Source organism: Kitasatospora sp. NPDC048715 (assembly GCF_043198905.1).
GTDB classification, from domain to species: Bacteria; Actinomycetota; Actinomycetes; order Streptomycetales; family Streptomycetaceae; genus Kitasatospora; species Kitasatospora lactacystinica.
Genome location: NZ_JBICVH010000005.1, coordinates 172,289 through 285,010, shown reverse-complemented (window position 1 = coordinate 285,010; position 112,722 = coordinate 172,289). Strand labels below are relative to the sequence as shown.

General features: G+C 73.4%; 105 protein-coding genes and 4 pseudogenes (2 of these 109 only partly in view). 72 read left to right on the top strand and 37 right to left on the bottom strand.

Annotated elements, in window-relative coordinates:
• Positions 1–488: the 5' portion of a quinone oxidoreductase gene (locus ACGFSC_RS12200; protein ID WP_359910660.1), read on the bottom strand. The gene continues 475 nt to the left of window position 1, outside the view; the window shows 488 of its 963 coding nt (coding positions 1–488); its start codon is at positions 486–488; its stop codon lies off the left edge, out of view.
• 86 nt (positions 489–574) lie between these two features.
• On the bottom strand, positions 575–1,507 hold the full coding sequence (locus ACGFSC_RS12195) for a MerR family transcriptional regulator (RefSeq protein ID WP_359910663.1): 933 nt from the start codon (positions 1,505–1,507) through the stop codon (positions 575–577).
• 489 nt (positions 1,508–1,996) lie between these two features.
• Here ACGFSC_RS12195 and ACGFSC_RS12190 point away from each other — a divergent pair, with 489 nt between their 5' ends.
• Positions 1,997–3,934, top strand: coding sequence for a protein kinase (locus tag ACGFSC_RS12190; RefSeq protein ID WP_359910666.1), 1,938 nt, complete (start codon positions 1,997–1,999; stop codon positions 3,932–3,934).
• Positions 3,935–3,965: 31 nt separating this feature from the next.
• On the opposite strand, the gene ACGFSC_RS12185 is transcribed toward ACGFSC_RS12190, so the two are convergent.
• A complete protein-coding gene (locus ACGFSC_RS12185; RefSeq protein ID WP_359910669.1) occupies positions 3,966–7,076 on the bottom strand; it encodes a BTAD domain-containing putative transcriptional regulator in 3,111 nt (1,036 codons plus the stop codon).
• A 215-nt stretch (positions 7,077–7,291) separates the two neighbouring features.
• Between ACGFSC_RS12185 and ACGFSC_RS12180 the strand changes: the two genes are divergently transcribed.
• Both ACGFSC_RS12180 and ACGFSC_RS12175 read left to right on the top strand, forming a co-directional pair.
• A complete protein-coding gene (locus ACGFSC_RS12180; protein WP_359910672.1) occupies positions 7,292–7,789 on the top strand; it encodes an aegerolysin family protein in 498 nt (165 codons plus the stop codon).
• Positions 7,790–7,993: 204 nt separating this feature from the next.
• Positions 7,994–8,299 carry a hypothetical protein gene (locus ACGFSC_RS12175; RefSeq protein WP_359910675.1) on the top strand — a complete coding sequence of 102 codons (306 nt, stop codon included), beginning with the start codon at positions 7,994–7,996 and terminating at the stop codon, positions 8,297–8,299.
• 83 nt (positions 8,300–8,382) lie between these two features.
• Here ACGFSC_RS12175 and ACGFSC_RS12170 read toward each other — a convergent pair whose 3' ends face one another.
• From ACGFSC_RS12170 to ACGFSC_RS12155, 4 genes are all read right to left on the bottom strand, one after another.
• Positions 8,383–10,077: a DUF4157 domain-containing protein gene (locus ACGFSC_RS12170; RefSeq protein WP_359910677.1), complete on the bottom strand. Its 1,695-nt coding sequence runs from the start codon at positions 10,075–10,077 to the stop codon at positions 8,383–8,385.
• Positions 10,078–10,236: 159 nt separating this feature from the next.
• Entirely contained in the window at positions 10,237–10,746 is a 510-nt protein-coding gene (locus ACGFSC_RS12165; protein WP_359910680.1) for a PH domain-containing protein, read from the bottom strand.
• Complete coding sequence (locus tag ACGFSC_RS12160; RefSeq protein WP_359910683.1) at positions 10,731–11,396, bottom strand: SMI1/KNR4 family protein; 666 nt, start codon at positions 11,394–11,396, stop codon at positions 10,731–10,733. Before ACGFSC_RS12160 ends, ACGFSC_RS12165 begins: the two co-directional genes overlap by 16 nt.
• Before the next feature lie 79 nt (positions 11,397–11,475).
• Entirely contained in the window at positions 11,476–11,886 is a 411-nt protein-coding gene (locus tag ACGFSC_RS12155; RefSeq protein ID WP_359910722.1) for a helix-turn-helix domain-containing protein, read from the bottom strand.
• Positions 11,887–11,979: 93 nt separating this feature from the next.
• On the opposite strand from ACGFSC_RS12155, the gene ACGFSC_RS12150 reads away from it, so the two are divergent.
• Complete coding sequence (locus ACGFSC_RS12150; protein WP_359910686.1) at positions 11,980–12,729, top strand: SDR family oxidoreductase; 750 nt, start codon at positions 11,980–11,982, stop codon at positions 12,727–12,729.
• Positions 12,730–13,585: 856 nt separating this feature from the next.
• On the opposite strand, the gene ACGFSC_RS12145 is transcribed toward ACGFSC_RS12150, so the two are convergent.
• From ACGFSC_RS12145 to ACGFSC_RS12135, 3 genes are all read right to left on the bottom strand, one after another.
• A complete protein-coding gene (locus ACGFSC_RS12145) occupies positions 13,586–14,146 on the bottom strand; it encodes a hypothetical protein (RefSeq protein WP_359910688.1) in 561 nt (186 codons plus the stop codon).
• A gap of 12 nt (positions 14,147–14,158) precedes the next feature.
• On the bottom strand, positions 14,159–14,596 hold the full coding sequence (locus ACGFSC_RS12140; RefSeq protein WP_359910691.1) for an ATP-binding protein: 438 nt from the start codon (positions 14,594–14,596) through the stop codon (positions 14,159–14,161).
• 103 nt (positions 14,597–14,699) lie between these two features.
• Entirely contained in the window at positions 14,700–15,188 is a 489-nt protein-coding gene (locus ACGFSC_RS12135) for an NUDIX domain-containing protein (protein ID WP_359910694.1), read from the bottom strand.
• 333 nt (positions 15,189–15,521) lie between these two features.
• Here ACGFSC_RS12135 and ACGFSC_RS12130 point away from each other — a divergent pair, with 333 nt between their 5' ends.
• The 9 genes and pseudogenes from ACGFSC_RS12130 to pepN all read left to right on the top strand — a co-directional run bounded on the left by ACGFSC_RS12130 (position 15,522) and on the right by pepN (position 23,018).
• Complete coding sequence (locus tag ACGFSC_RS12130; RefSeq protein ID WP_359910697.1) at positions 15,522–16,427, top strand: Scr1 family TA system antitoxin-like transcriptional regulator; 906 nt, start codon at positions 15,522–15,524, stop codon at positions 16,425–16,427.
• Positions 16,424–16,657 (top strand): DUF397 domain-containing protein, encoded by a 234-nt coding sequence (locus tag ACGFSC_RS12125; protein ID WP_359910700.1) that lies wholly within the window; start codon positions 16,424–16,426, stop codon positions 16,655–16,657. The genes ACGFSC_RS12130 and ACGFSC_RS12125 overlap by 4 nt, the downstream gene beginning before the upstream one ends.
• 242 nt (positions 16,658–16,899) lie before the next feature.
• A pseudogene (locus ACGFSC_RS12120) lies at positions 16,900–17,040 on the top strand (DUF397 domain-containing protein); the annotation flags it as partial.
• Between the two features lie 170 nt (positions 17,041–17,210).
• Positions 17,211–17,417 (top strand): DUF397 domain-containing protein, encoded by a 207-nt coding sequence (locus tag ACGFSC_RS12115; protein WP_359910703.1) that lies wholly within the window; start codon positions 17,211–17,213, stop codon positions 17,415–17,417.
• A 10-nt stretch (positions 17,418–17,427) separates the two neighbouring features.
• On the top strand, positions 17,428–17,640 hold the full coding sequence (locus ACGFSC_RS12110; protein ID WP_359910706.1) for a DUF397 domain-containing protein: 213 nt from the start codon (positions 17,428–17,430) through the stop codon (positions 17,638–17,640).
• A gap of 152 nt (positions 17,641–17,792) precedes the next feature.
• Positions 17,793–17,993 (top strand): DUF397 domain-containing protein, encoded by a 201-nt coding sequence (locus ACGFSC_RS12105; protein WP_359910708.1) that lies wholly within the window; start codon positions 17,793–17,795, stop codon positions 17,991–17,993.
• Between the two features lie 10 nt (positions 17,994–18,003).
• Positions 18,004–18,216: a DUF397 domain-containing protein gene (locus ACGFSC_RS12100; protein ID WP_359910711.1), complete on the top strand. Its 213-nt coding sequence runs from the start codon at positions 18,004–18,006 to the stop codon at positions 18,214–18,216.
• A gap of 365 nt (positions 18,217–18,581) precedes the next feature.
• Positions 18,582–20,333, top strand: coding sequence for an alpha/beta fold hydrolase (locus ACGFSC_RS12095; protein WP_359910726.1), 1,752 nt, complete (start codon positions 18,582–18,584; stop codon positions 20,331–20,333).
• A gap of 162 nt (positions 20,334–20,495) precedes the next feature.
• Positions 20,496–23,018: an aminopeptidase N gene (gene pepN, locus ACGFSC_RS12090; RefSeq protein ID WP_359910729.1), complete on the top strand. Its 2,523-nt coding sequence runs from the start codon at positions 20,496–20,498 to the stop codon at positions 23,016–23,018.
• 382 nt (positions 23,019–23,400) lie between these two features.
• Here pepN and ACGFSC_RS12085 read toward each other — a convergent pair whose 3' ends face one another.
• Complete coding sequence (locus ACGFSC_RS12085; RefSeq protein ID WP_359910802.1) at positions 23,401–24,627, bottom strand: RNA-guided endonuclease TnpB family protein; 1,227 nt, start codon at positions 24,625–24,627, stop codon at positions 23,401–23,403.
• Positions 24,628–24,651: 24 nt separating this feature from the next.
• Here ACGFSC_RS12085 and tnpA point away from each other — a divergent pair, with 24 nt between their 5' ends.
• Positions 24,652–25,080, top strand: coding sequence for an IS200/IS605 family transposase (tnpA, locus tag ACGFSC_RS12080; RefSeq protein ID WP_359910732.1), 429 nt, complete (start codon positions 24,652–24,654; stop codon positions 25,078–25,080).
• Positions 25,081–25,175: 95 nt separating this feature from the next.
• Here the strand turns inward: tnpA and ACGFSC_RS12075 are convergent, their stop codons facing one another.
• Entirely contained in the window at positions 25,176–25,601 is a 426-nt protein-coding gene (locus ACGFSC_RS12075) for a hypothetical protein (RefSeq protein WP_359910735.1), read from the bottom strand.
• 232 nt (positions 25,602–25,833) lie between these two features.
• Here ACGFSC_RS12075 and ACGFSC_RS12070 point away from each other — a divergent pair, with 232 nt between their 5' ends.
• The 5 genes from ACGFSC_RS12070 to ACGFSC_RS12050 all read left to right on the top strand — a co-directional run bounded on the left by ACGFSC_RS12070 (position 25,834) and on the right by ACGFSC_RS12050 (position 29,565).
• A complete protein-coding gene (locus ACGFSC_RS12070) occupies positions 25,834–26,472 on the top strand; it encodes a hypothetical protein (protein ID WP_359910738.1) in 639 nt (212 codons plus the stop codon).
• 297 nt (positions 26,473–26,769) lie between these two features.
• Positions 26,770–27,894 carry a WD40 repeat domain-containing protein gene (locus ACGFSC_RS12065; protein ID WP_359910741.1) on the top strand — a complete coding sequence of 375 codons (1,125 nt, stop codon included), beginning with the start codon at positions 26,770–26,772 and terminating at the stop codon, positions 27,892–27,894.
• 254 nt (positions 27,895–28,148) lie between these two features.
• Complete coding sequence (locus ACGFSC_RS12060) at positions 28,149–28,595, top strand: peptidase inhibitor family I36 protein (RefSeq protein ID WP_359910744.1); 447 nt, start codon at positions 28,149–28,151, stop codon at positions 28,593–28,595.
• A 62-nt stretch (positions 28,596–28,657) separates the two neighbouring features.
• On the top strand, positions 28,658–29,098 hold the full coding sequence (locus ACGFSC_RS12055) for a peptidase inhibitor family I36 protein (RefSeq protein WP_359910747.1): 441 nt from the start codon (positions 28,658–28,660) through the stop codon (positions 29,096–29,098).
• 32 nt (positions 29,099–29,130) lie between these two features.
• On the top strand, positions 29,131–29,565 hold the full coding sequence (locus ACGFSC_RS12050) for a peptidase inhibitor family I36 protein (protein WP_359910750.1): 435 nt from the start codon (positions 29,131–29,133) through the stop codon (positions 29,563–29,565).
• A gap of 105 nt (positions 29,566–29,670) precedes the next feature.
• On the opposite strand, the gene ACGFSC_RS12045 is transcribed toward ACGFSC_RS12050, so the two are convergent.
• Complete coding sequence (locus ACGFSC_RS12045) at positions 29,671–30,399, bottom strand: heparin lyase I family protein (protein ID WP_359910753.1); 729 nt, start codon at positions 30,397–30,399, stop codon at positions 29,671–29,673.
• Between the two features lie 153 nt (positions 30,400–30,552).
• Positions 30,553–31,947, bottom strand: coding sequence for a solute carrier family 23 protein (locus ACGFSC_RS12040; protein WP_359910756.1), 1,395 nt, complete (start codon positions 31,945–31,947; stop codon positions 30,553–30,555).
• A 319-nt stretch (positions 31,948–32,266) separates the two neighbouring features.
• Between ACGFSC_RS12040 and ACGFSC_RS12035 the strand changes: the two genes are divergently transcribed.
• From ACGFSC_RS12035 to ACGFSC_RS12020, 4 genes are all read left to right on the top strand, one after another.
• Positions 32,267–32,794, top strand: coding sequence for a peptidylprolyl isomerase (locus ACGFSC_RS12035; protein WP_359910759.1), 528 nt, complete (start codon positions 32,267–32,269; stop codon positions 32,792–32,794).
• Positions 32,795–33,275: 481 nt separating this feature from the next.
• Positions 33,276–36,281 (top strand): BTAD domain-containing putative transcriptional regulator, encoded by a 3,006-nt coding sequence (locus ACGFSC_RS12030; RefSeq protein ID WP_359910762.1) that lies wholly within the window; start codon positions 33,276–33,278, stop codon positions 36,279–36,281.
• A gap of 155 nt (positions 36,282–36,436) precedes the next feature.
• Positions 36,437–36,922, top strand: coding sequence for a hypothetical protein (locus ACGFSC_RS12025; RefSeq protein ID WP_359910765.1), 486 nt, complete (start codon positions 36,437–36,439; stop codon positions 36,920–36,922).
• Positions 36,919–37,221 carry a hypothetical protein gene (locus tag ACGFSC_RS12020; protein WP_359910768.1) on the top strand — a complete coding sequence of 101 codons (303 nt, stop codon included), beginning with the start codon at positions 36,919–36,921 and terminating at the stop codon, positions 37,219–37,221. The genes ACGFSC_RS12025 and ACGFSC_RS12020 overlap by 4 nt, the downstream gene beginning before the upstream one ends.
• 330 nt (positions 37,222–37,551) lie before the next feature.
• On the opposite strand, the gene ACGFSC_RS12015 is transcribed toward ACGFSC_RS12020, so the two are convergent.
• Complete coding sequence (locus ACGFSC_RS12015; RefSeq protein ID WP_380631835.1) at positions 37,552–38,202, bottom strand: CatB-related O-acetyltransferase; 651 nt, start codon at positions 38,200–38,202, stop codon at positions 37,552–37,554.
• 235 nt (positions 38,203–38,437) lie between these two features.
• On the opposite strand from ACGFSC_RS12015, the gene ACGFSC_RS12010 reads away from it, so the two are divergent.
• The 5 genes from ACGFSC_RS12010 to ACGFSC_RS11990 all read left to right on the top strand — a co-directional run bounded on the left by ACGFSC_RS12010 (position 38,438) and on the right by ACGFSC_RS11990 (position 45,285).
• Complete coding sequence (locus tag ACGFSC_RS12010) at positions 38,438–39,340, top strand: SigB/SigF/SigG family RNA polymerase sigma factor (protein WP_359910774.1); 903 nt, start codon at positions 38,438–38,440, stop codon at positions 39,338–39,340.
• Positions 39,341–39,422: 82 nt separating this feature from the next.
• Positions 39,423–39,818: an STAS domain-containing protein gene (locus ACGFSC_RS12005; RefSeq protein WP_359910776.1), complete on the top strand. Its 396-nt coding sequence runs from the start codon at positions 39,423–39,425 to the stop codon at positions 39,816–39,818.
• Positions 39,819–39,955: 137 nt separating this feature from the next.
• Complete coding sequence (locus tag ACGFSC_RS12000; RefSeq protein WP_359910779.1) at positions 39,956–40,444, top strand: ATP-binding protein; 489 nt, start codon at positions 39,956–39,958, stop codon at positions 40,442–40,444.
• A 291-nt stretch (positions 40,445–40,735) separates the two neighbouring features.
• Entirely contained in the window at positions 40,736–43,855 is a 3,120-nt protein-coding gene (locus ACGFSC_RS11995) for a phosphocholine-specific phospholipase C (protein WP_359910782.1), read from the top strand.
• Positions 43,856–43,974: 119 nt separating this feature from the next.
• Entirely contained in the window at positions 43,975–45,285 is a 1,311-nt protein-coding gene (locus tag ACGFSC_RS11990) for a M14 family zinc carboxypeptidase (protein ID WP_359910785.1), read from the top strand.
• On the opposite strand, the gene ACGFSC_RS11985 is transcribed toward ACGFSC_RS11990, so the two are convergent.
• The 6 genes from ACGFSC_RS11985 to ACGFSC_RS11960 form a co-directional block, all read right to left on the bottom strand.
• On the bottom strand, positions 45,282–47,504 hold the full coding sequence (locus ACGFSC_RS11985) for an MMPL family transporter (protein WP_359910788.1): 2,223 nt from the start codon (positions 47,502–47,504) through the stop codon (positions 45,282–45,284). The two genes, ACGFSC_RS11990 and ACGFSC_RS11985, sit on opposite strands and share 4 nt — an antisense overlap.
• Positions 47,505–47,672: 168 nt before the next feature.
• A complete protein-coding gene (locus ACGFSC_RS11980; RefSeq protein WP_359910791.1) occupies positions 47,673–49,682 on the bottom strand; it encodes an NHL repeat-containing protein in 2,010 nt (669 codons plus the stop codon).
• A gap of 164 nt (positions 49,683–49,846) precedes the next feature.
• Entirely contained in the window at positions 49,847–50,683 is an 837-nt protein-coding gene (locus tag ACGFSC_RS11975; protein WP_359910794.1) for an aldo/keto reductase, read from the bottom strand.
• Positions 50,684–50,745: 62 nt separating this feature from the next.
• Positions 50,746–51,171, bottom strand: coding sequence for a heme-binding protein (locus tag ACGFSC_RS11970; RefSeq protein ID WP_359910797.1), 426 nt, complete (start codon positions 51,169–51,171; stop codon positions 50,746–50,748).
• A 29-nt stretch (positions 51,172–51,200) separates the two neighbouring features.
• The gene (locus tag ACGFSC_RS11965; protein WP_359910799.1) at positions 51,201–52,403 is read right to left on the bottom strand and encodes an MFS transporter; all 1,203 of its coding nucleotides are present in this window, start codon (positions 52,401–52,403) and stop codon (positions 51,201–51,203) included.
• 258 nt (positions 52,404–52,661) lie between these two features.
• A complete protein-coding gene (locus tag ACGFSC_RS11960) occupies positions 52,662–53,129 on the bottom strand; it encodes a MarR family transcriptional regulator (RefSeq protein WP_359915502.1) in 468 nt (155 codons plus the stop codon).
• Between the two features lie 355 nt (positions 53,130–53,484).
• Here ACGFSC_RS11960 and ACGFSC_RS11955 point away from each other — a divergent pair, with 355 nt between their 5' ends.
• The 3 genes from ACGFSC_RS11955 (at position 53,485) to ACGFSC_RS11945 (ending at position 57,704) form a co-directional block, all read left to right on the top strand.
• The gene (locus ACGFSC_RS11955) at positions 53,485–54,075 is read left to right on the top strand and encodes a lytic polysaccharide monooxygenase (RefSeq protein WP_359915504.1); all 591 of its coding nucleotides are present in this window, start codon (positions 53,485–53,487) and stop codon (positions 54,073–54,075) included.
• 304 nt (positions 54,076–54,379) lie between these two features.
• Positions 54,380–55,477, top strand: a complete 1,098-nt coding sequence (locus ACGFSC_RS11950) for a chemotaxis protein (protein WP_359915506.1) — start codon at positions 54,380–54,382, stop codon at positions 55,475–55,477.
• Positions 55,478–55,760: 283 nt separating this feature from the next.
• The gene (locus tag ACGFSC_RS11945) at positions 55,761–57,704 is read left to right on the top strand and encodes a glycerophosphodiester phosphodiesterase family protein (RefSeq protein ID WP_359915508.1); all 1,944 of its coding nucleotides are present in this window, start codon (positions 55,761–55,763) and stop codon (positions 57,702–57,704) included.
• A 118-nt stretch (positions 57,705–57,822) separates the two neighbouring features.
• Here ACGFSC_RS11945 and ACGFSC_RS11940 read toward each other — a convergent pair whose 3' ends face one another.
• Entirely contained in the window at positions 57,823–60,153 is a 2,331-nt protein-coding gene (locus ACGFSC_RS11940) for an LPXTG cell wall anchor domain-containing protein (RefSeq protein ID WP_359915437.1), read from the bottom strand.
• Positions 60,154–60,426: 273 nt separating this feature from the next.
• Here ACGFSC_RS11940 and ACGFSC_RS11935 point away from each other — a divergent pair, with 273 nt between their 5' ends.
• Positions 60,427–60,597 carry a hypothetical protein gene (locus ACGFSC_RS11935; protein WP_359915435.1) on the top strand — a complete coding sequence of 57 codons (171 nt, stop codon included), beginning with the start codon at positions 60,427–60,429 and terminating at the stop codon, positions 60,595–60,597.
• A gap of 85 nt (positions 60,598–60,682) precedes the next feature.
• Here the strand turns inward: ACGFSC_RS11935 and ACGFSC_RS11930 are convergent, their stop codons facing one another.
• Both ACGFSC_RS11930 and ACGFSC_RS11925 read right to left on the bottom strand, forming a co-directional pair.
• On the bottom strand, positions 60,683–63,604 hold the full coding sequence (locus ACGFSC_RS11930) for an AAA family ATPase (RefSeq protein ID WP_359915433.1): 2,922 nt from the start codon (positions 63,602–63,604) through the stop codon (positions 60,683–60,685).
• Between the two features lie 198 nt (positions 63,605–63,802).
• The gene (locus tag ACGFSC_RS11925) at positions 63,803–64,204 is read right to left on the bottom strand and encodes a recombinase family protein (RefSeq protein ID WP_359915431.1); all 402 of its coding nucleotides are present in this window, start codon (positions 64,202–64,204) and stop codon (positions 63,803–63,805) included.
• Positions 64,205–64,486: 282 nt separating this feature from the next.
• On the opposite strand from ACGFSC_RS11925, the gene ACGFSC_RS11920 reads away from it, so the two are divergent.
• The gene (locus tag ACGFSC_RS11920) at positions 64,487–65,662 is read left to right on the top strand and encodes an alpha/beta fold hydrolase (RefSeq protein WP_392863084.1); all 1,176 of its coding nucleotides are present in this window, start codon (positions 64,487–64,489) and stop codon (positions 65,660–65,662) included.
• A gap of 120 nt (positions 65,663–65,782) precedes the next feature.
• On the opposite strand, the gene ACGFSC_RS11915 is transcribed toward ACGFSC_RS11920, so the two are convergent.
• Positions 65,783–66,394 carry an RICIN domain-containing protein gene (locus ACGFSC_RS11915; protein ID WP_359906171.1) on the bottom strand — a complete coding sequence of 204 codons (612 nt, stop codon included), beginning with the start codon at positions 66,392–66,394 and terminating at the stop codon, positions 65,783–65,785.
• 115 nt (positions 66,395–66,509) lie between these two features.
• Here ACGFSC_RS11915 and ACGFSC_RS11910 point away from each other — a divergent pair, with 115 nt between their 5' ends.
• The 10 genes and pseudogenes from ACGFSC_RS11910 to ACGFSC_RS11865 all read left to right on the top strand — a co-directional run bounded on the left by ACGFSC_RS11910 (position 66,510) and on the right by ACGFSC_RS11865 (position 75,392).
• Positions 66,510–67,502, top strand: coding sequence for a helix-turn-helix domain-containing protein (locus ACGFSC_RS11910; protein WP_359906174.1), 993 nt, complete (start codon positions 66,510–66,512; stop codon positions 67,500–67,502).
• A 138-nt stretch (positions 67,503–67,640) separates the two neighbouring features.
• Positions 67,641–69,221 (top strand): serine hydrolase domain-containing protein, encoded by a 1,581-nt coding sequence (locus ACGFSC_RS11905; RefSeq protein ID WP_359906177.1) that lies wholly within the window; start codon positions 67,641–67,643, stop codon positions 69,219–69,221.
• Positions 69,222–69,316: 95 nt separating this feature from the next.
• Positions 69,317–69,538, top strand: coding sequence for a hypothetical protein (locus tag ACGFSC_RS11900; RefSeq protein WP_359906180.1), 222 nt, complete (start codon positions 69,317–69,319; stop codon positions 69,536–69,538).
• A complete protein-coding gene (locus tag ACGFSC_RS11895) occupies positions 69,535–71,133 on the top strand; it encodes a helix-turn-helix domain-containing protein (RefSeq protein ID WP_359906183.1) in 1,599 nt (532 codons plus the stop codon). The genes ACGFSC_RS11900 and ACGFSC_RS11895 overlap by 4 nt, the downstream gene beginning before the upstream one ends.
• A complete protein-coding gene (locus tag ACGFSC_RS11890) occupies positions 71,130–71,996 on the top strand; it encodes a GNAT family N-acetyltransferase (protein WP_359906186.1) in 867 nt (288 codons plus the stop codon). Before ACGFSC_RS11895 ends, ACGFSC_RS11890 begins: the two co-directional genes overlap by 4 nt.
• Entirely contained in the window at positions 71,993–73,102 is a 1,110-nt protein-coding gene (gene menC / locus ACGFSC_RS11885) for an o-succinylbenzoate synthase (RefSeq protein WP_359906189.1), read from the top strand. Before ACGFSC_RS11890 ends, menC begins: the two co-directional genes overlap by 4 nt.
• A gap of 63 nt (positions 73,103–73,165) precedes the next feature.
• Positions 73,166–73,231, top strand: a pseudogene (locus ACGFSC_RS11880) (hypothetical protein); the annotation flags it as partial.
• A 207-nt stretch (positions 73,232–73,438) separates the two neighbouring features.
• Complete coding sequence (locus tag ACGFSC_RS11875) at positions 73,439–73,624, top strand: hypothetical protein (protein WP_359906192.1); 186 nt, start codon at positions 73,439–73,441, stop codon at positions 73,622–73,624.
• On the top strand, positions 73,612–74,265 hold the full coding sequence (locus ACGFSC_RS11870; protein WP_359906195.1) for a GAP family protein: 654 nt from the start codon (positions 73,612–73,614) through the stop codon (positions 74,263–74,265). Before ACGFSC_RS11875 ends, ACGFSC_RS11870 begins: the two co-directional genes overlap by 13 nt.
• Positions 74,266–74,531: 266 nt before the next feature.
• Positions 74,532–75,392 carry a YhjD/YihY/BrkB family envelope integrity protein gene (locus tag ACGFSC_RS11865; protein WP_359906198.1) on the top strand — a complete coding sequence of 287 codons (861 nt, stop codon included), beginning with the start codon at positions 74,532–74,534 and terminating at the stop codon, positions 75,390–75,392.
• A gap of 67 nt (positions 75,393–75,459) precedes the next feature.
• Here the strand turns inward: ACGFSC_RS11865 and ACGFSC_RS11860 are convergent, their stop codons facing one another.
• From ACGFSC_RS11860 to ACGFSC_RS11845, 4 genes are all read right to left on the bottom strand, one after another.
• Positions 75,460–75,804, bottom strand: a complete 345-nt coding sequence (locus ACGFSC_RS11860) for a hypothetical protein (protein ID WP_359906200.1) — start codon at positions 75,802–75,804, stop codon at positions 75,460–75,462.
• A gap of 303 nt (positions 75,805–76,107) precedes the next feature.
• Positions 76,108–76,299: a DUF397 domain-containing protein gene (locus tag ACGFSC_RS11855; protein ID WP_359906203.1), complete on the bottom strand. Its 192-nt coding sequence runs from the start codon at positions 76,297–76,299 to the stop codon at positions 76,108–76,110.
• Positions 76,300–76,369: 70 nt separating this feature from the next.
• Complete coding sequence (locus ACGFSC_RS11850; RefSeq protein ID WP_359906206.1) at positions 76,370–76,561, bottom strand: DUF397 domain-containing protein; 192 nt, start codon at positions 76,559–76,561, stop codon at positions 76,370–76,372.
• Positions 76,562–76,571: 10 nt separating this feature from the next.
• Positions 76,572–77,420, bottom strand: a complete 849-nt coding sequence (locus ACGFSC_RS11845) for a helix-turn-helix transcriptional regulator (RefSeq protein WP_359906209.1) — start codon at positions 77,418–77,420, stop codon at positions 76,572–76,574.
• A gap of 256 nt (positions 77,421–77,676) precedes the next feature.
• Between ACGFSC_RS11845 and ACGFSC_RS11840 the strand changes: the two genes are divergently transcribed.
• From ACGFSC_RS11840 to ACGFSC_RS11795, 10 genes are all read left to right on the top strand, one after another.
• Positions 77,677–78,039: an ATP-binding protein gene (locus ACGFSC_RS11840; RefSeq protein ID WP_359906212.1), complete on the top strand. Its 363-nt coding sequence runs from the start codon at positions 77,677–77,679 to the stop codon at positions 78,037–78,039.
• The gene (locus ACGFSC_RS11835) at positions 78,039–78,281 is read left to right on the top strand and encodes a hypothetical protein (RefSeq protein ID WP_359906215.1); all 243 of its coding nucleotides are present in this window, start codon (positions 78,039–78,041) and stop codon (positions 78,279–78,281) included. Before ACGFSC_RS11840 ends, ACGFSC_RS11835 begins: the two co-directional genes overlap by 1 nt.
• Positions 78,282–78,562: 281 nt before the next feature.
• Entirely contained in the window at positions 78,563–79,096 is a 534-nt protein-coding gene (locus tag ACGFSC_RS11830) for a DUF6879 family protein (protein ID WP_359906218.1), read from the top strand.
• A 200-nt stretch (positions 79,097–79,296) separates the two neighbouring features.
• Entirely contained in the window at positions 79,297–79,539 is a 243-nt protein-coding gene (locus ACGFSC_RS11825) for a hypothetical protein (RefSeq protein WP_359906221.1), read from the top strand.
• Complete coding sequence (locus tag ACGFSC_RS11820) at positions 79,511–80,035, top strand: DUF6879 family protein (protein WP_359906224.1); 525 nt, start codon at positions 79,511–79,513, stop codon at positions 80,033–80,035. Before ACGFSC_RS11825 ends, ACGFSC_RS11820 begins: the two co-directional genes overlap by 29 nt.
• Before the next feature lie 25 nt (positions 80,036–80,060).
• Positions 80,061–80,912, top strand: coding sequence for a helix-turn-helix domain-containing protein (locus tag ACGFSC_RS11815; protein WP_380356227.1), 852 nt, complete (start codon positions 80,061–80,063; stop codon positions 80,910–80,912).
• A 117-nt stretch (positions 80,913–81,029) separates the two neighbouring features.
• Complete coding sequence (locus ACGFSC_RS11810) at positions 81,030–81,485, top strand: hypothetical protein (RefSeq protein WP_359906227.1); 456 nt, start codon at positions 81,030–81,032, stop codon at positions 81,483–81,485.
• Between the two features lie 137 nt (positions 81,486–81,622).
• Positions 81,623–82,318, top strand: coding sequence for a class I SAM-dependent methyltransferase (locus ACGFSC_RS11805; RefSeq protein WP_359906319.1), 696 nt, complete (start codon positions 81,623–81,625; stop codon positions 82,316–82,318).
• Complete coding sequence (gene tgmC / locus ACGFSC_RS11800; RefSeq protein WP_359906230.1) at positions 82,315–83,457, top strand: ATP-grasp peptide maturase system methyltransferase; 1,143 nt, start codon at positions 82,315–82,317, stop codon at positions 83,455–83,457. The genes ACGFSC_RS11805 and tgmC overlap by 4 nt, the downstream gene beginning before the upstream one ends.
• 100 nt (positions 83,458–83,557) lie before the next feature.
• Positions 83,558–84,100 carry an NUDIX hydrolase gene (locus ACGFSC_RS11795; RefSeq protein ID WP_359906233.1) on the top strand — a complete coding sequence of 181 codons (543 nt, stop codon included), beginning with the start codon at positions 83,558–83,560 and terminating at the stop codon, positions 84,098–84,100.
• Positions 84,101–84,336: 236 nt separating this feature from the next.
• On the opposite strand, the gene ACGFSC_RS11790 is transcribed toward ACGFSC_RS11795, so the two are convergent.
• Entirely contained in the window at positions 84,337–84,543 is a 207-nt protein-coding gene (locus ACGFSC_RS11790; RefSeq protein WP_359906236.1) for a hypothetical protein, read from the bottom strand.
• A 316-nt stretch (positions 84,544–84,859) separates the two neighbouring features.
• On the opposite strand from ACGFSC_RS11790, the gene ACGFSC_RS11785 reads away from it, so the two are divergent.
• Genes ACGFSC_RS11785 through ACGFSC_RS11775 form a run of 3 tightly spaced genes read left to right on the top strand, consistent with a single transcriptional unit; the run spans position 84,860 to position 87,440 of the window.
• Complete coding sequence (locus ACGFSC_RS11785) at positions 84,860–85,492, top strand: hypothetical protein (protein ID WP_359906238.1); 633 nt, start codon at positions 84,860–84,862, stop codon at positions 85,490–85,492.
• 44 nt (positions 85,493–85,536) lie between these two features.
• On the top strand, positions 85,537–86,577 hold the full coding sequence (locus ACGFSC_RS11780) for a DUF4232 domain-containing protein (protein ID WP_359906240.1): 1,041 nt from the start codon (positions 85,537–85,539) through the stop codon (positions 86,575–86,577).
• A gap of 59 nt (positions 86,578–86,636) precedes the next feature.
• On the top strand, positions 86,637–87,440 hold the full coding sequence (locus ACGFSC_RS11775; protein ID WP_359906243.1) for a hypothetical protein: 804 nt from the start codon (positions 86,637–86,639) through the stop codon (positions 87,438–87,440).
• A 386-nt stretch (positions 87,441–87,826) separates the two neighbouring features.
• On the opposite strand, the gene ACGFSC_RS11770 is transcribed toward ACGFSC_RS11775, so the two are convergent.
• Positions 87,827–88,900: a helix-turn-helix domain-containing protein gene (locus ACGFSC_RS11770; protein WP_359906246.1), complete on the bottom strand. Its 1,074-nt coding sequence runs from the start codon at positions 88,898–88,900 to the stop codon at positions 87,827–87,829.
• A gap of 324 nt (positions 88,901–89,224) precedes the next feature.
• On the opposite strand from ACGFSC_RS11770, the gene ACGFSC_RS11765 reads away from it, so the two are divergent.
• Positions 89,225–89,746 (top strand): hypothetical protein, encoded by a 522-nt coding sequence (locus ACGFSC_RS11765; RefSeq protein WP_359906249.1) that lies wholly within the window; start codon positions 89,225–89,227, stop codon positions 89,744–89,746.
• 84 nt (positions 89,747–89,830) lie between these two features.
• Here ACGFSC_RS11765 and ACGFSC_RS11760 read toward each other — a convergent pair whose 3' ends face one another.
• Entirely contained in the window at positions 89,831–90,598 is a 768-nt protein-coding gene (locus ACGFSC_RS11760; protein WP_359906252.1) for a GntR family transcriptional regulator, read from the bottom strand.
• Between the two features lie 198 nt (positions 90,599–90,796).
• On the opposite strand from ACGFSC_RS11760, the gene ACGFSC_RS11755 reads away from it, so the two are divergent.
• The 8 genes and pseudogenes from ACGFSC_RS11755 to ACGFSC_RS11720 form a co-directional block, all read left to right on the top strand.
• Positions 90,797–92,398, top strand: coding sequence for an alkaline phosphatase family protein (locus ACGFSC_RS11755; protein WP_359906255.1), 1,602 nt, complete (start codon positions 90,797–90,799; stop codon positions 92,396–92,398).
• Between the two features lie 269 nt (positions 92,399–92,667).
• Complete coding sequence (locus ACGFSC_RS11750) at positions 92,668–93,678, top strand: aldo/keto reductase (protein WP_359906258.1); 1,011 nt, start codon at positions 92,668–92,670, stop codon at positions 93,676–93,678.
• A gap of 53 nt (positions 93,679–93,731) precedes the next feature.
• Complete coding sequence (locus ACGFSC_RS11745; protein ID WP_359906260.1) at positions 93,732–94,163, top strand: SRPBCC family protein; 432 nt, start codon at positions 93,732–93,734, stop codon at positions 94,161–94,163.
• A gap of 288 nt (positions 94,164–94,451) precedes the next feature.
• The gene (locus tag ACGFSC_RS11740; RefSeq protein WP_359906263.1) at positions 94,452–95,462 is read left to right on the top strand and encodes a 3-oxoacyl-[acyl-carrier-protein] synthase III C-terminal domain-containing protein; all 1,011 of its coding nucleotides are present in this window, start codon (positions 94,452–94,454) and stop codon (positions 95,460–95,462) included.
• A 115-nt stretch (positions 95,463–95,577) separates the two neighbouring features.
• Positions 95,578–95,733 (top strand): hypothetical protein, encoded by a 156-nt coding sequence (locus ACGFSC_RS11735; protein WP_359906266.1) that lies wholly within the window; start codon positions 95,578–95,580, stop codon positions 95,731–95,733.
• 77 nt (positions 95,734–95,810) lie between these two features.
• Positions 95,811–97,349 carry a phenylacetate--CoA ligase family protein gene (locus ACGFSC_RS11730; RefSeq protein ID WP_359906269.1) on the top strand — a complete coding sequence of 513 codons (1,539 nt, stop codon included), beginning with the start codon at positions 95,811–95,813 and terminating at the stop codon, positions 97,347–97,349.
• The gene (locus ACGFSC_RS11725; RefSeq protein WP_359906272.1) at positions 97,346–98,284 is read left to right on the top strand and encodes a hypothetical protein; all 939 of its coding nucleotides are present in this window, start codon (positions 97,346–97,348) and stop codon (positions 98,282–98,284) included. The genes ACGFSC_RS11730 and ACGFSC_RS11725 overlap by 4 nt, the downstream gene beginning before the upstream one ends.
• A gap of 65 nt (positions 98,285–98,349) precedes the next feature.
• Positions 98,350–98,718 (top strand): annotated as a pseudogene (locus ACGFSC_RS11720) (transposase); the annotation flags it as partial.
• 19 nt (positions 98,719–98,737) lie between these two features.
• Here ACGFSC_RS11720 and ACGFSC_RS11715 read toward each other — a convergent pair.
• Complete coding sequence (locus ACGFSC_RS11715; protein WP_392863065.1) at positions 98,738–100,396, bottom strand: ISAzo13 family transposase; 1,659 nt, start codon at positions 100,394–100,396, stop codon at positions 98,738–98,740.
• Between the two features lie 56 nt (positions 100,397–100,452).
• On the opposite strand from ACGFSC_RS11715, the pseudogene ACGFSC_RS11710 reads away from it, so the two are divergent.
• The 3 genes and pseudogenes from ACGFSC_RS11710 to ligA form a co-directional block, all read left to right on the top strand.
• Positions 100,453–100,602, top strand: a pseudogene (locus ACGFSC_RS11710) (transposase); the annotation flags it as partial.
• Positions 100,603–100,829: 227 nt separating this feature from the next.
• Complete coding sequence (locus ACGFSC_RS11705) at positions 100,830–101,675, top strand: TIGR04222 domain-containing membrane protein (RefSeq protein WP_359906275.1); 846 nt, start codon at positions 100,830–100,832, stop codon at positions 101,673–101,675.
• Between the two features lie 593 nt (positions 101,676–102,268).
• A complete protein-coding gene (ligA, locus tag ACGFSC_RS11700) occupies positions 102,269–104,329 on the top strand; it encodes an NAD-dependent DNA ligase LigA (protein ID WP_359906278.1) in 2,061 nt (686 codons plus the stop codon).
• 168 nt (positions 104,330–104,497) lie between these two features.
• Here ligA and ACGFSC_RS11695 read toward each other — a convergent pair whose 3' ends face one another.
• Positions 104,498–105,469, bottom strand: coding sequence for a hypothetical protein (locus ACGFSC_RS11695; RefSeq protein WP_359906281.1), 972 nt, complete (start codon positions 105,467–105,469; stop codon positions 104,498–104,500).
• A 201-nt stretch (positions 105,470–105,670) separates the two neighbouring features.
• Here ACGFSC_RS11695 and ACGFSC_RS11690 point away from each other — a divergent pair, with 201 nt between their 5' ends.
• A complete protein-coding gene (locus ACGFSC_RS11690; RefSeq protein WP_359906284.1) occupies positions 105,671–106,501 on the top strand; it encodes an arylamine N-acetyltransferase in 831 nt (276 codons plus the stop codon).
• Between the two features lie 93 nt (positions 106,502–106,594).
• On the opposite strand, the gene ACGFSC_RS11685 is transcribed toward ACGFSC_RS11690, so the two are convergent.
• Positions 106,595–109,438, bottom strand: a complete 2,844-nt coding sequence (locus ACGFSC_RS11685) for a M56 family metallopeptidase (RefSeq protein ID WP_359906287.1) — start codon at positions 109,436–109,438, stop codon at positions 106,595–106,597.
• The gene (locus ACGFSC_RS11680) at positions 109,435–109,959 is read right to left on the bottom strand and encodes a hypothetical protein (protein WP_392863061.1); all 525 of its coding nucleotides are present in this window, start codon (positions 109,957–109,959) and stop codon (positions 109,435–109,437) included. The genes ACGFSC_RS11685 and ACGFSC_RS11680 overlap by 4 nt, the downstream gene beginning before the upstream one ends.
• Positions 109,960–110,215: 256 nt before the next feature.
• Between ACGFSC_RS11680 and ACGFSC_RS11675 the strand changes: the two genes are divergently transcribed.
• Positions 110,216–110,854, top strand: coding sequence for an ATP-dependent Clp protease proteolytic subunit (locus tag ACGFSC_RS11675; RefSeq protein WP_359906292.1), 639 nt, complete (start codon positions 110,216–110,218; stop codon positions 110,852–110,854).
• Position 110,855: 1 nt separating this feature from the next.
• The gene (locus ACGFSC_RS11670) at positions 110,856–111,458 is read left to right on the top strand and encodes an ATP-dependent Clp protease proteolytic subunit (protein ID WP_359906295.1); all 603 of its coding nucleotides are present in this window, start codon (positions 110,856–110,858) and stop codon (positions 111,456–111,458) included.
• 84 nt (positions 111,459–111,542) lie between these two features.
• Here ACGFSC_RS11670 and ACGFSC_RS11665 read toward each other — a convergent pair whose 3' ends face one another.
• On the bottom strand, positions 111,543–111,968 hold the full coding sequence (locus tag ACGFSC_RS11665) for a helix-turn-helix transcriptional regulator (RefSeq protein WP_359906298.1): 426 nt from the start codon (positions 111,966–111,968) through the stop codon (positions 111,543–111,545).
• Between the two features lie 168 nt (positions 111,969–112,136).
• Between ACGFSC_RS11665 and ACGFSC_RS11660 the strand changes: the two genes are divergently transcribed.
• Positions 112,137–112,722: the 5' portion of a hypothetical protein gene (locus tag ACGFSC_RS11660; RefSeq protein ID WP_359906301.1), read on the top strand. 59 nt of this gene lie beyond the right edge of the window; 586 of the gene's 645 nt are visible here — the first part of the coding sequence; it begins with the start codon at positions 112,137–112,139; its stop codon lies beyond the right edge, outside the window.

Sequence of the window (112,722 nt, the reverse complement as noted above, 5' to 3'; positions counted from 1 at the left end):
CCGCGCGCCGTGACCAGCTGGGTCAGCAACCGGCCCACCCCGCCCGCCGCCGCGTGCACCACGGCGGTGTCGCCCGGGGCGATCGGGTAGGTCTCGGTGCTCAGGTGGCTCGCGGTCAGGCCCTGCATCAGCAGGCCGCCCGCGATCTCGTCCGGTACGCCGTCCGGCACCGCGACCAGCGAGGCGGCCGGGACGGCGAGCAACTCGGCGTAGCTGCCCGGGTGGTAGAACCAGGCCACCCGGTCGCCGACGGCCAGGCCGTCCACCCCCTCGCCGAGCGCGACGACGTACCCCATGCCCTCGGCGCCCAGGACCACCGGTGCCGCCCAGCCCGGGCCGCCCTCGGCCCGGGCGCCGACGTCCATGTAGTTGACCCCCGCCGCGCCCAGGCGCACCAGCGCCTCGCCGGGGCCGGGGGCCGGGTCCGGCAGCTCGGTCCAGCGCATGACCTCGGGGCCGCCGTGCTCCTCGATCCGGATCGCGTGCATGGGCTGACACCTTCCTGTGCGGGCTCGTCGAAGCGGGTCGAAGCGCGTCGAAGCGAGGGAGGGGAAGAGGGGAACGAGCAAGCACGCTAGGCAGTCGACAATGGACCCACAAGTCCAGAAATCCTTACGGCGACGGGCGGTTGCCCCGCGGCCAGCGGCACGGCGACGTCCACGACGGGCTCCTGCGGTCCGGCGGTCGCCCGGTTCGGGTAGTGCACCTCCCGGTTCGGCCCGCCCCGCCCGTACCCGCGGGCGGCGGCCCAGGCGCCCACCGCGTCGTGGGCGGCGGCCATCGCGGTGAAGCCCCGCCGGGTCAGGGCGGTGTACGCCTCGCGGTGCGCGGGTTCGATGCGCACCGCGAACGGGCCGTGCGGCCCGACGTCGTTCGGGGTGGGGGCGCAGACCTCGACCAGGGCGTCGCAGTCCTCGCCCACCAGGCCGTGGTACACCGCGAACAGCGGTCCGGACAGGCACGCGCCGACCTCCCGCAGCCGGCCGAGCAGCAACTCGCCGGCCTCGGCGAGGAAGCCGGGCAGCGCGGCGGCGTCCACGTGCCGGCGTACGAACAGCACCCGCTGCTCGGGCACGTCGCGCTCGGCGATCTCGAACACGGTGGTGCTCCTTCCGCTCAGAACCTCCCGGGCGTAGCCCACCGCCTCCCGGCGGGCCGCGTGCTCGGCCTCCCGCTCCCGCCAGTACGCCAGCAGCTCCCGCTCGCCCGCGTTGCCGTCGGCGTCCGCGGTGCCGTCGGCATCCGCGTCGGCGTCGGGGTCTGCGCCGGGGTCCGGGGCGGCCGCGTCCAGCACGGCCGCGATCCGCGCCAGCGGCAGCCCGGCGGCGCGCAGCAGCGCGATCCGCCGGGCCCGCTCGACCTGCGCCGGGCCGTAGCGGCGCACCCCGGTGCGCGCGTCGACCAGGGCGGGCGGCAGCAGCCCCCGCTCGTCGTAGAGCCGCAGGGCCTTGAGGCTGAGCCTGGTCCGGGCGGCGAGTTCGCCGATGGTGATCACGTTCTCCTGCACGCCCGCCACTGTGCCGCCTTCCCCTGGGGGAGGGGCAAACCCCGGAACGCTATGCGGCGGTACGTCGGCATTCGCACCGGAACCGCCCACAGAAGCCCGCGGAACCCGCGGAAGTCCGTGGAAGCCCGCCGGATCCGGCGCCTGTTCGCGGTGCCGGGCGGGGCGGTTCACCGGGCCGTGGACCGGAGGCCGTCCGTGCACGGTCGGCTGCCCGCGACCTGCGCGGAGACGCCCCCGGGTCGCACCGTCCGTGGGCGAACGACGACTCGGGCGCCCCGCACGCCGCCGGAGGGGACCGGGCCCGCCGCCGGCCCGCCGGGGGGCGGGGGCCGGTGATGGCCCGAGCCGAGAGCGGTTCATATGATGGGAATTCAGTAGTTGACTTGCCGGTGTCATGATCCTCGGAGTGCGCCCGGACCAGGGTGCGCCCGGGGAACCGGGCCGGTCCCCGGATCCGCTCCGGTCCTCGGGCTCGATTCAGGGAGATGCATGCGCGGCACCGTGCTCGCCGACCGCTACCGACTGGTGGACTGGCTGGGCGGCGGGTCGATGGGCGATGTGTGGCTCGCCGAGGACGAGGTCCTCGGCCGCCGGGTGGCGGTCAAGGTGGTGAAGCCCGCCCTGCTGGACGAGCCCGGCTTCGCCGAGCGCTTCCACGCCGAGGCCCGGGTCATGGCCCGGCTGCGGCACCCGGGCATCGTCGGCGTGTACGACTACGGGCACGACCGCGGGACCGGCCACGACCACGACTGCGGGCCCGACGCCGGGTCCGGCGACGACCACGGGCCCGACCGCGGGCCTGACGCCGGGTCCGGCGTCGCGAACGGGCGGCGCCCGGTCGGCTACCTGGTCATGGAGCTGATCGAGGGGCAACCGCTGAGCGCCGTCCTGGAGCGCCGGGGAGCCCTGCCGGTGGCGGAGGCCCTGGAGCTGGTCCTGCAGGTGCTGGAGGCGCTGGAGGCCGCGCACGGGTCCGGGGTGGTCCACCGGGACATCAAACCGGCCAACCTGATGGTCCGCGGCGACCGGACGGTGATCGCGGACTTCGGCATCGCCCGGCCCGACTGCGACGCCCGGACGACCGTCCCGGGGATGGTGCTGGGCACCGCCGCCTACCAGGCGCCGGAACAGGCCTCCACCGGGACGGTCACCGCCTCGGCCGACCTCTACGCGCTCGGCGTGGTCCTCTACGAGTGTCTCGCCGGCCGGCTCCCGTACGAGGGGGAGACCGCCCTCGAAGTGATCCTCAAGCACCTGACGGAGCCCGTGCCGCCGCTTCCCGGGGAGGTGCCCGCGCCGGTGTGGGCGCTGGTCGAGCGGGCGATGGCCAAGGAACCCGGTGAGCGCTGGCCCGACGCGGCGACGATGGCCACCGCCGCACGCCGCGCCCTCACCGCGGTGGAGGCGGCGCCGTCGCCGGGCCCGTCCCCGTCCTGGACAGGGAGTGGGACCGGGCCCCGCCCGGTCGCGGCGCGTGCCCCGCGGACCGGACACGCCGCGCGGACCGGACGCGCCCCGCGGACCGGGCACCGCCTGCGAGCGCTGGCCGGGGTGACGGCCCTGACCCTGCTCTGCGTGGCCGGGGCCGCCGGGGCGGCGGTGGTCCGGCCCGACCGGAACGGCGCGCCGCAGGACACCGCCGCCGTCGCCGGGCCCACGGACGGCCCCGCCCGGCCGGACGCCGCCGCGTTCGTGGAGGCCGCCGGCCCGCTCACCGGACAGCCGTCCGCCCCGGCCGCGCTCCCGCTCCCGCCCCCGCCGGCCGTGCCGGGCACGGGTGAGAGTCCCGCCCCCGCCCCGGCCGCCCCCGCGCCGACCACCCGGAGCCCCTTCGCCACGCCCCCCGCCCCGGCCTCCGCCGTGCCCACCCGCGGCTCCGCCCCGCTCCCGGTCCCCGCCTCCACCATCGGGGAGAACCCCGCCGCGCCCGCGCCGACCCCCACCGCCCCGGACCGGCCGGACCCCGGCGAAACGGCCACGCCCACGCCGTCCGCGACGCCGACGCAGCCCACCCGGCAGCCGGTGGCGCCGCTGCCCGAGCTGGCGCGGATCAGCAGCAACGGCGGCACGCTGGACAACTCCTACTCCAAGGACCAGGACGGCAACCAGGTCGACACCTTCGATGCCAACGGCACGCTGGCGCAGGTCTGGCGGCTGGACAAGGTCGACGAGGGGCGGTACTACCTGCGCAACGCCTCCAGCAACTTCACCAAGGGGCTGGACCAGGACAGGGACAGCGGCCGGGTGCAGATCTGGACGAGCCCCCCGTCCAACTGGAACCAGGTCTGGGCCATCACGCCGGTTCCGGGCGGCCACCGGATCGTCAACGCCGACACCAGCCTGTGCCTGACGTCCGACGGCGTGGGCCACTGGGTGCGAGTGGCGCCCTGCTCGGGTGCGGACAACCAGGTGTGGACGTTGAGGTGAGCCGCCGGCCGCCGGCCGGGCCCTGGGAGGGTCACTCCGGCAGCCAGGACGGCCACTGCCGGCGGGGCCGCACGGCGGGCCCGCCCGGGCCGATCAGGGCGCGCAGCCGGTTGGCCTCGGGGGAGCCGAGGGAGGCCAGGATGTCGTAGGCCTCCGACCGGTGGGCCCGGGCCGCCTCCCCGTCGCCGTCCCCGCCGCGCTCGGCGAGTGCGTCGCCGAGCGCCGCCAGGGCCAGCCCCCGTCCCCGGCGGTCGCCGTCGAGCGTCAGCACCTCGACCGCCCGGTCGGCCGCCGCCACGGCCTCCTCGCCGCGGCCGACGGCGCGCAGCGACTCGGTGAGCCGCAGCAGCGTACGGCCCGTGCGGCGCCGGTCGTCCGGCCGCAGCAGCGACAGGGCGTTGCGGTGGTGGTGCAGGGCCTGTTCGAACTCGCCGCGGTCGTGGGCGATCGTCCCCATCGAGTCGAGGGCGAGCGCCTGGAGGTCGTGGTCGGCGAGCCGGTGGCAGATCAGCAGGGACTGGTCGACGACGCGGACGGCCGCGTCGAACCGGCCGAGTTCGGTGAACGCGCGGGCCAGGTTGAGCAGTTCGGCCGCCACCGAGCGCCGGTCGCCGAGCTTCTCCCAGGCCGAGACCGCCGCCGTGAAGCCGGCGACCGCGTCGCCCGGCCGGCCGACCTGGACGAACAGGGCGGCCAGTGAGGCGTGGGCCAGGGCGAGCAGCGGCCCCGGCAGGTCGTGGGCGGTGCACAGGTCGCGGGCCCTGAGCAGTTCGGCGAGGGCCGCGGGTTCGGAGCCGACCTCGGTGAGCAGCCGTCCGAGCACCAGCCGGGCCCTGACCTCGGCCGTGCGGTCGCCCTGCCGGAGGGCGGCCCGGAGCAGGACCTTGGCCGCGTGCCCGAGCGGCCGGGTGGCCTGGCCGGTGTCGCACAACAGGCTGCAGCCGAGCAGTAGTTCGGCGACCAGGTCGAGCCGGGGCGGCTCGGGGAGCCCGGCGTACTGGCCGACCAGTGCGCCGATGCCGTGGTAGTCGACACGGCCGTGGGGCGGCGCCGCCGCACGCAAGGCGGCTCCGGCACCGGCACCGGCTCCGGCACCGCCATCGCCACCGGCACCGCCATCGCCACCGGCACCGCCATCGCCACCGGCACCGCCATCGGCTCCGGCACCGCCGTCGGCAACGGCGCCGGGCAGGGCGGCGCGGGCGGCGGACGGGCCGAGGGCCGCGACGGTCTCGGCGTGGTGGTGGGCCGCCAGCCGGGTGAGTACGGCGGCCGGGAAGTCCTCCTCCGCCGCCTGCGAGCCGGTCCCCGCCTGTGGCCCGGCCTCCGCCTGCGGCCCGGCCTGCGGGGCCGGGGCGAGCTGCTGGGCGAAGGCGCGCAGCAGGTCGTGGTACCGGTAGCGGTCCGGGGGCGCGGTCTCCAGCATCGAGCAGTCGACCAGCGACTCGGCCAGTTCCTCGGCCTCCTCCTCGGGCAGGCCGAGCACCGCCGCGACCGCGCCCGGTGACAGGTCCGGTACCTCCGGCACCGCCAACAGCCGGAAGGCCCGGGCCTGTTCGGGCGTCAGCTGGTCGTAGCCGAAGCGGAACGCCGGTTCGACGGCGAGGTCCCCGGCGCGCAGCACGTCCAGCCGGCGCCCGTCGCCGGCCAGCTTGTCGAGCAGCCGGGCCATGGTCCAGTCCGGCCGGCAGGCGAGGCGGGCGGCGAGGATGCGCACGGCCAGCGGGAGGTGCCCGCAGAGCCGGACGAGTTCCGCGGCCGTCCGCTCCTCGGCCCGCAGCCGCTGCCCGCCGATCACCCGGCCGAGCAGGCCGAGGGCCTCCTGCCGGGCGAAGGCGGAGAGTTCGACGACGTGCGCGTTGGGCAGCGAACCGAGCCTGGCCCGGCTGGTGACGAGCACGGCGCAGCCGGGCCGGCCGGGCAGCAGCGGCCGGATCTGTTCGGCGTCCCGGGCGTTGTCGAGGACGACCAGCACGCGTCGGTCGGTGAGCAGCGAGCGGAACTGGGCGGAGCGTTCGGCGAGCCCGGGGGCCAGTGCGTCCGCCGGTACGCCGAGGGAGCGCAGGAAGGTGCCCACGGCCTCCTCGGGGCGGGTCGGGCGGCCGTCGGCGCCGTGCAGGTCGAGGTAGAGCTGGCCGTCGGGGAAGTCGGCGGCCAGCTCGTGCGCGACGTGGACGGCCAGCGCCGTCTTGCCCACGCCGCCCAGGCCGGAGACGGTGGCCACGGGCACGGTGCGGGGGGCGAGCAGGACGGCCCGCAGGGCCTCGGTCTGCGCCTCGCGGCCGGTGAAGTCGGCGAGGTCGGCCGGGACCTGGGTGGGCCGGACCGCCGCCCGGTACGGCGGGCGGGTCCGGTGGGGCGGGCGGGTCGCGGCGGCGGGCCGGGGCCGCGGGGGCGCCACCAGGCCGGTGTCGGCCACCAGGATCCGGCGCTGCAGTTCGCGCAGTCCGGGCCCCGCGCTGACGCCGAGCTGCTCGCGCAGCCGCTGGTCCGCCGTGCGGAAGAGGCCCAGGGCCTCGGCCTGCCGGCCGGTTCCGTAGAGGGCGAGCATCAGCAGTTCGGAGAACCGTTCCCTGAGCGGGTGTTCGGCCACGACGGCGGTCAGTTCGGCGACGAGCTCGCCGGACGGTCCGGCCTCGATCTCGGCCTCCAGACAGGACTCCAGGACGGTCACCCGGCGTTCGGCCCACTCGCCGCGCTGCCGTTCGGCGTAGGGGCCGGGGAGCGCGGTCATCGGCTCGCCCTGCCACAGGGCCAGCGCCGAGCGGAGCGCGCCGGCGGCGTGGGCGTGCTCGCCGTCGGCGCGCAGTTCCTTCGCCTCGTCGAGGAGCTCCTCGACGCGGTGGGTGTCCAGTGCGCCCGGGTCCAGGGCGAGCAGGTAGCCCCCGCTGAGCGTGGTCGGCGCGTCGGGCCCCAGGACGCGGCGCAGGCGGTGGACGTAGGTGCGGATCACGGCGGAGGGCTTGGCGGGCGGCTCCTCGCCCCACAGGTCGTCGACGAGCTGACCGGTCGACACCGGGTGGTTGGCCCGCAGCAGCAGCGCGAGCAGCAGGCTCCGCTGCTGCGGCGACCCGAGCACGAGCTCGCCGCCGTCCCGCCACCCCCGCAGCGGCCCCAGCACCGCGAACCGCAAACCACCCACCAGCCGTCCCCCTCCGCCCGCGCAACGATCCCCCCGGCGCATGATACCGACCGCATCACCCCTGGTCAGAGGCGCCGTGCCCGGTCCGGGCGGTCGACGGCGCGCTGCTTGTCCATCGCCTGTCAACACATTGTCGACCGCCTGTTGACGGGCGCGGCCGAGGCTTCGAGCAGTCGGACCGCACCGATGCGGTCCGGGAACGAGAGGAGTACTCCATGGCACAGCGGAAGTCCCTGGTCCGTTCGGCCCTGGCCGCGGCGGGCGTCGCCGCCGCGCTGTTCGCGACGGCCGCCCCGGCCGGCGCGGCCACCGCGGACCAGCAGCCGGCGCAGGCGCTGAGTGCGGCGCGCAGCACGCAGGTCGCGGTCGTCAACTGGACGGGCTGCGAACTGCGCCTGCAGAACGCCTGGCTGGACCACGGCATCTGGTCGAGCGGCCTGGCCCCGGACGCCATCGTGCGCGACGGGAACACCGGGCGCTGGCAGTCCGAGAGCAACGGCTTCCTCACCGGGACCGAGGGCCACGTCATCTACGACGCGGAGAACTGCGGCAACCCCGGGCTCAACGGCAAGCGCGTGCAGCTGCACTGGAACAACCCGTACGCCGGCAGCAACGGCTACGACTCCGCCGGCTCCGACCCGATGTTCCGGTTCGCGCAGAGCGGGGGCAGCGGCAACAACGCCGCCGTGTACTGGACGATCACGGGCCCCTGAGCGGCAGCCGGCTGACCGTCGGGCGCCCGGCCGGGACCTTCCCTCCCCGGCCGGGCGCCCCGGGCGCGCGGCGGCTCCGGCGGCTGCTGCCAGGGGAAGCGGACGGGCCGGTTTCGGCCAGTCGCGCCGACGGTGGATACATCCGATCGCATCTTCGGCATGCTGACCGCACCGATTGTTCGAGATGCGACGAAGGAGAAGGCCATGCGTCGAATTGCGGCTCTGGGAACCGGTGCGGCGCTGCTGGTGGCCGCCGGTGTGATGGCGGCGCCGGGGGCGTCGGCGACCTCGTACTGCAGCACCACCCAGGGCACGAACTGGGGGTCGGTGAGCTGCCAGACCACCGCCACCAAGAACCACTGGCAGCTGGTGCTGGTCTGCAACAACGACAACGTCAAGGGCAACCAGACGACGGTCTTCGGCTCCTGGCACATGGGCAACGGGAGCGACACCCTCTACTGTCCGACCGGCTACAGCTCGGCCTACACCAAGGTCAACAACGACAACTGACCCACCGCACACGGGTGTCGGCCGCCGTCGCGGCGACGACGGCCGACACCCCGGCGCCTGCGGGGTCCCGGGGGCCGGTCCGCTCACGTCATCGTGTAGCTGAAGTTCGACTTGAAGGAGTTCATGGAGCCGACCGCGATGGTCTCGCAGGCCGTGTAGAACTGATTCTCGTCGTTGGGGTCGAAGCCGTTCGCGGACACGAGCTGGGCCAGTGACCTGAACTCCTGGAGGATGCGGGCGTTGAGCTCCGCGTCGGGCTCCTTGCTGTCGCGGTGGTACTGCGAGTCCGCCGATCCGCCGCCGGTCTTGGCGAACAGGGTGAACCGGTTCATCGCTTCGTGGAGCGTGGCCGTCTCACCGGTGACCACCTTGTTGAACGCCGCGACGGCCGCGGTCGGGTTGGCGGCGGCCCGGCGGAACTCGGCGCCCTGGATGATGGCCACGATCTTGGCGCAGTACTTCTGCGCGTCCTTGGGCAGATCGTCGAACGGCTTGCTGCCGCTCTCCGACAGCGCCTTGATGAACCGGTTCGCCAACTGCTGCTCCGTGAGCCCCGAGTTGGTCCTGGCCAGGTCGAACAGCTGGGAGTAGTCGCCCTCCTGCACGCTGCCGAGGACGAAGTTCCCGCCGGCGCCGATGGTGTAGGAGGCGCCGTCCTCCACGTCGCTGTACGTGAACGGGTTCACCATCGCCTGCCGGTTGCGGAACGCCTCCAGATCGAGGCCGACCCCGCGCAGGGACAGCCGCCGGCGCACTTCCTTGTGGCGCTTCATCTGCTCCTCGTCGGAGATCGTCAGCGCGTGCTGGAAGCCCCCGGTGGCGATCGCGGCGGGGGTCACCGGCGCCAGGTTCTGCCCGCTCGCCGCCCGCACCCGGGCGTGGGCCGCGTCGATGAGCTTCTCGTACGAGGTGAAGTGTTCGGTCCCGTCCGCCTCGGCCATCCTCCCGATCTCGGCCAGGATCGCCTGCTTGTCCGCCGCCGGCAGTCTTTTGTGACGCTCGGCCTTCCACTGGACCTTCTCGGTCTCCTCCGCCGTGCTGAGGGTTCCCCTGGCGACGGTGACGACCCGCTGCACCGCCGCGGCCGCCCCGCCCGGCACCGCCCCGACCGGGGCACGGTCCGCGCGGCCGGGCGAGTCCGGGACGGCGACGGCCCGCTGCACCGGCGCCGCCATCACCCGGCGCGCGGTCGCCTCCGCCTCGCGCTCGAAGCGGTCGGACGGGTCGCTGACGCGCAGGCCGTTGCCGTGGTCCGTGCCGGCCACCGGGCCGTTGCGCTGCTGGATCACATGGGTCAACTCGTGGGCCAGGGTGTGCTTGTCCGCCCCTCCGGCACCGAGGACGACATGGCTGCCCGAGGTGTAGGCGCGGGCGCCCACCTCCTGCGCCGAACGCTGCGCGGCCGTGCCGGTGTGCACCCGCACGTCGGAGAAGTCCGCCCGCAGCCGCTGCTCCATCTCCTCCCGCAGCCCGGCGTCGAGCGGCCGGCCCGGCGACCCGAGGACCCGGTGCACGGAGGAGCGCTGCACGGGCTCCCCGCCGCCGCCCGGCTCCTGGTGGCCGCAGCCCGGGGCGTGCCGGTGGCGGGCCTCCTCGAACATCCGGGCCACGACGGCGTTGCCGACGGTGCGCTGCAGGGCGGCCACCTCCTGCGGGGACGGAAGGCCCGCCCCCGGCCGCACCGGTACGGCTGCGGTGCGGGCCGTCCGCGCGGAGTCGGCGCCCTGGCGGCCGGAGCGGGCGCCGTCCGGCGTTCTGGCGGCTTCCCGTGCGTGCATGAGGGACCCTTTCGGGGCGGAGGACGGCTCAGCCTCCTGTATACGTGCCACGGTCGGCCCCCGGCCAGGTACGCGGGGGCAGAGTCACTGCCCCCGCGGGGCAGACCCGGCCGGGCCGCCCGGCCGGCCCGGCCGGGGCAGCGCGCCCGTCGAGCCGCGTCACCCGGCCGCGGCAGCGGATCGGTGCGCGGTCCACGCGGCCCGCAGCTGGGACAGGCGCGACCGGAGCTCCGGGTCGTCCGCGCTCGACGCGACCAGGCCCGGCAGGACGATTGCCCGCCCCCGGTGCAGGCGCACCTCCAGGAGACAGTGCTCGATGCCGCGGTTGACCTCCGGCGAGACCCCGAACGACCGCACCTGCGGCCAGGTGACCACACGTGTCCTCAGCAGGGTCCGCGTGGTCAGGCCCGCGGAATCCACCGTGGTACTGCCGCAGAACGGGCCCACGAAGGAGGCGGCGACGACGTAGGCGACGATCAGGCAGAGCGTGAAGGCCGCGATCATCGCGGGATCCCGGCCCTTGGCCCCCGCGGCGAGGACGAAGGCGAGGGCGCAGGCCAGAGCGGTCGGGAAGAGGACCAAGGTCCTCCGGCCCGTCCGCCGGTACCGGATCGGCGCCTTGAAGCGGAGCTGCCCGTCGCGCCGATCGCCCGTCACGTCCTGACCCACGGCATCTCCGTCGACCCGGGCGCGGCGAGGAACCCCTCGATGCCCCACTCGGCGCCCCAGTTCCTGCCCGCCCAGTCGCTCTTGGGAGACCAGAGGGGTCGGGCCGGCTGAGGCCCCCACACCTCGGGGTCCGCGCGCACCAGCAGCTCGTCCTCCGCCGCGTAACCGCCGGTCAGCACGGTTGCCAGGAACTCCGCGAAGCCGCCGTCGAAGTGGTCGAGCCGGTCCTCGTAGAACACCGTCACCGGCCACTGCTCGGGGTCCGGACCGGTCGTCAGCCAGCAGCACTGGTTGTGGTTGCTGTTCCAGCCCCAGGACAGCAGGCCGCCCGGGTCCGGGAACACCGGGGTGGGGCCCGGCTGGTCCCACCACTGCTCCTCGCCCTCGATCTGGTCGCGGAGATCGACGTCGTTCGTGATGCGCCAGTCCGCCAGGCCGCCCGGCGCTTCGTAGAAGGACGGCTTCTCGCTCGGCGTGTACACCCCCCACTCGCCGTTCAGGCTCACCCCGCCGTACAGGTCGACGAACGCGCGGTAGTCCGAGGGCAGCTGGACCCCGAGTTCGGCGGGCGCCAGCTCCCACGGAACGCGTGCCGGGGTGTACACCGGCTCTCCCATGATCGCCCGCAGTCGGGTCCACGCCTCGGTCATCGCCCATCCTCTTGCCGGCCGTCGTCGTCGTACTGGATGCCGCACTCTAGGCGACGGTTCCGACAGGCTGCCGTCCCGCTCAGGACGCGCGCTGTGACTCCTGCCGGCTGTCGTAGTGCTCCTGGGCGGCGAGGAGCTCGTCCCCGTGCCGGCCGAACCACTGGATGAGTTCGGTCAGCGGCCCGGCCAGGCTGACACCGAGTTCCGTCAGGCTGTAGGTGACCTGGGGCGGGGTGGTGGGCGCGACACGGCGGTCGACGAGCCCGGCCCGGGCCAGTGCCTTGAGGTTCTGCGACAGCATCTTCTGGCTGATGCCACCGACTCGTTGGTGCAGCTGCGCGAAGCGGTGCGGGCCGGCGATGAGGGCCGAGACGATCAGTGTCGCCCAGCGGCTCGTCGTCTGATCGATGATCGGCCTGAGCACGCACCTGTTGTCGAAGGTGTCGTGGGCCAGGAGCCGGGCGGCCGTCGCGACGTGCTGAGTTTCCATCACGTCATGAGGTTACAAAAAAGTACGTACTTCCTCGCAGTAACCAGCTTTCCTACGGTGACTTCCGCAGGCACCAACGTTCGAGGAGTCACTGTGATCAGCAGCAACGCACGTACGGCGATCGTCACGGGAGCATCGAAGGGCCTCGGCGCGGGGATCGCCAAGGCGCTGGCCGGGACCGGCGCGGCCGTCGTGGTGAACTACCGGGAGGACGCGAAGGGCGCCGAACGGGTCGTCGCGGGCATCACCGCCGAGGGCGGCCGGGCGATCGCGGTCCGGGCGGACGTGGCCCGCGGCGACGACGTGCGCCATCTGTTCGATCGCGCGCGCGAGGAGTACGGACCGGTCGACGTGCTCGTGAACAACGCGGCCGTCGCCGCCTTCGCGCCGCTGTCGGGCATCACCGAGGAGGAGTTCCAGCGCGAGATGACCACGAACCTGCTCGGGACGATCCTCACGACGCAGGCCCTCGCCGCGCAGGACGACATCGGCGCCGCGTCGATCATCAACGTCTCGACGGCCGGCACGCTCACCCACCCGCCGTACGCCTCGCTCTACGTCGCGTCCAAGAGCGCCGTCAACGCGTTCACCATCGTGGCGGCCAAGGAGCTGGGCCCGCGCGGCATCCGGGTCAACGCGATCATGCCCGGACCGTCGGACACCGAGGGCACCAGGGCCATGGGATTCCCCGGCTCGGCCCAGGAGGCGCAGGCGATCGCCGGTACCCCGCTGGGCCGTACGGGCACCCCGGACGACTACGGCCCGCTGGTGGCCTTCCTGGCCTCCGACGACGCGCGCTGGATCACCGGGGATGTCATCCTCGCTTCCGGTGGCATGCGCTGACGTCCCGTCCGTTCTGCTGCGGGCTCCGTTGTGTGCCTGGGGTCGGCACTTCCCGCGGCCGGATCGGTGAACGTCCGCAGGAGGTGCGTGCGGCCGCCTCGGCGTGGCTCGCGCAGCTGACGGGTGGCCGGCCCTGTCGCCCTCGCGGTAGCCGGTCCGGGGCGGGCGTGGTGTGGCGCCCGTCGTGACGGATCCGTTCTCGAAGGGTGGGTGCCGGGCGCCGCCGCACCGGCCTCGGCGGCACCGTGATGGTGATCCACCGCTTCAAGCGCCACCGCGCGGCAGCCACGGGACGGGACACGACGAACTCGCTGTCCGCCACGAAGCAACGGTGCTGGTCGAAGCCGTCAACGAATGGCTGTGACCAGTGCTTTCGACACCAGCGCTGGTGGCCGAGAGGTCGCTCGGGTGGGGCTGCGCTTGTTCCTGTTTCCGTCGGAACGCGTCCTTGCCGAACGTCAACCGCGTTGATCGGAGCCAGCCTTCGGTGCAACGGGCGCACCTCTCGTGCCCTCGCAGAACGCTCGGTCTGGGCTGGCGTACAGGAAGTCGGCGGGGTCGACTTTTCGTGCGGCGCCGGGGCTTGGGCGTGGGTTGTTCGGGGTGGTGCGGCTCCGACCGGCCCTGTCCTTTCATCGAGCCGGTGCGCAGGAAGTCGGCGGGTCCGACTTCCTGTGCGGGCGGCTGGTCTGCGGGAGGGGTGGGGTGATCGGGTCTCAATCCACCCCAGGCGCGGGAAGTCGCTGGGGCCGACTTCCCGCGCGTGGGGTGGCTGGGTTTTGGGGCGGGGCGATCGGCGTGTGCTGCCGCGCAGGAAGTCGGTGGGTCCGACTTCCTGCGCGGCAAGGGGTGTTGGTCAGGTTCGGGTGGCGGCTTGGGCTTGGGTGCGGCAGTGGGTGAGGGCGTATTTGATGCGGCATTCGGAGGGGAGCACGCCGGCGAGGAGTTCTCCGGCGGTGACGAGGGTGGTCCAGTACAAGGTGGGGTTGCCGGTGCGGGGGAGGGGTCGGGCGGCGGCGAGGGAGAGGTAGGCGGCGGTGAGGTTGCCGGTGGTGAACCAGCGGTGGAGGCCGTGCTGGTGGCCGGGTCGGATGCCGCCCATGGCGTCGATGGCGAGCAGGAAGAGGTCGACGACGGCGTGTTCGGTGTCGGTGAGGGACTTGGGGACGTCGAAGACGCCGAGGGCTTCGAGGAGTTCGCCGGTGTCGGTCTCGGTGCCGGGGCGGGGGTTGGCGAGGAGGGCGTCGTGGCACTCGTCGAGGCGGCGGAGGGTCTCGGCGAGGGGGATGGTGAGGGCGAGGCAGACCGCGCGGGCGGAGGGGACGGGTTTGTGGGTGCGGCGGGCGAGGAGGGCGTAGGTGTCGGCGGGGGTGCGGCCGCGGGAGAGGGCGTGGCCGGCGAGGGTGGTGAGGTGCATGGGGGTGTGCTTTCAGGCGGTGACGAGGGCGGGGCCGGGGGTGGGGGCGATGTGGGCCCAGACGTACTTGCCGATGCCGCCGGGGAGGGAGGTGCAGCCCCAGCGTTCGGCCAACTTGTTGACGAGGAGCAGGCCGCGGCCGTGTTCGTCGTCGGGGGTCGGGGTGTGGAGGGTGGGGTGGTCGGTGCCGGCGTCGTGGACTTCGAGGCGCAGGCGGGAGCCGGTGACGGTGAAGCGGACCTCGATGTGGCAGTCGTCGGGGGCGTCGGAGTGCTGGACGGCGTTGGCGAAGAGTTCGCCGAGCAATAGTTCGGCGGTGTCGGCGTACCGGTCGCCGGAGGGCAGCCCGGAGAGGTAGGCCCGGAGCAAGTACCTGGCCAGCGGCGTGGACTCGGTACGGGAGTCGAGGCGCGCGACGAACATGCGGGGACGGCGGTGGGTTTTGAGCATGGGGGAGTACCTCAAGGGGTTGAACGCGTGCTGCTGAAGGAGGGGCCGGACCGTGCTCACGGAGGTCCGGCCCTGGGATGGTGCTGTCGGGCCGGGCGCTTGGTCAGCCGACCGGGACCGGGACGCCCCGGACGAGGAGGGGGAGGCCGTCGCCGTGCTCCCAGGCGTCCCAGGCGTCCTCGACACGGCGGCACTGATCGTCGGCCATGAGGTCGCGAAGCTGGTGACGGGGGACCCAGTGGAGGGCGCGGAGTTCTTCCGGGGGCTGGTGGTGGGTCACGGCGTTGGCCTGCTGGGCTGTGAGCATCCCGCCCGCGTAGACGAGGTTGAGGCCCTCGGGGAACTCGGCGGCGGGCATGTAGTCGATGGTGAGGACGGTGCGGAGGGGAAGGGCGAGGCCGGTCTCGGTTTCGAGGTGCCGGCGGGCCGCGAGGTGGGGGAGCTCGTCCTGCTCGGCGCTGCCGCCGGGGAGGATCAGGCCGTCCATGTAGACGGGGTCGACGAGGAGGACGAGCAGGTCGCCCGATCCGTCGGGGTTCTCGCGCAGGGCGAAGATCTGCTGACCCGACCGGCGGGCCGGGGGCTTGCTCATGATGCGGGTCCTGCTCAACTCGACTCCATATATGAGGACTTGAGAGTTCGCAGCGGCGCGCTTGGCTCGACTTCCCGTCGGTGCCGGGCGCGAACTCCACGGTCGGGTCGCAGTGGCTCGCACATGGGAAAACCTCGGCGAGCACGGCGATAGATGGATCACCAAGAGTGCCGAACTGGCCACTCTTGGTGAGCGTGCTGCTACAGTCTCGTACTCGGAACGGAATTGCAACATGTGTCATCACCGTCAATTGACGGTGGCGGCTATCTGGCGCCCATCGCTTGTGGGCGGCAGACTTGACGAGACGTCAGTGACTGCTGATAGGGGTGAGGCATGGACGAAGAGGCCACGAACGAAGAGCAGGACGAGCGCCCCTCCGGAGTGCCGTTCCTTCGACATCTCCTTGGCGGCCGGCTCCGCCGGATCCGCGAGCGCAACAAGCTCACCCGGGAACAGCTCGGCGATGCCCTCGGCCTGTCAGCCGCGATCGTCCGCCGCCTGGAGACCGGCCGGAACATCATCAAGGTCCACGATGTGAACTCATGGGTCACGCAGTTCAACCTGGACCAGGCCACCGCCGACTCCCTCAGGGCGATGGCCAAGGAGAGCAAGGAGCACGGCTGGTGGTCGGCGCTCGACGTTCACCCCTCGTTCGGCGCCCTCGTCGAGGCCGAGAAGCTCGCCAGGCTCGTCAGGAACTGGGAGCCGAGCATCATCCCGGGCCTGTTGCAGACCGCGGACTACACCGAGGCGGTCATCGCCAGCGCCCGGTTCCGGTGGAAGGATGACAATCCGCTGCCGATCGACAAGGCCGTTGAGCGCGCGGAGCGGCGCAAGCAGGTGCTTTTCGGGGAAGACCCGCCGAAGGCCTGGTTCATTCTCGGCGAGGCCGCGCTGCGGATGTGCGTCGGTGACGCCGACCTGATGCGCGCCCAAGTCGCGCACCTGATTGAGGTGTGCGCGTTGGACAACATCACGATCCAGGTCCTCACCGATAGCTCCGGCTACCACGTGGGAACCACTGGGCCGTTCGCCGTCTACCTGTTCAGTGACCTACCGGGTGACGGCGTGGCCTACGTCGAGCAGGACCTGACGTTCAAGGATCAACCGGCAAAGCTCGCCCGCCATAGCCGTCAGTTCGAGCTGCTGATGTCCCAAGCGCTCGACCCGCAGGCGACGCGGTCATACTTGCAGGCAACCCTGACGAACAGTGCGAGTTGGGGACAACTGAGAGGATGACCATGCACGACGGCACCGCCCTCGACCAGGGCGGCTACGGCTGGGCCAAGTCCAGCTACAGCAGCAGCGAGAACGGTAACTGCGTCGAGGTTGGGGTGACCCCGGCCGGCACCATCCCGGTGCGCGACACCAAGCAGCACCGGCGCGGCCCTGTCCTGGAGTTCACCCCCGCGGCGTTCCAGGCCTTCCTCGGGGCTGTCAAAGCGGGCGAGTTCCCGATTCAGCTGTAACGGGTGAATGACGGATGGGTGGACCCTGGCGAATCAGCCGCCGGGGTCCACCCATCCTCTTGCATACCACCCAGTTGCGACAATGAACGCAAGTAGCCCCCGCAACAATTCTGGCAAGCCCACCTCAACCGTCAACTGACGCATAGCCATCCTGTTGCGGGCAAGGCTGGCCGACGGCCAGCGCCCCAGCCCACGTGGAGGTGTCATGACCGACAGCACTACCGAGCCGTAGTGGGCAGTGTGTCGAGGTGGCTCCCAGCCTCACCGGCGTAGCTCCTGTCCGGGACTCCAAGGAACTCAGGGGCCCGGCTCTGGTTTTCCCGGCCGAGGCGTGGAAGTTGTTCGTCGCGGCTGTCCGCAGTGGCGAGTTCGGCGATGTCTGAGCCTGAGCTCGGAGGAGGCAGCGCCCGCTTTGGGGCGGCCAGCGGCATGGCGACACGTGGTCGATTGACCAGGGCCAGGCTGTGAAGAGGTAGTCAGGCGCTCGGCTGGGGTTGCCCCAGCCGAGCGTTTTTGTGTGAGCGGGGGAGGGCACGGAAGGGCTGTGAGCGCTATGGAACTCGACCCGGCCGGCGCCAGGTGGCGGAAGAGCACGTACAGCAACGGGCAGGGAGGCTGCATCGAAGTTGCAGACGGCTGCCCAGGTGTCATGCCGGTCCGAGACTCCAAGGACCCGAAGGGGCCTTCGCTCGTCTTCCCGATCGAAGCGTGGGAGTCGTTCGTTGCCGCTGTCCGCAGCGGCGAGTTCAGCGAAGTCTGAGAGGGGCATCATGGCCGACGGCGTAGATCTGTCCGGGGCTCGGTGGTTCAAGAGCAGTTACAGCAACAATGGCGGGTCTTGCGTCGAGGTGGCTCCCGGCTTCCCCGGCCTGGCTCCTGTCCGTGACTCCAAGGACCCCCAGGGCCCGGCGCTTGTCTTCCCGGCCGAGGCCTGGGTGTCGTTCGTCGCCGCTGTCCGCAGCGGCGAGTTCGGCGACATCTGAGGCGGGAGGCGGTCTCCGGAGACGTGGCGGCACGTGGTTGGTTGCCGTCCGATTCGAGGCTGTGGAGAGGTAGTCGGGCGCTCGGCTGGGGGTTGCCCCAGCCGAGCGTTTTTGTGCGCGCGGGGGAGGGCACGGAAAGGGCTGTGAGCGCTATGGAGTTCGACCCGGCCGGCGCCAGGTGGCGGAAGAGCACGTACAGCCAGCAGGGCGGCAACTGTGTCGAGGTGGATGATGCACATCCAGGCAGGGTCCGTGACTCCAAGGATCCTCAGGGCCCGGCGCTTGTCTTCCCGGCGGAGGCCTGGGTGTCCTTCGTCGCGGCTGTCCGCAGTGGCGAGTTCAGTGAAGCCTGAGAGGGGCGTCATGGCCGACGGTGTAGATCTGTCCGGGGCTCGGTGGTTCAAGTCTTCCTACAGCGGCAACGGTGGACAGTGCGTCGAGGTGGCTCCCGGCTTCCCCGGCCTGGCTCCTGTCCGTGACTCGAAGGACCCCGACGGCCCGGCTCTGGTCTTCCCGGCCGAGGCCTGGATGTCGTTCGTCACCGCTGTCCGCAGCGGTGAGTTCGGCGACATCTGAGACGAGGTCGGTTTCGGGGCATGGCGACACCTGGCCGGCGGGCCAGGGGCAGACCGTGAAGAGGTGGTCAGACGCTCGGCCGAGGTTCCTCGGCCGAGCGTCCTTGCCCGAGCGGGGAGGGCGCAGCCACCACGGACGGTTCGTCGTCGGCAGCGCGTAGGTGGCCGGGTCTGTCACGGTCGGCACGATCCGCGACGGACGTCCCTGGCGGGGGAGATCGGCGCCGATCTACCACCTGTCAAGCATCTTTGAGCCTGAGTCACCTCTTCGAGTGAACCGAATCACGCGATGGCAGTACACGGAGGGGCCCGCATTGATCATGAATGCGCGCGACCTACCAAGCCACCGTGAAAGGCGTTCCACAGATGAGCATCTCCGAAGACGGCCCCACCCCCTTCACCGCAAGCCAGTTGACGAAGCTTCAGGACTCCGGCATCTATGCCTCGGGCACGCAGCTCTCGCCCGACGCCGTCAACCTGGCCGAGGCCCTTGTCGCCACGCTGGCGGGCTCCGCCGAGCAGCCGCTGCTGCCCGCCGAGCTGCAGGAACTCGTCACCCAGGTCCAGGCGAAGGCGACCATCGGCCTCCCGAGGATCACCGCGGACGACGGGGTGAGGCTCTCCGCGTTCACCATCCGGCTCAAGACCGACGAGCCGCGCCCGGTGGTCATCGTGCCGGCCGGGTGGACGCCGCTCGGCTGGACGCTCTTCACCTACCTGTACCTGCGCCTCGCACTGCGCGGCTACCACGTACTCGCCTACACCCCGCGCGGCATCGGCCAGACCTTCCCGATCCCCGGCGGCGGGTTCATCGACGCCCCGTTCACCTCCGGTGGCACCGTGGACGTGGCCGGCCCGTCCGACTGGGCCGACGGTTCCACGGTGATCGACTACGCGCAGCAGCACTTCGCCCCGAGCCGCGTCGCCTTCCTCGGCGAGTCCTACGGCTCCGGCATCAGCCAGCTGGTCGCGGCCCACGACCCGGCGGGACGCGTCGACGCGGTGGTGGCGCTCAGCACCTGGGGCGATCTGGCCGATTCGCTGTACCTCAACGAGACCCGGCACCTGGCCGCCGTCGACGCCCTGGTCGCGTTCACCGGCGGGCCGGAGGAGCGCAAGTTCGACCCGGCCACCCGCCAGATTCTCGCGGACTTCCGCGACGGCACCAACCTGGACGAGGTGGTGGCCTGGGGGAAGGAGCGCTCGCCCGCCTCCTACGTCGACCAGACCAACGCCCGCGGCATCCCGACGTTCTACTCCAACACCTGGCACGAGACGCTCTTCCCGGTCAACGAGGCCGTGGAGCACTTCGAGCGGCTGACCGTCCCCAAGCACCTGAACCTGTGGATCGGCGACCACGCCGCCCCCGAGGGTGCCGGGCTGACGGTCCCCGGCCCGAACGCCCCCGTCGACGAGGCCCTCGCCTGGCTCGACCACCACGTCCTCGGCGTCGCCAACGAGGTGCCCGGCTGGGAGCCGGTCAAGAGCCAGGTGATGTTCGAGCCCACCGTCCGCGAAAGCCGTGCGAGCTGGGCCGATGTGACCACGAGCACCGAGAAGCTGTACCTGGGCGGCGCGAAGGGCGGCCAGGACGGGACGCTCGGCACCGCCCCGGCCGCCGGGTGGAAGGCCTCGTTCACCACCGGCGAGCTCACCGAGGCCACGGCCGTCGACGACCTGCTCACCACGGGCCGGCAGGAGTGGAAGGGCAACCCGAAGACCTACGCCACGGGCAAGTTCGACCGCCGCTACCTCGCCACCTGGACCTCCCCCGCCGGAGCCCGGCGCCTGCGCGGCATCCCGCGCGTCCAGCTCACCCTCACCCCCGCGGGGAAGAACGCCACCGTGGTGGCCTACCTCTTCGACCTCGCCCCCGACGGCACCGCCCGCATCATCACCCACGAGCCCTACACCCTCACCGACGCCGAGGCCGGCCAGGCCGTCCAGGTGTCCTGGAACCTCCAGGCGGCCGCCTACGACATCGCGGCCGACCACAAGGTCATGCTCGTGATCAACGCCAAGGACAAGCTCTACTCCGACGCCAACGCGCCCCTCGCCACCCTGACCGTGGGCTCCACCACCGGCACCGAGGCACACCTCGACCTGCCCCTCGGCTGATACCGGGCCCCGCGCACACCCGCCCGCCCCGCCGCGCCCTCGTGCCCGCCCCGCCGCGCCCTGCGGCGGGGCGGGCACGCCGGCTCCGCCCCCACCCCCGCCGGCCCGCCCGGGGCCGAAAACCGGTGCCGTCCGCCCGCCCGATGGAGCAGCATGACCCCTGTGTCTGATACCTCCATCCTCACCCGCACCGAGGCCGCCGAGCGCCACCGCCTGCTCGACGTCCGCACCGTCCGCCTCGACCTCGACCTGACCCGCGGCCGGGAGGTGTTCGGCTCCACCACCGTGATCCGCTTCGGCTGCGCCACCCCGGGCGCCGCCACCTACGTGGACGTCAAACCGGCCGCACTCCACCGGGTGCTGCTGAACGGCCGCGAACTGGACGTCACCGCCCTGCGGGACGGCCGCTTCCCGCTCACCGACCTGGCGGCCGACAACGAACTCACCGTCGAAGCCGACATGGCCTACTCGCACACCGGCGAGGGCATGCACCGCTTCACCGACCCCGCCGACGGCGAGGACTACGCCTACACCCAGTCCTTCCTCGACGACGGCCCCCGGGTGTTCGCCTCCTTCGACCAGCCCGACCTCAAGGCGCGGTACACGGTGTCCGTCACCGCGCCGCAGCAGTGGACCGTGGTCGGCAACAGCCTGGGCCGCCAGACCTCGCCCGGCCGCTGGGAGTTCGACCCCACCCCGGCGATCAGCAGCTACCTCCTCGCCGTCGTCGCCGGCCCGCTGCACTCGGTGCGCGCCGAGCACGACGGGATCCCGCTCGGCCTGCACTGCCGCCGCTCGCTCGCCGCCCACCTGGACGCCGACGCCGACGAACTGCTGGAGATCACCCGGCAGGGCTTCGACCACTACCACCGGGTCTTCCGGCACCGCTACCCCTTCGACAGCTACGACCAGTGCTTCGTCCCGGAGTTCAACGCCGGCGCGATGGAGAACCCGGGCTGCGTCACGCTGCGCGACGAGTACGTCTTCCGCTCCGCCGTGACCGACACCAGGCGCGAGGAACGCGCCATGGTGGTGATCCACGAGATGGCGCACATGTGGTTCGGCGACCTGGTCACCATGAAGTGGTGGGACGACCTGTGGCTGAACGAGTCCTTCGCCGAGTACATGGCCTACAGCGTCACCGCCGCCTCCACCCGCTTCACCGGCGCCTGGACCGGCTTCGCCGCCGACCGCAAGCCCTGGGGCTACGACGCCGACCAGCGCCCCTCCACCCACCCGGTGGCCCCCGAAACGGTCGAGGACACCTCCCAGGCACTGCAGAACTTCGACGGCATCTCCTACGCCAAGGGCGCCGCCGCCCTGCGCCAACTCGTCGCCTGGCTCGGCGAGGAGACCTTCCTGGCCGGGGTCAACGACTACTTCGACGCGCACGCCTTCGGCAACGCCACCCTCGACGACCTGCTCCGGGCCCTGGCCGCCGCCAGCGGCCGCGACGTCCACGCCTGGGCCGACCGCTGGCTGCGCACCAGCGGCGTCGACACCCTGCGGGTGACCGACGGCCGCATCGAGCACACCTCCGCCGACGGCGCGCTGCGCCCGCACCAGCTGACCGCGGGCCACTACCGGCGCACCGCCGACGGCGCCCTGGAACTCGCCGAGCGCGTGCCGCTCGACCTGTCCGGCCACCTGCTGGGCGACCTGCCCGGCGACGGCGCCGTGCCGCTGGACCCGCCGGCCGACGGCACCGAGCTGACCCTGCTCAACGACACCGACCTCAGCTACGTCAAGATCCGCCTCGACCCCGCCTCCTGGCGGACCGCGCGCTCCTCCCTCGGCGCCGTGCCCGAGGAACTCGCCCGGGCGGTGCTCTGGGGCGCCGCCCGCGACCAGGTGCGCGACGGGGAACTCGCACCCGGCGAGTACCTGCGGCTGGTCGCCGACCACCTGCCCGGCGAGACCTCGGTGCACCTGGTGGACGCGGTGCTCTCCTTCGCCCGCGACTTCGTGGCGGACTGCGCCGTGCCGCCCGCCGAACGGCCGGCCGCACTGGCCGAACTGGCCCGGGTCTGCCGCACCCTGCTGCGGCGCACCGAGAACGAGCCGGACCGCACCGGCCTGCGCCTGGTCGCCGTACGCGGCGTGATCGCCACCGCCGCCGACGAGAACGGGGCCGCCGAACTGCGCGACTGGCTGGCCGCCGGCACGGTGCCCGGCGGGCCGGAGCTCGACCCCGACCTGCGCTGGCAGCTGCTGGCGCGGCTGTGCGTGCTCGGCGCGGCGGGCGAACCGGAGATCGCCGCCGAACTCGCCGCCGACCCCAGCGACACCAGCGAGCAGGGCGCCGCCCGCTGCCGCGCCGCCCTGCCCGACCAGGCCGCCAAGGAGGCCGCCTGGCAGGCGCTGTTCCACGGCGAGCTCTCCAACTACCTGGCCGCCGCCACCGCCAAGGGACTGTGGCAGCCCGAGCAGGCCGAACTGCTCGACGACCTGACCACGCGCTACTTCAAGGAACTGGGCCCGGCCGCCGCCCGCCGCGGCCCCGCCCTGGCCCGGGTGCTCACCACGGCGGCCTTCCCCGCCTTCGCCGCCACCGACCGGACCGTACGGGCGGCCGAGGCCTGCCTCGCCGACCCGGACCTCACCGTGGCGACGCGGCGCGGCCTGGTCGACCAACTGGACACCCTGCGCCGCGCCGCCCGGGCCCGCGCACTGACCGGGCAGTAGAGCCCGCCAACCGGGCGGTCACCAGCCCCGCCCGTGACTGCCCCACCACCCGCAAGAACCCGCAGGCCCGGACCGCCACAACGTGCGGTCCGGGCCTGCGGGTTCTTCCGGTCAGGGCTGCTGCCGCTTCCGGTTCCCGTCGCCCTGCTGCCGCCACGACGGCTCACCGAGGACCGGTGCCGGTCGCCGTGCGTGTGCAGTCCTCACGAATGCCGTACCGGGCCGAATGGCTCCGTCCGCATCGGCAGCACGCCGTAGTCCGTCAACTCGATCGGGTTCGAGAACTCCTGTCCGCTGTTCGGCCCGGTCATGTCCTCTCCGCGCAGGTACCGGCAGAACCATTCCGCGAATGTCAGGTCGTAGCGTTGACATCCTCTCCGCCCTAAAGGACGGAGATTCCCGCCTGCCTGCCGGTGGTCACCGGCCGGGGCTTCGAGTGGGTTCCTGTTTCTTCGCGCTGCGCCGGGACGAGTCCCGGTCTTACCCGCGCTCCGCAGGCTGATACCGCCAGTCCGGCGGCCTTGGCGACGTTGACCGCCGCGTTGATGTCCCGGTCCAGAACGGTCCCGCAGGCTCCACATGTCCACTCGCGGACGTTGAGGGGCTTGGGGCCGTCCTGGACGCCGCAGGCCGAGCAGACCTGAGACGTGGGCTCGAACCGTCCGATGCGGTGGAACACGCGCCCGTACAGAGCGGCCTTGTACTCCAGCATCGCGGTGAAGGCCGACCATCCGGCGTCGTGTACGGACTTGGCCATGCGAGTGCGGGCGAGGCCCTTGACCGCAAGGTCTTCCACTGCAACCGCTTGGTTCTCGCGGATCAGCTTGGTGGAGAGCTGGTGGTGGAACTCGCGTCGCGCATCGGCGGTCCGTGCGTGGGTGCGGGCAACCTTGATCTGGGCCTTCGCCCGGTTCGCTGATCCCTTCGCCTTCCGGCTCAGGTTCCGCTGCGCCTTCTTGAGCCTCTTCTCCGCCCGGCGAAGGAAGCGCGGGCTTTCGATCTTCGTGCCGTCGGACAGGATCGCGAAGTGGGTCAGGCCCAGGTCGATGCCGACCACGCCGTCCGTATCCGGCAGCGTCTCGGGGTCGGTCTCGACCACGAACGAGGCGAAGTAGCGGCCTGCACTGTCCTTGACCACGGTCACCGTGGACGGGGTCAAAGGCAGGGAACGGGACCACTTCACGGCCACGTCGCCGACCTTGGGAAGCCGGAGCTTTCCCCCGGTTGTGATCTTCCACCCGGCGTTCGCGGTGAAGCGGATCGCCTGACGGGTGTCCCTCTTGGACTTGAAGCGGGGCGCGCCCATGCGCGGGCGCTTGCCCTTGAGGCCGTCGAAGAAGTTCCGGTAGGCGGTGTCCAGGTCCCGGAGGGACTGCTGCAACACGACCGATGAAACCTCGGCGAGCCATGCCCGCTCGGGGGTCTTCTTCGCGGCGGTGAGCTGCTTGGACAGCTCACCCGACGCAACGAACGGCAGCCCGGCGGCGCGGGCGGTCTCACGGACGCGGAGCGCGTCGTTGAAGACAACCCGAGCACACCCGAACGCCCTCGCCAACTCCATGCGCTGACCGGCGCTCGGGTACACGCGGAAGCTGTACCGAAGCTGCATGTCAATCACCATACCCTTTGGTTTATGTCACCACGATGGAACCCCAATCCCGATGTCCGCACCGGGCGTCACGTCGTCTACAACCTGCATGTCCACTTGGTTTTTGTCACGAAGTACCGACGCAAGGCAATGACCGACGCCATGCTGACGCGATGCGAAGAGATCATGCGGGAGGTATGCGCCGACTTCGAGGCCGAGCTGAAGCAGTTCAACGGCGAGGACGACCACGTGCACCTCCTGGTGCACTATCCGCCGAAGGTCCAGCTCTCCAAGCTGGTCAACTCCCTCAAGGGCGTCTCGGCCCGGCTGCTGCGCAAGGAGTACGACACGCACGTGCGCCGGTACCTGTGGGGCGGACACTTCTGGTCCGGCTCCTACTTCGCCGGGAGCTGCGGCGGCGCACCGCTGACCGTGGTCAAGCAGTACATCGAGAACCAGAAGCGGCCCGTCTGATCGTTACCCCGAGGCGCAGCGAACTCCGGCGCTCCGCGCCTCCGGGCCAAGGATGGCCTTCACCCCCGCCCTGAAGGGCGGAGCACTGGCCAAGATCAGAGGTAGAACTCGTCGTCGTGGCCGACGTAGACCACGATGCACCAGCCGTACCCGGTGCCGGTGCGCAGCAGGAACACCGCTTCCCCGTGCGCGGTCGGCGTGATGGGGATCAGGCCGTCCGGCGCGCCGAACCCCAGGGGTGCGGGGAATCCGGGGAAGTTCTCGTCCGTGAACTCGCAGTCCTGGTAGGCGACCACGGTCTCCCGTATGTACGTGCCCAGGTCCCACCCCTGCGCGGCTGGGCCCCTCAGCGAGATCGACCGGCCGATCTCGATCGGCGCGTAGCGCTCGGCCAGGGTCTTGAAGTCTCCCGGCAGTTCCACGCCCAGCTCGGCTTCCAGCCCGTGCCAGCACTCCGCCGGCACGCCGGGCCCACTGGGCGGCCCGATGATCGCGCGTACTTCTTCCAGAAAGTCGATCACGGGTCGGCTCCTGTCGACTCGGGGCAGTTCGCGGTCCCCTCGGTGGTTCCACCCGTGGGGCTCTGCATGATCACACAGCGCTCGGACACTTCGGTTTCGAGCGGGAATGTCGGCTGCTGGACCATTCGGGCGATGCGCCCCTCCTTGTCCCCCGGCGGCGGGTTTGGGGTGTTCGGGGTGCCGGAATCCTGCACTCCAGGATCCGGCTCTCCGTACGAAGGGAATCGATGCCATGAAGAGCATCACGCAGAGGGTGCTGCTGCTCTCCGCAGCCACCGCCACCGCCGCCGCAATCAGCGTTGTTCCGGTACCCCTCGCCCAGGCCCGCACCGAACTGGTCACCGCCCCTCAGCTCGGCGTCCAGTTCAACCCCGATGGCGACCCCGGCCAGTGCGGTGGAAGAACGGGCGAACAGTGGAAGGACGACTTCGGCGTGACCGAGGCGATCCGCTTCGACACCGACTCCCGCCCCGGCGGCTGTCTGCTCGCATTCGGTATCTACGATCCGGACAATCGACTGGCAGGTTCGTCCGTCACCTACACCTTCAAGGTCACCCCCGGCGGTGATCCCGCCCAGTGCGGAAACCCGGGCACCCACCAGGTGCCGATCCGGACGACCCGGACCTTCGGCCCCAGCATCCGGATCGACACCGACAACCGGCCGGGCGGATGCGATCTCACGTTCGCCCTGTCGAGTTCCACCATGAAGATGGGAATCAACTTCTACTCGGACGGCGACCCCGCCCAGTGCGGGAACGCCGGTCCGGACTACGGCATCTTCAGCTCCGTGGACAACTTCAGCTCACCCACCATCCGCATCGACACCGACGACCGGCCCGGCGGCTGCGGGCTCAAGCTCCGGCTGGAGTAGCTTCCGGCCTCAGGAGGACATCTCATCGCCTTCGCCGGGGTCGCGGCAGCCCCCGTCCGCACCCGCGGGCTCCCCGACATGAGATGTCCTCCACGAGGGCCACAGGTCGGGCTCCAGCGCCCGGCCGATGCACTCGTCGGCGTCGGGGCCTCTCCCGGCAGGACGGCGGCCGGGAACTCGGTCGTGCCGCCGGGCGCAGTTCGGGTGCAGGTGTCTCCCCCGGGCACTAGGGTCGCCTGAGTGTCAGGGAATTACCGGCACTTGACGTCTCATCAGATTCACCGAAAGGGGGCGGGGGTGGCGACGGTCAATGCGGGCCTTCCGCGCGGGTTGCACATCGTGGTGTTCCGGATCCTGCGGATACGCCTGCTGTTGGTCGTCATCGTCGCGCTGGCTCTGTTCCGGGTGCTCTCGGTGGTCCAGGCGCTCATCGCCGCCCTGGCGGTCGCGGTGGTTCTGATCGCCGCGAGGAAGGCGGTGCTGAAGGCGCTCGCCCCGAGGTTCAGTGCCGTGTGCCAGGTCCGGGTGGGCGACCGGCCCTTGCTGGCCTTCGCGGGCTCCCAGCGGGTGATCAGGGTCGGCGACCCGGACACGGGGGACCTGGTCGTCTTCCTGAAGGGGCACGGAGGGTGGGTGAACGCCCTGTGCGAGGTGGAGGTCGGCGGCCGGCCCCTGCTGGCCTCCGGTGGGGACGACCGGACGGTACGGCTCTGGGAGCCGGGCACGGGCAGGCAGGTGTCCGTCCTCAAGGGGTCGCGGGCCGCCGTGCGCGGGGTCTGCCAGGTGCGGGTGGGCGACGGAGTGCTGCTGGCCGCCGGCGGGGACGACGAGGCGCTCCGGCTGTGGGAACCGGGCACGGGCGAGCCGGTCCGGGTCATCTCGCCCGGCGCCGGCGGGGTCATGGCGGTGTGCGCGGTCCGCTCCGAGGGCAGGGACCTGCTCGCCTCCGCCCACGGGGACCGGACGGTACGGCTGTGGGAGCCGGGCACGGGCGAGCAGGTGCGGGTGCTGACGGGCCACGACGGCTGGCCGACGGCCCTGTGCCAGATACGGGCCGCGGACGAGGTCCTGCTCGCTTCGGCCGGCATCGACGAGAAGGTGCGACTGTGGAACCCGGGCACCGGGGAGCAACTCCACGTCATGGAGGACGACTTCGGCTGGCTGCACGCCCTGTGCCAGATCGAGGTGGGGGAGCGGTACCTGCTGGCCTCCGGCGGCGACGGGCCGGGCGTGAAGCTCTGGGACCCGACCACGGGAGAGCGGGTGGGCACGGTGGGCGGCGCCCAGCACTTCCTGGGGCCGTTCGGCTGCGGCTGGGTGCGCGCCCTGTGCCAGATCCAGGTCGACGGTGAGCCGCGGATCGCCACCGGCGGATACGACAAGCGGGTGGAGACCTGGCGCCTCACGGGACAGAACACCTAGGGCGCACCCACCGGCCCCCGAGGGGCCGGGCCCGCCCCCGCGTTTCTCCCCCCGCCGACCCATGGCCGTGCGGGGGATACCTATGCCGGTGGACGCCGGTGGACGCCGGTGGGTCGACTTAGGTCGACGACGCCGGCTTCACATGCAGTCGGATGACTGATGCCTCCGCTGGGCCCTCGCCGCCACAGTGGTGTTGCTCCGCGAGCGGAACGCCGGAGCGCCCCCTGGGCAGTTGAAGAGCAGCAGAGGAGATCATGATGAACCTGCGGAAGACGGCGATGAGGCTCGGCGTGGGTGTCGCCACGGTGGCCGGGGTGCTCGCCGCCACGACGACGAGTGCGAGTGCCGACATCCTCACCTCGATCGAGACCGGCCCCGGCAAGTGCCCCGCCAACTGGGTGTGCCTGTGGAGCGAGAACAACTACATCGTGGGCAACCCCAAGGGCGGGATCGACTACGGGGCGGTGGGCGCGAACCAGAACATCGCGGACCTGGCGCAGTTCAAGTTCGAGAGCAAGCTCTGGCGCTGGAAGGGCATGACGGACGAGGCCTCCTCGGTCGTGAACAACACCGGGAGCAGCATCTGCTTCTACGAGCACACCAACTACGGCGGCCTGGAGTTCAGGATCGGCCCCTGGGAGAAGTGGGCCTCGGTCCCGTCGTGGATCAACGACAGGATCAGCTCCTTCAAGTTCTGCTGACCCCTGCGTTCCCCCTTCCCCTTCCCCTTCCCCCTTCCCCTCTTCGACCTGAACGGATCGTCATGAAGCTTTCCAGGAACCTGGCCAAGCTCGGCCTGAGCGCCGCCGCCGCCGTCGGTTTGATCGTGACCGGGGCGACCTCCGCGAGCGCCACCAATGTCTACGACATCGGCCACGGGGCCGGGTCGTGCCCCAGCGGCTACGTCTGCCTGTGGTCGGAGGCCAACTTCATCAACGGCACGACCGTCAACGACAACAAGTTCGGCTCCTTCGCGTCCAACCAGAACACCGGCGACATGGGCAAGCTCCAGAAGCGCGACTCCGGTGGGGACAAGGGGATGCAGGACATCACCTCGTCGGTGCTGAACAACACCGGGAGCAGCATCTGCTTCTACGAGAACAACTGGTACACCGGCCTGGAGTTCAGGATCGGCCCCGGGGAGCACTGGCCCTACATCCCGTCGTGGATCAACGACAGGATCAGCTCCTTCAAGTACTGCTGACCTCCTCCTTTCCTCGACCTGAACGGATCGTCATGAAGATTTCCCGGAAGATGACCAGGCTCGGCCTGTGTACCGCCGCCGCCGTCGGGCTGGTCGTGACCGTCGCGGGCTCCGCCAGCGCCAACACGATCCTCGGCATCGGGCAGGGCGCCGGAGCGTGCCCCACCAACTACGTCTGCCTGTGGTCCGAGGGCGGTTTCGTCGCCAACACCGGTGCCACCGGCAAGTTCGGTTCGATCGCCTCGGACCAGAACATCAGCGACATGGGCAAGCTGGAGCGGAAGAGCGGCCTGTGGACGGGGATGCAGGACACCACCTCGTCGGTGCTGAACAACACCGGGAGCAGCATCTGCTTCTACGAGAACAACAACTACACCGGCCTGGAGTTCAGGATCGGCCCCCGGGAGCAGTGGCCCTCGGTCCCGTCGTGGATCAACGACAGGATCAGTTCCTTCAAGTACTGCTGACCCGTCGCAGGGCCCGAAGTCCCCGACCGGTTCTCGCATGTGCCTGACGCGCGGGCCCGGACCGCATCCACTGCGGTCCGGGCCCGCGGTCTGTCCCTCAAGGTCCTACGAGCCGGCGGTGGCCGCCTCCAGGGTCGTGGCCATCACCGGGCTGGTGAAGGTGTTCGTCGCGTCGCCCGTGGAGGGGTGGTACGAGCCCCACTTGAGGTAGTTCCGGTCGCCGTCCCAGGTGGTGCCCTTGAACGTGCCCGACCCCGTCGTGAACGTCTGCTTCACGCCGTCGAACCAGAAGTCGATGGTGCCGTCCGTGCGGCCCAGGCGGATCTTCAGCGCGTAGGAGTGCCACGTGTTGTTGGCCGTCTGCGCGGTCCACAGGGAGTGCGACACGTGGGCGGTGTCCCACTCCTGCAGGCGCACGCGCCCGTTCACGATGTCGATCTCGATCGGGTGGTTGGCCGTGTCGGTGCTCGGCGAGCACTTCAGCTGGAACACGTACCGGCTGTTGGTGTCCTGGATGTCCACCTTGGACGACCAGCCCAGGTAGAAGGTGTCGCCCTCCTTCAGGTCCGGGCTGAGCGTCTCGCAGCGCTCCTCCCCGCCGGCCTGGAAGGCGCGCCACACGTTGCCCTTGGCGGAGTCCTTCACCACCCCGAAGTTGCCGGCCGCGCACTGGACCGCCTTGAACGAGGACGGGCCCGTGCTGGTGCTCGGGGTCCACAGGACCTTGCCCGCGGCGGCGGAGCTGCTCGCGGAGGCCTGGCCGCAGGTGATCGCGAACGTGGCGAGGGCGACGGCCGCGGCGGCGGCCTTGCGGCGGTGGGTCAGAAGGGACATGCCTCTCCCGGGGGGATGAGTGGCGGACACGGGCGAGGAGCGATTCGACCAGCAATCGGCCCGCCCGGCCAGCCGAAACGGCCGACGGAAGATCCTTTTCGGACACTTCCGTCGGCCGCCCTGTCGACCTGAACCCGGCCCCGCTCCCGTCCGTTACGGAGTGCGCGGCTCCTCGGCGCCCTGGTCGTACGAGGAGGTGCCCTCGTCCAGCAGCGGCTCCTGCGTCTTGAGGTGCGCCGGGGCCAGCGCCCGCAGCACGTGGTAGCCGGTGATGACGACCAGCGTGCCGAGCGCGATGCCGCTGAGGCTGAAGGTGTCGGTGAACTTCAGCGTCACGTTGCCGATGCCGATGATGATGCCCGCCGCGGCCGGCACCAGGTTGAGCGGATTGCGCAGGTCCACCTGGGACTTGGTCCAGATCTGCGCGCCCAGCAGCCCGATCATGCCGTACAGGATCACGGTGATCCCGCCGAGCACCCCGCCCGGGATCGCGGCCACGATCGCGCCGAACTTCGGGCACAGGCCGAACAGCAGCGCGAAGCCGGCCGCCGCCCAGTACGCCGCCGTCGAGTAGACCCGGGTGGCGGCCATGACGCCGATGTTCTCCGAGTACGTGGTGTTCGGCGGGCCGCCGACCGCGGTGGAGAGCATGGAGCCGACGCCGTCCGCGGAGATCGCGGTGCCCAGCTTGTCGTCCAGGTTGGAGCCCGTCATCTCGCCGACGGCCTTGACGTGCCCGGCGTTCTCCGCGACCAGCGCGATCACCACGGGCAGCGCGACCAGGATCGCCGACCACTGGAAGGACGGGCCGTGGAAGGTCGGCAGGCCGACCCAGTCCGCCTTGCCGACGCCCGACAGGTCCAGGCGCCAGTGGTCGGTCATGTGCCCGCCGCCGTCCACCGAGTGGATCTTCCCGAAGACCCGGTCGAACAGCCAGGAGATCCCGTAGCCGAACAGCAGCCCCAGGAAGATCGCCACCCGCGACCAGAAGCCGCGCAGGCACACCACGGCCAGGCCGGTGAACAGCATCACCAGCAGCGCCGTCCACTGGTCCTGCGGCCAGTACACCGAGGCGGTCACCGGGGCGAGGTTGAAGCCGATCAGCATGACCACCGCGCCGGTGACGATCGGCGGCATCGCGGCGTGGATGATGCGCGCCCCGAACCGCTGGACCGCCACGCCCACCAGGAACAGCGCCACGCCCACCACGAACACCGCGCCGGTCACCGTCGCGCTGGTGCCGCCCTGCGCCCGGATCACCGCGGCCACGCCCACGAAGGACAGCGAGCAGCCCAGGTAGCTGGGCACCCGGCCCTTGGTGGCCAGCAGGAAGATCACGGTCGACACGCCGGACATCATGATCGCGAGGTTGGGGTCGAGCCCCATCAGCACGGGCGCCACGAAACTCGCCCCGAACATCGCCACCACGTGCTGGGCGCCGAGGCCTGCCGTGCGGGGCCAGGAGAGCCGTTCGTCGGGACGGACCACCGCCCCCGGTGCGGGCGTGCGCCCGTCACCGTGCAGCTTCCAGCGCACGCCGAGATCCATGGTGAGGTATCGCTTTCTCTGTACTTCCGGGGAACTGTCCGCACCATTCTCGTGGCCGCCGGATGTCCCGGCGATCACACGGACCCGCGTGAGCTGCGGATACGTGTGACGAGGCCCGACGGGCCCGGTGCTGTCGGGGATCTTACGGCCACCGCCCGCGCACCGCGGATCCGGCCGCACGCCACAGGATCCGGCTGCCGGCCGGATGCCCGTTCGCGGAGTGTCACCCGTGCGGGTGCATCACCGCGTCGCCGCCGCTCGGACGGGCCGGCCGGCCTGAAGACTGGCCGCATCCGTAGGACCTATCGAAGGACGTGCCATGGCGGAAGAGCTGTACGCGACGCTGAAGACCAACAAGGGCGACATCGTGATCCGGCTGCTGCCGAACCACGCCCCCAAGACCGTGAAGAACTTCGTGGAGCTCGCCAACGGCGAGCGGGAGTGGATCGACCCGAACACCGGTCAGCCGAGCAACGAGCCGCTGTACGACGGCACGGTCTTCCACCGGGTCATCGAGGGCTTCATGATCCAGGGCGGCGACCCCCTGGGCAACGGGACCGGCGGCCCCGGGTACAAGTTCGCGGACGAGTTCCACCCGGACCTGGCCTTCACCAAGCCCTACCTGCTGGCCATGGCCAACGCCGGACCGGGCACCAACGGCTCCCAGTTCTTCATCACCGTCGGGGCGACCACCTGGCTCACCGGCAAGCACACCATCTTCGGCGAGGTCGCCGACGAGGCAGGCCGGAAGGTCGTCGACGCCATCGCGACGGCGGAGACCAACCCCCGCAACGACCGCCCGGTCCAGGACGTGGTCATCGAGAAGGTCGTCATCGAGACCCGCTGACCGGAAGACTCTCCCGGGCGCCCGGCCACGGGCGCCCGGCCCCGGCACGGCGTGCGGGACGACCCGTTCCACCGCACCGCCCCGCCGTTTCATCCCCGCGTTTCATCCCCGCGTTCCAGGGCCCCGGCATTCCCCCTGCTCAGAGCCCGTTCCAGCGTCCCGCCGTCCCTGATCGGCCGTTGACCCTTGCGGCCGGGACGGATCACCGCGCAGGCTCCGGTCGTCCGAGCACCGCTCCGACCCGAGCACCGAAGGGGCACGGCCGCACCGGGACGTCACCGGCCGTCCACCTCCAGGGCCCCTCGGGCAACGAGAGTGTCGACGCGGGAAGCAACCCTGCGCAGCCCGTCGGGGGTCTGTACATCGACGACTCGATCAAGGTCGCCCGCTGGCAGCGGATCCATGGACGACGCTCCGCGATCGAAAGATCGCCTGGTGTCATAAGCTTGTCATATACATCTAATCCATCTAAGGGGGGTGCGTGGAGTTCCGACTGCTGGGCTCGGTGGCCGTGGTGGCCGCGGACGGCCGGGAGCTTCCGGCCGGATCGGCGAAGCGCCGCAGCCTGCTCGCCATGCTGCTGCTGAACCCCGGAGCACCGGTCACCGTCGAACGGCTCACCGAGACCCTCTGGGACGAGGAGCCGCCCCGGCACTCGCGCACCGTCATCCACAACCACGTCTCCGGGCTGCGCGCCCTGCTCACCGCCCACGACGCCCCCGCCGCCGGCGTCGAACTCGTCACCGACAACGGCGCCTACCTGCTGCGGGCCCCCGACCACGCGGTGGACACCGTACGGTTCGAACAGCTGGTGGTCCGCGCCCGCGCCCTGGAGGACGCCGCCGAGGCCGCCGCCGCCCTGCGCGAGGCACTCGCCCTGTGGCGGGGCCCCGCCCTCGCCGGCACCATCCCCGGCCTGCCGCTGCAGTGCGCCGCCCAGGCCCTGGAGGAACTGCGGCTGGCCGCCGCCGAGGAACTGGCCCGCGCCCACGGCCGGCTCGGCGACCACGGCGCGGCCGCGAACCTGCTGCACGCCGAGGCCACCGCCAACCCGCTGCGCGAACCGCTGGTCGCCGACCTCATGCACGCGCTCGGCCGCGCGGGGCGCCGCTCGGAGGCCCTGGACTGGTTCCACCGCACCCGCCGCGCCCTGGCCGAGGAACTCGGCATGGACCCCGGACCGGAACTCACCGACGCCCACGACCGCCTGCTGCGCACCGACCTGCCGCAGCGCACCGACGTGCCGCAGCGCGGCGAGGCCCCGCGGCACACCGAGGCCCCGGCGGGCCGGTCCGACCGGGTGCCGCCGCCCCGGCTGCCCGGCGACCAGGAGCAGCCGGCCGTCCGGGCCGCGTCCGACCGGGTCCCGCCCGCGCGGGTCCCCACCGTCGGCGGTCTGACCTCCGTCCCCGACCGGGCCCCCGGCCCCGAACCGCTGCCGGCCGCGGCCCCCGAGCCCGCCCCCGCCGCCGCTGCCTCCTCCTCCGCCGCGTCCGTGCTCGCCCCCGTCCCCGCGCCCGCCCCCGTGCGTCCGGCGCCCTGGCACCAGCCCGCGCCCTGGCCCTTCCCCCGCCGCCCGCGCGGCTTCGCCGGCCGGGAGGACGAACTGGCCGCGCTCGACCGGGCCACCGCCGCCCCCGGCGCCGTCGCCGTGCTCACCGGCGGCGCCGGCGTCGGCAAGACCACCCTCGCCCTGTACTGGGCGCACCGCCGCCAGCAGGACTTCCCCGACGGCCGGCTCTTCGTCGACCTGTGCGGCCACAGCCCGCTGCCGGAACGCGACACCGCCGCCGTCCTGCGCGAACTGCTGCTCGCCCTGGGCCTGCCCGCCGAGCAGATGCCCGCCACCCCCGAGGCGATGGCCGCCCGCTACCGGGAACTGACCGCCACCCGCCGGATGCTGATCGTCCTGGACAACGCCCGCCGCTCCGAGCAGGTCCGCCCGCTGCTGCCCGACGGCGACGACTGCGTCACCCTGGTCACCAGCCGCGACCGGCTCGGCGGGCTGGTCGCCTCCGACGCCGCCCGCCCGGTGCCGCTCGCCGAACTCTCCTCCCCGCAGGCCGTCGGCCTGCTCGCCGCGACCCTCGGCCCCGACCCGGTCGCCGCCGAACCCGAGGCCGCCGCCCGCCTGGCCGGCCTGTGCGACGGCCTGCCGCTGGCCCTGCGGCTGGCCGCCGCCCGCCTCGCCACCGGCCCGGCCCGCGCGCTGGCCGCCCTCGCCGAGGAACTCGCCGTCGAGCAGGACCGCCTGAACCTCCTCGACGTCGAGGACACCAGCGTGGCCGCCGCCCTCGCGCTGACCGTCCAGCACCTGAGCGAACCCGTCCGCCGCACGTTCCGCAGCCTCGGCGCCCACACCGGCGCCACCCTCGACAGCCGCACCGCCGCCGCCCTGGCCGGCTGCCGCCCCGAGGAGGCCGCCGACGCGCTGGCCCAACTGGCCACCGCCCACCTGATCGTGGAGATCGGCCGGGACGCCTACACCCTGCACGACCTGGTCCGCCTCTACGCCCGCAGCCTGCCCGGCGACACCGACACCCAGGTGCTGCCCCGCCTGCTCGACCACCTGCTGAACACCCTGCTCACCGCCTGCTCCGCCGCCGAACCCGGCAGCGAACCGTGCTGCACCCTGCCGCCCGGCACCCGCCGCCCCGCCGAGGTCCGCCCCTTCCCCGACCGGGCGGGCGCGCTCGCCTGGTACGCCGCCGAACGCGACACCCTGCGCGGCGCGGTCGAGGCGGCGGTCGCCGCCGGACTGCACGACCGCGCCTGGCGCCTGGTGCTGCTCCAGTGGCCGCTGATCGTCTGGCAGGTCCGGGACGGCTGGGCGCCGCTGCTCGAACACGGCCTGGCCGCCGCCGAGGCCGACCGCGACCCCGGCGCCCAGTCCCGCGCCCGGGCCCTGCTGGGCTGGGTCCTGCTGGAGGAGGGCCGCCCCGAACAGGCCCTCGTCCACCTGGAACGCGCCCCCGACCTCGCCGCCCGGGCCGGCGACAGCACCGCCCAGGCCGTCGCCCTGATCAACCTCGCCGTCGCCCTCGCCCGCCACGGCGACCGGGCAGGCCGCGCCCGGGCGCGCGGCCTGCTGGTGAAGGCCCTGTCCCTGGCCGAACGGGCCGGGCGCGCCGAACTCGTCGCCCTCGCCCGCCAGCACCTGGCCGGCGAGTGCCTGGCCGCCGGCGCCGCCGAGGAGGCCGCCCACCACGCCTCCCGCGGCCTGGCCGTCGCCGAGCCGCCCTTCCCGGTCGCCCGCCGGGTGGTCCTGCAGACCCTCTACGGCCGCGCCCTGGCCGCCACCGGCCGGCCGGAGGAGGCCGCGCTCCACCTCGGGGCCGCCCTGCGCACCGCCCGCGCCCACCAGTACGGGGAGGGCGAGTCGGAGGCCGGCGCCGCCCTGCGCGCCCTGTCGGCCGGCACCCCCGCGGTGGCGGGCGCCGTCGCGACGGTCACCGCCGGATCGACGGCCACCGCCGGGCGGCACTGACGGCGCGCGGCACCGGCGGCGGGCAGCACCGGCGGCGGGCAGCACCGCCGGCCGCGCAGCACTGACGGGCCGTCCCGCCGGGAAGGATGAACACCACGGGGGGAGCCCGGGCAGCGGGCGAAGCCGGCACACCACCTGCCCGAGGGGGTTTCGCGATGACCACGCCGCCGGAGCCGAACCGTCAGACCGAGCTGCTGGAGCTGTACAAGCTCGCCGTGGAGATGGCCGACCGGGTCTCGGCCCGCCGGGGCAACGCCAACACCTTCTTCCTGTCCGTGCAGACCGCGCTGGTCACCCTGATCGGCTTCGGCATACCGAAGCTGTCGGAGTCCCCGTGGTGGGTGGCGACGGCCGTCGCGCTGGCCGGCATCACGCTCTCCGGCGCCTGGTGGATGCAGCTGCGCAGCTACCGGGACCTCAACGGCGCCAAGTTCCAGGTCATCAACAGCATGGAGGAGAAGCTGTCCGCGCGGATCTACACCGACGAGTGGGACGTCCTGCGCAACGCCGCGGCACCCGGCCGGCGCCACCGGCACTACACCGAACTCGGCACCACCGAACGGCTCGTGCCGATGATATTCGCGGTGGCTCATCTGATCCTGCTCACGGGCACGCTCGCCACCGGCACACTGGCCGTATGAGCCACCTCGATCCCATCGCCGACCTGATCCGCTCCTGCCTGCCCTCGGAGGCCAGACCCCCCGCGGGCTCCGACGACCTCTTCCGCATCTACGCCGTGCTGCTCCAGGCCAAGGGCGAGCAGGTCACCGACGAGGACGTCCACAACGCCTGGACGGCCTGGACCCAGACCACCGACGACACCCACAAGGCACTGGTGGCCTTCGACGACCTCGACGCCCGCACCCGCGCCCTCGACGCCCCGTACACCCTCGCCATCCGCACCGCCGCCCGCCGCCTCCACCACCCCACCGTGCGTTAGGGCGTGTCTGACAATTCCCGCCGGGTGCGCGACGCCGGGGCACGCACCTCGCCGCGTTGTCGTCGGTCGCCAATGCTCCGCAGTGGCTCCCTCCTCCGCCTTGCGATGCACGCACCCCAACGCCGCGCCCTGATCCGACGCGAATGGTCAGACACGCCCTGGCGACCCGGGCCCCGCCGTCTCCGGGGGACCGCGCGGGGCCGTCCTGCGGCCCCGGGTCGTACTGGGCGAGGCCGTGGCCGAGCGACCGGTCGACCGGCGCGTTCTCGGTGAGGGCGACGAACACGTTGCGCGGCTCGGTGCCCGCGTACGCGTGGGCGGATGGCGGTCTCAGGCGCCCGGGGCGGCGGCCGCAAGCTCGTCGACGGTGCCGGACATGACGGTGCGCAGGTGGCGGGTGAGGTGCTCGACGGGCCAGTCCCACCAGGCGATGTCCAGCAGGCGGGCGATGTCGGCCTCGTCGTGGCGCAGCCGGATCACCCTGGCCGGGTTGCCGCCGGCGACGGCGTAGTCGGGGACGTCGGAGGTGACGACGGACCCGGCGGCGACGATCGCGCCGTGGCCGATGCGCACGCCGGGCATCACGGTGGTGCGGTAGCCGAGCCACACGTCGTGGCCGATCACGGTGTCGCCGCGCCCGGGCAGGCCGGTGATCAGGTCGAAGTGCTCGGCCCAGGCGCCGCCCATGACGGGGAAGGGGAAGGACGAGGGCCCGTCCATCCGGTGGTTGGCGCCGTTCATCACGAACCGCACCCCGGTGGCGAAGGCGCAGAACCTTCCGATGACGAGCTTCTCCGGCCCGTAGTGGTACAGCACGTTGCGGGTCTCGAACGCCGTCGGGTCGTCCGGGTCGTCGTAGTACGAGTACTCGCCCACCTCGATCAGCGGCGAGGTGACCAGCGGCTTGAGCAGGACCACCCGCGGCTGTCCGGGGAAGGGGTGCAGCACGGTCGGATCGGGCACGGCGGGGAGGTCGGGCACGGCGGGGGTCACGGGGGCGGCACCGCTTTCACGTCGACGGGGTGTCAGGGGCATCGGGGCGCCGGAGCGCGCCCTGCCATGATCCACCGGACGGCGCCGCGGACCACCGGGTTTTCCGGCCCCCGCCCGGGCGCCCGTCCGGGATTCACGAAACCTCCACGCGGCGTCGCTGCATCGATCGGCCGGGGCGGGGTATCCGGGGCGTTCGACCGTGCCGACAAGAGGAAGGACTCCGATGGTCACGACCACTGGTGAACTGACCGCCTCCGCCGCTTCGCCGACGAAGGACCCCTCCCGCACGGCCGGCTCCGCCACGGCGGGGCTGCGCGACCTGCTGCCACCGGAGCTGGCCGCGGCCGAGGACCTGCGGGAGGTCGCCCCGTCCGACGCCCGTGAGCTGACCCGGGTGCTGCTGCGCCGGCTCGCCGCGCTGGAGGAGGGCACCCGGGAGTACTCGTACGTGCGGGCCACCCTGGTGGAGATGAACCTGTCGCTGGTGAGGTTCGCGATCCGCCGCTTCAACGCCCACCGGGAGCCGCAGGAGGACCTGCTGCAGGTCGGCGCGGTGGGCCTGATCAAGGCCATCGACCGCTTCGACCCGGAGCTGGGCGCCGAGTTCACCACCTTCGCGCTGCCCACCGTGCTCGGCGAGATCCGCCGCCACTTCCGCGACACCACCTGGGCCGTCCACGTGCCCCGCCGCCTCCAGGAGCTGCGGATCGCCCTGGCCAAGGCCCAGGAGCGGCTGGCCCAGGAACTGGACCGGGCGCCCACGGTCGCCGAACTGGCCGACCACCTCCAACTCGCCGAGGAGGAGGTGGTCGAGGGCCTGACCGCCTCGAACGGGCACACCGCGGGCTCCCTGGACACCGGCACCGAGGACGACGACCGCCCCGGCTGCCTGGGCGAGCGCCTCGGCGAGGAGGACCCGGACCTCTCCAGGGTGGAGGACCTGGTGGCGCTCAAGCCGCTGGTCGCCGCCCTGCCGGAACGCGAGCGGCAGATCCTGTCGATGCGCTTCTGCGAGGACCTGACGCAGTCGCAGATCGGCGCCCGCCTGGGGCTGTCCCAGATGCACGTCTCCCGGCTGCTCTCCCGCACCCTGCGGCGCCTGCGCGAGGGACTGGAGGAGGACTGAGGGCGCCCGGGGCCCCGGCACCCGCTTGGCCGCGGCACGCCGCCTACGTAAGGTCGGAGGGCACGGACACGAGGGGACGACGATGATGCCATCCGACAACGACCAGCGGGGCCTCGGGCCGGCGGCCTCCCCCTACCGTGCGGAGCTCGCGGTACGGACCCGACCCGCGGCGGGCGGCGCGGTGGTCTGCGCCCTGGCGGGCGACCTCGACATCGAGACGCTCGCCCCCGCCGCCGACACGCTCACCGCCCTGGTCGCCCGGCGGCCCGGCGCGGTGGTGATCGACCTCGCGGGGGTGGGATTCTGCGACTCCTCCGGACTGAACCTCCTGCTCAAGACCCGCCTCGCGGCGGGGGAGGAGGGCGTGGGGCTGCACCTGGCCGCGGTGCCGCCCACCGTCATGCGGGTCCTCGAACTGACCGGCACCCGGGCGGTGTTCTCCATCCACGGCTCGGCCGAGGAGGCCCTGGCGGCCTGAGCCGGCCGGGCACGCCGCCGCGGGGCGGGTGCCGCGCGTGTCGCGGGTGCCGCGCACCCGGCGCCGGGGAAGGCATAATCCCGGGAGCGCCGGGAAACCGACATGCGAACCGCCGTCGATCCGAAGGGTGCCCTCATATGACGATGAGCCGGGGAACCCTGGACGGCGACGCGCACCGGGCCGGGCCCGCCCTGCCGCCCGGTGGCCAGCGCCGCCGGCTGCCGCTGGCCGGGCTCCCCAAGCCGGTCGCCCGGGCCCGGGCCTTCACCGCCGAGGCGGTCGGCGACTGGTACCCGCCCGCCGGGGCGCCCGGCGCGCCCGGCGCCCACGAGGGCGTCGGCGCGGACGTCGTGCTGCTGGTGGCGGAGCTGGTGGCCAACGCCATGCTGCACGGGGACGGCCCGCTGGAGCTGGTCCTGGACGCCACCGGGCAGCGCCTGCGGGTGGAGGTCAGCGACCGCAGCCCGGCCATGCCGGTGCTGCGCCTGCCGCACGAGCCGGCCCTGCCGGGCGGCCACGGCCTGTTCATCGTGGAGCGCACCGCCGACCGCTGGGGCGCCGAGCCGAACGGCCGGGGCAAGGCGATCTGGGCCGAGTTCGACGCCCACCGGCTGACCCGCCGCTGACCCGCGGCCGCCCCGTCGCTGACCTGCCGTCGAACCGCGGCCGACGCGCGGGCCGCCCCGCCGCCGACCCCGCGGCCCCGCACCCCCGCCGGCCCGTCGATCGGCCGACCGTTTGATCATGGGGCGTCAAGTTGTCTGTACAGCTCGGGGTCTCTTGCCGGTCATCGGCCCGTCATCGGACACCACGGCTGCGTCCACCTCGGTCTCGTACACATAACGGGTCCGGTCCGAACCGCGCGGCCGGCCCCCGTACCGAGGAACCGCGGTCCGTCAGCAAGGAGCCCCACCCTCATGAGTCCGAAGCCCGAACTGTCGCGCCGCAGTGTCCTCGGCGGCGCGGCGGCGGCCGCGGTGCTGTCCGCCCTCCCGCTCAGCGTCCAGCAGGCACTCGCCGCACCGGCCCGGCCCGGACGGCTGGCGGACATCCAGCACGTCGTGGTGCTCATGCAGGAGAACCGCGCCTTCGACCACTACTTCGGCACCCTGGCCGGCGTGCGGGGCTTCGGCGACCGCACCGCCGTGCGCGGCGTCGACGGCCGCTCGGTCTTCCACCAGCCCGACCCCGGCCGCAAGGAGGGCTACCTGCTGCCCTTCCCGATGAACGCCGCCCACACCAACGCCTACCAGCAGGGCGCGCCCGCCTTCGGCTACGGCGACTCCATGAACGCCTGGAACGACGGCCGCGCCGACGGCTCCGTCACCCGCCGCTCCTCCGGCTGGCTCGGCCAGGGCTACTACGAGTCCGCCGACATGCCCTTCTACCACGCCCTCGCCTCGGTGTTCACGGTCTGCGACGCCTACTACGCCTCCGTGCAGTGCAACACCAACACCAACCGCGACCACCTGATGACCGGCACCAGCGGCGGCACCGTCCGCGACACCCCGGTGACCGACAACACCGAGATCCCCGGCGGCTACGAGTGGACCACCTACGCCGAGCGCCTGGAGAAGGCCGGCGTCAGCTGGAAGACCTACCAGGCCCTCGACAACTTCGACGACAACGCCCTCGCCTGGTTCGCCCCCTTCGTCAAGGCCAAGCCCGGTGAGCCGCTCTACGAGCGCGGCATGCGCGCCGTCGGCGACCCGGCCAAGGCCAAGGACCCCTTCGCCATGGGCGACGCCCTGGTCGAGGCCTTCACCGCCGACGTCCAGGCCGACCGCCTCCCGCAGGTCTCCTGGATCGTCGCCCCCGCCGCGCTGTCCGAGCACGCCAACTACGCGCCGCCGAACGGCGAACACCTCACCTCCCGGCTGCTGTCCGCGCTCGCCGCCAAGCCCGAGGTGTTCCAGAAGACCGTCTTCATCCTCAACTACGACGAGCACGGCGGCTTCTTCGACCACCAGCTGCCGCCCGTCCCGCCGCTGGCCGACGGCCGCGGCAAGTCCAACGTCCCGGTCGACGGCGAGGTCGTCGTCCGCGTCTCCAAGGGCTCCTCCACCTACCACCGGGTCGTCGGCCAGGACGGCCGGTACCGGGTCAGGGCCGCCGACGGCACCCTCGCCTGGTCCGACACCCTCCCCGCCGGCGAGACCCTGGTCTCCGGCCCCTACCCGATGGGCCTGGGCGTACGGGTGCCGATGGTCGTCGTCTCCCCGTGGACCCGCGGCGGCGTCGTCGACTCCACCGTCTACGACCACACCTCCGTGCTGCGCTTCCTCGAACAGCGCTTCGGCGTCCAGGAACCCAACATCAGCCCCTGGCGGCGCGCGGTCTGCGGCGACCTCACCAACGTCTTCGACTTCTCCGGCCGCAACCCCGCCTGGCCGCAACTGCCCGACACCAGCGGCAACCGCCAGAAGGTCGTCGACACCGGCAAGCTCCCCGCCCCCACCGTGCCCAGCCCGCAGACCTTCCCGAAGCAGGAACGCGGCACCCGCTCCTCGCGCCCCGCCCCGTACAACCTGCTCGTCAAGCCCCGCCTCAAGGGCGACGAACTGACCCTCGACTTCGTCAACCAGGGCCGCCAGGGCGCCGTCCTCGCCGTCTACCCCGCCCCCGGCGAGGCCCCCAAGCACTACACCGTCGCCGCGAAGAGCCGCCTGTCCGACGTCTGGAAGGTCGGCCCCGCCGGCTACGACCTGCGCGTCCACGGCCCCGACGGCGCCCTGTGGCACCTGCGCGGCGACACCGCCTCCGCCTACGAGGTCTCGCTCTCCGAGGAGAGCGACGGCAAGGTCCTGGAGGTCGACGTCATCAACCGCTCGCGCACCGCCCGGACCTTCCTGGTCGGCGACCTCGCCTACGGCGACGGCCTGCGCGAGGTCCGCGTGGAGGCCGGCGACGACCGCACCGTCAACCTCAAGGTCGGCCCCGAGGGCTGGTACGACGTCGCCGTCGCCGTCCAGGGCGACCTCGGCTTCCGCCGCCGCATCGCCGGCCGCTTCCCCTGGGACGACCGCACCGTCACCGACCCCGCCCTCGGCCTGGCCGACCCGCTCACCGTGAACCTCGCCCTCGGCGCCGCCTCCACCACCATCGACGAACCCGTCCTGCTGCCCGGACACCCCGCCACGATCACCGCCACCCTCACCGCCACCACCGCCCTCACCCGCCTGGAGGCCCAGCCGCTGCTCCCGCCCGGCTGGAGCGCCACCACCGTCACCGCCGCGCCCGACCGGCTCGCCGCCGGCGCCGCCGCCACCGCCGTCTGGCAGGTCACCCCGCCCGCCCAGCTGCCCGCCACCGCCACCCACCGCCTGCTGGTCACCGCCCGCGCCCAGGCCGACAGCCGCTTCGCCCTCGCCGACGGCGAACTCGCCGCCCGCCCCGCCCCGGTGATGACCGGCCACCTCCTCGACGAGGACTTCGAATCCCTCGCCGACACCCTCAAGCCCGAGGCCGGCGTCCTCGGCTGGACCGCCCAGGCCCCCAAGGGCTGGACGGTCGTCAACGCCCCCGCCATGCCGCAGGGCACCGTCCGCCTCCAGGGCTGGACCTTCCACACCAAGCGCGAGTGGTCCGTCCCCGCCGGCCAGGACCGCGGCAACTTCACCCGCGCCCTGGGCGTCGTCGCCGTCGCCGACCCCGACGACTGGGACGACACCGGCTCGCCCTCCCGCAAGGGCGTCTTCGACTCCACCCTGGTCTCGCCCGCCGTCGCCGTCCCGGCCGGCACCGACACCCTCCACCTCGCCTTCGACTCCCACTACCGCCAGGAGGCCCCGCAGAAGGCCTCCGTCACCGCCGTCTTCGACAACGGCACCGAGACCCGCCTGCTCGCCTACAGTTCCGACGCCACCGGCAACGACAACGCCGGCAAGGACGTGCAGAACACCCGGATCACCCGCAGCTTCGCCGTCCCGGCCGGAGCCCGCTCGGTGACCCTCAGGTTCCGCATGTACGACGCCGGCAACAACTGGTACTGGGCCGTCGACCACATCCGCCTCGACACCCGCCCCATCACCGGCTGACACCCCCCGCCCCGCCCCGGGCCCGCCCGAGCCTCAGCGCCCGGGCGGGCCCGGCCCGTACCGGCGGCCCCGCGTGCCAGGTAGAACTACTGCCACGACCACAGGGGAGGAAACCGAAGGTGATCGACACGACGACCCCGGCCGGCCGGGCCGCCCAGCTCCACGACCGCTACCCCAGCCTCGACGAACTCACCGCCACCGCCCACCAGTTGGCCGCCCAGCGGCCCGACCTGTGCCGGGTGCGCACCGTCGGCACCTCCCGCGCCGGACGCCCCCTGACCCTGCTGACCGTCGGCCGCGGCCCGCACGACCTCCTCGTCGTCGCCGGCGCCCACGCCGACGAGTTCGCCGGCCGGGCCGCCGTCACCGACCTCGCCCACCACGCCCTCACGGCCCAAGACCCGGACCTGGCCTGGCACTTCCTGCTCTGCCTCGACCCCGACGGCGCCCACCTCGCCGACGGCAGCCGCACCGCCCGCACCCTGCCCGCCTACTACGACCACTACTACCGCCCCGCCGCCGAGGACCAGCCCGAATGGGCCCCCGCCATCGGCTCCGACCTCCCCGAGAGCCGCACCCTCCTCCACCTCATCGACGAACTGCGCCCCACCCTCCAGTTCTCCCTGCACAGCACCGACGTCGGCGGCACCTTCGTCCAGGCCACCGGCGACCCCGCCGCCCTCGCCCACCCCTTCACCCGCTCCGCCGCCGACCTCGGCATCCCCGTCGAGACCGGCAACTACGACACCTTCCACCTGCACGAATCCGCCCCCGGCCTCTACCTCATGGCCCCCCACCACATCGACCACCAGGAGACCGCCACCGGCATGCTCACCCCCCACCAGGACGCCGGCGGCCGGGCCGGCACCTGGTTCGCCCCCCAGCGCCACGGCGGCCGGACCGTCCTGGTCGAAGTCCCCGCCTGGACCAGCGCCCACCTCGGCGACACCCGCCCCGCCGAAGCCGTCCGCCTCTACCTGCGCACCTGCGCCGACCGCCTGCGCCACCGCGGCACACTCCTCACCGCGCTCCTCGACGCCGCCCTGCCCTACGTGCGAAACCCCGACACCCCCCTGCTGCGCGCCGCCCGCACCCCGCTCACCGCACTGCACCGACTCGCCGACCAATGGGACCCGGACGTCCACGGACAGGACCTCCTGCGCACCCCGCTCACCCGCGCCCGCCTCACCGGCATCGACCTGTGGGCCCACCGCGTCCCGGTCCGCGCCGCCGCCCTGCTGCGCCGCGCCGTCCGCGTCGCCGGCGCCCCCGCCGCACCCCAGGCCGCCCGCCTCGACCACCTCCTGCGCGACTGGTGCGCCCAGTACCAGCGGACCTTCCAGCCCGCCTGGCTCCCCGTCGCCCGCCAGGCCGCCCACCAGGCCAACACCGTCCGCGCCGCCGTCGCCCTGCGCCACCCGCGGCGTTAGGCGTTCGTGCCCTCGGTGTCGATGTGCGGCAGCACCCGGTCCAGGAACCGCGGCGTCCACCAGGCCGCCGCCCCCAGCAGCGTCATCACCGCCGGAACCAGCAGCAGCCGCACCACCGTCGCGTCCACCAGCACGCTCACGGCCAGGCCCAGCCCCATCATCTTGATCACCACGTTGTCGCTGACGATGAACGCGGCGAACACGCTCACCATGATCAGCGCCGCACAGCTGATCACCCGCGCGGTGATCTCCAGCGCGTGCGCCACGGCGTCGTGGCTGCGCCCGGTGCGCAGCCACGCCTCGTGCACCCGCGACAGCAGGAAGATCTCGTAGTCCATGCTCAGCCCGAAGACGATCGCGAACATCATCATCGGCACGTAGCTCTCGATCGGCACCTTCCCCTCCACCCCCAGCGCCGGCCCGCCCCAGCCCCACTGGAAGACCGCCACCACCACCCCGTACGAGGCGGCGATCGACAGCAGGTTGAGCACCGCGGCCTTGACCGCGACCAGCGGGCCGCGGAAGACCAGCAGGATGATCAGGAAGGCCAGCCCGACCACCACCACGATGATCAGCAGCAGCCGGCTCGACACGATGTCCAGGAAGTCGACCTGCGCCGCCGTGTTGCCGGTCACGTACGTCTTCGCGCCCGTGCCGGCCACCGCGTCCGGCAGCACGGTGTCCGCCAGCCGGTTCACCAGATCGGTGGTGGCCCGGTCCTGCGGGGCGCTCGCCGGGATCACGGTGCCGAACAGCACCGCGCCGTCCGGGCTGGTCTGCAGCGGGGTGCTGCTCGCCGCGCCGGGCAGGCCGGTGAGCGCCTGCTGCACCGAGGCCGACAGCCCCGCCCGCGCCTCGGCGGGCACGGCGCTCTGGTCGACCACCACCGTCAGCGGCCCGTTCGAGCCCGGCCCGAAGGCCTGGGACATCAGGTCGTAGGCCCGCCGGTCGGTGAAGTCGGTGGAGTCCGCGCCGTCACCGATGTGGCCCAGCTGGATGGAGAACAGCGGGATCGACAGCACCACGAGCACCGCCACCCCGGCCACCAGGTACCGCCACGGCCGCGCCTGCACCCGCCGGGCGTACCGGTGCCAGGCCCCGCCCTCCACGTCCCCGCCGGCCTCCGCGACCGGACGGCGCACCGCGAACCGGTCCATCCGGCGCCCGATCAGCCCCATCAGCGCCGGCAGCAGGGTCAGCGCCCCGAGCACCGCCGACACCACCGTGATGCCCGCCGCCGCCCCCAGCTTGGCGATGAAGGAGATCCCCGACACCGACAGCCCGGACAACGCGACGATCACGGTGCAGCCGGAGACCAGCACCGCCCGCCCGCTGGTGGCCACCGCCTGCCCGGCGGAGGCCACCGGATCCACCCCGTCCATCAGGTTCTGCCGGTGACGGGTCAGCAGGAACAGCGCGTAGTCGATCCCCACCCCGATGCCGATCATCGTCGCCAGCGTCGGCGCCACCGTCGCGAAGGTGGACAGCGCCGCCACCAGCCCCAGCACCCCCAGGCCCACCACCGCCGCGAACAGCGCCGTCAGCAGCGGCAGCCCGGCCGCGATCGCACTGCCGAACCCCACCAGCAGCACCACGACCGCCACCGCGAAGCCGATCACCTCGCTGGAACGGTCGTCCGGCGCCGGCCGGGCCAGCTCGCCCAGCGGCCCCCCGTACTCCACCTGCACCCCGGCCGCCCGCAGCGGCTCCACCGCCGCGTCCACCCCCGGCAGGTAGTCCTTGCCCAGCAGGGTCGGGTTGGTGTCGAACCGTACGGTGAAGTACCCGGTCAGCCCGTCGGCGGACAGCGGCCCGCCCGGCGGCGGGCTCTGCCCCGGCGGCGGCAGCGGACTCTGCACCGACAGCACGTGCGGCAACTGCTGGAGCGAGGCCGCCGTCTGGGCGATCTGCGGCTGGAACCCCGTCAGCGGCGCCGCGTCGTGCAGCACCACCTGGGAACTGGTGCCCGCCGCGGCCGGCTCGTGCGCCTGCAGGACGTCCCGGCCCTGCTGCGACTGGGTGCCGGGCAGCGAGAAGTCGTCCGAGTAGGCGCCGCCCACCGACTTGTTGGCGGCCTGGATGCCGGCCAGGGCGATCAGCCACAGCACGATCACGATCAGCGAGTGGCGCGCGCACCACTCGCCCAGGCGGCGCAGCGCCGAGCGCCGGGCCGGCGCCGCGGCGGCCGGCGAGGGGGCGGGACGGGCGGACGGCGGCATGGAAGGCTCCCGGGTCTCCTGCACGGCGGTGCGCCGATCGGCGCAGTCTTCCCGGCCGCCCCGCGCCGCCCACCGGTACCGGCGGGTAGTCGCCCCTACGGCCCCGGGAACCGCCGCGATCGCGGCGGCGGCCGCAGCCGCGGGGGCGACGGGGCCGGTCAGGGCCGGTCAGGGCCGGCCGGGGCCGCCGAGGTCCGGGGTCACGACGGGGGCGGCGGCACCGACCAGGAGGACCAGTTCGTGGCCGCCGGGATTGGTCCGCACGGGCACGGTGCGCCAGTTGTTGGCCAGCCACACATTGCCCGACGGGTCGATCCGCAGGCCGGTGTTGCGTTCCAGCCCGTCGCTCGGGTAGCCGGTGTCGGGCGGCGAGATCGGCTGCCCCGTCGCGAAGCCGGGCGGACAGGCGGCGAGGTCGACGCCGCACAGCCGGGCGACGCGGTGGCCGCCGAAGTTGGCGACCCACACGGTGTCGTCGCCGTCGACGGCCACGCCCCAGGGCAGGAACAGGCCGCCGCCGGTGAAGGGTTCGGGGGCCGGGGTCCCGTCGGACCGGATCAGGGTCACCGAGGCGCCCGGGCGCGCACCGGCGTCGCCCGCCGCGGCGGCGTCCGCGAGGTCGCCCGCGGTGCCGTCGCCGCAGGGCACCGGCAGGATGCCGCTGTTGGAGACCCAGGCGTTGCCCCGGCTGTCGGTGGCGACGCCCAGCGGCCGCCGCAGACCGCCGCCGGTCACGGCCCGCTCCACGGTGCCGTCCGGGGCCAGGACCTGCACGCTGTCGCTGCCGTTCCCGCTCACCCACAGCCGCCCGGCGGGGTCGACGGCGGCACCGAAGGGCTTGTGCAGGGCCGGGGTGGGCACCTCCCGGGCCCGGGTGGCGTCACCGTCGGGGATCCGGGCCACGCTGTCCGCACCGCAGTTGGCCACCCACACGGTGCCCGAGCGGTCGGCGGCCAGGCCCTGCGGCTGGACGATGCCGCCGGCCCGCCAGCCCTCGGGCGGGGAGAGCACGGTGCCGTCCGGCGCGAACTGCGAGACGCTGCGCTCCAGCGGGGTCGGGTCGATCGGGCAACCACTGCCCTGGAAACCGAAGTTGGCGACCCAGGCGGAGCCCCGGGCATCCACGGCGACCCCGAAGCCGGCACCGTACAGGCCGCCGCCGCGGTAGGGGGCACCGGGGGCGTCCCGGCCGGTGGGGGTGAACTTCAGGACGCTCTCGCCGCCGCAGACCGGGACGGCGGGATCGGCGTCGTAGCGGTAGTTGTTGCTGACCCAGGCGTTGCCGTCGGCGTCGAAGGCGATGTTGCCCGGCCCGTCGATCTCCCGCCCGTTGCCGCCGTAGCGCAGGGCCACGGTCCAGGCCTCGGGGGCGGCGGGCAGGGCCGGCCGGTAGCGGGGAGTGGTGTCGGCGAGGGCGAACAGCCCGGCGGCGTTGTGCCCGGGGTCGTGGGCGATGTCCACCGCGGCCCGCAGGGTGTCGCGGGGCCGTTCGCGGCCGGGGCGCCGGGCCAGGTCGAACAACTGCTCGCAGGCGCCGCCGGTGACGCAGGCCGCGAGCAGGTTGGCGAGCGTGTTGAACTCCGCCATCGTCGAGGTGAGGGCGCCGTTGGGCGGGTCGGCGAGCGTCGCGGCGATGCCGCCGGTACCGGTGTCGGCCAGGTTGTGGGCGATCCCGGCGGCGTTCTGCAGCCCCGGACGGGGGCCGGCCACGCCCCGCGGGCCGGTGAAACGGGCCAGGGCGTAGGCGACGGCCACCGTGGTGCGCTCGTTGACGACGAGTTCGGGCGGGGCCTGGGCCCCGCTCAGGACGGCGGCCAGCGTCACCGGCCCCTGCGGCGGGCCCTGCCCGTCCCCGCCCCGCGCGCCGGCGGGCCCGGGCAGATCGGCGAGCACGTACAGCACCGCGCGCGGGTCCCCGGGGCGGCGGTAGTCCAGGACGAAGCGCCCGTCCCGCCCGCTGCGGGCGCGGGCCAGCACCCGGGGCGCGGCGCCCGCGCCGTCCCCGGCCCGGTAGAGCGTCACCTCGGCGCCGCCCAGCGGGGCGTCGCCGCTGCGCACCACCCCGCGCTGGCCGTCCGGCTGCCCGCCGTGCGGGGCGGGGGCCGCCGCGTGGGAGGGTCCGGCGGCGAGCTGGGCCAGGAGGGCGGCGGTCAGCAGGACGCCGCGGCGTCGGCGCATGGGGGCTCCGTTCGGCCGTAGGGGGACGACGGCCGCTGGACCGTCGTCCCCCTGCCTGCCACACCGGCGCCCCGCCCGGGCGCATCCGGCCGCGGGACGCGGCGGAAATTGCCCGGTACGGGCGATCCGGTGCGGGGCCCGTGCCCGGTCGGCCGCCGGCGGGGTCAGCTCGCGTTGAACTGGTCCGGGTGCGGGCCGGTGCGCAGGTCGCGGTCGCCGGCGGCGATCGCGGCCATGTCCTGCTCGGTCAGCTCGAAGCCGAAGACGTCGAGGTTCTGCCGGATGCGGGCCGGGGTGACCGACTTGGGGATGACGATGTTGCCGAGCTGCAGGTGCCAGCGCAGCACGACCTGGGCGGGGGACCTGCCGGTGCGCGCGGCGATCGCGGTGATCGCCGGGTCGTCCAGGACGGCGCCCTGGGCGAGCGGGCTCCAGGCCTCGGTGGCGATGCCGTGCCGGGCGTGGAAGGCGCGCAGCTCGGCCTGCTGGAGGCCGGGGTGCAGCTCGACCTGGTTGACGGCGGGCACCAGCGAGCTGTGGTCCAGCAGGCGCTGGAGGTGGGCGGGCTGGAAGTTGGACACGCCGGCGGCGCGGATGCGGCCCTCCTCGGCGAGGCGCTCCAGGGCGCGCCAGGAGTCGGGGTAGAGGTCGCGGGCCGGGGTGGGCCAGTGGATCAGGTAGAGGTCGACGTGGTCCAGGCCGAGCTTGGCGAGGCTGGCGTCGAAGGCGCGCAGGGTGGCGTCGTGGCCCTGGTCGGCGTTCCACAGCTTGGTGGTGACGAACAGGTCCTCGCGGGCCACGCCGGAGGCGGCCAGGGCGCGGCCGACGCCGGTCTCGTTGCCGTAGACGGCGGCGGTGTCGATGCTGCGGTAGCCGGCCTCCAGGGCGGAGGCGACGGCGGCGGTGGTCTGCTCGTCGGGGACCTGGAAGACGCCGAAGCCGAGCTGGGGGATCTCGACGCCGTTGTTCAGCTTCACGGTGGGGATGTCGGGGGTGGTCATGCGCTGTCTCCTTGGGGCGGTGCGGTCGGTGGGGGCGGAGCGGAGGGGCCGGGCGGCGGTGCTCACCGGGCGAGTCGGTCGAGTGCGGCGGCGGCGAAGGAGTGGTCCTGCTCGGGGGCGCCGCCGCCGACGCCGATGGCGCCGATCGGCCGGCCGTCGCGGTGGACGGGGATGCCGCCGGCGATGAACAGCAGCGGGCGGTCCAGCGCGGTGGGCAGGGAGTGGAACGGCCCGTCGGGCTTGACCAGGTCGACCAGGTCGGCGGTCGGGGCGTTCAGCTGGAGGGCGGTGTAGGCCTTGCGGGTGCTGGTCTCGCCGGAGATCAGCACGGCGCGGTCGTCGCGGCGGAAGGCGAGCAGGTGGCCGCCCGCGTCCAGGACGGTGACGCTGACGGTCACGCCCGCGGCCTCGGCGGCGGTCCGGGCGGCGTCGACGAGGAGTTCGGCGTCGGCGGTGGTGAGCGGGGCGACGGCGGTGGTGGTGCTCATGAGGTCTTCTCCGGGGTGGGGGAGCGGGGTCAGTGGTGGGCGGGGACGGGGGCGGCGGCGGGGGCGGCGGCCGCGGTCACCCGCCCGGGGGTGCGGCGCTCCAGGGCGGCGGACCAGAAGGCCAGCAGCAGGGCCGCGCCGGCGAGGACGGCGCCGACCCAGTTCGGGGCGGTGTAGCCGAGACCGGCGGTGATGACCATGCCGCCGAGCCAGGCGGCCAGCGCGTTGCCGAGGTTGAAGGCGCCGATGTTGACGGCGGAGGCCAGGGTGGGGGCGCCGTGGGCCTGGTCCAGGACCCGCTTCTGGAGCGGGGGGACGGTGGCGAAGCCGAGGGCCCCGACCAGCAGGACGGTGACGGCGGCGGCGACCTTGTTGTGGGCGGTGAGGGTGAACAGCGCCAGCACCACGGCGAGCCCGCCGAGGGTGGTGTAGAGCATCGGCATCAGCTTGCGGTCGGCGTAGCGCCCGCCCAGCAGGTTGCCGAGGAACATGCCGACGCCGAACAGCACCAGCAGCCAGGTGACGGAGCCCTCGGCGTAGCCGGTGACGTTGGTCATCATCGGGGCGATGTAGGTGATCGCGGCGAAGACGCCGCCGAAGCCGAGTACGGTCATCGCCATCGCGAGCAGCACCTGCGGGTTGCGGAAGGCGGTGAGCTCGCGGCGCAGGTGGGCGCCCTCGGCGCGGGGCATGGCGGGTACGAGCCGGGCGATGCCGAGCAGGCCGAGCACGCCGAGCGCGGCGACGCCGGCGAAGGTGGCGCGCCAGCCGACGGCCTGGCCGATGAAGGTGCCCAGCGGCACGCCGACGATGTTGGCGACGGTCAGCCCGGTGAACATGGTGGCGATGGCGCCGGCCTTCTTCTGCGGGGCGACCAGGTCGGCGGCGACGACGGAGCCGATGCCGAAGAAGGCGCCGTGGGCGAGTGAGGTGACGATGCGCCCGGCCAGCATCACGGGGAAGGACGGGGCGAACGCGGAGAGCAGGTTCCCGGCCGTGAACAGGCCCATCAGCAGCATGAGCATGGTCTTGCGGCCGATCCGGGTACCGAGGGCGGTCATCAGCGGGGCGCCGACGACCACGCCGAGGGCGTAGCCGGTGACCAGCAGGCCCGCGCTGGGGATGGAGACGCCGTAGTCGCCGGCGATCCGGGGCAGGAGGCCCATGATCACGAACTCGGTGGTCCCGATCCCGAATGCGCCGATGGCCAGGGCGATGAGAGCGAGAGGCATGGGCCCGAACCCTTCTGTGATTGCTTGAGCTAGCGCCTTGCGTGCTTAAACAATAGTTGCAGACGCGCGATAAGTGCAAGCGAGGGTATGGGGCATTCGCCATAGGTTGCACGCGGCACAGGTTGCATGCGCCATGGGTTGCATGCGCAACGGGGTGGGGTGGACGGGAAACGCGACCGGGCCCGGCCCGTCCGAACCGTGGGTGCGGTTCGGACGGGCCGGGCCCGGGGGGAGCGGCGGGTGCGGGGCCGGCCGGGGTCAGCGGGCGGGCGAGGCGGCGTCCACGGCCTCGACCGCGCGGACCAGCGAGGTCAGCTCGGGGTTGCGGGCGGCCTCGTCGAGCGCCTCGCGCAGGGCGGCGTCGTTGGTCGGCCGGGCCCGCTCCAGGAGCTTCAGCCCGTCCTCGCTCACGTTGGTGTAGATGCCGCGGCGGTCGGTCGGGCACAGGTAGCGCGCCAGCAGGCCGCGGTCCTCCAGTCGGGTGACCAGGCGGGTGGTGGCGCTCTGGCTGAGCACGACCGCGTCGGCGGCCTGCTTCATCTGCAGGTGCCCGCCCTCGTCGTCGTGCTGGCGGCTGAGCACGTCGAGCAGCGAGTACTCGCGCACGCTCAGGTCGTGCTCGGCCTGCAGGGCGCGTTCGATGTGGGACTCGATCCGGCCGTGCAGGAGGGACAGGGCGTTCCAGCCGCTGGCGAGGGCGGTGAGCGCGGGGTCCGTGGCGGTCATGGGGCCTGGCCTCCTTGCAGATGTGGCTGGGTCCAGGATAAGCCATGAACTGAAATATCGGCTAGGGCTTGTATAGCGCTTGTGCAAATAATCTTCCAAGAGTGGGCCCCGCGCGGGCCCGGGCGGGTCCGAGTGGGGTGCCGGGTGCGAGACGTCGGGCGGTGCCCAGTGTTCGCAAGGCTTTGGCGTAAATGGTTCAGACCATTGACGCGAGGGGAAGGCAGCTCCTACGGTGTCGGGCAACCGGTCTGGCGCGGGCATGCCATGTCTCGGGCAGGCCGCCGTGCGCACCCCCACGCGCACGCGCACGCCCCGCGCCGGGCGCACACTCCATCCACCCCCACGGAGGAGCACCATGCGCAAGCGCCATCTGATCGCCGCCGCCGCGGCCGCGATCGCCCTGCCGATCGCGGCGGCCCTGCCGGCCCAGTCGCACGGCTTCATCAACCTGCCGCCGAGCCGTTCCGCGCTCTGCGGCGCCAACGCCGTCCCGTGGGACTGCGGCGACATCCAGTGGGAGCCGCAGAGCGTCGAGGGCCCCAAGGGCTTCCCGGGCCGCGGCCCGGCGGACGGCACCATCTGCGCCGGCGGGGACGCCCGCTGGGCCCCGCTGGACAACCCCCGCGGCGGCGCCTGGCCGACCACCAGGGTGACGGCGGGCCAGCAGCTCACCTTCACCTGGGAGATCGAGGCCCGGCACTCCACCACGAACTTCAAGTACTACCTGACCAAGCCCGGCTACAGCGCGAGCCAGCCGATCACCCGGTCCGCCCTGGACCTGACCCCGTTCCTGACCGTCCCCTACAACGGCCGCCAGCCCGCCGCCACCACCACCCACACCGGGACCCTGCCCACCGGCCGCACCGGCCACCAGGTGATCGTCGCCGTCTGGGAGATCGCCGACACCGGCAACGCCTTCTACTCCTGCACCGACGTCCAGTTCTGACCGCCCCCGGGCCGTCCCGACGGCCCTGACCGGTCGCGTCGCACCGGGCCCGACCGGGCCCCACCGCTCCCGACCGCGTCCCGCCGACGCCGCCGCCCGACTCCGGACGGCGCCGGCGGGCCGCCCGACCGCACCGCACCGCAGACCCCGGGCCCGACCGCACCGCAGACCCCCGCCAGAGCCCCGCCCGGGCCGTGCTCGCGCGCCGCAGAAGCCGCAAATAGGTACATTGACGACATTTGGCAGCAGTGCCAGGCTTCGCGCGTCCACGAAAGAAGGCCGACCGCCTTCGGAAAGGGTCTCCATGCGCCCCGACCTCAGCCCCGCCGTCCTCGCCGAGCTGCGCCGGCCGCGGCCCTATCCGGTGGTGTCGATCCTGATGCCCACGCACCGCCGGGAGCCGGACAACACCCAGGACCCGGTCCGGCTGCGCAACCTGCTGGCCGAGGCGAAGGAGCGCGTCCAGGCGGACCCGGAGGTCTCCCGCGCCGACCGGATCGACGTGCTGGAACAGCTCGACCGGGCCCACACGGAGGTCGACCTGGTGCACGCCGAGGACGGCCTGGCGATCTTCGCCGCCCCCGGCGAGCACCAGGTCTGGTCACTCGGGCGCACCGCCCCCGCCCGGGTGGTCCTGTCCGACACCTTCCTCACCCGCAACCTGGTCGCCGCGCACGCCGCCGAGCGCCCGTTCTGGGTGCTCGCGGTCGCCGCCGACAAGGTGGTGCTCTGGGGCGGCACCGAGGAGCGGGTCGCCGAGGAGAAGGGCCGCGGCTTCCCGCTGGTGCGCGTCTTCGACAACCCCGACCCCGAACGCCAGGAGCAGATCGGCGACACGCCCAGCACCTTCCGCGACGAGGCGACCAAGACCTTCCTGCGCCAGGCCGACACCGAGGTCGGCAAGCTGCTGGCCGCCGCCCCCCGCCCGCTGTACGTGGTCGGGGAGGCCGCCGCGCTCGCCCTGCTGGACGCCGTCGGCCCGATCGCCAAGGAGTCCACCGCGCAGCTCCCGCACGGCGGCCTGGCCCAGGCCGACGCCGAGACCGTCCGCAAGGTGGTCGAACCCGCCGTGCGCGCCCACGCCGACCAGGAGGTCGCCGAGCACCTCGCCCAGCTCGACAAGGCCCGCGGCGCCCAGCAGTTCGCGGCCGGCCTGGACGAGGTCTGGCGGACCGTCGGCGAGGGCCGGGTCGCCCGCCTGGTGGTCGAGGAGAACTACCGCGCCACCGTGCGCGACGAGGGCGAGCACCTCGTGCCCGCCGAGGCCGACCAGCCCGGCGCCCGCGAGGACATCGTCGACGAGGTGATCGAGCGCACCCTGGACACCGGCGGCCAGGTCGGCTTCGTCCCCGACGGCACCCTCGCCGACAGCGACCGGATCGCCGCCGTCCTGCGCTACTGACCCGCCCTCGACCGCGGCCGCCCGTCCGGTAGGCCCGGCGGGCGGCCGCGGCGCATCGGAGGCAGCCGCTCCCGTCGCACAGGGCGACCGTCCGGCCGGCCCGCCCCCACCGCGCGTCCCCCCGCCGCACCCGTCCCCCGACCCGCCCACCGCGCCCGTACGGAAACGAACCGGCCGAACGGGGCAAGGAACGCGCCACCTTCGCGAACCGCACGCGCAATGGTCACGAACGGTTTTCGGACTCGTGACGTCCGGTTCGGCAACCGCCCCTAGCCTGCCGCGCATGACACAGAGTCACCGCCCCCGCGCGGGCCGCCGCACCGGCCTGCTCGCCGCCGCCGTCGCCGCCTCGCTCGGCCTCACCGCCGTCGCCCTGAACGCCCCCAGCGCCGTCTCCGCCGAAGCCGCCCCCGCCCCCGCCGCGGCCGGCGCCGCCCCGGCCCCCGGCGAGGTCGTCGTCGACGAGACCTTCACCGCCCCCGCCCTGCCCGCCGGCTGGGCCGCCGTCGAGGGTGACTGGAAGGTCGAGGGCGGCCGCCTGGTCGGCACCTCCGCCAACTCCGGCCAGCAGAGCCGGATCACCTTCGGCCGCCACCTGGACGACTTCCGCATCGAGGCCACCGCCCGCTTCGAGACCGTCCAGGACGGCGCCCGCTGGACCGCCCTGGGCCTCGACGTCCCCGCCTCCGGCGCCACCCCCTGGTCCATCGCCACCATGCGCACCGGCACCACCGCCGCCAACGGCCTCGAATTCGCCCGGCGCACCCCCGCCAACGCCTGGAACGTCACCGACACCGCCGCGGCCCCCACCGCCGCCGGCACCGGCCGCGACGTGCGCATCGCCGTCGAGGTCCACGGCACCACCGCCCGCTGGATCTTCGACGGCAAGGAGGTCATGCGCACCACCCAGGTCGCCCGCAGCGCCGACGGCGGCCAGGCCCTGGTCGTCAACGGCGCCAAGGTCTCCTTCGACGACCTCAAGGTCACCGCCCTCGCCCCCGCCGGCCGGCTGCGCCCGGCCGGCGCCCCGCTGACCGTCTTCGCCCACCGCGGCGCCTCCTCCGCCGCCCCCGAGAACACCCTGGTCTCCGACGAGATCGCCCGCCGCGGCGGCGCCGAGTGGATCGAGAACGACGTCCAGCCCAGCAAGGACGGCGTCCCCTACGTCCTGCACGACGACACCGTCGACCGCACCACCGACGGCAAGGGCCGCATCCGCGACCTGACCGCCGCCCAGCTCGACACCCTGGACGCCGGCTCCTGGTTCGGCCCCGTCTACGCCGGCGCCCGCATCCCCACCCTGGCCGCCCAGCTGGAGGACCTGCGCACCCGCGGCGGCAACCTGCTGCTGGAGATCAAGGGCAAGCACAGCCGCGACGAGGTCGCCCGGATCGTCCAGGAGGTGCGCGACCAGAGGATGACCGGCCGGGTCTTCGTCCAGAGCTTCGAGGTCGACGCCCTGCGGTACACCCGCGAACTGGCCCCCGAACTGCCCCTGGGCCTGCTGCGCGGCGACCTCGACGCCGACCCGGTGGCCGTCGCCAAGGACCTCGGCCTGTCCGCCTACAACCCCTCCGACGGCGGCCTCGCCGCCCGCCCGGCCGTGGTGAAGGACCTGCACGCCGCCGGCGTCGCGGTCAACGTCTGGACGGTCGACTCGGCCACCCGCTGGAAGGCCCTGGAGGCCGCCGGCGTCGACGGCGTCATCACCAACCGCCCGGCGGAGCTGGCCGGTTGGAACAGCGCCTGGCTCCAGGGCGGCAACCCCGTCCGCCCCGTCGCGCCCACCGTGGCGATCACCTCCCCGGCCGCCGGCACCACCCTGGACCGCGCCCAGCAGCCGGTCACCGCCGTCCAGGCCACCGGTGCCGACACCGTCCGCCTCACCCTGGACGGCAAGGAGCTGGCGCCCGGCACCGCCCTGGACACCGCCGCCCTCCCGCTCGGCAGGCACACCCTGCGCGCCGAGGCCACCGGCCCCGGCGGCCGCGCCGAGACCACCACCGAGTTCACCCTCGCCGCCACCCCCACCGGCCTGGCCGCCCTGGTGCTCACCTCCGGCGCCGACCGCAACGCCGTCGCCACCCTGACCGTGATGCTCGGCCAGGGCCAGTACCGGCCGCTCGCCCAGTGGGCCGACGACCAGGCCGGGCGCACCGTCCCCGCCGACCGCGCCCGCCTGATCGCCGCCGACGCCCGCGCCCTGGACACCGCCCCGCGCGGCTGACACCCCGTCGGGGGCGTTCCCGGGGGCGGCCCCTGCCGGCCGGAGCCCGTCCCGGCAGCGCGAGGCCGCGCCCACGCGAGGCGTGGGCGCGGCCGGGGGAGTGCGGTCGTGACGGGGCTCAGCGGGTGCGGCGGGCGCGGCGGATGCGGATCAGCAGGAGCGCGCCCGCGGTGACGGCGCCGAGCGCGGTGAGGCCGACGACGGGCAGCAGCCGGGCCGCGTTGCTACCGGTCTCGGGCAGCTGGCCGCCGTGGCCGTGGTCGGGCGGGGGGACGTGGGTCGGGCTGTGGCCCGGGCTGTGGGTCGGGTGCGGCGAGTGGCTCGGGCTGTGGCTCGGGCCGGGGCTCGGCGACGGCGTCGGGCTGGGGCTGGGGCTGGGTACGGTGACCGGGACCTCGGTGCGGCAGCGCGCGTCCGTCGAGCCCTGCGAGCAGTTGTTGGCGTAGGTGCCGGAGGAGACGGCGTTGCGCAGGACCGCGTCGGCGGCCAGCGGGGAGCGCACGGTGACGGAGTAGGTGATGGTCACGGTGGCCCCGACGGGCAGGTCCCCGCTCCAGGTCAGCGCGGTGCCCGCGAACTGGACCTGACCGCGGTCCGCGGTGGCGTCGTTGTTGTACGCGGCGGAGTTCAGCACGCCCGACAGGTCGTCGGTGAGGGTCACCCCGGGGGCGTCGGTCCGGCTGGTGTTGGTGGCCTGGATCCGGTAGCGGACGGTGTCGCCGGGCTTGGCGGTGGTCGGGTCGGCCGTCTTGACGATGGTGTAGCCGGGCACGGCGGCGACGGTGTTGCGCACGGTGTTGCTGGTGCGCTCCTGGGCCCGCTGGGTCTGGCTGCCCCGGAAGTGGAGCGTGGCCGTGTCGTCGAGGTGGGTGCCGACGGCGGTGGAGGCGTCGACGGTGACCTGGAAGGCGACGTTGGCCTCGGCGCCCGGGGGCAGGTCGGGGACCGTGCAGGTGACGGTCTGTCCACTGGCCTGGCAGGCCGGGTTGGAGGCGGGGACGAAGGTGGTGCCGACCGGGATCGTGTCGGTCACGGTGACGCCGGTCGCGGTGTCGAGGTCGGTGCTGGTGCCGTCCTGGCGCCGGTTGGCCACCGCGAAGGTGTAGGTGATGGTCTCGCCGGGGCCGACCAGCCCGGGCGGGTTGTCGTCGGGGCTGCCGGGCGGGGTGTTGGCCTTGGTGATCCGCAGGTCGGGTTCGAGGGCGTCCAGGGCCAGCCAGGCCGCCTGCGGTTCCAGGGCGTCGCCGGCGCCGCTGATGCGGACCAGCGCCTGCTCGCTGCCGGCCGGGATCTTGCCGGTCACGTCGATGATCCGGGCGTCGTAGCCGTAGTTGTTGACCGGGTCGGGGTCGCGGGTGGTGATGTTGGTGCCGGTGCCGTCCGTCGCGACGTGGTCGATCCGGCTGGTGAACGCGTTGTCCGTGCCGATCCCGGTGGGGCCGGGCATCGGCAGCAGGGTCAGGTCGGTGGGCGTGGAGCCGACGGCCAGGGAGTCCCCGGCGATCGGCGCGTCACCGTCGCCCACGGTGATCCCCATGACGGCCCGCGGGGCCTGGGTGGCGGGGGTGCGGATGCCGCCGAGGGTGAGGGTCGTCGAGTTGTTGGGGTCGCGCAGCAGCTGGTAGCCGTCCCAGACCTGGAGGTAGCGCAGCGGCTCCGCCGTGTCCTCGTACGCGACCACCAGCGACCAGCCGCCCCAGCAGCCCACGTTGTTGCCGCCGAAGTTCTGCGCGGAGGAACGGCCGCTGCACGCCTGGATGTCGGCGACGGTGTAGCTGCCCGCACCGGCCGCCCTGACCTCCGCCGTCACGTCCTTGACCGCCCCGGCGGCCAGCAGCGGCTCCGGCGGGTTCCCGCCCACCATCTGGTCGAACCAGTCGTAGGTGTCCGCGCTCACCTGCTGGTACCCGCTCGCGCCCGGGACCTTCCAGGAGACCCGGTTGCCCAGGTTGATGTCCCCGGACGTGCCGTTGGTGCTCGTCCCGGTCGGGTTGAACTGCCAGTACAGGCGCGCCGACAGGACGTTCGCCCCGGCCGGCAGCAGCAGCTGCGCCGAGGAGGCGTTGGGGCCCGGCGCGTTCGGGTCGACCTTGACGAACTTGGTCCGGCCGTTGTTCGACCCCTCGGTGTCCGAGCAGACCGTGCCGTCACTGTCGTCGCAGGTCAGCACCGAGTTGGAGGCCATCGTGAGGTTGCCGTGCGCCAGCAGGTCGACCACCGGGTCCGGGCCGATCGGGCGCTGCGTCCCGGCCCCGCGCGGCTTCGGCCGCGCCGCCCTGCCCTCCGCCTTCGCCGCGGGTCGCTCCGCCGCGTTCGCCGCCGGCCGGGCCCGCACGGCCTGCGGCGGCCCCGCCGAGGCCGCCGGGGCCGGAACGCTCAGGGCGGCGGCGCCCGCACCGAGCACCACCGCCAGCAACGCGGACAGGACGTGCGGCGGGCGCGGACGCACTCGTCGGACAGGTGACACGGGAACCTCGCTGTCGGGAGGTGACACGAACAGCAGAACCACGTACCTGCGCGGACGGGCGTCGACGCCTGCCGGACGGTTCTTTCACCCGCCTGGGGCAACACCGCTTGACGGTCCGTCCGAGGCGCGCGAGCGGCCGGTACCCAGGATTCGGTACGGGGGATTGGGTAGCGCTACGCATTGTTCCCGCCCCCGCCCAGCCGGTTTCCTGGAGCCCGCCCCACACCGACGACCCTCACCCCCGGAGGTCGCCCCATGACCCGCCGCGAACGTCTCCGGCTCTACGCCGACACCCACTTCACCGCCCCCGACCCCGGGCTGGTCCTGCCCGCCCGCCGCAGCAGCGGCCTGCGCCGGCCCGGCCTGGCCCGGCTGGCCCGGCTCTCCCGGCTCGTCGAACGCGCCGGGCACCACCGGCACGGCTGACCCCGGAGCCGGGCACCACCGGCACGGCCGACCCCGGACCGGGTCCCGCCCCTTGAGGGAGCGGGCGGGACCCCCTTCCCCTCCCTCAGCCGGTGCCCTCCGGGGCCCCGTCCGCGGCGGCCAGCGCCTCGCCCAGCCCCGCCCGGCCCACCCCGAGCTTGCGCAGCGCACTCGCCACGTGGTGCTCGACCGTACGGGTCGACAGGAACAGCGCCCGGGCGATGTCCTGGTTCGCCGCGCCCTGGGCGGCCAGCGCCGCGACCTGACGCTCGCGCGGGGACAGCCGCTCGCCGTAGCCGCGCCGCCCCGGCGAGGCCGCCCGGCCCAGGCCCAGCTCCCGCCGCAGCCGCTGGCAGCGGGCCGCGTCCGAGGCCGCGCCCAGCGCCAGATAGGCCCGCTCGGCGGCGGCGATCCGCTCCCCGGCCGCCGCCCGGTCGCCCCCCGCCGCCACGGTCGCCGCCCGCTCCTCGGCCCGCGCCTGCTCGTACGGGCGCCCGATCCGCTGCCACAGCCCGGCCGAACGCACGAACTCCGCACCCGCGCCCGCCGGATCCCCGCCGACGCCCGCCGGATCCGTACCGGCCAGCAGCAGACCGCCGGCGAAGGCCAGCGCCGCCCGGGCCGCCGGCGCGTCCCGCCCCTCCAGATGCGCCCGCGCCTGCTCGACCAGCTCCGCCGCACCCGCCGCGTCGCCCGCCGCCAGCAGCACCTCGACCGCCACCGGCAGCAACTCGGCGGCCCGCGGCCAGGCCCCGGCCCGGCGCAGCGCGTCCAGCGCCGGCACCAGCGTGGCCGCCGCCCGCGCGACGTCCCCCTCCGCCAGCTGCAGCCCCGCCAGCCCCGCCGCCGCCCGCAGCGCCCCGGTCACCTGCGACTCCCGCTCCCCGTACGGGCCCGCCTCCGTGAAATGGGCGCGCGCCTCCGCGAGCCGGCCGCGCGCGGCCGCCAGCCGTCCCCGCAGCAGGGCCTGCTCGACCCCGGCCATCGCGAGGTCCGGGAACTCCGCGCCCAGCGCGGCCAGCCGCTCCTCCAGCCCGTCCCACTGCCCGGCCAGACCGTCCAGCCGCACCAGCGCGATCCGGCTGTAGCACTCCAGATAGGGGATCGCCGCCCGACGGGCCAGGCGCCGGCTCTCCTCCAACAGCCGTGCCGCCCGCCGGTCGTGGCCCAGCTCCACGGCGATCTCACCCGCGTTGTACAGCGCACGGGCGGTCTGCCGGACGATCTCCGGCCGCCGCGAGCTGCGCGGCAGCGCGTCCAGCTGCTCCCACACCGCGGGGTCGCCCTCGCGCGCCAGGAGCGTCAGCCGGGTGGCCCGCACCGCGGCGGCCACCTCCTCGTCCGGGTCCGCGGCCAGCGTCCGCTCGGCCCGCTCCAGCCACTGCCGGGCGCGCTCGCCGGCGCCGTCGCGCTCGTTCATGGCCAGCGCCACCATCGCCCGGGCCGCCCGGCCCGGACGCTGCTCCAGCTCGTCGAGGGACTCCTCCATCCGGTCGAAACCGGCCCGGTCCCCGCCGTGCACCGCCATCAGGAAGCCCAGCGACAGCCGGATCTCGCCGCGATCGGGCACCGGCAGCCGCGGATCGGCGATGATCGCGGTCAGCACCGCGGCACTGGCCACCGAATCCACACCGTCGGCGGCGATCCGCGCCAGCGCCAGCGCGGCCCGCCCGCGCCGCCGCGGATCGAGGTCGGGCTCGTCCAGCAGCCGGCGCAGCAGCGCGCCGGCACTGCCGCTGTCCCCGAGCGCCACCGCCTGGTCGGCGGCCGCCTCGGCCACCTCCTGCCAGGCCGCCCGGTCGCCGAGCGCCAGCGTGTGGTGCGCGATCTGCACCAGCGGCCTCGGCTCGCGCTCGCCCAGCGCCGCCACCGCCCGCCGGTGCAGCGCGCCGCGCCGCGGCCCCGGCAGCCGGCGGTAGGCCACCTGCTGCGCCAGGACGTGCCGGAACCCGTAGCGGGCCAGCGGCTTCTCGTTGAGCACCGCCGCCCGCAGCGCCTCGGTGAGGCCGTCCGCCGCGGCCTGCGGGTCGAGGCCGGCCACGGCGGCCAGCAGCTCCTCCCCGGCTGGCACGCCCAGCACCGCGGCGGCCGAGGCGATCGCGGAGGCCTCCGGGGACAGCGCCGCGAGCCGCTCGGTCACCGCGTCGCGCAGGCCGCGCGGCACCTCGGACTGCTCCAGGTCGGCGGCCAGGTCCGCGGCGTTGGTCAGCGCGCCGGCACCGCGCTGCTCGCACAGCGTGATCAGGTCCTCCTCGGCGACCAGCGGCAGGCCCTCGCTGCGGTCGAACAGCACCCGGGTGAGCGCCGCCGTCGCGCGCGGGCCCAGCGCCGCCCGGGCCAGCTCGTCGACCTCGGCCTCGGCGAGCGGGGCCAGCCGGATCAGCGCGCCGCCCACCCCGGCCGGGCGCCGGTAGGCCGCGCCGAGCGCGGGGGTGTCCGGCGCCAGGTCCTCGGCCCGGTAGGTGAGCACCAGGGCCAGCCCCGCCGGCACGTCCCGGGCCAGCAGCAGGAGCAGCTCGCGGGTGGCGTCGTCCACCCAGTGCAGGTCCTCCACGACCAGTACCGTCTCGCCGAGCGCGCCGAGCAGGGCGCGCACCGCCTGGACCAGCAGCCGCAGCCCCGGCGTCCCCTCGCCGGCGGCCGCGGGCAGCGGCGGCAGCCGGTCGGCGAGGTCGGGCAGCAGCGGGCGCAGCGCCCCGGCGCTGGCCGGGATGCGGTCGGCGGGCGGCAGGAACGGGCCGACGCCGCGCAGCGCGTCCACCACCGGGCCGAAGGCCAGCGGCTCGCGCAGCGGATGGCAGAAGCCGGTCAGCACCAGGCGGCCCGCCGCCGCGGCACCGGCCGCGGCCTCGGCCACCAGGCGGGACTTGCCCAGGCCGGCCTCGCCCTCGACCAGGACCACGGCGGGCGGGCGGAGCATCGCGTCGGTCAGGCGGTCCAGTTCGGGCCGGCGCCCCACGAACACGAAACCGGCGCCGGGCGATCCCGGCTCGACGGGCCGACTCACGGCCGTCCGGTCGGTTCGGGTGCGCGGCGCTCGCCGAGGAGGGGTGCGAAGGCCATGGGCACATCATGCCGTGACGGCTTGCGGCGGTACCCGCCGGGGCGCCCTCCCCGCGGTGCGTTCCGGTGGCGCGTTCCCGCGGTGTGTTCCCGAGGTGCGGGCGGTGTGTCCGTGCGCGTACGGGCGGTGCGGGCAGTGTGTTCAGGCGGTCCGGGCGCGGACCGGCGGGTGGTGCGGCGGGACGTCCGGGCCGGGCAGTTCGAGTACCGCGCAGCCCAGCGCCTCCAGTCGGCGCACGGTCGCCCGGGCGCTGCGGTCGTCGAGCGAGAAGACGAACGGCCCCGGCACCAGCACCACGTTCACCCAGCCCTGTTCGGCCCGCTCCAGCAGCCGCTCCAGGGCGGGGTGCGGGTCGCCGGAGCGCGCCCCGTCGTCCAGGAAGGCGGAGGGCACCGGCAGGCCGCGGTAGCGGGCCAGGCGCTCCAGCACCGCGCGCTGGTACTCCAGCCCCGCCGCGTCGGCGGGGTAACAGCGGAGGTACAGCGCGGGCCGGGCCGGGAGGCCGGGGTGCGGGGGGCCGGGGTGCGGGGGGCGGTCGGTCATGTCGTTCACCTGCCCGGTGGGTGAGGAGTGCGACGGGGGTGGGGCGCCCGTCCACTCCAGCAGGCCCCGGTGAACAGTGCGGGATCAATAGCGGTCGCCACCCAATCGTGCGACCGCCGAACAGGTCACCGCCCCGCCCCGCAGGCCCCGCGGGCCCCGGGCGGCGCCCGCGTTCCCAGCCGTCCCGGGGGCCCCGCGCGGCGCGCCGGGGCGCTCCAGCCCGTTGACGCGGCGTCAACGGGCTGGAATGAAGCGCACGTTCGCACCGAGGAGGAAATCGGCATGATCGACAGGCGCACCTTCACCAGGGCCGTCGGACTCGGCGCGGGCACCACCGCGCTGTCCCTGGCCGCCCCGCCCCTGCCCCTGCCCCAGGCCCAGGCCCAGGCCCAGGCCCGGGACCGGGACCGGGCCCGGGCCGCCGGGGCCGCACCGGCCGGAACCCCCGTACCGGCCGGGTCGGCCCCGGCCGCCGGTGCCCCCGCCCCTGCACCGGCCGCCGCCCCCGTCGGCGCCCCTGCCCCCGTCGGCGCCCCCGGCCCCGCCGCCCGGACCGGCTTCGCCCGCCTGGCCCAGATCCGGGCCGGCCTGCTCGACGTCGGCTACGCCGAGGACGGCCCGGCCGACGGCCCGGTCGTCGTCTGCCTGCACGGCTGGCCGTACGACATCCACAGCTACGTCGACGTCGCCCCGCTGCTCGCCGCCCGGGGCTACCGGGTCGTCGTGCCGTACCTGCGCGGCCACGGCACCACCCGCTTCCTGTCCGAGCGGACGATGCGCAACGCCCAGCAGGCCGCGGTCGCCCTGGACGTGCTCGCCCTGATGGACGCGCTGGGCATCCGGCGGGCCGTGCTGGCGGGCTTCGACTGGGGCTCGCGCACCGCCGACATCATCGCCGCGCTGTGGCCCGAGCGGGTCGAGGCGCTGGTCTCGGTCAGCGGCTACCTCGTCACCGACGTCGAGATGCAGAAGGAGCCGCTGGCGCCCGCCGCCGAGCACACCTGGTGGTACCAGTTCTACTTCGCCACCGAACGAGGACGGCGTGCCATGGAGGACCGGGACAAGCGCCGCGAGCTGTGCCGCCTGGTCTGGCAGCAGGTCTCGCCGACCTGGGCCTTCGACGACGCCGTCTTCGACCGCACCGCCGCCGCCTTCGACAACCCCGACTACGCGGCGATCGTCATCCACAACTACCGCTGGCGGCTGGGCCTGGCGGAGGGCGAGCACCGCTACGACCAGTTGGAGCGCCGCCTCGCCGCCCGTCCCCGGATCGCCGTGCCGACCGTGACCCTGGACGCGGGCCGCGACCCGTTCACCGCCCCCGGCGACGGCGCCGGCTACCGCGACTTCTTCACCGGCCCCTACCTCCACCGGAGCCTGCCCGAGGTCGGCCACAACGTCCCCCAGGAGGCACCCGAGGCCTTCGCCCGGGCGGTTGTCGACGCCGACCGGCTCTGAGCGCGGACGGGTCGGCGGACGCGCCGCGCGGGGGCGACGGGCGGGGAGGGTCTCGCGGCTCCGTGGGGGAGGAGCCGCGAGACGTCGGTCACCGGGCGCCGGCGGTCGGCCGTGCGGCCGTCACCCGGAAGTCGTCCACCGCTGCTCGGAGCCGCCGGTGCAGGGCCACTGGACGACCGGCGCACCCGGCGTCGTGCTCGAACCGCCGACCGCGGCGCACAGGCCGCTCGCCCGGTTCTTGATCTGCGCGAAGCCCGTGTCCGGGTTCGAGCCGAAGTACCAGGTCTGCTCCCACCCCTTGTCGCAGCCGTACTGGATCAGCTGGACGCCGGCGTTCGGCGAACTCGCCGGATCCGCCAGGCACTTGCCGCTGTTCTTGTTCACGATCTCGTAGCCGCCGCCGGAGTTCGGCATCGGGTAGAGGCCCCAGTACTGCTCGGCGCCGCCGTAACAGGACCACTGGATGATCCCGGCCCCGCCCGCCGTGCTCCCGGCCCCGACCGACAGGCAGTGCTGGCTGTTGTAGTTCCAGAGCTCCACGATCTCCCCGTCCCGGACCGAGGGGGACGCGGTACCGCCGCCCTGCCGCGCCGCGGTCGGCGCCGAGGCCGAGGCCGGTGTCACGTGCTGGGCGGCGGGCTCGGCGGTCCGGGCGGTCGCCGAACCCGCGGTGCCGATGGCGAGGGCTGCCGCCGCGGTCGCGACCGCGGCCAGCTTCCTGTGAATGATCACGGGTCCTGGATTCCTCTCAAGGCCGGGCTGTGCGGTGAATCCAGGAAACGCCAAGCCGATCGACCGGTCGAATGATTCGATTTCTTTCGAAAGGGCCGGCGAAGGGGGAGCGTCTGTGATCCGGATTCGTCTGGGGGCCCGGGGGCTGGGAAACGTCAGGTTCGCGGTCTCGCCGGTGGGCTCCGCCAAGGACCTGCTCCGCCTCGTCGGGTTCAGCCCGGGCACGCTGACCCCGCCGTGGCGGACCAGGGCCGCGGGCGCGCTGTCCCGGCACCGGCTCGGGCTGCTGGCCGTGGTCGGCGGGGGCGGCCCCCTCGGGTACGCCCCCGACTTCCTCCGGCCGGAGCCGCCGGGCTTCCTGACCGACATCGACACGGCGCTGCACCAGATCGCGACGACCCCGCGGGAGCGCGTCCGCTACGAGTTGACCGAGGCCGTCAACGGCCACTCCTGGGACCCCGGCTCCAGCCACCCGCCGCCCAGGCAGCTCCTGCGGGCCCTCGACCGCGGGGAGGACCACTTCGCGCACCGCCTCGCCGACGAGATGGCGCGGTTCTGGCACGAGGCGCTGGAGCCCTCGTGGCCCGCCGTCCGGGCCCGCCTGGAGGCCGACGTCGGCGCCCGGGCCTCCGAGATCGCCCGACGCGGGCTCGCCGAGACCCTCAACCGCCTGGCCCCCAACCTGGAATGGCGCGACGGCGAACTGGTCGTGCACCTGCGCACCGGCGGCATCCACCAGCTGACGCTGGACGCGGACGCGGTGATCCTCACGCCGAGCGTCTTCGTCGACTGGGCCCTCTTCTGCGCGGGGGAGCCGCCCGGTGCGCCGGCCCCGCGCACCCCGCTGATCGTCTACCCCGCGGGGCAGATCGACTGCCGGCCCGCGGCCCGGGACCATCCGCTGATCGGCGCGACACGGCTGAAACTCCTGGCCGAGCTGAGCCAGCCGCGCTCCACGACGGAGCTCGCCCGGCGGCTGTACCTGAGCCCGGCCACCGTCTCCTACCACCTCCAGCTCCTGCACCGGGCCGGACTCGTGACCCGCACCCGACGGTCCCGGCAGGTCCTCTACCAACGGCTCGGCACAGCGGCGCCCGGCCCCGGTTGAACACCGCGTACGGTCGCGCCCCCAACGCTCCTGACGCCAGGAGGCGTACGGGCATGTCCTTTCGGCCAACGTCGGGCGAGCGGACTTTGCCTGCCAGGACAAACCTTCCGGGCAGTCCTGACTGAGAGTCTGGGGCGCATGGCCATCTCAACAACACTGTCCGAGGTCGTGGACTCGGCGACACGCCCGGGTGACCCGGGACTGTCCGTCGGGATCTACACCGACGGGAAGCTGATCCACCAGGCGTCCGCGGGGCTGGCGAGCGTGGAGTTCGAGGCGCCGGTCGACACCCGCACACGGTTCGACATCGCCTCCATGAGCAAGCAGTTCACCGCCGCGGCGGCGTTGCTGCTGTGCCGGGACGGGCGACTGTCGCTGGACGACGACATCCGCACGCACCTGCCCGAGCTGAAGTTGGCGGTGCCGGTGACCGTCGGTCAATGTCTGCGGCACACGGGAGGTCTGCGGGACTGGCTGGCCCTGGCGACGATCGCCGGCCGCCCGCTGACGAGGATCACCCAGGACCAGACGCTGGCCTTCGTGGCAGGGCTGACCGAGGTCGACTTCGAACCGGGGACCGCGTTCTCCTACTCCAACACGGGGTACGTCCTGGTCGCCTCGCTCGTGCGGCGGCTCACCGGTCGCACCCTGGGGGAGTTCACCACGGACCGGATGTTCGCACCGCTGGGCATGAACGAGACCGTGTTCCGCGAGGACAGCCGGGAGCCGTTGCCGCGATTCGCCTACGGGTACGACGTCACCCGCGGTGCCGTCCGGCGCGCCGACACCGAGGAGTCCGCGGTCGGCGACGGCGGCCTGGCCACCAGCGTCGCCGACCTGGCGCCGTGGTTCGGGTTCCTGCAGGACGGCCGGGTCCTGGGCGCCGACATCCGCGACGGGCTGTTGCGGCAGGTCGACTCCGGGGACGGGCAGGAGTGGCCGTACGCGCTGGGTCTCTACCGCACGACGATCGCGGGCCACCCGGCGTTCGGCCATGCCGGCGGTGTCCCCGGATACCGGTCCCAGCTGCTGTTCATGCCGGACGCCGACCTCGGCGTGGCGCTGCTGAGCAACAACTCCTCGATCGACTCCGCGAAACTGGCCACTCGGGTGCTCCGGCTGGCCGCCGGGCTGCCCGAGGACGATCCCGTCGCGCTGACGGCGGACCCGGTGGCCGCCGAGCCCGCCGCCCGGCTGACGGGGGACTGGCTGGATCCGCGATCCGGCCTCACCCTGCGGATCGACGCCGTGGGCAACGGCCGGATCCGCATCCACGACGCGCCGTCCGCCGGCGAGTTCGCCCCGGCCGTCGACGGCAGCTGGCAGGGCCTGGAGGACAGCGCCGGCTTCTGGCTGCGGGTGTCGTCCGGCACGATCAGGATCGGATCGGTGTACCGCCCCGGCCGCGCCACGGAGTACCGGCGCTGTCCCCCCGCGGCGGCCGGTGCCACACTGCCACCGGCCGTCTACCGCAGTCCGGAACTCGGTGTCCTGGCGACGGTCACCCGGGACGGCACGCTCGAACTCGGCCTGGAGTTCGTCGGGACGATCGAACCGGCACCGGACGGCGCGTTCCGCGCGGGCGGCCTGATCAGCCTGCGCCCCAGCGGCGACGACCTCCTGATCAGCACGCACGGTGTCCACCGGATGCGCTTCGTCCGACAGCCCGACGACACCGCCCCCCTGGGACTTCCCCCCGGCCTCAACCTCGTCCCCTGACCGCCCCCGTCCGCTGCTCGCTCTCCGCCGACCGCCCCGAGGCGTCCCTCATCGGCGCCCCCTTCACCCGACCCATCCCCTGACGAGGACTCCCCATGACTCCGACTCCGCCGAGCCGCCGGAAGGCCGCCGGGCCGAGCAACCACTTCACCCCCCTGGCGGGCCGCACCACCCCGCGGCCGGCGGTGGCCGCTCCGCAGGGGCAGCTGCCGCCGACCGGAACGACGCAGGTGTTCCCGGCCGGTGAACGGGTGACCGCCGACGGCGGGTCCACCGGAGAGCGCCACGGCCCGATGCCGCGATCGGAGCGGCGATGACAGCCCCCGCCGGGATCACCCTCGGGGTCGTGCTCGACAGCCTGGGAACCGACCTCCTACGGCCGCTCGCACTGCCGCGAGGACGGGCCGTCACCGTCGGGGCGCCCACGATCCATGACACCGACGCCCCCGGGACAGGGCTGACCGACGCGATCGTCCTGGTACCCGGCCGACTGACCGCCGACGTCCTGGAGTGGGCAGCCGAGCACCACGCCAAGGCGGTGGTCGTGCGAGCCGGCACCACGGACACGGCAGCGCTGACACAGGCGGCCGAACGGACCGGAGTGGCGCTCCTGGAGCGCAGCGCCGAGATCTCCTGGGGGCAGCTCTACACCCTGATCGACGCGCTGCGCGCGATCACGAGCCCGGTGTTCGAGCCGAACAGGCACCGGTCCACCGACCTGTTCGCCCTCGCCAACGACATCGCCGTGCGCGCCGGCGGCGCGGTGGCGATCGAGGACCTGTCCATGCGCGTGCTGGCCTACTCCACGGTCCCGGGCCAACTGGTCGACGACCCGCGTCGTGACGGCATCCTCGGCCGCCGGGTGCCGGACCACCCGACCCACGCCGAGGAGTACGCCGCCGTCCTGCGCTCCGACACCGCGGTCTGGAGCTACGAGCCGAAGGAGTACCGGCCACGCCTCGCCATCGCCATCCGGGACGGTGGCGAGGCGCTGGGCACCATCTGGGTGCTCCAGGGCGACGAGCCCCTGACGGAGGAGGCGGCGGACGTCCTCGCCGAGGGCGCGCGGCTGGCCGCGCCCCACCTGGCCCGGGTCAGCCTCGCGGCGGACGCCGAACGCCGGCAACGAGCCGAGCGCCTGGGCTGGCTGCTCCGCGGCCTGGGAGCGACCCGGGAACTCGCCGATTCGTTCGGGATACGCTTCGACGCCCCGGCGACCGTGCTGGTGATCGGCCGCATCGGCGACCCGGCCGGTCACGCGCGAGGCGTCTCGCCGGACTCCGCCGCCGAATACGTCGGCGACCTGCTGCGGATGGGACTCTCCGCCTACCGGCTGGGAGCCGCCGCCGGAGCGCTGGACGGTCAGGCCGTGGCGGTGGTCGACACGGCGTCCGACGCGCCCGTGATCCAGCTGATCATCGCGACGGTGCTGGCCCGGGCGAGCGACACCCTGGGCGGCGGCTGGCGGGCGGGGATCAGCCGCACCCTCCCCGGCCCCGCCGACGTCCCGACAGGGCTGAGCCAGGCCAGGCAGGCGCTCGACGTGGTGTGCGGACCGTTCGGCAGGACGGAGATCGGACGGCACGACGAACTGGCCGCCCCGATATTCCTGCGGGACGTCCACGAGGCGCTCCGGTACCGTCCCGCCCTGCACGGGGAGCCCCTGTCGACGGTGCTCGACCACGACGCCCGGCACGGAACGGAGTACGAGAAGACACTGCGCCGCTGGATCGCCGGGCACTACGACGTGCCACGGGTCGCCGAGGCCATGACGCTGCACCCCAACACGTTGCGGCACCGGTTGCGCCGGCTCGCCGAGCTGATCGACATCGACGACCCGGACCTGCGGCTGGCACTGGCGCTGCAACTGCGGCTACGGCTGCCGGACATCGGCACGAAGGAGGCCAGGTGAACTCGGGCCCGGACACCAACGGCCCGGAGCGGCCCGCCGAGCAGACTCGTCGCACGGTCGATTCCTCTTCCGCCGGCGCGGAACGGGCGGACGTCCGAATCCGGTCGCTCCGGACCGTCCCCGAACTCCAGCAGGCCGACGCGGTGCTGCGCACCGTGTGGAACACCCCGGACACCGCCGAGCCACCGCTGGCCCTGGACGTGATGTGCGCGCTCGCCCACACCGGTGGCTACGTCGCGGCGGCGTACCTCGGGACGGCGATGGTCGGCGCGACCGCCGGATTCCGCACCGTCGGCGACAGCCTGCACTCGCACGTGGCCGGCGTGCTGCCGGGAATGCACGGGCGCGGGATCGGCGCGGCGATGAAGTCGCACCAGCGGGAGTGGGCCGCCCGTGCGGGCCTGTCGTCGATCTCGTGGACGTACGACCCGCTGATCCGCCGCAACGCCCACTTCAACCTGCGGCGGCTCGGGGCGGTCGCGGAGGCGTACCTGCCCGACTTCTACGGGCCGTTGGCCGACGGCATCAACGACGGCGACGAATCCGACCGGCTGTTCGTCAGCTGGCCGGTGCACGGGACGCCGCACGCACCGGCACCGCTGCCGGACCTGGCCGCGGCGGAACCCGTACTCGAAGCGGACGGCAACGGCGAGCCCGTACCGCGCGCCGCGACCGGCGGCGTACTGCGCTGTGTCACCCCCGTGGACGCGGAGTCCCTGCGGCGAACGGATCCGGCCGCCGCCCGGCGCTGGCGGTCCGCGATGCGCCAGGCGCTCGGCGGCGCCCTGGAGAACGGCTACCGGATCGACGGGTTCGACCGGTCCGGCTGGTACGTCCTGCGACGGAAGGAAACATCGGAATGAAGCTGCAGCAGGTGGAGTTGCGCGAGGTGGCCCTGCCCCTGGTCGCGCCGTTCCGCACCGCACTGGGAACCCAGGAACACCGGAACTCGCTGCTGGTCAAGGTCACCACGGCCGACGGAGCCGTCGGCTGGGGCGAGTGCGTGGCCGACGACGATCCGACGTACAGCGCCGAGTACCTGGCCGGGGCCCGGCAAGTGGTGCGTGAGTTCCTGCTGCCCCGGTTGTCCCGGGCCCCCGGGCTGACCGCGGCACTGGTCCCCGAGCTGCTCCGGCCGGTCAGAGGCAATCCGATGGCCAGGACGGCCGTCGAGATGGCGGTACTGGACGCCGAACTGCGGACCGCCGGCATCAGCCTCGCCCAGTACTTCGGGGCGACGCGCACCGAGCTCGCGGTCGGCGTGTCCGTCGGCATCACGGACACCGTCGACGAGCTGATCAGCGCCGTCGACGGCTACCTCCGCGCGGGCTACGCCCGGATCAAGCTGAAGATCGAACCGGGCTGGGACATCGAGCCGCTGCGAGCGGTCCGGGAGACCTTCGGCCCGGACATCGCCCTGCAGGTGGACGCCAACACCGCCTACGGTCCGGCGGACCAGCCCCACCTGCGCAGGCTCGACGCCTACGGGCTGACACTGATCGAGCAGCCGTTCGCCCCCGACGACCTGCTCTCGCACACCCGGCTGGCGGCCCGCATGGACACCCCGATCTGCCTGGACGAGTCGATCACCTCCGCCCGGGACGCGGCCACCGCCATCCGGCAGGAGGCGTGCTCGATCGTGAACATCAAGCCCGGCCGGGTCGGCGGGTACCTGGAAGCCCGCCGGATCCACGACCTGTGCCTGGCGAACGGCGTACCGGTGTGGTGCGGCGGCATGCTGGAGACCGGGCTGGGGCGGGCGGCCAACCTGGCGCTGGCCGCGCTCCCGGGCTTCACCCTGCCCGGCGACATCTCGGCCTCGGCCCGCTACTACACCCGCGACATCACCGACCCCTTCGTCCTCCACGACGGCCGTCTGACCGTCCCCACCGGCCCGGGGATCGGCATCGTCCCCGACCCCGACGCCCTGCAAGCCGCCACCACCTCCACGGAACTCCTCACCGTCTGACCAGTCGCAGGGCCTCGGGCACCGCCGTGCGGGCCCGGGTCCGTCGGAGCCCGGGCCTGCGAGATCGCCCAACGGCTGTACCTGAGCCCGGCCACGGTCTCCTACCACCTGCAGATCCTCCACCGGGCCGGGCTCGTGACCCGCACCCGACGGTCCCGACACGTTCTCTACCAGCGGCGCGGGGGGAGCGGAGTAGAGGGGGGCACAAAGGAAGCGGGCCCTGGTCCACCACGTCCGTCGCGAGCAGCGCGGTGCCCGGGTCGCCCCGCCCCGCTGCCCGCCCGGATCGAACGCAGCCTGCCGCTCCTCGCCGCCGCCTGCGGGTACCTTGGCATCATGCTCGGCGTCGGCGACCTTCCCGACCCCTCCCGGCGGGGAGGCTTCCCGCGCATCCTCACCGAGGGAGGCGTGCTGCTGCTCGGCGGCGTCGACCTCGCCCTGCTCCAGCGGGCCGAGGGGACGGTCGGCCGCATGACCGAACACCCCACCAACCACGGAAGGGGTATCCGGTGGGCACCGTGATGGGCGAGGTGACACCGCTCGCGCTGGGAATCGCGCTGTCTCCGTTTCCGGTCGTTCCCGCGATCCTGCTGCTGTTCACGCCGCGGCCCAGACCCACCGCCGCGGCCTTCCTGACCGGCTGGACGGCCGGAATCCTCGCGGCGGCGTCCGCGCTCGCCGCGCTCGCCGCCGTCGTCGAGGCCCGCGAGGAGACCCCCACCTGGGCCTCGTGGACCAAAGTGGGCCTCGGCGCGGTCCTCCTGCTCCTCGCCGCCCGGCAGTGGCGCTCCCGAGGGGACAAGGCGACCCCGGCCTGGATGAGGGCCCTGACGGACGCCACCCCGGCCAAGGCCCTGCGGCTGGGGCTGCTGCTGTCGGCGGCCAACCCGAAGGTCGTCCTGCTCTCGGGGGCGGCGGGACTGACGATCGGCTCCGCCGAACTGGAAGCGGCCCCCACCGTCGCCGCCCTGGCAGCGTTCACCGCGATCGCCGCCCTCACCGTCGCGCTCCCCCTGCTGCTCCACATCGCCGCGGGGGAACGTGTCCTGGCCCCGTTGGGCAGAGTGCGGACGTGGCTGGAGACCCACAACAGCACCGTCACCGCACTGGTCCTGGCCGTGATCGGCGCACTCCTGATCGCCGAGGGCGCCACCGCGCTGTGACCGGACCACCGCCCCGCACGGGCGGACGGCGGCACTCGCCCGGCGGGTTGCCGCGCCCGGCCGGGCCCCGCCGCGCGAGGATCACTCCGGCGACGATCCGCCGTACCGACCCGAAGGGCCGTACGGACTCGCGCGCCGAGCTGCCCCGGCGTCCCTCGCCGAGGCCGCACCACCGCCGCACCCCGGAGGGCCAAACGACACGGATCAACCGCGAGACCGTTCTCAGGACGGCGACCTTCTGGCTCCGCCCGGCGTTCGCGCTGCGCGTGGTCAGCCGCTTCCAGCGACTCGTGGGCTTCGACCGCTCCATGGCCCTGGCCTCCGCCGCGCTCACCGCCCTGGTGCCACTGGCCATCGTGTGCGGAGCCCTCGTCGTCCGCCTCGGCGGCAAGGACGTCGCCCAGCGCGTCATCGACCGCTACGGCCTCACCGGGGGCGGCGCCGAAGCCGTGCGAGACATGCTCTCCGCGTCCAACGACTGGGGCGCCACGGGGCTCTTCGGGATCGCCTTCCTCCTCGTCTCGGTGCTGAGCTTCGCGCGGGCCGCCCAGCGGCTGTTCGAACAGGACTGGGAGCTGGAACCGCTGAGCGTCCGCAACACCGTGAACGGCCTCAAATGGATCGCGCTGCTCGCCGGGTACGCCGCGCTGAGCAGCTGGGTCCACGCCACCCTCGACCGCGGGCCGCTGGGACTGGTGGCGGACGTCGTGGAGGCACCGCTGACAGCGGCCTTCCTCATCTGGGGCGGCCGGCTGCTGTCCGCGGGCCGGATCCCCCGGCTCGACCTCGTGCCGTTCGCGTGCATCGCGGCGGTCCTGCTGTCCGGCTACTCCCTGGCCATGGGCGTCTACCTGCCGCGCCTCGTCAACGCCTCCACGGACCGCTACGGCGCGATCGGGGCGGTCTTCGCCATGCTCTCCGCCCTGTTCGGGGCCATGCTCGCCACCGTGGCCTCGGCGGCGCTCGGCCGGGAGGTGCGGGACGAACTCGACAGGATCGGACGCGGCGAACGCCCGCCGGACGACGAGGTCCGCCAGCAGTGGGACACGGTGCTGCGGCTGGCGCGGTCGCGCTGGCAGACCACGCGCGGCCACGGCCTCCTGGGGCGACTGCCCCGGAGACACTGAGCGCCTGGTGCCCCTCGCCCCGGGCGGGCGAGGGGCGTTGCGGGGTCGGGCCGGTCAGGAGCCTCGGTTACCTCTCGACCATGAAGGAGCGGGGGTGCGAGTTGAACCTGACCGAACGGCCGGCGGGGACGTTGAACAGCAGGCTGGTGCAGTCCTCCCGCCAGTAGAAGCGGACCGCGCTGTCTGTCGCGTTGTTCACGCCCGACAACGGCCCCTGCGCCTCCCTCGGCACTTCGTAGCAGCCTGCGGGCGGGTCGACGTACGGCACGCCCGGGCCAAGGCCCGACCCGTCAGGGAAGATCACGTTGTAGAACGTCAAGGTGCCCGTGGCGGCCTGGGCGGACGTGGGGACGGCTACGGCCAACGTCCCTGCAGCGATGAGAGTGCCGAGCGTTGTGACGAGTCGTCGCATGATGAGACCTCCTGTGCGCAGGGGTGCCGGGCGCATTCCGCGATCACTGCCAAACGTAATGGGATGTGCGCGAATCGTCACCGGCGTGAAGAGGTGCGAACGGCGCGAAGGCTGCTGCTGCGGCTGCGCAAGGGCTCGTGCGGCGGGCGGCCACCGGGCTTCGACGAGCAGCGGTACTTCTGCCAGGTGGACTCAGGCATTGTTGTTTTCCGTTTCCTTCCTGGCTGGGGGCCTTTGCCTTCGCGGTGCCGTGGTTGCGCCCCTCGCCCTGGGTGGGCGAGGGGCGTTGCGGGGTTGGGGCGGTCAGGCGTGGTGGTCGAATTCGCCGGCTTTGAGGCCGTGGAGGAGGGTGGCGAGGGTGGTGGGGGTGGTGCGGAGGATGAGGTGGCCCTCGTCGGACTCGCGGAGTTCGATCGCCCCGGTGGTCGAACGGATCTCCACGCACGCGTTGTTTGCGCCGGAGTAGCTGGACTTCTGCCAGGTGGACTCAGGCATTGTTGTCTTCCGCTTCTCGACTTGCGCCCCTCGCCCGGGGTGGGCGAGGGGCGCTGCGGGGTTGGGGCGGTTAGGCGTGGTGGTCGAATTCGCCGGCTTTGAGGCCGTGGAGGAGGGTAGCGAGGGTGGTGGGGGTGGTGCGGAGGATGGTCTGCCCCTCGTCGGACTCGCGGAGTTCGATCGCCCCGGCGACCGTGCGGACCTCCACGCAGTTCTCGACGTTGCCGCTGAAGGAGGACTTCTGCCACTCGGTGTCCGTCATATCGGGCCTTTCATAGGTTCTGTGCGATCTTGTGGATCAAGTTGCGAGAGTCGGTTTCGCCGAGTGCCGAGGCTTCGGTGCGATCGAAGATGTAGCGGTAGCTGTTCAGCTCGCTGACGGCATCGAGGTATTCGGGTCCTTGGGAGGACTCTCGTTCGACCGTGTCGAGTTCAGGGACGGCGCCGAAGGAGTAGGTGAGGTTCTCGGCAGCTCCAGGGAAGGTTTCGACGTCGAAGGGTACGACTCGGACGGTCAGCCAGGGCAACTCGGAGTCTTCGAGCAGAGAGGAGAGCTGCTCCTTGAGGGTTGGAGTGCCACCGAACCGTGTCCAAAGGACTGACTCGTAGATGAAGAACGTCGTCGGCTTCGGGTTGCGGCGCAGGTCTGCCTTGCGTTGCATTCTGAACGCCGTACGCGCTTCCACCTCATGCCGAGGCAGGGGAGGGAAGACGCGCCCAAAGACGGCCGATGCGTAGCTGAGGGTCTGACAAGGTCCGGGCATGTGCGTGAGGAGCCACAGTTTGAGTCCGTGGGAGGTCTTTTCCAGCTCCGCGTTCTCAAGGACGCCATCGGGGACCGTACCCCGATACTCCTCCCACCAGCCCTTGGACCGGTCCAGGACTATGGTTTCCAGCGCGTCGACCAGAGGTTCGTTCATGCACTTGCAGGCAGCAGCGAAGGAGCGGAGCCGGTCAGGGCTCACGCCGACCTTGGCTGCTTCGATCTGGCTGACCTGAGTCCGGTCGATACCGAGAGCTCTGCTCAGGTTGGAAGTCGAGAGTCCGGCAGCCTCGCGCATCTTTCGGAGTTCGGTCCCGATGCGGAGTTGGCGAAGCGTCGGGTGTGCTCGTGGCGGCATTGGCACCTTCCTGGCCCGGTGTGGACCAAGTCTGCCGCGCTGTTGTGCGCAGGGTCCACCTGGGGGTGAATCTATCCGGAACTGGGATCACATGTGATTCCGATGGAGTATGGTCGATCTCACATCGATCCGACGGATCGTCAGTAACGCCTGCTAGCAAGCACCGCAGAGCAGCCAAGCCCTTCTCCACCGGCCTGGCTCACGGCGACACATGTTCCGCCGGTTCCTCCCTCACTCACGCCTCGGGAGAACTCCCATGCGTCACATCAACACCCCCACCATTGCCATCGCCCGTCAGACCCTCCACAACAGCATGACCCGCGTCGGCTGGTCCCCCTCCGTCATCTCCGACGCGCAGCTCGCCCTCTGCGAGCTGCTCGTCAACGCCTGGCGGCACGGGGACACCCCCGCCCCGCTCGTCGAGATCATCTCCATCAACGGCTCCCTGCGGGTCTCCGTCACGGACGGGAGCCCGATCCTCCCCGCGACCCCGCCGCTCTCCCTGCTCGCCGAGTCCGGCCGGGGCCTGCAGTTGGTCGAGGGCCTCACCCACCGCTGGGGCGTCGACCCCCACGAGCGTGCCAAATCCGTCTGGTTCGAGCTGGACGGCGCCGCGTGATGGCCCGCCGTCACCCGATGCTGCCGACCGACCCCCGGATCCGGCACTACACCGACGCCCACATCAGCACGCTCCTCGCCGAAGTCCAGGACCGGGGGCGGAAGTTCGGCCTGATCTTCCCCTCGGCCGGCACCGACCGGACCATCGACGGCCGCGTCCTCGTCCGCTTCAACACCGCGCCGGCCTCGACGCTGTTGAACCTCCTCGTCCTTCTCCTCGACGCGGAGCGGGACTTCTCGTGAGGTTCCTGATCGGGACGGCCTTCGCCGTCCTCCTCGCCGTCGCGGTCTCCATCGTGGCCCTGGGCGTCGTCAACGCCCTCCGCACGACCCCGCCCGACGAGGACGCCTGACCCCGCCGGCCCCCGCCGCCCACGCGCCGGGGGCTGCGGCACTGCTCCGGGCCCCGAAACGTCCACCGGATGGGCGATTCGTCGGGAAACGCCGGACAAGGCGGCATCGGACGCCGGAAGACCGAATGGCTTGCCCCGAGCGAATGATCCTCTTCATCAGGAAGGCTTGCGATGCCATCGAACGTGCCGGACTTCAGGACCCTGCTCCGGGAGACGAAGAAGTCGGCCGTGCATCTGGAGATGCGCGATCAGTACAGCGTCGCCGACGAAGCCGACCAGTTCGCCGCATGGAAGGCCGGGCACCGGTACTCCCTGGAGAACCGGGACGAGTGGTGGCATCCGTTCCACGACTTCGTGATGGAGACCATTGCCCGCGGAGTGACCGTCCGGCGTGCCCGGATCGTGTCCGAGCCCGTCACCGAGTACATCCGCTACGAGCACTCCCACACGTTCACCAACATCGCGGCCGGTGAGCAGATCCGGTGGCTGCCCCGGAGCCGGGCGCTGGACCTTGCGCTGCCGGGGGCCGACTTCTGGCTGTTCGACCGCCGGATCGTGCGGTTCAACCTGTTCACCGGTGACGGCGAGTGGGCTGATCCCCGGAACGTGATGACGCAGGAGCCGGCCACCGTGGAACTGTGCACGAAGGCCTTCGAGGCCGTCTGGGAACGGGCGGTACCCCACATGGAGTACCGTCCCGCCTGATCGGTAGTCGGCCATGGCCAGCTCGGCCATCTTCGAGAGTCCAGTGCCCCCGCCAGCGCCTCGCTGACCGGCTCGGCGGATTCTGTCGCGGCAGGAGATCGGGCCGGCGGTCGCTGCGTGCGGCGGGAGTCTTGACGGCGGTCGTTCAGCGGGGAATTGTCGAGCAAGTCAGAGCAATCCACTGGCAAGAGGGGGCCGGCGTGGCACTACGGTTGATCGGGATTGACCCCAACACGGGGGACGACGAGTGCCCGACCGTCTGGTACGACGACGAAGCTGACGAGATCGTCGTGCAGGGCTGGAAGGCCGCCGAGAAGCTGCGCGCCAAGTGTCTGGAGACCGGCAGCATCCCCGATTCGGAGGATGTGGTCCGGCTGCCGGCGCGGATGGTGCCGATTTTGAGGAAGGCGTGCGATGCCGCCGAAGGTACCGACGTTCGCTGAGCAACTGGCCGCCGCCCGCTCCAGCGCAGTCCACTTGGAGATGCGCGACTCCTACAGTGTGGCCAAGGAGACCGGGCCCTTCGCGGCGTGGCGGGACGGCTTCCGCCACGACCCTGACGACCGTACGTCCTGGTGGCGCCCGTGGCTGACGCTGATCGAGGAGACCGTCGCCCGGGGCGTCGAGGTCCGGCGCGTGCGGATCGTGTCCGAGCCGGTGTCGGAGTACATCAGGTTCGAGTACTTCGGCACCTTCACCAACATCGCCGCGGGCGAGCAGATCCGGTGGCTGCCCCGGCGGCAGGCCTCGCACATCGCCTTGCCGGGCAATGACTTCTGGCTGTTCGACAGCGAGTCGGTGCGGTTCAACCACTTCACCGGTGATGGGGAGTCCGCCGGGCCGTCGTTCAGCGACGACCCGGCGGTGGCCCTGCTGTGCGCCACCGCGTTCGAGGCGGCCTGGGAACGGGCCGTGCCGCACGAGAACTACACAGTCTGACCACGTCAAGACCAGCCACGGCAGCATGATGTCGATCTCCCCGTCATCCAGCGTCCAGGCCGCCCGCAGGGCCCTCGCCGCACGCCTTGGCGAGCTGATGCGCGACGCCGGGCTGAAGGGTGGGGAACTGTCGGCCCGCTGCGGTTGGCACCCGGCCAAGACCTCTCGCATCCTCAACGCCAAGGTCGCCCCGTCGGACTCCGATATCCGCGCCTGGTGCGAGGCCTGCGGAGTCGACGACCAGGCGCCCGACCTGATTGCCTCCAACCGGGCGGTGGACTCCCTGTACGTCGAGTGGCGACGCATCACCCGTACGGGCCTGCGCCAGGCGCAGGAAGCCCGGGTGCCGCTCTACACCCGCACCCGCCATTTCCGCGCCTACTCCTCCCGGGTCGTCCCCGGCGTCCTGCAGACGCGGGAGTACGCAGACGCCCTGCTGCGCACCGTGGCCGATGTCCGTCATACCCCGGACGACGTGGAGGCCGCAGTCGAGGCCCGGCTCGCCCGTTCCAGAATCGTCCTCGAGGGAGGGCGCCGCTTCGTCGCGGTCATCGAGGAGTCCGTCCTGCGATACCGGATCGGCGACGACGAGGTGATGGCCAGCCAACTCGGCCACCTGCTGCGGGCCATGTCGATGCCGTCGGTGTCGCTGGGCATCATCCCGTTCACGGCCGCCCGCACCATGTGGCCGACGGAGACCTTCAACCTCTTCGACGATCGGCAGGCGGGGGTGGAGCTGTTGTCGGCCCAGGTCACCGTGACCGCACCCAGCGACCTCGCCCTCTACGCGCGGACGTTCGCCCGCTTCGCCGGGTTGGCTGTGCACGGCAGCGCGGCCCGTGAGCTGATCACCGCCGCGATCGACACGCTGAGGTGAAGCGGCCGCAAGTTTTTGCAACTTCCTTGAGTGTCAGAGGGGTTGGTCCGTAGCTTTCACAGGGCCGCCGGGCAGTGCCCGGCGCCACCAGGTGCCCCAACAGCAGTCGGAGGAACCATGGCAACCGCAGTTGCGCCCACCGACCCGACCGTCGGACCGCTCCGGAACGTGCGCGACCACATCCCCGCCGATCTGTGGGAAAAGCAGATCGGCCTGCTGATGCGCGACTACCCGTACGACTCCGTCATGGCCGCCCGCGTCCTCGGCCAGGGCTACGCCTACCTGCTGACCGCGATGGCCCACCGTGGCGAGCGCCTGAGCCTCGGCCCCAGCGCGCTGGTGGACATCGGCGTCCACACGATCATCCTGGACACCGTCGCCTACGCCGAGCTGTGCCGGACCCACAACGACGGTTACTTCCTGCACCACGTGCCGGCCGTCGAGTTCAAGGACGACGGTACGGTGCTGCGCACCGCCCGGCTCATCGCGGCTGACAGCTGGGACGTGGACCTGCCGTTGTGGGCCGACGCCGCCAACTGCAGCCCCTGCCACCCCGGCAACGACTCGCACTGACCGGCCGGCTGCGGTGGTCCCGGCCCGGCCGGGGCCACCGCCACGCGGACGGGTGGTCTTCGCCCGAATCCCTGCGCCCGGGCGCGCCGGGCACCAGGATGGCCCGGGTGACGACCACCTCACCCGCCCAGGCCGCCATGCCGGACCTCTGGCACCACTACGGCCGCACCCGCGCCGACGCGGACCGGGCCGTCCCCGGCTCCTTCCGCTGGGTCTGGGCCCAGGACGGCGGGCCGGGGAGCGAGGTGCTGGGCGACGTCACCGGCCTCGTACTGGCCGACCTCGGCGCGGGCGCCGCCCGACACGCCGCCCACCTCGTCGCCCACCACGCCCCGGCCCGGGTCGACGCCATCGACGCCTCTCCCGCCCAGCACGCGATGGCCTGCGACCTCTACGGTCACCTCGCGCCGCGCCTGCATCCTCTGCGCGCCGGCGTGGTCGAGCACTTGGAGGCGCACCCGGATGCGTACGACGTCCTCTACTCCGTCTTCGGCGGCCTCGACTTCGCCGACCCCCGCCGGCTGCTGCCCGCCGCTGCCCGCGCCCTGCGTCCCGGCGGGCTGTTCGCCGCCTCCACCCTGGGTCACTACCTCGGCGGAGCGCCCGCCGAGCCGGACGTCCGGCACGCCGACATCCCGGCCCGCACCCCGGACGGCACTGCGACGACGATGCGTCGCTGGGTCCTCCAGGAGCACGTCTGGACGAAGTTGCTGGACGAGGCCGGGTTCACCGCGATCAGCATCGATCGGCTCCCCCCTGCCACTTCGGGCGCACGCTCGGCCGACACCCTGCTCGTCAGGGCCTACACGCTCCAGAAAGGCCGTGACACATGAGCACATCGGCTGAACTCCGCGCCTCTCTGGCCGACAGGCTCACCGGGAACGGTGCGCTGACCGAACACGAGTGGGAGAGCGCCGCGAGGGCCGTTCCACGGGAACTCTTCGTCGGAACCCACTTCGCCCCGGTCACCGGCAGCGTTCCGACCAGCTACCGGTCCGTCCGCGAGGGCGAGCCCGGATGGCTGGAGGGGATCTACGACGACCGGACGCTGGTCACCCAACTCGACGGCCGCATCGGGCCCGAGGACACGGCCGGGGAAGCCGTGACCGGTATCCCGTCCTCGTCGTCCACCCTCCCGTCCGTGGTGTTGCGCATGTGGCAGCAACTCGACGCCGAGGCCGGGCACCGGGTGCTGGAGATCGGCACCGGGACCGGATACTCGACCGCCCTCGGCGCCCACCGCCTCGGGGACGCCAACCTCACCAGCATCGAGTACGACCCCCTGGTCGCCGCGGCAGCCGCGGCAGCGATCAGGACCGCGGGATTCTCCCCTCGGCTGATCGTCGGAGACGGGCTGCGCGGCGACCCGGACGGGGGCCGGTACGACCGGCTCATCGCCACCTGTTCGGTTCGGTACATCCCCCTCCCATGGCTCCACCAGGTCAAGCCCGGCGGTCGAATCCTGGTCACCCTCTCCGGGTGGAGCAGTGCGAACGCCCTCGCGCTGCTCGACGTCACCGGACCCGGCGAGGCCACCGGCCGGTTCCTCACCGACCAGACCAGCTTCATGATCGCCCGCCCGCACGACCGGCCGCCCCGTCCAACGCTGGACCTGCTGCCCGGCGACGAGTCCCCGACCCTCATCGACCCGGCGACACTCGACAGCTGGACGGGCGGCTGGGTGGCCCAACTCGCCGCGCCCGCAGCCGTCCGCACGGGTGTGGGGGCCCGGCAGATCCTCTGGGACCTGTCCACCGGATCGCAGGCACGGACGGCACCCGGCCCCGGCGGCGGGTGGACCGTGACGCAGCGCGGGCCCGTCCGCCTGTGGGACCGGGTCGAGCGCGCGGTCCAGTGCTGGCAGGCGGCCGGTGAGCCGCACCAGGACGGTTTCGGGATCACCGTGTCGGCGGCCGCACAGCGCGTCTGGCTCGGCACCGAGGACGGACCGGGCTGGGACCTTCCTGTCTGAGCCGGGTGCGAGGTACGAGAGGACCCGGCGCTACTTCACGTTCAAGGCTCACGAAGCCATCGCGGCTACGTGGCTCGACTTCTACAACAGGTGAGATCCCTTGGCCATCACGGCAGACCACATCAGCACCACGCTCACGGCGTACCTCTCCCGCTTCCCCGAGGACGAGGCGAACCTCGCCGTCGCCCTGGAACTGCTGGCCTCCGGCGGCGACGCGGACGTGACCAGCCGGAAGGAGTTCCGGGGCCACGTCACCGCCGGGGCCCTCCTGGCCAACGACAAGCGGGAGGTTCTGTTCATCCACCACCGTGTCCTGGACACGTGGGTCCCCCCGGGCGGGCACCTGGAGCCCGAGGACACCACCCTGGTCGGCGCGGCCCTGCGCGAACTGACCGAGGAGACCGGTGTCGGCGCCGAGGGGCTCGCCGCCGACGGTCCCCTTCACATCGACGTGCACACCATCCCGGAGAACCCCGCCAAGGGCGAACCGGAGCACCGGCACATCGACGTGCGGTTCCTCTTCCGGACCGGCGGCGCGGTGCCGGTCACCCTGCAGGAGGAAGAGGTCACCGGGTACGCCTGGCGGCCCGTCGAGGGCATCGCCGACGAGACCCTGCGGGCCCGAGTCCTGGCCGCGCTGTAGCGCTCGGTCGCCCCGCCCGCCCGCACCCCGTGCGGACGGGCGGGACCTCAACTGCCGTCGACTCGCACTGAGCGGCCGGCTGCGGTGGTCGCGGCCCGGCCGGGGCCACCGCCACGCGGACGGGTGGTCTTCGCCCGGGCCCCTGGACCCTGTGCCCGGCCCGGCCGGGGTGCCGGACACCCCGTGGCGCAGGAAGTCGGCCGGTCCGACTTCCTGCGCCGAACCCGTGACGTGGGCTACGCGCTGCCGCCCCTGCCGCGCAGGAGGTCCGCGATGCGTGCGTCGACCTGCTCGCGGTCGTAGCCGCGCCACCTGATCGGGAAATCTGGCCGCGGCGGCGGTGAACCGGCTTCGGACAGGGCGCTGAGATAGCGGTCGACCTCAGGGCGGTCGTAGCCGCGCCGCACCAGGTCGAAGCCGCGGAACTCCGGTGATGTCGACACCTTGCGGGTCCTCCGATCCGGCCTGCCCGAGGCAGGCCACTGGGGTCGAGCCCGGTCCGCAGGGCCCACCGGACCGGTTGGCGCGTGAAAGGCGTCAGGCTTCTTGATCTTGTCATATGGATTGCGTCGGGAGCCGCGGGACGGAGAATTCCGCTGCCTAGCATCCAACTTCTCCGAGAAGAAGGATGGTTCCGACGTACAACCCCTGTCCCGCCTGAAACGCGCCCTGGCCTGCGGGGTCGCCGCGGTCGCCGTGGTCTCCGGCCTGACCGCGCAGGCCCAGGCCGCGCCTGCGGCAGCCCCCGCGGCGGCCCCCGTGGACAAGACCTGCGGGACCCCGGCCTCGCCGGGCGGCGGCAACTGCATGACCGCGCTGATCAACTCCGCCTTCGACACGATCAGGCTCATGCACAACGCCGCCAACCTCAACAAGCTGGACAACGCGGAGTTCATCCGGAGCACCGCGACGAAGTTGAGTGCGAAGCTCCCGGGATTCAACGTCATGGTGTTCAAGACCGTGGGTACCGACCTGTACGACACCGAGTGGTTCAGGAACGAGTACAAGGCCGACATGAAGGGGGTGCTGCTCGACACCACCTACAAGCTCAACCACTTCATGGACAAGGAGAAGAAGGAACCGTCCGGCTACGACGTGTTCCGGATCTGGGTCTTCCAGGGGGACTCGACCTTCCGCAACCGGGGCGACGGCGGCTACCTGAACTGGGCGTTCACCGGCAACGACGGCGACACCGTCAAGAAGCAGCCGTGGACCTGCCGGTCCGGCGCCGCGCGGCCCTACAAGTGCGACGGTGACGTGCGCACCGTCCACTTCCCCGCCCGGTCCGGCTACGGCACCAGGACCGGCAGCCTGACCCCCGAAAGGACGGCGGGCCGCCACCCGGCGAGGAGGCCGGCACGGACCGTGGCAGGGCTGTTGCACACGAAGTGACGCGGCTCACTGCCGTCCGGCGCGGGGCGTGATCGACTCGGCCGATGCGCCAGCCCTCCATGCCCCGACCTTCGCTGATGGTCCGTCACTTCGCCGCCGCCGGCGCCGCCCTGCTGCTCGCGGGCTGCGGCACCGCGGTCTCCGGCGGCACCGCGACGACCGCGGCCTCCGGCGGCGGGCCGGAGGCCTCCGGCAGCCCCGGGTCGTGCGGCACCCCGCTGCCGGGCGCGCCCGGCGCGGCGCAGCCGACGGCGCTCGCCCAGGGCGGGGTGCGGATCACCGCCGTCGGCCGCACCTGCTTCGAGTACGAGGTGACCAACTCGAACAGCGAACCCTACGACTACACCGTGGTGTTCAACGGCCCCGATCCGAGCCGCGGCGCGGCGGTGTTCGGCAGTCCCGGGTCGGGCGGGGGAGGGAGCCTCACCCGGACCGTCACCGGGCTCGCCCCCGGCGCCACCGAGAAGGGGCGGATCGACCTGGCCGCGCCCGGCCCGACCGGGTCGGGCTCCCGTCCGGGCGCGCCCACCCCGGGACAGCCCGACAACCCCCGCCCGCCGAAGCCGGAGCTCCTCAAGGTCCGCAGCGTGCCCACCGCCGAGGCGCCCGGCGCCGGCGGCCCCTGCCCGCCCTCCGGCCTGCGGCTGTACGCCGACGAGGGCGACGCCGCCATGGGCCTGCGCGTGGTCGGCCTGCACCTGCGCAACTGCGGCACCGCCGTCGTCACCCTCGACGGCTACCCGCAGGTGCAGCCGCTCGACCTCGACCACAAGCCCCTCGACGGCGTGCGGATCCTGCGCGGCGGCGCCGAGATCGCCTCCGGCACCGGCGCCGACGACCCGCCGCGGAAGATCGCCCTGCGCCCGGGAGAGGGCGCCCGCACCACCCTGGTGTGGCGCAACACCACCGAGGCCGGTGCCGGGGAACCGCTCAACGCCCCCTACGCGCGGGTGCGCGCCACCCCCGACGCGGCCCCCGTCACGGTCGTCCCGGAACTCGACCTCGGCACCACCGGACGCCTCGGCGCCGGCGCCTGGACCAGGGAGGACACGAACGACACGCCGTCACCGCGCCCGGCACCGTGACCGCACTGTGATCGAACCGTCGTCAAGCGCCGCAATCAAGATCACTACGGTACGGCGGTATGTTCCCCACCGATCCTGACCAGCGGCCCGACGACTCCTCGCCCCGCCCCCAGCGGGTCTGGCCGCGCAACCTCGCGTTCGCCCTCGCCGCCGCCGCGGTGACCGTCGGCGCCTTCACCCTGCTGCGGCCCTCCGGCGAGGAGGGCGGGGGATCGGCGGCCCCGTCCGCTGCCCCGGCCGTTTCCGAGTCACCGGCCCCGTCCGCGTCGGCGACGGCGTCCGCGTCCGCGTCTGCGTCCGTTTCCGTCACGGCTTCCGCCGCCGCGGCCCGGGCCTCCGCCACCCCGGACGCCTCCCTGCTGCCGCTCGACCAGCTGTTCCCCGCCCAGGTGACGGCGGCCGGCGGCGAGGTCTACACCAGGGTCGGATCGACCGTCATGAAGTCCTGCGTCGAACCGGACTCGGTCGGCCCGCGGCTGATCGGGATGATCCGCGCGTCCAAGGGCTGCCTGGGCGAGCAGATCGCCCTGTACACCGACAGCGCCAAGAACCAGTACAACCTGGCCGTCTTCACCATGGCCGACCCCAAGGACACCGTCCACCTGGTCACCACCCTCAGCATGGCCTTCGACGACTACCAGGTCGGCGCCCAGGCCCCGCCGCCCGCCTCGGGTCTGACCACCCTGCCCCCGGACAGCGGCATGGTGCAGGCGTTCTCCGGCGCCGGCCGGGCCATGGTCGCGGGCCTGGGCCAGTGGGCCGACGGCCGTGCCGGTGACTACCAGACCCTCGTCGACAAGCACCTGAGCCCGCTGCAGAAGGCGGTCGCCCAGGCCGTCTTCGCCCACGAGTCCGGCCGCTGAGTCGCTGAGTCGCTGAGTCGCTGAGTCCGATGACCGGCCGAGCCCGCCGAGCCCGCCGAGCCCCGCCGAGCCCGCCGAGTCCGGCCGGCCGTCCGGTCGGGCCGGGCGGTGCGGGACCCGGCGGCCCGGCACGCTCCCCCGTGGCGTGCCGGGCCGCCGGCGCGGAACGGAACTCGACGTTCCGCTGCGCGGTGTCCCTCAGGGAGGATGCCAGGGCGTCACCCCCGCCGTGTTGGCGCTGAGTGGACAGTCCTTGGCATTGCGTGCACTGATCCGGGATTCCCGCCCGCTCGTGCGCACCTGGTGCTCACGATGCGGGGTTTTCGCGCCCGTGGGCCCGGTCCGTACGGGCCGCGCCGCCCGTACGGCTGCCCTTGCCCGTACGGCTACCCGCCGACGGCCCCGATCCCGTTCCCGCTTCCGGCCCCGCTCCCGGTCCCGCCCTCGCCACCGCCCCCGGTCAGGGCGCGGTGGCGGTGCTCGCGGGGGGAGAGGCCGTACGCGGCCTTGAAGGCGCGGCTGAACTCGGCGGCGCGGGGCAGGCCGCAGCGGGTGGCGACGGCGTGGACGGGCAGGGCGCGCAGCGCGGGGTCGGCCAGTTCGCGGCGGGCCCGCTCCAGCCGGCGGCGGCGGATGAAGGCGGCGACGGTCTCGCCGCCGGACTCCCGGCCGAAGAGGCGGTGCAGGTAGCTGACGGAGATGTGGTGGGCGGCGGCGATCACGGCGGGCGTCAGCTCGGGGTCGTGCAGGTTGCGTCCGATGAAGGCCCGGACGTGCTCGACCAGGGCCCGCTGCCGGCTGTCGTCGGGCACGGCGGCCTCGGCGTCCACCTCCCGGGCGAGCCAGGCGGCCACCAGGTCGACCACGACGCCGCCCAGGCGGGGGGCGTCGGCGGGGCCCAGGAGGGCGGCCTGCCGGTCGAGGTTGAGCAGGAAGTCCGAGAGCAGCGCGCAGGTGCCCTCCCGGGAGGAGAAGCCGCGGCCCAGCAGGTCCTCCAGCCGGTGCGGCGGCACCGGCAGTAGGGCGGAGGGGAAGTCGACGCCGACGGCCTCGATCCGCAGGTCCCCGGGGGAGCGGGCGGCGCGGGAGCCGAAGGCCCGCAGGTCGAACGGGTGGGAGCTGTCGAGCATGTGCAGGTTGCCGGGCCCGAAGGTCTCGGTGCGCCCGGTGTCGCGGGTCAGGGTGAAGCCGCCGTCGAGCAGCAGGGTGAGGTGGAACACCTCCGGGTCCGAGCGCCGCACCCGGCGCGCGGTGCGGTGGAAGCGGGTCGGCTGGAAGGAGCTGCGCAGGAGGGTCACCGGGCCCAGCTCCAGGCGCCGCATCTCCGCCCGGAAGTCGTCGCAGTGGACGCTGGTCACCTCGCTGTCCCGGGTGCGGCTGACCAACTCCCGCCAGCAGTCGAACCGTTCCGTCACGGGTACGCCCTCGCTGCGGAACACGCTCTGCGTGCTCGTGGCCACTGTCCGCCCTTTCCTTCCGGGGTCCGTCCCCTTCCTGCCCGGCCGGGCTCCCCTCCCCACCAGGTGTCACCGGCTCCTTGCAGCCGGTGACACCGAAACCTACAAGGTCGGGCCCGGTGGCCTCCGCCCGGCCCCCGGTCCGGCGGCCGGCCGCGGGAATCCCGGTGAACCGGCCGCCGCCCGCATCCCGTTGCCATGGACGCAGGGGTCGAGAGGCCCCGCTCCCACCGCACGACGGCGGGCGGGCCCCGGGTCCGTACGGCCGTCCACGACACCGTGCCGCGGCCGGTCAGGAACCGCGCCGCAGCAGAAACGAGGGGAACGATGAGGAACACCGGAACGGTCAAGCGAACCCTGTCCCTGGTCGGCGCCGCCCTGGCACTGGCCTCGGTCACCGGACTGACGACCGCCACCAGCGCCTCCGCCGACGTCAACAGCGAGTGGAACTGCTCGCGCAACCCGAGCGGCTGGGACCACATGAACTGGGGCAACTGCCTGCTGCCCGGCGACTCGCTCGTCTCCGGCAACGGCGACTACCGGCTGCTCTACCAGAACGACGGCAACCTCGTGGAGTACGACACCAACACCGGCTACGCGCTGTGGGCCAGCGGCACCAACAGCGGCGGCCCGGGCAAGGTGATCATGCAGTACGACGGCAACTTCGTCGTCTACGACACCTTCAAGAAGGCCAAGTGGTGGTCCGGCACCGCCCTCGGCTGCAACCCCAGCGCCAACTGGGCGCGCATGCAGAACGACGGCAACTTCGTCGTCTACCGCCCGCACGACAACAACAGCCCCTGGGTGCCGGTCTGGTCCTCGTACAACGGCCGCGTCGGCACCTGCTGACACCCGTACGCCCCGGACGCTTCGTACGCCCTGCACGCCCCGTACGCCCTGCCGGCGGCGGCCGGACCCGCGGCCGCCGGACGGTCAGTTCGCGTCCGGGGCGCCCAGGGCGAGGGTGAAACTGAACCGGTCCCCGCGGTAGAGGGTGCGCACCTGCTCCAGCGGGCGCCCCGCCGCGTCCAGGCTGCGGCGGTGCAGCAGCAGCATCGGCAGCGCCGGCGGGGTGCCGATCAGCAGGGCCTCGCGCGGGCTGGCCAGCACCGTCTCGATCCGCTCGTCGGCGGCGCCGAGCCGCACCCCCTGCTCGCGCAGATAGCCGTAGAAGGACCCCTCGGGGTCGAAGTCCCCTGCCAGCGCGGGTACCCGGGCGACGGGCACGTACGTGGACTCCAGTCCGACGCGCTCCTCGTCCGCGCGCAGCACCCGCTCCAGGTGCCACAGCGGCTCGCCCTCGGGGACCTCCAGCAGCCGGGCCATCGCCGCGTCGGCGGGCAGCCGGTCCAGGGCGATCAGGGTGCGGCCCGGGCGCAGGCCCTGGCGCGAGACGCCCTCGGTGTAGCTGCTCAGGGACAGCGGCTGCTCGATCTTCGGCCCGGCCACGACCGTGCCCCGGCCCTGCCGCCGCAACCGGCCCTCCAGCAGCAGCTCGCGCAGCGCCTGGCGCACCGTCGCCCGCGCGACCCCGTGACGCTGCGCCAGATCGACCTCGGTGGGCAGCCGCCCGCCCGGGCCCAGCTCGGCGATCAGCTCCTCCAGGCGGGCCTTGACCAGGTAGTACTTGGGCACCCGGCCGTGCTCGGGGACGCCGGCGCGGGCGGGCTCGGGGACGGCCCTGGGGATGGGGTGGTTCACCGCGCAAGCCTATCGAGCGCCGTCCGGGCCGGGCGGGCACCCCGGGGTGAGGGATCACGGAAGCATAACGGGTCTGGTCTGAATTTCTGCGGTTGTTCATACAACCGTGGATTCGCGGAGGGCCCGTCCTCGCCCGCCCGGCCCATCCTCACTTCCGGTGCAACTGCACCGTGCTGCCGACCAGTTGGGAGTCATCCGTTGCGCACCCCGCGCTCCACCCGCACCGCAGCCCTGGCCGTCACCCTCGCCGCCGCCACCACCGTCGCCGGGCTGATCGTGCCGACCGCCACCGCCACCGCCGCCACTGCCGCGACCGCCGCGACCGCCGCGACCGCCGCCACTGCCGCGACCGCCGCGACCGCCACCGCCACCGCCGGCGGTCCGTACCAGGGCCTGCCGAACGGCACCAAGCAGGCCAAGACCCTCGTCATCGGCGTCGACGGCACCCGCTACGACAAGCTGCTCACCGCCGACGCCCCCAACCTCAAGGCCCTGATGGCCGGCGGCATGACCGCCACCGGCGACCTCTACGCCAACCCGCTGGCCCCCACCCTCTCCGGCCCCGGCTGGTCGACCATCGCCACCGGCGTGTGGCCAGACAAGCACCAGGTGAAGGACAACAGCTTCACCGGCTCCCGCTTCGACCTGTACCCCGACTTCGCCACCCGCCTGGAGAACGCCGACCCCGCCAACTCCACCCTGGTGATCGGCTCCTGGAACCCGATCGCCGGCAACGTCTTCAACGGCCGTGCCGACCTGCGCCTGCAGGAGAGCGAGAACGACACGAAGACCGCCGCCGACGCCGTCGACCACCTCTCCCACGGCAACCCCGACGCCACCTTCCTGCACTTCGACCAGGTCGACGAGGCCGGCCACAACCACGGCGGCGCCAGCCCCGAGTACGCGGCCGCCCTCCACTCCGCCGACGCCCTGGTCGGCCAGGTCCTCCAGGCCGTCAGGTCCCGCCCCACGTACGCCTCGGAGGACTGGCTGATCCTCGTCACCACCGACCACGGCCACACCGACGCCGGCGGCCACGGCGGCAACAGCGCCAACGAGCGCCAGACCTTCCTGATCGCCGGCGGCACCGGCTACGCCCCCGGCATGCGCCGCTACGACGTCAAGCCGGTCGACATCGCCCCCACCGTCCTCAAGCACGAGGGCGTCCCCGTCGACCCCGCCTGGCAGCTCGACGGCCGCCCGATCGACGAGATCGTCCCCGACGCCTTCGACGCGCTGCGCCCGGGCCTGCAGGCCCGCGCCGACGAGAGCGGCATCCCGGCCGCGGTCAAGGGCTGGACCCACACCCCGCCGGCCGGCTGGAGCATCGACAACTCCCGCATGCCCACCGGCGGCGTCACCGAGTGGCGCGGCTGGACCTTCGCCACCGACGAGTTCTGGACCGCCGCCCAGCTCGGCCAGTCCCGCGAGACCAATGTGCGCGCCCGCAACGTCTTCGCCGTCGCCGACTCCGACGAGTGGGACGACAAGGCGCACGGCGCCGGCCAGTTCGACTCCACCCTGGTCAGCCCGGCCTACCCGGTCTCCGGCGCGAGCCGCGGCGTGCTGTCCTTCGCGACGAACTACAAGATCGACGGGCCGCAGACCGGTGACGTCTACGTGGTCTTCGACAACGGCGCCCCGCAGCCGGTGAAGTCCTACCGCAGCGACCTCAACACCGTCGAGAACCTCCCCGTCGCCGTCCCCGCCGGCGCCACCACCGCCCGCTTCCAGTTCCGCTACACCGGTACGAACAGCGCCTTCTGGACCGTCGACCAGGTCGCCTTCACGGCTTCCTGAGCCGGACGGCGCGCGGGCGGGGGAGGGGCGCCGGGCCCCGCCCCCGCCCGCGGCCGTGCTGGCCCGCCCCTGCCCGTCGCCCGGGCCCGCTGTCGCCCGTCGCCCCGGCCCGCTGCTGCCCCGGGGCGGCCCACCCCTTGCATTGCAGCGCGCGTGCAACTATTGTTCCTGCATGTAAGGCGCGTCTGCATCGATCACTCGGTGCAGGCGCAACCCCCGGCGGGCACCCCCTTCCCACGGGCCCCCGCCCGCTCCGCAAAGGCACTGACATGTCCCTCAAGGAACTCCTCCCCGGCACGCTCGGCTTCGGCACCGCCCCCCTCGGCAACATGTTCCGCGCGATCCCCGACGCCGAGGCCCTGGCCACCGTCGAAGCGGCCTGGGGGCACGGCATCCGCTACTACGACACCGCCCCCTTCTACGGCGCCGGCCTCTCCGAGCAGCGCCTGGGCGAGGTCCTCTCCGCCAAGCCCCGCGACGCCTACGTGCTGTCCACCAAGGTCGGCCGCGTCATCCTCGACGAACCGGAGGAGGGCGACCGCGACCTCGGCGAGAAGGGCGGCCTGTTCGAGCACGGCAACCCCAACAAGATGCTCCACGTGTGGACCGCCGAGGCCACCGAACGCTCCATCGAGGACAGCCTGAAGCGCCTGCGCACCGACCGCCTGGACATCGTCTGGGTCCACGACATCGCTCAGGACTTCCACGGCGACCAGTGGCTGGCCAAGTTCGAGGAGGCCCGCACCGGCGCCTTCCGCGTCCTGTCCCGCCTGCGCGACGAGGGCGTCATCAAGGCCTGGGGCCTGGGCGTCAACAAGGCCGAGCCCATCGAGCTCACCCTCGCCCTCGACGAGCCCAAGCCCGACGGCTTCCTCCTGGCCGGCCGCTACACCCTGCTCGATCACGAGTACGCGCTGCAGCGCCTGCTCCCGATGGCCCAGGAGCAGGGCGTCGACATGGTCGTCGGCGGCCCCTACAGCTCCGGCATCCTCGCCGGCGGAGCCCACTTCGAGTACCAGGCCGCCCCGGCGCACATCATCGAGAAGGTCGCCCGCCTCAAGGCCGTCGCCGCCCGGCACGGCGTGTCCGTCAAGGCCGCCGCCCTGCAGTTCTCCCTCGCCCACCCGGTGACCGCCGCCGTCGTCCCCGGCGCCACCAGGCCCAGCCGCATCGCCGAGGACCTCGCCGCGCTGAACGAGACCGTCCCGGCGGCGTTCTGGCAGGAACTGCGCGCCGCCGGCCTGGTCGGCCCGGCCGCCCCGCTGCCCAACGGCGCCTGAACCCCGCCCCTCACCCCCACCCCTCGCCCCGCCGCAGTACAGGAGAAACGATCATGGCCTCCACCTCCGTCAGCCGCATCGTCCCCGCCCCGCCCGACCAGGTCTGGAACCTCATCGGCGGCTTCGACGCCCTGCCCGACTGGCTCCCCTACATCCCCGAGAGCACCACGTCCGAAGGCGGCCGCGTCCGCAGCCTGAAGAACCCCGAGGGCGAGGTCATCGTCGAGCGCCTCGTGGACTTCAACGAGACCGAGCGGCAGTACAGCTACGCCATCCTCCGGGCCCCCTTCCCGGTCACCGGCTACGTCTCGACCCTGCGCGTCCACGCCGTCCCCGGCCGTGACGACATCGCCGAGGTCCAGTGGTCCGGCCGCTTCAACCCCGACAACGCCACCGAACAGGAGGTCGTCGACCTGTTCGCCGGCATCTACGCCGAGGGCCTCGACGCCCTCGCCAAGACCCTCGCCCAGGCCCTCGCGGGCTGAGCCGGGCGCCGCGGCCCCGCGCCGGCGCCGTCATGCACCGCATGGTCGATCTCGCCCTCCCGCACACCGGGATCCCGCCGGCGCCGTGATCCGGCGTCCGCCCGTGCGGCGAGGGTGCCGGTGTCGGTGCTGGTCAGGGCTCCTCGGCGCTGTATAGCCTGACGGGGCGTCGGGCCGGACCGGGAAACGGAAGTTCGATGACGAACTCCCTCGGCGGCGGAAGCGGCACCTTTCCGGTGTCGAACAGTGCGCGGACAGGCGAGCCGCGCGGCCGGAAGGGGCAGTGGCGTGGACTACGGACTGATGTCGTTCGGATCGGCCCTCGGGGAGCCCGTCGCCGTCGCGGACGTGGCGTCGGAGTACACCAAGGACGTCGAACGCGTCCTGGCGTACGGCTACCGCACCGTCCACCGCAGCCCGGCCGGGGTCGGGCTCACCGACCTGGCCGTCGACGCCGCCCGGGCGGCCCTGGACGAAGCGGGCACCGACCCCGCCGAGCTGGACCTGGTGGTCCTCGCGATCACCGACATCCCCGAGTACCTGTACTGGGACGCGGCCGCGAGCCTCCAGGACCGGCTGGGCGCCCGCCGTGCCGAGGCGGTCCTCGTCGGCCAGGGCTGCGTCAGCGGCATCACCTGCTTCGACCTGCTCGCCGGCCGCTTCGCCACTCACCCCGAGTACCAGCGGGCGCTGGTGGTCGGGGCGAACCGGACGTGCGAGCCGTACTGGAACCGGATGCACACCAACTCGCTGCTGTTCTCCGACGGCGCCGGCGCCGCGGTGGCCGGGCGCGGCCACCCCGAACTGCGCTGGCGGGCCAGCGAGACGATCAGCGACGGCCGCTACGCCGACCTGTTCCGGATGGACCAGGGCGGGGCGGCCGATCCCTTCCGCGGCGGTCGGACGCCCCCGCCGGCCCGCGACGCCTGGGGCCTGATGGAGTTCTTCGACTACGACGCCGAGCGCTTCCAGGAGTTCGCCGGCCTGATGGGCGAGCGGGTGCACGAGGTGGTGGCCCGGGCCTGCAAGCGGATCGGCGCGTCCGTCCCGGACCTGGCCAGGGTGGTGCTGCTCAACGACAACCTCGGCACGCTGACGAAGCTGGCCGACCGGCTCGGCGTCCCGGTGGAGCGCACCAACCTCGAAATCTCCCTGGAGCGGGGCCACTTCGGGGCCGCGGACCACCTCCTCGACCTCCATCACCACCGCGCGTCCGGGCACTTCGGCGACGGCGACCTGATCGCCCTGGCCGGCATGGGGCGCGGCATGCACTGGAGCTGCACCCTCCTGGAGTGCTGACGAAGGAGAGCCGCCGGGCCGTCGGCCCGGAGCGGTCACGAACTGACGTGAACAGCCGGAAGGTTGGCCGTGCACACAGGCTGTTGCGGGTGGCCGAACCGTCCCTATACTGCCGTTGCCCGTCGACCAGAACCGGCCACGGGCATCCGCTGCCGCGCCCGGTCAGGGCGGCCGGCCCGGCCCGTACGAGGGAGAACCGATCATGGTCAAGCACTACCTCAAGTACGCCTTCAGCACCCTCACCGCCGCCATGTTCCTCCACATGGTCTGACCTGATCGGGGCCTGATCCGATCGACCCCGGCCGGGGCCGGGTGGCGTACCGTCCGACCCTGGCCTGGGGAGCCCGCTTGTTCGCGACCGCGCTGAGCCAACTGCGTTACGGCGCAGCAATTCTGACGAACCGTCGAATACGCCCGAGCGACCTGGAACGCCTCGCGCGGGACCTGGTCGCCACCATCGCCGAGTTCGGCGAGCCCGGCGAGGACTCCGCCCTGCTGCCCGGCCGGGCCGGACACGTCGACCCGCAGGTGCGGCGCGAGGTGGCCCGGCGCAGCCTGCGCGCCACCGCCCGCGCCGCCGCCCGGCACACCGCCCACTACCGCCGGCTGTTCGCCGAACTCGACCTCGACCCGGCCCGGTTGGAGCCCGAGGACTGGTCGCGCGTCCCCGTCACCCCCAAACAGGCGCTGCGCGCCCTGCCCGCCGCCTTCGTCTCGGACGCCGCCACCCCCGTCCTGATGGCGCTCACCACCGGCACCAGCGGCACCCCCACCGCGGTGTGGTTCTCCCGCGCCGAACTCGAGTGCGCCGTCGCCTTCAGCACCATCTCCGCCGTGCTCGGCCTCGGCCTGCGCCCCCGCCACACCGTCGCCTACGCCGGCTGCTCCCGCGCCACCCTGCCGCTCGTCAACGCCGAGGAGTCGGCCACCCGCGCCGGCGCCGGGTTCGTCCAGTTCGGCACCGTCGGCCCCGCCGTGGCCCTCGACCGCCTCGCCGCCCCGCTCGGCCTGCCCGGCAAGGACCCCCGGATCACCCACCTGACCACCTCCGCCTCCTACCTGGCCGCCCTCGTCCAGGAAGCCGAACAACGCAAGTGGCGTAGCGCCGACTTCGGCCTGCGGTCGATCAGCGTCGGCGGTGAGGTGCTCTCCGCGCCCCTGCGCCGCCGCGCCGAGGAGGTGTTCGGCGCCACCGCCACCTCCGCCTACCTGATGACCGAGATCCTGCCCTCCGGCGCCACCCCCTGCACCCGGGGCCACCTCCACCACACCACCGAGTTCGGACACCTCGAAGTCCTCGACCCGCTCACCTGGGAACCCACCGCCCCCGGCGCCACCGGCACCGTCGTGCACACCCCCTACGTGCCCTACCGCGACTGCACCCTGCTGCTGCGCTACGCCACCGGCGACCTCGTCCGCCTCCCCGCCGAGCCGCCCACCTGCGAACTCGCCCACCTCCCCGCCACCTCCGAGATCCTCGGCCGCTGGAACGGGCCGCTCAGCCGCACCGTCACCACCCGCGAGGTGCTCGACCTGGTCGAGGCCGAACCGGAGGTCCCGCTGCCCGCCCGCCACGCCCTCACCGAAGGCCCCGACGGCCCCCACGGACCCGCCCGCCTGCACCTGCTGGTCGACCGCCTGCCCGCCACCGCCCTGCGCGGCCGCCTGGAGGAGCGCGCCCACGCCGCCGGCCTGCGGCTGTCCGACATCGTGCTGTACGAGGACCGCGCCGCCATGCCGCCCACCGCACCCCTGCGCGCCGACCTGCGCGAGCACACCTTCGACACCCTCGACACTCCCGGCACCGCCGGCGGCCCCGGCGCCCTCGGCACACCACCGGCACCCCCGTCGCCGTCGACGGTCCCGGCCGGGGGAGGAACCGCATGACCGTCAGCCCCGCCGCCCTGGCCGCACTGAGCGCCGCCGTCGCCGCCGAACTGGCCCTGGCCGCCTGGTACCTCGCCCGGATCCGGATGCCCCGCCCCCCGGTCGGCGTCTACACCGGCGGCGACATCGCCGTCCTGTGCGCCGGCGTCGTCCTCGCCCCGCTGCTCTACACCGCCCTGCCCGGCGCCGCCGTCTCCGCCGTCTTCGGCCTCGTCGGCTGCCTGGCCGTCCAGTTCACCCTCGCCCCGCTGCTCGCCGCCGCCCGGCTGCGCGCCGCCCCCTGGTCCTGGGCCGCCGCCCTCACCGCCACCGCCGCCACCACGCTCGCCGCCCTCACCGGCCACCCCGGCGCCGCCCGGGCCGGCAGCGACCTGATGATCGCCGCCGCCGTCGTCGGCGTCGCCAACCTCTGGACCCAGAGCGGCCTGCGCTCCGTCCACACCGCCGCCCTGGCCGCCGTCCTCACCGCCTACGACCTCACCGCCACCACCCTCACCGACACCACCGCCCGCTTCTTCGAGCAGGTCCAGGACCGCCCCTTCGCCCCGATGCTCGCCCTCACCGGCGGCCCGGCCCCCGTCGCCGTCGGCCTCGGCGACCTGCTGCTGCTCGTCCTGTACCCGCTGGTCGCCGCCAAGGCCCACGGCCGCACCGCCGCCGCCGTCGCCGCCCTCGTCGGCCTGCTGACCACCAGCGCCGTCAGCGCCTGCTTCGCCCTCAACTGGCTCAGCACCGGATTCCCGCTGCTCACCGCGCTGGGCCCGCTGATCGTCGCCCAGCACCTGTACTGGCAGCGCCGCTCGGGCGGCGAGCGGACCACCGCCCAGTGGCGCGAGGGCCACCCGCTCCCGTTTCCTTCCGGTGCCGGACCCGGCACCGAGCCGGACGCGGCCCTCGCCGCCCCCGTCCCCGAGGGCGCACCCCCGGGTACTTAGTACGGCAACGGTGCTTACCGTGAAGCTTGTTGGGTTCGCTCGTTGGGCTGTTCACGGGTGGGGACATGTCCGATGTCGATGCTCGTTGCTGGTCGGACGGGCTCGCCGAACTGCATGAGCGGTTCGGTCACCGGTTCGCGCGGAGCGAGGCGCGGGATTCGGCGTTGGCCTACATGCGGGGTCTGCTGGCGCCGTTGGAACGCAAGAACGGCTGGACGGTGGCCGAGGAGGCCGGTCACGGCGGGCCGGACCGGATCCAGCGGCTGCTGAACCGGATCGACCGGGACGCGGACGGGGTGCTCGACGGCGTGCGCGAGTACGTCGTCGAGCACCTGGCCGATCCCGGTGGCGTGCTGATCGTGGACGACACCGGATTCCTGAAGAAGGGCGTGCGGTCGGCCGGGGTCCGGCGGCAGTACTCCGGCACCGCCGGGGCTTGTATCTGAATAACTGTCAGACTTGATCTCCCGTGTCGGCGGACTCGGGCAGAAGGGCTCGGAGCTGTTCCAGGGTGCGGGCGGGCGCCCCGGGCAACGGTGTGACGACGACGCGGTGCAGGTCCAACAGGCGGTGGCCGTCCTGGAACTGGTTGGAGAGATTGGTGCGGGTGACGCCCAGCAGCTGGGCCAGGAGGGTGCCGGTGATCACCCCGCGTCGGTGTAAGAGCGCTGCCAGGAGGCGGTGGTAGTGGTCGAGGCTGCTGGTCTGCGGGTGGAGGTAGCTGCGTGGACGGTGGAATCGCCGCTGGAAGGCCGCTTCGGCCAGGGCATCCCAGTACGGTTCGGAGACTGCGACCAGGCGTTCGAAGTCGGTCCGTGGCATTCCGGTCAGGGCGGGGTCGCTGAGCGTCGCGGTCAGGGCGGGGTCGATCCGCCGGGCGGCCGCCGGCGCCTCCGGAGGTCGGGGTGGAACGGGGGCGAGGGTGTAGTTCCAGTCGCCGTGGAACGTGGCGGGTGTGATCGGCAGGGCCTGGAACTCGGCAGCGGTCACCGTGGAGCCCAGGCGGTAGCTGCCGGTGTCCAGCTCGGCGCCGATGGTCAGCCCGGTGCGGGTGGTTGTCGCGGCGATCGTCTCGATCACGACCTCGTAGCTGGTGAGCGGTCGGCCGCGCCAGTTCGCGGTGATGTGGCAGAACATCCGGTGTTCGATCTTGTTCCATTTCGATGTGCCCGGCGGGAAGTGGCAGACCGTGATCTCCAGGCCGCTCTCCAGGGCGAAGGCGGCCAGGTGCTTCTTCCAGGTCCAGCGGCGTGGATCGTTGGAGCCGCCGGCGTCGGCGGTGATCAGCAGCCGGGTGGCGTTCGGGTGGTGCACCCGCCCGCGGCGCTGCCACCAGCGGCGTATGGACTCGACCGCGAACTCGGCGGTGTCGTGGTCGGTCCCGACGTTGACCCAGCCGGTGTTGGTGGCGATGTCGTAGATCCCGTAGGGGATGGCGACGGGCTGGTCGCTGGTGGTGAAGGTGTGGCAGTCGACCTTGATCGGGTCGTTGCCCGGCCGCCAGGTGCGGCCGGGTCGGTCGCGGTTGCCGAGCCATTCCTTGGCTTTGGTGTCGACGCTGATCACCGGCTGCCGGTCGTCGAGGAAGGCGGTGGCTGTGGCGTTGAGGTGGGCGAACTGGGCGTCGCGGTCCGGATGGCCGGCGCCTTCGGTGGTCTTGACGGTGCCCTGCAGGCTGTAGCCCAGGCCGTGCAGCAGGCGCCCGACGGTTGCGGCGCTGACCGGATGGCCCTGCGATGTGAGGGTCGAGGCCAGAGCCCGCAACGACAAGGTGGTCCATCGCAGCGGGGAGACCGGATCGCCCCGGGTGTGCGGCTCGATCAGTGCCTCGAGGGCCGGCACCAGGCCGGGATCGGTGACCGTCAACGGCTTGCGGCCGGCTCCCGGAGCTCGAACCCTCCTCGCCGCCGGCGGGTTTCCGGCCAGCTCGGTGACACCGCGCGAGATGGTGGACACGCCGGCCCCGGAGGCGGCAGCCACCAGCGCTATCCCACCGTGGCCGATCGCTGCGGCCTCACTGGCCAGGTAGAGCCGACGACGGCGCTCGTCGAGATGAGGCAGGATCCGATCGAACTTGGCCCGTAAGGCGGTGACAGGCGGACGCACAGGCATGGTCCACCATCCCACCAACTCCACCAGAGCAAGCAGTAATTGAAATACAAGCCCCCGGCCGCACCGAGAACTGCCAGGTCGGCGTCTTCCTCGCCTACTCCGGACCGCTCGGCCGGACCCTGATCGACCGGGCACTCTACCTGCCGAAGTCCTGGACCGACGACCGCGAGCGCTGCCGGGCCGCCGGGATCGGCGACGAGGTCGAGTCGCCCAGCGCGGTCCTGCCGTGCCCACCACACCGACCGGCTGCACCACGGCACCGCCCTCCACGCCCTGTCCCCCGGCGGTCGTCGCTTCCCTGCCCGCCGGGCGGGCAGGCGGGCGCCAGGTCAGTGTCAACTCCCGTTCTGCATAACACACTTGCCACTTGCTCGGCGGTCGTCGCGGGCCACACACTGGGGCTGGCTCGACGGGGAGAGGGGACGTCATGTGGGTGGTCCTGGTGCTTCTGCTGGGAGTGTCGGCGGCGGTGGCCGTGGCCGCCGTGCGCTGCTACGTCGGGCTGCGGGAGCTGCGCCGGGCGGAACAGCTGGCGACCGGGCGGGAGTTCGACCTGACACGGGTCGACCTCGCCTTCCTGGCCGGGAACCTGGGGGTGATGACCGTGACGGAGATGTACGAGCGCGGCCGATTGGTTGCCTCCCGCTCCGGTGACGTCACGCTGACCACGCCCGCCGCAGCCGGCACCGGCGCGGGAGCGGAGGGCGGTGCCGGAGACGAGTTCGAGGCGGCGGCCGTGCGCTCACTCGGGTCCGCGCGCACCGGCGATCTCACCACGCTGCGCTGGGCGGTGGAGAAGTCCCCGGAGGCGAAGGCCCTGCGCGCGCGGCTCGCGGCGCGGGGCCTGGCCGACGACGAGGACCTCGTCGAACGCGTATGCCGGGTGAACCGGCGGATGGAGGTGCTGATCGGCGCGGTGGTCCTCGCGTTCCTGGTCGCAGGGGCGTGGACGGGCGCGCACCGAGGGCTCTGGCCCGCCCCGCTGGCGGCCTTCCTGCTCGCGGCCTTCCTGCTGCCCTTCGCGGCCGCTCTGTGGATCAACCACGTATCGCTTCCGCTGCTACGCAACGCCACCGAGACGGGAGCCCGGGTACTGAAAGCCGCCCGAGCGGCCGAACCCCACAGCGGGACGGCAGCCGTGGCCCTGCGGGGACTCACCGCCCTGCCCGCCGACCACGAACTGCGTACCTGCGACGCCGCCTCCGACCGCCGGATGGCCGCCCAGGTGGAAGCCTCGATGCAGCAGCGCCTCTACACGTGCTCCGGCGAGGGGGGTTAGCTACGGGGCCTGGTACTCCAGCAGGACTTTCGACGTTTTGCCTGTTCAGAGGGCTGCGCGGTGGAGTGTAGTGGGTTGGTGCTCCATCAGGGGCGGTCTTCATGGGACCGCCCCTCGATCGTGTGCAGCCGACGTTGATAGTGGCAGCGGCGGGCGACGGCCTGGCGTTCCCGTCGCCAGATGGACCAGTTCAAGGCATGAGTGCGGGGCGAGCACCGTGGCGGACGCGGGCCGTGCGGACGGCCGGTTGCCAGGAGCCGCCGGATCTTCGCCACGGTGAGGTCGACCATGGGGCGGGAACCGTTTCTGCAGCCCCCTTTGACGCCGCTGCCGCCATCGCGGCCAGGAAGGCGTGGGCGAGCATGGCCAGGGTGATGTGTCGCATCCAGCCGGTGCAGCGGCGGACCTCGCACAAGACACGCCCTGCTCGCCCTCGCCGACGGCCGCGTCCTCGGCACCGGCCCCACCCCCGGCCACGCCCGCCGCCACGCCCGCAGCGACGCCCGCCGCCACGGCGCCGACACCCCCACCACCGCCCGGATGGTCCGACCGCTCCGGGCGCCGATGTCAGTGCCGGCCGTCATGATTCCCGCATGATCGAGACCGCAGCACCGCTCGCCTCCCCGTCCGCGTACGCCGACGCCGTCGCCACCGCCGTCCGGGCCGCCGCCGCGTACTACGGCGACGGCTCCACCCCGCTCGGGGACGACGAGTACGACGCCCTGCTGCGGGCCATCGCCGCCTACGAGAGCGCCCACCCCGGCCAGGCCCTGCCCGACTCGCCGACCGGAAAGGTGGCCGGCGGCGCCGCCACCGGCGACGTCCCGCACAGCGCGCCGATGCTCTCCCTGGACAACGTCTTCTCCGCCGAGGAACTGGAGTCCTGGGCCGCCGGCCTCGAACGGCGCCTGGGCCGGCCGGTCGCCGCCTGGTGCGTGGAGCCCAAGCTCGACGGCCTCGCCGTCGCCGCCCGCTACCGCGCCGGGCGCCTGCAGCAGCTGATCACCCGCGGCGACGGCCTCGCCGGCGAGGACATCACCCACGCCGCCGACGCCGTCCTCGGCCTGCCCGCCGAGCTCGCCGAGCCCGCCGACATCGAACTGCGCGGCGAAGTCCTGCTCACCCAGGAGCAGTTCGAGCACGCCAACCGGGTGCGCGCCGAGCACGGCGCCACCCCCTTCGCCCACCCCCGCAGCGGCGCCGCCGGCACCCTGCGGGCCAAGGACCGCCCCTACCGGATCGAACTGACCTTCTTCGGCTACGACGCCGTCGGCCCCGAGGGCCTCGACCACAGCGCCCTGCTGGACCACCTCGCCGTCCTCGGCGCCAACACCGCCGCCACCACCGACGCCCGCCCGCGGCACTGCGCGGGCATCACCGAGGTCCAGCGGCGGATCGAGGAGATCGCCGCGCTGCGCGCCGAACTGCCCTTCGGGATCGACGGCGTGGTGGTCAAGGCCGACCTGGCCGCCGACCGCGCCGAGGCCGGCCTGGGCTCGCGCGCCCCGCGCTGGGCGGTGGCCCGCAAACTGGCCGCCCAGCACAAGGTCACCCGGCTGCTCGGGGTGGAGTGGAACGTCGGCCGCACCGGGATCATCGCCCCGCGCGCCGTCCTCGAACCCGTCGTCATCGACGGCGTCACCGTCACCTTCGCCACCCTCCACAACCCCGCCGACATCGAACGGCGCGGGCTGATGATCGGCGACCAGGTCTTCGTCTACCGCGCCGGCGACGTGATCCCCCGGGTGGAGGCCCCGGTGCTCGACGCCCGCACCGGCGCCGAGCAGCCGATCGCCTTCCCCGAGGCGTGCCCGCGCTGCGGCGACGCCATCGACACCACCGAACAGCGCTGGCGCTGCACCCGCGGCCGCAACTGCCAGGCCGTGGCCTCCGTCCTCTACGCGGCCGGCCGCGACCAGCTCGACATCGAGGGCCTCGGCGGCACCCGCGCCGTCCAGCTCGTCGAAGCCGGACTGGTCGCCGACCTCGCCGACCTGTTCACCCTCACCCGCGAGCAACTGCTCACCCTGGAGCGGATGGGGGAGACCAGCGCCGACAACCTGCTCGCCGCGATCGCCACCGCCCGCACCCAGCCGCTCAACCGGGTCTTCTGCGCCCTCGGCATCCGCGGCACCGGACGGACCATGTCCCGCCGCATCGCCGCGCACTTCGGCAGCATGACGGCGATCCGCGCCGCCGACGCCGAAACCCTGGCCGGCGTCGACGGCATCGGCACCGAGAAGGCCCGCGTCGTCGCCGCCGAACTCGTCGACCTCGCCCCGCTGCTGGACCGCCTCGCCGCCCTCGGCGTGGGCACCGCCGTCACCGCCCCGACCGCCCCCGCCGTCGCGGCGGGGGAGAGCGGCACCGGCGAGGGGAGCGACGGCGGTGGCGACGGCGGACCGCTGGCCGGCGAGGCCGTCGTCGTCACCGGCAGCATGACCGGCGCCCTCGCCGACCTCTCCCGCAACCAGATGAACGAACTGATCGAACGCGCCGGGGGCAAGGCCTCCTCCTCGGTCTCCAAGCGCACCACCCTCCTGGTCGCGGGCGAGAAGGCCGGCTCCAAGCGCGCCAAGGCCGAGGAACTCGGCATCCGCATCCTCACCCCCGAGGAGTTCGCCACCCTGGTGGCCACCCACCTGGAGGCCTGACGACCGGCCGGCCACCGTCCGGGCCCCGAGCGGCCCCCGACCACGACCCCCGACCACGACCCCCGACCGCGACCGCCTCCGCCGGGTCCTCCCGAGGACCCGCCGGGGGCGGCGTCGTTCGCGGGGGTTGCGCACGGGCGGCGCGGGGAGCGCGACGGGCCGCCGGCGCTACGGGGAGTTGCCGTTGGCGGCGAGGCGGGCGCTCATGTCCGCGTGGGCGCGCTCGGAGCGGGTGTTGGCCGGGTCGTGGACGAGGCGCAGGTAGTCGTAGAGGATCCGCACGCACGCGTCGCGGGTGGAGCAGGGCGCGTCGGGGGCCAGGTCGAGGCCCCGGGTGATCTCCATCAGCCGGCCGTCGGCCGCGGCGTACACCGGGTGCCAGACGAGCCGCACCGCCGGGTCGAGCGCCATGACCACCCGCAGCTGCGGCACCTCCTGTGCGATCAGGACGCTCTCGGGGTCGTAGGCCCGCAGGAAGATGTGGACGGGGCCGCGGGCGCGGCTCACGAAGGCTTTGGACAGGACGTTCCACATCGGCGTCTTGAGCATCCAGTCCGGGGTCAGGGCCAGCCGGTCGACCACGCCGCCGAAGGCGGTGGCCTCCAGCGGGGTGTGGCCCTTGGCGAGGGCGTAGTCGCTGATCTCCCGGCCGCCCGACCACAGGGCCAGCGTCGGCGTGTCGATCTCCAGGTGGTCGCCGACGACCTTCACCAGCTCCTGGTACCAGCTGTTCGACGCGCGGTGGTCGCGCTGGTCCTGGCGTTCGGTGAACCGCGCCATGGCCTCGTCGTTGAGCCCTCCCTGGTCGGCGATGCCGCCGAGGACGAGCTGCCAGGCGATCTCCGTGACGTCCCCGGAGAAGCCCGCCCGGGCCATGTCCTCGCGGAACGTGCCCCACTCGCCGTGCCCGGTCGGGTCGGCGGCGTCGCGCCGCGCCTGCTCCCTGACCCCGGGGGCCTCCTGGCGCTGCAGCCGGCGCGTCACGGCCGCGTTGCCCACCGTCCGCTGGAGGGCCGCGAGTTCGGCCGGGTGCGGCGCCCTGCCGGGGGCGGCCGGCACCGCGGCCGGGCCCGGCGTCGTACGCCTCCTCGGCGCGGCCCCGGGCACCGGCGGCACCGAGTGTGTCACGGCCTTGCGCACGCTTCCCGGCCCTCCCGTTTCGCCGTCCGGCCCCCGGCCGTCGAGACTACGGCCCCGGCGCGGGCGTCCACGAGGGCCGAAAGGGCAGAGCGGGGGCAGCGCCCGGGGGCGGTGCCGACCCGTGGCCGCGCACGGCCGTCCGGGTGGACGTAGGACCAAGAGCCGATGCCCCCGCGCCCCGCACCCCGGTGGAATGGCCGGATGGATCACGTGCCACACCCCGAGCAGCCCCCCGCCGGCCTCACCGCCGCCCAGCGGTCCGCCTACCTCGACCGCATCGCCCTCCCCGACCCCGGAGCGCCCTCCCCGCAGGCCCTCGCCCGGCTCCAGCTCGCGCACCTGCGCACCGTCCCCTTCGAGAACCTGAGCATCCACCTCGGCGAGGGCGTCGACCTCGACCCCGCCGCCCTGCGGACCAAGGTCGTGACCCGCCGCCGAGGCGGCTTCTGCTACGAACTCAACGGCTCCTTCGCCGAGTTGCTCACCTCACTCGGCTACCGGGTCAGCCTGCTGGCCGCCCGTGTCTTCGACGGCGAACGGCTCGGCCCGCCGCTCGACCACCTCGCCCTGCGGGTGGACCTCGACGAGCCGTGGCTGGTCGACGTCGGCTTCGGCCGCTTCAGCCGCCACCCGCTGCGCCTGGACGAGCGCGGCGAACAGACCGACGCCGAGGGCGCGTTCACCCTCGTCCCGACCGGCGGGCACGGCGACCTGGACGTCCTGCTGGACGGCGCGCCGCAGTACCGCCTGGGCCCGCGCCCGTACGAACTCGCCGACTTCGCCCCGACCTGCTGGTGGCAGGCCACCTCGCCGCACTCCCACTTCACCCGCTCGACGACCTGCTCGCTGCCCACCGCGGACGGCGGGCGGGTGACCATCAGCGGAAACCGCCTGATCACCACCACCCCGGACGGCGGGCGCACCGAGCGGACCCTCGCCGACGACGAGGCCCTCGCCGCCTACCGCACCCGCTTCGGGATCGCGCTGGACCGCCTCCCGGCCCTGCCGGTCCTGCCGGTCTCCTCGGGCTGAGCGCTCGGCGGCCGCTGAGCCCTCAGCAGGAGCAGGCCGCGGCCGGCCCCGCCCGCCGGCTCGGCGAGCCGACCGCCCGAGCGGGACCGCCCCTCAGCCGTCGCCCCGCCCCGAGGGCCGAGGGCCGGTGATGCGGACCAGGTCCGGCCAGTACCGCGGCCCGTCGCTCTCGATCCGCCGCACGACGGGATCGATGGCGCCCAGGGTCGCACGGAGCCCGTCGACGACCTCCGCCAGCACCGTGTCGGCCTCGCCCGGCTGCTCCTCGCGGTCGCGGTCCATGACCTGCGCGCAGTGCTCCCCGGCCCGTCGGGTCTGCTCCAGCGCCGCCCACCACGGCCGGTCCAGGCCGGAGTCGGGGATGTGGAGGTGTCCCAGGGCGGTCCCGGCGGCGCGGTGGAGCGTGGTGCAGATCCCGGCGAAGCGGCTGCCGTCGAACCGCACCTGCTCGCCCGGATGCTCCCGCGCCGTCCGTTCGAGCACCTGGACCTCGTCGGAGAAGGCCTGGTACCCGTCGATGAGCGCCAGGATGTCCTGCTTACCACCGACCAGGTACCACATCAGCAGCTGGAAGACGCGCACCCGTTCGGACCGGGCGTCGGCCGGACGCTGCACCGCGAGCCCGCCCACCGAACCCGAACCCGAACCCGACGCCTGCACGGCGACGGGCCCCAGCGCCAGCGCCCCGACGAGGACCCCGGCGAGCACCGCCCGCCGGGGGCCGGAGCGCGCCACCCGGTCGGCGGTCTGCGGCCCGTCGCCCCGCCGCCGGACGAGCGCGAGCGGCAACCGCACCAGCGCCGCGGCCATCGCCGCCCCGAACAGCGCCGGCAGCACCGGGCCGGCCAGCACCTGCACCAGCGGCCAACTGCCCCGCGGTACCCACAGACAGCTGTCGCCCATGGTCCGCAACGGCCCGAGGCAGCCGTCCACCGACATCAGCAGGAACACCGCCACCAGCGCGCACGCCTGGGCGACCCCCGCCGCCACCAGCGCCCCGACGAGCCACAGCCGCCGGGACACCAGTGCCACGACCACCGCCGTGACCACCATCCCCGCCCAGATCGCGACCGTCAGCCACCACACGTACCGCAGCGCGAACCCGCTCCCGCGCTCACCCAGCGGCGGCCGGTCCGCGTGCAGCGCCGCCTTGACCGCCAGCACCCCGACCACGCACAAGGCACCGCCCAGCAGCCCGCGGCGCAGCGCCCGGCCGAGCCCCCGGTGCCCGCCGAGCAGCCACAGCAGGTACGGCAGCGCCCACAGCGCCCCCGCGGCCGCGGCGAAGGCTACGGTGCGCCCGTCCGTACCGAGACGCGGCAGCACGGCGGCGATCCACCCCAGCTCGGCCCGGTGCCGCTCCCACCCGTCGGGGAACTGCTGGAGCAGCACCTCCCGGATCCCGCCCTGGACCAGGAAGTCCCCGGCGGTGTACAGGTGGCCGCCCTTCGACCACCAGGTCAGCCCGGCCGCGGCGACCAGCACCGCCGCCGCCAGCGCCATCACCGCGGCCACCCGCCCGCGCCCCGGATCCAGCCCCAGCCGGGCGCACTGCACCAGCCACGGGACGTACGCCAACGCGCCGAGCAGCGGCACCAGCAGGGCGATCGGATGCTCCGGGAGCCAACCGCCGCCGGCGGTGATGTCCACGGTCAGCTCGCCGACCACCAGGCCGGCGCCCAGCCACAGCCCCGCCCGCAGCCCGTCCGGCCCGGCCGTCCCGCGGTGCGCCGCGTACGCCGTCGACCGCCAGGCCGCCACCGCGAGGATCGTCGCCGTCGGCACGGTGGCCAGCCACACCCCGACCGTCCCGTCGGCAAAGGGGGGCAGCAGCAGGGGGACGGCGATACCGGCCGCGCCCACCAGGAACGTCTGCAACGGCGCCAGGGTGAACAGCGCCGCCGGGTCGTCCAGCGCCCGGCGCCGCTGCGCCCAGGTCGGATGCGACCGCCAGAGGCGGCCGAGCCGGGCGGCCGGGCCCGCGGGGTCGCGCACGTCCCACACCCGCCGGTCGGCGCCGAGGGCGACGGCGTCCGCGTCCGCGTACAGCTCCCGGTGGCGCAGCGTGTCGGCGCGGGCCAGGACCACCAGCAGCGCCATCCCCAGCGCGGTGGCCGTCTGCCGCACCAGCGGCGCCCGCCCGGCCGGCCAGAACACCCGGTCGGCGCCCACGAAGAGCCCGAACTCCGCGCCCACCAGCGTCCCGCCGACCACCAGCACGAACGGCAGGGCCACCAGCAGTGCGAACACCCGCCACAGGGCGGTGACCGCGTACCCCAGGTCCACGTCCCGGTTGCGGATGTGTGCGAACTCGTGGAGCACCACGGCCCGGAACCCGGCCGGATCGCTGTGCCGGCTCACCGAGAGCCCCGCGTACAGGCACACGGTGCGCCGGCGCGCGTGGCCGAACGCCACCGCCCCCGGGCCGAGCCGGCGCGGGTCCACCACGAACTCCGGTACCACGGGCAGCCGGGCCTGCCCTGCCAGGCGCTCCAGCTCCTCCCGCAGCTGCCCGTCCACGGGCACCAGCCGGCGCGAGCGCCGGCGCCAGCGGGGCAGCAGCAGGTACAGCGTCGCGGCCGCGGCCAGCACCAGCGCCAGCGCGACGGGCACCGGCCACGACGGGTCGTCCGGTCCGGCGGCCAGGCAGGCGCGCAGGGCCGGGTCCGTTCCCGGGGCGACTCCCAGTTGCGCCAGGAAGTCCCCGTTGGGGTCGAGCCCGGCGGCCAGCTTGCAGGCGTACTCCGTCGCCCTGCCCTTGCGGACCAGCTCCAGCATGGTCGTCAGCATGTGGTGGCCGGCGACGACCATGGACAGCAGCAGCAGGCCGAAGCGCAGGGCGGTTCCGGCGGGCAGTACCCGTGGGTCGAGGGCCGGCGGGACGGCGGGCGGCTCCGGTGGCATCGGTGGCACCGGCGGCGCGGCGGGTGCGCTCACGCCGGTGGCTCCGGGAGGAGCGGTGCGCCGGACCCGCGCCCGGCCCCGGAGCCGGGTTCCGCCGGGGGAGCGGGCGCGCCCGGCTCCATGGCCAGCCGGGCCACCACGCAGTCCGCGAGCGCGCCGGCGGCCGGCTCGTCGAACCCGGCCTCGCGGGCACCCGTGCGCACCCGGGCGTGGACGGCCGCCAACTGCCGTTCGTCCAAGGGCGGTACGGGCGGCTCCACCGCGGGCCGGGCGCGCCCGCGCCGCCACAGCCGCCGCAGCCCGCCGCCCGCGCGCCTCACGCCGGCACCGACCGCGGCCCGGCACGCCTCGTCCACCGCCATCCACACCACCGGGGTGGCCAGCGCGGCCGCCTCGGCCAGCCCGAACCCCAGCGGCTCGCCGCGCTGCCGGCGTCCGAACAGCGCCACCACCTCCTCGGAGGACAGCCCGTCCAGCCCCCGCAGCAACGGCAGTTCCTCCGGCGCCAGCCGTGTCACCACATCCACGACGACGTCCCGAACCGATCCGGCCATCCGCCCGACCTCCCAGCTGATCTTTCGTCAACTGATGGTGTGCTGGCGGAACTTACCCCAGTCGGAGCTTCGTCATCCAGGAAGTTTTCCGACCGTGCCCTGCGGACGGGCCCCGGGTCCGGCGGCGCGGCGGGGCGCCGGCCCGCTCTGCCCTCGGCGAATCCGCCGCGGGCAGAGCGGCCGCATCCGGGGGCCCTCCCGGGTCGAGAGTGGAGTGGACGGCGAGTTCCGCCCCCCGCCTCGACAAGGAGACCCGATGGCCCCGCTCACCACGCCCCCGCCCCGCGCGGCGGAGGGCGACACCCCGCCCAGCGCCTTCGACGACCACCTCGCGGCGCAGCTGCTCGCCCAGCGGATCGTGCTGCTCGGCACGCAGGTCGACGACGTGTCGGCGAACCGGGTGTGCGCGCAGCTGCTGCTGCTGTCGGCGGAGGACCCGCGCACCGACATCAGCCTGTACATCAACAGCCCCGGCGGCTCGGTCACCGCGGGGCTGGCCGTCTACGACACCATGCGGCTCGTCCCGAACGACGTCTCGACGCTGGCGATGGGCTTCGCCGCCAGCATGGGCCAGTTCCTGCTCACCGTGGGGGCGCCCGGCAAGCGCTTCGCCCTGCCGAACGCGCGGATCATGATGCACCAGCCCTCGGCGGGCATCGGCGGCACCGCCGCGGACATCGAGATCCAGGCGGAGAACCTCCAGTTCACCAAGCGGGCCATCGAGCGGATCACCGCCGAGCACACCGGGCAGAGCGAGGAGACCATCGCGCGCGACGGCGACCGGGACCGCTGGTTCACCGCCGAGCAGGCCAGGGAGTACGGGCTCGTGGACCGGGTGGTGGAGTCGGTCGCCGACATCCGCCCGGCCGCCTCCCGCCGACGGATCGGACTGTGACATGGGCTCGTACACGGTTCCCTACGTCGTCGAGCGCACCGCGCAGGGCGAACGCACCTACGACGTCTTCAGCCGGCTGCTGAACGAGCGGATCGTCTTCCTCGGCACCGAGATCGACGACTCGGTCGCCAACGTGGTCATCGCCCAACTCCTGCACCTGGAGTCGGAGAACCCGGAGCGGGAGATCTCGATCTACCTCAACTCGCCCGGCGGATCGTTCACTTCACTGATGGCGATCTACGACACGATGACCTTCGTGCAGGCGCCGATCTCCACCTTCTGCGTCGGCCAGGCCGCCTCCACGGCGGCGGTGCTGCTGGCCGGCGGGGACCCGGGGCGGCGGTTCGTGCTCCGGCACGCCCGGGTGCTGCTCGGTCAGCCGGCCAGCGGCGGCCGGCGGGGGACGGTCTCCGACCTCAGCCTCGCGGCCAAGGAGATGGTCCGCATCCGCGCGCAGGTGGAGGAGGTCCTGTCCCGGCACACCCACCACGACGCGGCGACGCTGCGCGCGGACATGGACCGGGACAAGGTGCTCTCCGCCGAGGAGGCCGTCGCCTACGGGATCGCCGACCAGGTGCTGAGCCGGCGCTTCGCGTCCGGGTGAGCCGCGCGCGGCCGGGCGACGGCAACGGCAGGGGGCGAGCCCCTGCCGTACCCCGTACCCGGCCGCCGCGGTGCCGCGCCGCGGTCAGGCGACGAGGCAGAGTCCGTCGTACCGCCCCGTGGGCGAGGTGCGGCCCCGGCCCGCGAGGCCCCGGTCGACCCGGCTCGGGGCGTAGCGGGCCAGTTCGTCCTGGGCGAGCGAGAGCAGGTCCGCGAGGCCGAGCCCCAGCGCCCGGGCGGCCGCCGCGAGCACCTCGGAGGAGGCCTCCTTGCGCCCGCGCTCCAGCTCCGACAGGTACGGCATCGAGATCCGGGCCGCCTCTGCGACGTCCTTCAGCGTGCGCTCCTGGGCGAGCCGCTCGCGCCGCAGCACGTCGCCGACGACGTCGCGCCACAGCGGCTCCCTGCGCGCGGGCGTCCGCGGGGGGCGGGACTCCCCGCCGGACGCGGGCGGCGAGGCGTGCGGGCGCAGGGGGATGACGCGGGCTTCGTTCGGCGCTTGAGTGCTCACCCCTTCAGCCTAGGGACCGGGGGCCCGGGGGGAAGAGCACGGCGTTCTGCCCTGGGTGAATCCGCCCCTCCCCGCCCGCCTCGCCCGTCCCGCGCGGGCGCCGCCCGGCGGCCGGGTGCTCACCCGCAGGACACCGGACTGTCGCAGGCCCGTGGTAACCATGGGGCCGTGGACACCACGGAGCCGTCGCCGCTGCCCCTGCCGCCCCTGTCGCCCGCCGCCGAAGCCGCGTTCGGGCGCGGGCGCGAGGCCGCGGACGAGGGGGAGTGGGAGCGCGCCCGCGACCTGTTCGAGGAGGCGGTCCGCGGCGCGGGGCCGGAGCTGCTGTGGCATGTCGTCGAGGCCTGCGGCGAGAGCGACGAGGCCGCGTTCTGGATGCGGCGGGCGGCCGTCTCGGAGAGCGAGCCGGGCGGCATCACGGTGGATCCGCACACGCTGCCCATCGAGCGGACCCGCCCCGGCGCTGTTCCCTGCCAGGTCTTCGGAGTGGCCGTCAGGTCCGACGACCCGGCGCGCGCGGTCGCGGCGCTCACCGCCGCCGAGCCCCGGCTCATGCTGGTCTTCGAGGACGGCCGCGAACTCTCGCCGGAGGAGGCCGAGGACGCCTGGGACGAGGAGATGCCGCCCTACAGCCCCAACCACGCCGCCGTCGACGCCTCGATCCCGTACGTGCGGCTGGACTGCAAGGGCCTGGTCCTCCCGCACATGGCCCGCACCGTCCTGCGCATCGTCGCGGACGAGCTGCGCAGGGCCG

Bases quoted from the DNA above. Each gene is read 5' to 3' on its own strand.
- ACGFSC_RS12190 (WP_359910666.1), top strand. From the start codon at position 1,997: ATGCGCGGCACCGTGCTCGCCGACCGCTACCGACTGGTGGACTGGCTG.
- ACGFSC_RS12180 (WP_359910672.1), top strand. From the start codon at position 7,292: ATGGCACAGCGGAAGTCCCTGGTCCGTTCGGCCCTGGCCGCGGCGGGC.
- ACGFSC_RS12175 (WP_359910675.1), top strand. From the start codon at position 7,994: ATGCGTCGAATTGCGGCTCTGGGAACCGGTGCGGCGCTGCTGGTGGCC.
- ACGFSC_RS12170 (WP_359910677.1), bottom strand. From the start codon at position 10,077: ATGCACGCACGGGAAGCCGCCAGAACGCCGGACGGCGCCCGCTCCGGC.
- ACGFSC_RS12160 (WP_359910683.1), bottom strand. From the start codon at position 11,396: ATGACCGAGGCGTGGACCCGACTGCGGGCGATCATGGGAGAGCCGGTG.
- ACGFSC_RS12155 (WP_359910722.1), bottom strand. From the start codon at position 11,886: ATGGAAACTCAGCACGTCGCGACGGCCGCCCGGCTCCTGGCCCACGAC.
- ACGFSC_RS12145 (WP_359910688.1), bottom strand. From the start codon at position 14,146: ATGCACCTCACCACCCTCGCCGGCCACGCCCTCTCCCGCGGCCGCACC.
- ACGFSC_RS12140 (WP_359910691.1), bottom strand. From the start codon at position 14,596: ATGCTCAAAACCCACCGCCGTCCCCGCATGTTCGTCGCGCGCCTCGAC.
- ACGFSC_RS12135 (WP_359910694.1), bottom strand. From the start codon at position 15,188: ATGAGCAAGCCCCCGGCCCGCCGGTCGGGTCAGCAGATCTTCGCCCTG.
- ACGFSC_RS12130 (WP_359910697.1), top strand. From the start codon at position 15,522: ATGGACGAAGAGGCCACGAACGAAGAGCAGGACGAGCGCCCCTCCGGA.
- ACGFSC_RS12125 (WP_359910700.1), top strand. From the start codon at position 16,424: ATGACCATGCACGACGGCACCGCCCTCGACCAGGGCGGCTACGGCTGG.
- ACGFSC_RS12115 (WP_359910703.1), top strand. From the start codon at position 17,211: ATGGAACTCGACCCGGCCGGCGCCAGGTGGCGGAAGAGCACGTACAGC.
- ACGFSC_RS12110 (WP_359910706.1), top strand. From the start codon at position 17,428: ATGGCCGACGGCGTAGATCTGTCCGGGGCTCGGTGGTTCAAGAGCAGT.
- ACGFSC_RS12105 (WP_359910708.1), top strand. From the start codon at position 17,793: ATGGAGTTCGACCCGGCCGGCGCCAGGTGGCGGAAGAGCACGTACAGC.
- ACGFSC_RS12100 (WP_359910711.1), top strand. From the start codon at position 18,004: ATGGCCGACGGTGTAGATCTGTCCGGGGCTCGGTGGTTCAAGTCTTCC.
- ACGFSC_RS12095 (WP_359910726.1), top strand. From the start codon at position 18,582: ATGAGCATCTCCGAAGACGGCCCCACCCCCTTCACCGCAAGCCAGTTG.
- ACGFSC_RS12085 (WP_359910802.1), bottom strand. From the start codon at position 24,627: ATGCAGCTTCGGTACAGCTTCCGCGTGTACCCGAGCGCCGGTCAGCGC.
- tnpA (WP_359910732.1), top strand. From the start codon at position 24,652: ATGTCACCACGATGGAACCCCAATCCCGATGTCCGCACCGGGCGTCAC.
- ACGFSC_RS12070 (WP_359910738.1), top strand. From the start codon at position 25,834: ATGAAGAGCATCACGCAGAGGGTGCTGCTGCTCTCCGCAGCCACCGCC.
- ACGFSC_RS12060 (WP_359910744.1), top strand. From the start codon at position 28,149: ATGATGAACCTGCGGAAGACGGCGATGAGGCTCGGCGTGGGTGTCGCC.
- ACGFSC_RS12055 (WP_359910747.1), top strand. From the start codon at position 28,658: ATGAAGCTTTCCAGGAACCTGGCCAAGCTCGGCCTGAGCGCCGCCGCC.
- ACGFSC_RS12050 (WP_359910750.1), top strand. From the start codon at position 29,131: ATGAAGATTTCCCGGAAGATGACCAGGCTCGGCCTGTGTACCGCCGCC.
- ACGFSC_RS12045 (WP_359910753.1), bottom strand. From the start codon at position 30,399: ATGTCCCTTCTGACCCACCGCCGCAAGGCCGCCGCCGCGGCCGTCGCC.
- ACGFSC_RS12040 (WP_359910756.1), bottom strand. From the start codon at position 31,947: ATGGATCTCGGCGTGCGCTGGAAGCTGCACGGTGACGGGCGCACGCCC.
- ACGFSC_RS12035 (WP_359910759.1), top strand. From the start codon at position 32,267: ATGGCGGAAGAGCTGTACGCGACGCTGAAGACCAACAAGGGCGACATC.
- ACGFSC_RS12025 (WP_359910765.1), top strand. From the start codon at position 36,437: ATGACCACGCCGCCGGAGCCGAACCGTCAGACCGAGCTGCTGGAGCTG.
- ACGFSC_RS12020 (WP_359910768.1), top strand. From the start codon at position 36,919: ATGAGCCACCTCGATCCCATCGCCGACCTGATCCGCTCCTGCCTGCCC.
- ACGFSC_RS12010 (WP_359910774.1), top strand. From the start codon at position 38,438: ATGGTCACGACCACTGGTGAACTGACCGCCTCCGCCGCTTCGCCGACG.
- ACGFSC_RS12005 (WP_359910776.1), top strand. From the start codon at position 39,423: ATGATGCCATCCGACAACGACCAGCGGGGCCTCGGGCCGGCGGCCTCC.
- ACGFSC_RS12000 (WP_359910779.1), top strand. From the start codon at position 39,956: ATGACGATGAGCCGGGGAACCCTGGACGGCGACGCGCACCGGGCCGGG.
- ACGFSC_RS11995 (WP_359910782.1), top strand. From the start codon at position 40,736: ATGAGTCCGAAGCCCGAACTGTCGCGCCGCAGTGTCCTCGGCGGCGCG.
- ACGFSC_RS11985 (WP_359910788.1), bottom strand. From the start codon at position 47,504: ATGCCGCCGTCCGCCCGTCCCGCCCCCTCGCCGGCCGCCGCGGCGCCG.
- ACGFSC_RS11980 (WP_359910791.1), bottom strand. From the start codon at position 49,682: ATGCGCCGACGCCGCGGCGTCCTGCTGACCGCCGCCCTCCTGGCCCAG.
- ACGFSC_RS11975 (WP_359910794.1), bottom strand. From the start codon at position 50,683: ATGACCACCCCCGACATCCCCACCGTGAAGCTGAACAACGGCGTCGAG.
- ACGFSC_RS11970 (WP_359910797.1), bottom strand. From the start codon at position 51,171: ATGAGCACCACCACCGCCGTCGCCCCGCTCACCACCGCCGACGCCGAA.
- ACGFSC_RS11965 (WP_359910799.1), bottom strand. From the start codon at position 52,403: ATGCCTCTCGCTCTCATCGCCCTGGCCATCGGCGCATTCGGGATCGGG.
- ACGFSC_RS11960 (WP_359915502.1), bottom strand. From the start codon at position 53,129: ATGACCGCCACGGACCCCGCGCTCACCGCCCTCGCCAGCGGCTGGAAC.
- ACGFSC_RS11955 (WP_359915504.1), top strand. From the start codon at position 53,485: ATGCGCAAGCGCCATCTGATCGCCGCCGCCGCGGCCGCGATCGCCCTG.
- ACGFSC_RS11950 (WP_359915506.1), top strand. From the start codon at position 54,380: ATGCGCCCCGACCTCAGCCCCGCCGTCCTCGCCGAGCTGCGCCGGCCG.
- ACGFSC_RS11945 (WP_359915508.1), top strand. From the start codon at position 55,761: ATGACACAGAGTCACCGCCCCCGCGCGGGCCGCCGCACCGGCCTGCTC.
- ACGFSC_RS11935 (WP_359915435.1), top strand. From the start codon at position 60,427: ATGACCCGCCGCGAACGTCTCCGGCTCTACGCCGACACCCACTTCACC.
- ACGFSC_RS11925 (WP_359915431.1), bottom strand. From the start codon at position 64,204: ATGACCGACCGCCCCCCGCACCCCGGCCCCCCGCACCCCGGCCTCCCG.
- ACGFSC_RS11920 (WP_392863084.1), top strand. From the start codon at position 64,487: ATGATCGACAGGCGCACCTTCACCAGGGCCGTCGGACTCGGCGCGGGC.
- ACGFSC_RS11905 (WP_359906177.1), top strand. From the start codon at position 67,641: ATGGCCATCTCAACAACACTGTCCGAGGTCGTGGACTCGGCGACACGC.
- ACGFSC_RS11900 (WP_359906180.1), top strand. From the start codon at position 69,317: ATGACTCCGACTCCGCCGAGCCGCCGGAAGGCCGCCGGGCCGAGCAAC.
- ACGFSC_RS11895 (WP_359906183.1), top strand. From the start codon at position 69,535: ATGACAGCCCCCGCCGGGATCACCCTCGGGGTCGTGCTCGACAGCCTG.
- menC (WP_359906189.1), top strand. From the start codon at position 71,993: ATGAAGCTGCAGCAGGTGGAGTTGCGCGAGGTGGCCCTGCCCCTGGTC.
- ACGFSC_RS11875 (WP_359906192.1), top strand. From the start codon at position 73,439: ATGCTCGGCGTCGGCGACCTTCCCGACCCCTCCCGGCGGGGAGGCTTC.
- ACGFSC_RS11860 (WP_359906200.1), bottom strand. From the start codon at position 75,804: ATGCGACGACTCGTCACAACGCTCGGCACTCTCATCGCTGCAGGGACG.
- ACGFSC_RS11855 (WP_359906203.1), bottom strand. From the start codon at position 76,299: ATGCCTGAGTCCACCTGGCAGAAGTCCAGCTACTCCGGCGCAAACAAC.
- ACGFSC_RS11850 (WP_359906206.1), bottom strand. From the start codon at position 76,561: ATGACGGACACCGAGTGGCAGAAGTCCTCCTTCAGCGGCAACGTCGAG.
- ACGFSC_RS11845 (WP_359906209.1), bottom strand. From the start codon at position 77,420: ATGCCGCCACGAGCACACCCGACGCTTCGCCAACTCCGCATCGGGACC.
- ACGFSC_RS11840 (WP_359906212.1), top strand. From the start codon at position 77,677: ATGCGTCACATCAACACCCCCACCATTGCCATCGCCCGTCAGACCCTC.
- ACGFSC_RS11835 (WP_359906215.1), top strand. From the start codon at position 78,039: ATGGCCCGCCGTCACCCGATGCTGCCGACCGACCCCCGGATCCGGCAC.
- ACGFSC_RS11830 (WP_359906218.1), top strand. From the start codon at position 78,563: ATGCCATCGAACGTGCCGGACTTCAGGACCCTGCTCCGGGAGACGAAG.
- ACGFSC_RS11820 (WP_359906224.1), top strand. From the start codon at position 79,511: ATGCCGCCGAAGGTACCGACGTTCGCTGAGCAACTGGCCGCCGCCCGC.
- ACGFSC_RS11815 (WP_380356227.1), top strand. From the start codon at position 80,061: ATGATGTCGATCTCCCCGTCATCCAGCGTCCAGGCCGCCCGCAGGGCC.
- ACGFSC_RS11810 (WP_359906227.1), top strand. From the start codon at position 81,030: ATGGCAACCGCAGTTGCGCCCACCGACCCGACCGTCGGACCGCTCCGG.
- ACGFSC_RS11805 (WP_359906319.1), top strand. From the start codon at position 81,623: ATGCCGGACCTCTGGCACCACTACGGCCGCACCCGCGCCGACGCGGAC.
- tgmC (WP_359906230.1), top strand. From the start codon at position 82,315: ATGAGCACATCGGCTGAACTCCGCGCCTCTCTGGCCGACAGGCTCACC.
- ACGFSC_RS11780 (WP_359906240.1), top strand. From the start codon at position 85,537: ATGCGCCAGCCCTCCATGCCCCGACCTTCGCTGATGGTCCGTCACTTC.
- ACGFSC_RS11775 (WP_359906243.1), top strand. From the start codon at position 86,637: ATGTTCCCCACCGATCCTGACCAGCGGCCCGACGACTCCTCGCCCCGC.
- ACGFSC_RS11765 (WP_359906249.1), top strand. From the start codon at position 89,225: ATGAGGAACACCGGAACGGTCAAGCGAACCCTGTCCCTGGTCGGCGCC.
- ACGFSC_RS11750 (WP_359906258.1), top strand. From the start codon at position 92,668: ATGTCCCTCAAGGAACTCCTCCCCGGCACGCTCGGCTTCGGCACCGCC.
- ACGFSC_RS11745 (WP_359906260.1), top strand. From the start codon at position 93,732: ATGGCCTCCACCTCCGTCAGCCGCATCGTCCCCGCCCCGCCCGACCAG.
- ACGFSC_RS11725 (WP_359906272.1), top strand. From the start codon at position 97,346: ATGACCGTCAGCCCCGCCGCCCTGGCCGCACTGAGCGCCGCCGTCGCC.
- ACGFSC_RS11715 (WP_392863065.1), bottom strand. From the start codon at position 100,396: ATGCCTGTGCGTCCGCCTGTCACCGCCTTACGGGCCAAGTTCGATCGG.
- ligA (WP_359906278.1), top strand. From the start codon at position 102,269: ATGATCGAGACCGCAGCACCGCTCGCCTCCCCGTCCGCGTACGCCGAC.
- ACGFSC_RS11690 (WP_359906284.1), top strand. From the start codon at position 105,671: ATGGATCACGTGCCACACCCCGAGCAGCCCCCCGCCGGCCTCACCGCC.
- ACGFSC_RS11680 (WP_392863061.1), bottom strand. From the start codon at position 109,959: ATGGCCGGATCGGTTCGGGACGTCGTCGTGGATGTGGTGACACGGCTG.
- ACGFSC_RS11675 (WP_359906292.1), top strand. From the start codon at position 110,216: ATGGCCCCGCTCACCACGCCCCCGCCCCGCGCGGCGGAGGGCGACACC.
- ACGFSC_RS11670 (WP_359906295.1), top strand. From the start codon at position 110,856: ATGGGCTCGTACACGGTTCCCTACGTCGTCGAGCGCACCGCGCAGGGC.